General features: G+C 65.8%; 96 protein-coding genes, 4 tRNA genes and 2 pseudogenes (2 of these 102 running past the window's edge). 61 read left to right on the top strand and 41 right to left on the bottom strand.

From position 1 onward, the window contains the following. From orn to serA, 3 genes and pseudogenes are all read right to left on the bottom strand, one after another. Positions 1-320 carry the 5' portion of an oligoribonuclease gene (orn, locus tag F8O09_RS03040; RefSeq protein ID WP_225732832.1) on the bottom strand. 307 nt of this gene lie to the left of the window's left edge, so the window shows 320 of its 627 coding nt (coding positions 1-320); its start codon is at positions 318-320; its stop codon lies beyond the left edge, outside the window. Positions 321-342: 22 nt separating this feature from the next. Continuing rightward, a tRNA-Arg gene (locus F8O09_RS03035) sits at positions 343-415 on the bottom strand. An 83-nt stretch (positions 416-498) separates the two neighbouring features. Continuing rightward, positions 499-1,701 (bottom strand): annotated as a pseudogene (gene serA / locus F8O09_RS03030) (phosphoglycerate dehydrogenase); the annotation flags it as partial. Positions 1,702-1,797: 96 nt separating this feature from the next. On the opposite strand from serA, the gene F8O09_RS03025 reads away from it, so the two are divergent. From F8O09_RS03025 to ettA, 5 genes are all read left to right on the top strand, one after another. Beyond that, positions 1,798-3,306, top strand: coding sequence for an NCS2 family permease (locus F8O09_RS03025; RefSeq protein WP_192497531.1), 1,509 nt, complete (start codon positions 1,798-1,800; stop codon positions 3,304-3,306). 4 nt (positions 3,307-3,310) lie between these two features. Further along, positions 3,311-3,835: a peptide-methionine (S)-S-oxide reductase MsrA gene (gene msrA, locus F8O09_RS03020; RefSeq protein ID WP_158053891.1), complete on the top strand. Its 525-nt coding sequence runs from the start codon at positions 3,311-3,313 to the stop codon at positions 3,833-3,835. Positions 3,836-4,142: 307 nt separating this feature from the next. Next, positions 4,143-4,886: a single-stranded DNA-binding protein gene (locus tag F8O09_RS03015; RefSeq protein ID WP_192497530.1), complete on the top strand. Its 744-nt coding sequence runs from the start codon at positions 4,143-4,145 to the stop codon at positions 4,884-4,886. After that, positions 4,883-5,389, top strand: a complete 507-nt coding sequence (locus F8O09_RS03010; RefSeq protein ID WP_158053889.1) for a DUF6993 domain-containing protein — start codon at positions 4,883-4,885, stop codon at positions 5,387-5,389. Before F8O09_RS03015 ends, F8O09_RS03010 begins: the two co-directional genes overlap by 4 nt. 275 nt (positions 5,390-5,664) lie before the next feature. Continuing rightward, complete coding sequence (gene ettA / locus F8O09_RS03005) at positions 5,665-7,347, top strand: energy-dependent translational throttle protein EttA (RefSeq protein WP_158053888.1); 1,683 nt, start codon at positions 5,665-5,667, stop codon at positions 7,345-7,347. A 623-nt stretch (positions 7,348-7,970) separates the two neighbouring features. Here the strand turns inward: ettA and F8O09_RS03000 are convergent. Beyond that, the gene (locus tag F8O09_RS03000) at positions 7,971-8,906 is read right to left on the bottom strand and encodes an acyl-CoA thioesterase (protein ID WP_158031077.1); all 936 of its coding nucleotides are present in this window, start codon (positions 8,904-8,906) and stop codon (positions 7,971-7,973) included. Positions 8,907-9,204: 298 nt separating this feature from the next. Here F8O09_RS03000 and F8O09_RS02995 point away from each other — a divergent pair, with 298 nt between their 5' ends. Further along, positions 9,205-9,942: a hypothetical protein gene (locus F8O09_RS02995; protein ID WP_158053887.1), complete on the top strand. Its 738-nt coding sequence runs from the start codon at positions 9,205-9,207 to the stop codon at positions 9,940-9,942. A gap of 32 nt (positions 9,943-9,974) precedes the next feature. Here the strand turns inward: F8O09_RS02995 and F8O09_RS02990 are convergent, their stop codons facing one another. Genes F8O09_RS02990 through pepN form a run of 3 tightly spaced genes read right to left on the bottom strand, consistent with a single transcriptional unit; the run spans position 9,975 to position 14,180 of the window. Continuing rightward, on the bottom strand, positions 9,975-10,355 hold the full coding sequence (locus tag F8O09_RS02990) for a globin (RefSeq protein WP_158053886.1): 381 nt from the start codon (positions 10,353-10,355) through the stop codon (positions 9,975-9,977). Then, positions 10,348-11,601, bottom strand: a complete 1,254-nt coding sequence (locus F8O09_RS02985; protein WP_158053885.1) for a mechanosensitive ion channel family protein — start codon at positions 11,599-11,601, stop codon at positions 10,348-10,350. The genes F8O09_RS02990 and F8O09_RS02985 overlap by 8 nt, the downstream gene beginning before the upstream one ends. Further along, complete coding sequence (pepN, locus tag F8O09_RS02980; protein ID WP_158053884.1) at positions 11,598-14,180, bottom strand: aminopeptidase N; 2,583 nt, start codon at positions 14,178-14,180, stop codon at positions 11,598-11,600. Before pepN ends, F8O09_RS02985 begins: the two co-directional genes overlap by 4 nt. A gap of 145 nt (positions 14,181-14,325) precedes the next feature. Between pepN and F8O09_RS02975 the strand changes: the two genes are divergently transcribed. Beyond that, positions 14,326-14,802, top strand: coding sequence for a ribose-5-phosphate isomerase (locus F8O09_RS02975; protein WP_158053883.1), 477 nt, complete (start codon positions 14,326-14,328; stop codon positions 14,800-14,802). Between the two features lie 360 nt (positions 14,803-15,162). Here the strand turns inward: F8O09_RS02975 and F8O09_RS02970 are convergent, their stop codons facing one another. Next, positions 15,163-15,654 carry a Dps family protein gene (locus tag F8O09_RS02970; RefSeq protein ID WP_158031082.1) on the bottom strand — a complete coding sequence of 164 codons (492 nt, stop codon included), beginning with the start codon at positions 15,652-15,654 and terminating at the stop codon, positions 15,163-15,165. A 205-nt stretch (positions 15,655-15,859) separates the two neighbouring features. On the opposite strand from F8O09_RS02970, the gene F8O09_RS02965 reads away from it, so the two are divergent. After that, positions 15,860-16,054 carry a hypothetical protein gene (locus F8O09_RS02965; RefSeq protein WP_158031083.1) on the top strand — a complete coding sequence of 65 codons (195 nt, stop codon included), beginning with the start codon at positions 15,860-15,862 and terminating at the stop codon, positions 16,052-16,054. A gap of 190 nt (positions 16,055-16,244) precedes the next feature. Here F8O09_RS02965 and F8O09_RS02960 read toward each other — a convergent pair whose 3' ends face one another. Then, a complete protein-coding gene (locus F8O09_RS02960; protein ID WP_158053882.1) occupies positions 16,245-16,643 on the bottom strand; it encodes a hypothetical protein in 399 nt (132 codons plus the stop codon). A 354-nt stretch (positions 16,644-16,997) separates the two neighbouring features. On the opposite strand from F8O09_RS02960, the gene F8O09_RS10390 reads away from it, so the two are divergent. Continuing rightward, a complete protein-coding gene (locus F8O09_RS10390) occupies positions 16,998-17,552 on the top strand; it encodes a hypothetical protein (protein ID WP_192497529.1) in 555 nt (184 codons plus the stop codon). 198 nt (positions 17,553-17,750) lie between these two features. Here F8O09_RS10390 and F8O09_RS02950 read toward each other — a convergent pair. Further along, a tRNA-Gly gene (locus F8O09_RS02950) sits at positions 17,751-17,824 on the bottom strand. A gap of 121 nt (positions 17,825-17,945) precedes the next feature. Between F8O09_RS02950 and F8O09_RS02945 the strand changes: the two genes are divergently transcribed. From F8O09_RS02945 to clpX, 5 genes are all read left to right on the top strand, one after another. Further along, positions 17,946-18,019 (top strand) — tRNA-Pro (locus tag F8O09_RS02945). A 93-nt stretch (positions 18,020-18,112) separates the two neighbouring features. Next, the gene (gene tig / locus F8O09_RS02940; RefSeq protein ID WP_158053881.1) at positions 18,113-19,570 is read left to right on the top strand and encodes a trigger factor; all 1,458 of its coding nucleotides are present in this window, start codon (positions 18,113-18,115) and stop codon (positions 19,568-19,570) included. A gap of 216 nt (positions 19,571-19,786) precedes the next feature. Continuing rightward, positions 19,787-20,386, top strand: a complete 600-nt coding sequence (locus tag F8O09_RS02935) for an ATP-dependent Clp protease proteolytic subunit (RefSeq protein WP_158031088.1) — start codon at positions 19,787-19,789, stop codon at positions 20,384-20,386. Positions 20,387-20,493: 107 nt separating this feature from the next. After that, positions 20,494-21,147 (top strand): ATP-dependent Clp protease proteolytic subunit, encoded by a 654-nt coding sequence (locus tag F8O09_RS02930; RefSeq protein ID WP_158031811.1) that lies wholly within the window; start codon positions 20,494-20,496, stop codon positions 21,145-21,147. A gap of 60 nt (positions 21,148-21,207) precedes the next feature. Further along, entirely contained in the window at positions 21,208-22,479 is a 1,272-nt protein-coding gene (clpX, locus tag F8O09_RS02925) for an ATP-dependent Clp protease ATP-binding subunit ClpX (RefSeq protein ID WP_158031089.1), read from the top strand. 4 nt (positions 22,480-22,483) lie between these two features. Here clpX and F8O09_RS02920 read toward each other — a convergent pair whose 3' ends face one another. Both F8O09_RS02920 and F8O09_RS02915 read right to left on the bottom strand, forming a co-directional pair. Continuing rightward, positions 22,484-23,275: an alpha/beta hydrolase gene (locus F8O09_RS02920; RefSeq protein ID WP_158053880.1), complete on the bottom strand. Its 792-nt coding sequence runs from the start codon at positions 23,273-23,275 to the stop codon at positions 22,484-22,486. Then, positions 23,268-23,531: a hypothetical protein gene (locus F8O09_RS02915; protein ID WP_158031091.1), complete on the bottom strand. Its 264-nt coding sequence runs from the start codon at positions 23,529-23,531 to the stop codon at positions 23,268-23,270. Before F8O09_RS02915 ends, F8O09_RS02920 begins: the two co-directional genes overlap by 8 nt. Positions 23,532-23,647: 116 nt before the next feature. Here F8O09_RS02915 and F8O09_RS02910 point away from each other — a divergent pair, with 116 nt between their 5' ends. Further along, complete coding sequence (locus F8O09_RS02910; protein ID WP_158053879.1) at positions 23,648-24,988, top strand: MFS transporter; 1,341 nt, start codon at positions 23,648-23,650, stop codon at positions 24,986-24,988. 51 nt (positions 24,989-25,039) lie between these two features. Here F8O09_RS02910 and F8O09_RS02905 read toward each other — a convergent pair whose 3' ends face one another. Next, the gene (locus F8O09_RS02905; RefSeq protein ID WP_158053878.1) at positions 25,040-26,143 is read right to left on the bottom strand and encodes a radical SAM protein; all 1,104 of its coding nucleotides are present in this window, start codon (positions 26,141-26,143) and stop codon (positions 25,040-25,042) included. 173 nt (positions 26,144-26,316) lie between these two features. Between F8O09_RS02905 and F8O09_RS02900 the strand changes: the two genes are divergently transcribed. Continuing rightward, on the top strand, positions 26,317-26,925 hold the full coding sequence (locus tag F8O09_RS02900) for a hypothetical protein (RefSeq protein WP_158053877.1): 609 nt from the start codon (positions 26,317-26,319) through the stop codon (positions 26,923-26,925). Positions 26,926-27,751: 826 nt separating this feature from the next. Here F8O09_RS02900 and valS read toward each other — a convergent pair. Continuing rightward, a complete protein-coding gene (valS, locus tag F8O09_RS02895; RefSeq protein ID WP_158053876.1) occupies positions 27,752-30,400 on the bottom strand; it encodes a valine--tRNA ligase in 2,649 nt (882 codons plus the stop codon). A gap of 215 nt (positions 30,401-30,615) precedes the next feature. Between valS and F8O09_RS02890 the strand changes: the two genes are divergently transcribed. The 8 genes from F8O09_RS02890 to ndk all read left to right on the top strand — a co-directional run bounded on the left by F8O09_RS02890 (position 30,616) and on the right by ndk (position 43,182). After that, a complete protein-coding gene (locus F8O09_RS02890) occupies positions 30,616-32,133 on the top strand; it encodes a L,D-transpeptidase family protein (RefSeq protein WP_192497528.1) in 1,518 nt (505 codons plus the stop codon). A 151-nt stretch (positions 32,134-32,284) separates the two neighbouring features. Next, positions 32,285-35,311: an FAD-binding and (Fe-S)-binding domain-containing protein gene (locus F8O09_RS02885; protein ID WP_158053874.1), complete on the top strand. Its 3,027-nt coding sequence runs from the start codon at positions 32,285-32,287 to the stop codon at positions 35,309-35,311. A 163-nt stretch (positions 35,312-35,474) separates the two neighbouring features. Continuing rightward, the gene (locus F8O09_RS02880) at positions 35,475-36,704 is read left to right on the top strand and encodes a lytic transglycosylase domain-containing protein (RefSeq protein WP_158053873.1); all 1,230 of its coding nucleotides are present in this window, start codon (positions 35,475-35,477) and stop codon (positions 36,702-36,704) included. 79 nt (positions 36,705-36,783) lie between these two features. Further along, entirely contained in the window at positions 36,784-37,218 is a 435-nt protein-coding gene (locus tag F8O09_RS02875) for a pyridoxamine 5'-phosphate oxidase family protein (protein WP_158053872.1), read from the top strand. A 285-nt stretch (positions 37,219-37,503) separates the two neighbouring features. After that, a complete protein-coding gene (gene ileS, locus F8O09_RS02870; protein WP_158053871.1) occupies positions 37,504-40,779 on the top strand; it encodes an isoleucine--tRNA ligase in 3,276 nt (1,091 codons plus the stop codon). A 4-nt stretch (positions 40,780-40,783) separates the two neighbouring features. Further along, on the top strand, positions 40,784-42,283 hold the full coding sequence (locus tag F8O09_RS02865) for a bifunctional folylpolyglutamate synthase/dihydrofolate synthase (RefSeq protein WP_225732831.1): 1,500 nt from the start codon (positions 40,784-40,786) through the stop codon (positions 42,281-42,283). Positions 42,284-42,314: 31 nt separating this feature from the next. Beyond that, on the top strand, positions 42,315-42,716 hold the full coding sequence (locus F8O09_RS02860; protein WP_192497527.1) for a DUF4233 domain-containing protein: 402 nt from the start codon (positions 42,315-42,317) through the stop codon (positions 42,714-42,716). Between the two features lie 25 nt (positions 42,717-42,741). Continuing rightward, a complete protein-coding gene (gene ndk, locus F8O09_RS02855) occupies positions 42,742-43,182 on the top strand; it encodes a nucleoside-diphosphate kinase (RefSeq protein ID WP_225732830.1) in 441 nt (146 codons plus the stop codon). A 157-nt stretch (positions 43,183-43,339) separates the two neighbouring features. Here ndk and F8O09_RS02850 read toward each other — a convergent pair whose 3' ends face one another. Beyond that, entirely contained in the window at positions 43,340-43,939 is a 600-nt protein-coding gene (locus F8O09_RS02850) for a vitamin K epoxide reductase family protein (protein ID WP_158053869.1), read from the bottom strand. Between the two features lie 245 nt (positions 43,940-44,184). Here F8O09_RS02850 and F8O09_RS02845 point away from each other — a divergent pair, with 245 nt between their 5' ends. The 14 genes from F8O09_RS02845 to F8O09_RS02780 all read left to right on the top strand — a co-directional run bounded on the left by F8O09_RS02845 (position 44,185) and on the right by F8O09_RS02780 (position 57,189). Further along, positions 44,185-47,058, top strand: a complete 2,874-nt coding sequence (locus F8O09_RS02845; RefSeq protein WP_158053868.1) for an Rne/Rng family ribonuclease — start codon at positions 44,185-44,187, stop codon at positions 47,056-47,058. 113 nt (positions 47,059-47,171) lie between these two features. After that, on the top strand, positions 47,172-47,480 hold the full coding sequence (rplU, locus tag F8O09_RS02840) for a 50S ribosomal protein L21 (RefSeq protein WP_158031102.1): 309 nt from the start codon (positions 47,172-47,174) through the stop codon (positions 47,478-47,480). Between the two features lie 19 nt (positions 47,481-47,499). Further along, positions 47,500-47,757 carry a 50S ribosomal protein L27 gene (gene rpmA, locus F8O09_RS02835; RefSeq protein ID WP_158031103.1) on the top strand — a complete coding sequence of 86 codons (258 nt, stop codon included), beginning with the start codon at positions 47,500-47,502 and terminating at the stop codon, positions 47,755-47,757. A gap of 76 nt (positions 47,758-47,833) precedes the next feature. Further along, entirely contained in the window at positions 47,834-49,459 is a 1,626-nt protein-coding gene (gene obgE, locus F8O09_RS02830; protein ID WP_158053867.1) for a GTPase ObgE, read from the top strand. Beyond that, a complete protein-coding gene (gene proB, locus F8O09_RS02825; RefSeq protein ID WP_158031105.1) occupies positions 49,456-50,307 on the top strand; it encodes a glutamate 5-kinase in 852 nt (283 codons plus the stop codon). Before obgE ends, proB begins: the two co-directional genes overlap by 4 nt. A 171-nt stretch (positions 50,308-50,478) precedes the next feature. Next, positions 50,479-51,198 (top strand): response regulator transcription factor, encoded by a 720-nt coding sequence (locus F8O09_RS02820; RefSeq protein ID WP_225732829.1) that lies wholly within the window; start codon positions 50,479-50,481, stop codon positions 51,196-51,198. Further along, positions 51,195-52,838 carry a sensor histidine kinase gene (locus F8O09_RS02815; RefSeq protein ID WP_158053866.1) on the top strand — a complete coding sequence of 548 codons (1,644 nt, stop codon included), beginning with the start codon at positions 51,195-51,197 and terminating at the stop codon, positions 52,836-52,838. The genes F8O09_RS02820 and F8O09_RS02815 overlap by 4 nt, the downstream gene beginning before the upstream one ends. 32 nt (positions 52,839-52,870) lie before the next feature. Continuing rightward, positions 52,871-54,172, top strand: a complete 1,302-nt coding sequence (locus tag F8O09_RS02810; protein ID WP_158053865.1) for a glutamate-5-semialdehyde dehydrogenase — start codon at positions 52,871-52,873, stop codon at positions 54,170-54,172. Between the two features lie 148 nt (positions 54,173-54,320). Further along, on the top strand, positions 54,321-54,485 hold the full coding sequence (locus F8O09_RS02805) for a hypothetical protein (RefSeq protein ID WP_225732828.1): 165 nt from the start codon (positions 54,321-54,323) through the stop codon (positions 54,483-54,485). Positions 54,486-54,511: 26 nt separating this feature from the next. Continuing rightward, positions 54,512-55,114, top strand: coding sequence for a nicotinate-nucleotide adenylyltransferase (nadD, locus tag F8O09_RS02800; RefSeq protein ID WP_412973581.1), 603 nt, complete (start codon positions 54,512-54,514; stop codon positions 55,112-55,114). Continuing rightward, a complete protein-coding gene (locus F8O09_RS02795) occupies positions 55,115-56,248 on the top strand; it encodes a hypothetical protein (protein WP_158053864.1) in 1,134 nt (377 codons plus the stop codon). Further along, positions 56,245-56,631 (top strand): ribosome silencing factor, encoded by a 387-nt coding sequence (rsfS, locus tag F8O09_RS02790; RefSeq protein ID WP_158053863.1) that lies wholly within the window; start codon positions 56,245-56,247, stop codon positions 56,629-56,631. The genes F8O09_RS02795 and rsfS overlap by 4 nt, the downstream gene beginning before the upstream one ends. A gap of 16 nt (positions 56,632-56,647) precedes the next feature. Continuing rightward, the gene (locus F8O09_RS02785; protein ID WP_225732826.1) at positions 56,648-56,947 is read left to right on the top strand and encodes a TIGR02611 family protein; all 300 of its coding nucleotides are present in this window, start codon (positions 56,648-56,650) and stop codon (positions 56,945-56,947) included. A 169-nt stretch (positions 56,948-57,116) separates the two neighbouring features. Next, positions 57,117-57,189: transfer RNA gene (locus F8O09_RS02780), tRNA-Ala, on the top strand. 458 nt (positions 57,190-57,647) lie between these two features. Here the strand turns inward: F8O09_RS02780 and F8O09_RS02775 are convergent. Both F8O09_RS02775 and F8O09_RS02770 read right to left on the bottom strand, forming a co-directional pair. Next, positions 57,648-58,118, bottom strand: coding sequence for a MerR family transcriptional regulator (locus F8O09_RS02775; protein WP_158053861.1), 471 nt, complete (start codon positions 58,116-58,118; stop codon positions 57,648-57,650). 87 nt (positions 58,119-58,205) lie between these two features. Beyond that, positions 58,206-59,177, bottom strand: a complete 972-nt coding sequence (locus F8O09_RS02770) for an SDR family NAD(P)-dependent oxidoreductase (protein ID WP_158053860.1) — start codon at positions 59,175-59,177, stop codon at positions 58,206-58,208. A gap of 215 nt (positions 59,178-59,392) precedes the next feature. Here F8O09_RS02770 and F8O09_RS02765 point away from each other — a divergent pair, with 215 nt between their 5' ends. The 3 genes from F8O09_RS02765 to pabB all read left to right on the top strand — a co-directional run bounded on the left by F8O09_RS02765 (position 59,393) and on the right by pabB (position 63,381). Beyond that, the gene (locus F8O09_RS02765) at positions 59,393-60,898 is read left to right on the top strand and encodes an aldehyde dehydrogenase family protein (protein ID WP_158053859.1); all 1,506 of its coding nucleotides are present in this window, start codon (positions 59,393-59,395) and stop codon (positions 60,896-60,898) included. 99 nt (positions 60,899-60,997) lie between these two features. Next, on the top strand, positions 60,998-61,792 hold the full coding sequence (locus F8O09_RS02760) for an aminotransferase class IV (RefSeq protein WP_158053858.1): 795 nt from the start codon (positions 60,998-61,000) through the stop codon (positions 61,790-61,792). Beyond that, positions 61,789-63,381: an aminodeoxychorismate synthase component I gene (gene pabB, locus F8O09_RS02755; RefSeq protein WP_158053857.1), complete on the top strand. Its 1,593-nt coding sequence runs from the start codon at positions 61,789-61,791 to the stop codon at positions 63,379-63,381. The genes F8O09_RS02760 and pabB overlap by 4 nt, the downstream gene beginning before the upstream one ends. Here pabB and F8O09_RS02750 read toward each other — a convergent pair. Continuing rightward, positions 63,335-64,459: a 5-methyltetrahydropteroyltriglutamate--homocysteine S-methyltransferase gene (locus tag F8O09_RS02750; RefSeq protein ID WP_158053856.1), complete on the bottom strand. Its 1,125-nt coding sequence runs from the start codon at positions 64,457-64,459 to the stop codon at positions 63,335-63,337. The two genes, pabB and F8O09_RS02750, sit on opposite strands and share 47 nt — an antisense overlap. A 161-nt stretch (positions 64,460-64,620) precedes the next feature. Here F8O09_RS02750 and thrC point away from each other — a divergent pair, with 161 nt between their 5' ends. Then, a complete protein-coding gene (gene thrC, locus F8O09_RS02745) occupies positions 64,621-66,048 on the top strand; it encodes a threonine synthase (protein ID WP_158054429.1) in 1,428 nt (475 codons plus the stop codon). Positions 66,049-66,117: 69 nt separating this feature from the next. Next, positions 66,118-67,695, top strand: coding sequence for a cryptochrome/photolyase family protein (locus F8O09_RS02740; protein WP_158053855.1), 1,578 nt, complete (start codon positions 66,118-66,120; stop codon positions 67,693-67,695). Here F8O09_RS02740 and surE read toward each other — a convergent pair. From surE to F8O09_RS02720, 4 genes and pseudogenes are all read right to left on the bottom strand, one after another. Then, positions 67,676-68,437 (bottom strand): 5'/3'-nucleotidase SurE, encoded by a 762-nt coding sequence (surE, locus tag F8O09_RS02735; protein WP_158053854.1) that lies wholly within the window; start codon positions 68,435-68,437, stop codon positions 67,676-67,678. The genes F8O09_RS02740 and surE overlap by 20 nt on opposite strands. Further along, complete coding sequence (locus F8O09_RS02730) at positions 68,415-69,470, bottom strand: PfkB family carbohydrate kinase (RefSeq protein ID WP_225732825.1); 1,056 nt, start codon at positions 69,468-69,470, stop codon at positions 68,415-68,417. The genes surE and F8O09_RS02730 overlap by 23 nt, the downstream gene beginning before the upstream one ends. 29 nt (positions 69,471-69,499) lie before the next feature. Beyond that, positions 69,500-69,694: pseudogene (locus tag F8O09_RS10645) on the bottom strand (hypothetical protein); the annotation flags it as partial. A gap of 17 nt (positions 69,695-69,711) precedes the next feature. Further along, the gene (locus F8O09_RS02720; protein WP_158053853.1) at positions 69,712-70,485 is read right to left on the bottom strand and encodes a hypothetical protein; all 774 of its coding nucleotides are present in this window, start codon (positions 70,483-70,485) and stop codon (positions 69,712-69,714) included. 214 nt (positions 70,486-70,699) lie between these two features. On the opposite strand from F8O09_RS02720, the gene F8O09_RS02715 reads away from it, so the two are divergent. The 4 genes from F8O09_RS02715 (at position 70,700) to F8O09_RS02700 (ending at position 74,771) form a co-directional block, all read left to right on the top strand. Further along, entirely contained in the window at positions 70,700-71,443 is a 744-nt protein-coding gene (locus F8O09_RS02715; protein WP_158053852.1) for a TetR/AcrR family transcriptional regulator, read from the top strand. Then, the gene (locus F8O09_RS02710; RefSeq protein WP_158031123.1) at positions 71,440-72,306 is read left to right on the top strand and encodes a 3-hydroxyacyl-CoA dehydrogenase; all 867 of its coding nucleotides are present in this window, start codon (positions 71,440-71,442) and stop codon (positions 72,304-72,306) included. The genes F8O09_RS02715 and F8O09_RS02710 overlap by 4 nt, the downstream gene beginning before the upstream one ends. A gap of 171 nt (positions 72,307-72,477) precedes the next feature. Further along, complete coding sequence (locus F8O09_RS02705) at positions 72,478-74,001, top strand: amino acid ABC transporter substrate-binding protein/permease (protein ID WP_225732824.1); 1,524 nt, start codon at positions 72,478-72,480, stop codon at positions 73,999-74,001. Then, the gene (locus tag F8O09_RS02700) at positions 73,998-74,771 is read left to right on the top strand and encodes an amino acid ABC transporter ATP-binding protein (RefSeq protein ID WP_158031124.1); all 774 of its coding nucleotides are present in this window, start codon (positions 73,998-74,000) and stop codon (positions 74,769-74,771) included. The genes F8O09_RS02705 and F8O09_RS02700 overlap by 4 nt, the downstream gene beginning before the upstream one ends. A 4-nt stretch (positions 74,772-74,775) precedes the next feature. Here F8O09_RS02700 and F8O09_RS02695 read toward each other — a convergent pair whose 3' ends face one another. Next, positions 74,776-76,173, bottom strand: coding sequence for a peptide synthetase (locus F8O09_RS02695; protein WP_158053851.1), 1,398 nt, complete (start codon positions 76,171-76,173; stop codon positions 74,776-74,778). An 89-nt stretch (positions 76,174-76,262) separates the two neighbouring features. On the opposite strand from F8O09_RS02695, the gene F8O09_RS02690 reads away from it, so the two are divergent. Then, positions 76,263-77,108 carry an alpha/beta fold hydrolase gene (locus F8O09_RS02690; protein ID WP_225732823.1) on the top strand — a complete coding sequence of 282 codons (846 nt, stop codon included), beginning with the start codon at positions 76,263-76,265 and terminating at the stop codon, positions 77,106-77,108. Here F8O09_RS02690 and F8O09_RS02685 read toward each other — a convergent pair. The 5 genes from F8O09_RS02685 to F8O09_RS02665 form a co-directional block, all read right to left on the bottom strand. Continuing rightward, positions 77,096-78,439 (bottom strand): MFS transporter, encoded by a 1,344-nt coding sequence (locus tag F8O09_RS02685; protein ID WP_158053850.1) that lies wholly within the window; start codon positions 78,437-78,439, stop codon positions 77,096-77,098. The genes F8O09_RS02690 and F8O09_RS02685 overlap by 13 nt on opposite strands. Before the next feature lie 288 nt (positions 78,440-78,727). Further along, complete coding sequence (locus F8O09_RS02680) at positions 78,728-79,765, bottom strand: arsenic resistance protein (RefSeq protein WP_158053849.1); 1,038 nt, start codon at positions 79,763-79,765, stop codon at positions 78,728-78,730. Beyond that, the gene (locus F8O09_RS02675) at positions 79,759-80,877 is read right to left on the bottom strand and encodes an NAD(P)/FAD-dependent oxidoreductase (protein ID WP_158053848.1); all 1,119 of its coding nucleotides are present in this window, start codon (positions 80,875-80,877) and stop codon (positions 79,759-79,761) included. Before F8O09_RS02675 ends, F8O09_RS02680 begins: the two co-directional genes overlap by 7 nt. A gap of 101 nt (positions 80,878-80,978) precedes the next feature. Further along, a complete protein-coding gene (locus F8O09_RS02670; protein WP_225732822.1) occupies positions 80,979-81,383 on the bottom strand; it encodes a phage holin family protein in 405 nt (134 codons plus the stop codon). A 5-nt stretch (positions 81,384-81,388) separates the two neighbouring features. Beyond that, on the bottom strand, positions 81,389-81,730 hold the full coding sequence (locus tag F8O09_RS02665; protein ID WP_192497526.1) for a DUF488 domain-containing protein: 342 nt from the start codon (positions 81,728-81,730) through the stop codon (positions 81,389-81,391). A gap of 90 nt (positions 81,731-81,820) precedes the next feature. On the opposite strand from F8O09_RS02665, the gene F8O09_RS02660 reads away from it, so the two are divergent. Both F8O09_RS02660 and F8O09_RS02655 read left to right on the top strand, forming a co-directional pair. Beyond that, on the top strand, positions 81,821-82,426 hold the full coding sequence (locus tag F8O09_RS02660) for a hypothetical protein (protein ID WP_158053847.1): 606 nt from the start codon (positions 81,821-81,823) through the stop codon (positions 82,424-82,426). Between the two features lie 2 nt (positions 82,427-82,428). Next, positions 82,429-83,643, top strand: a complete 1,215-nt coding sequence (locus F8O09_RS02655; protein ID WP_225732821.1) for a glycerate kinase — start codon at positions 82,429-82,431, stop codon at positions 83,641-83,643. Positions 83,644-83,667: 24 nt separating this feature from the next. Here F8O09_RS02655 and F8O09_RS02650 read toward each other — a convergent pair whose 3' ends face one another. After that, positions 83,668-84,564, bottom strand: coding sequence for a LysR family transcriptional regulator (locus tag F8O09_RS02650; RefSeq protein WP_158053846.1), 897 nt, complete (start codon positions 84,562-84,564; stop codon positions 83,668-83,670). Between the two features lie 62 nt (positions 84,565-84,626). Here F8O09_RS02650 and F8O09_RS02645 point away from each other — a divergent pair, with 62 nt between their 5' ends. From F8O09_RS02645 to F8O09_RS02625, 5 genes are all read left to right on the top strand, one after another. Beyond that, positions 84,627-85,757 (top strand): YeiH family protein, encoded by a 1,131-nt coding sequence (locus F8O09_RS02645; RefSeq protein ID WP_158053845.1) that lies wholly within the window; start codon positions 84,627-84,629, stop codon positions 85,755-85,757. A 25-nt stretch (positions 85,758-85,782) separates the two neighbouring features. Next, complete coding sequence (locus F8O09_RS02640) at positions 85,783-86,487, top strand: HNH endonuclease family protein (protein ID WP_158053844.1); 705 nt, start codon at positions 85,783-85,785, stop codon at positions 86,485-86,487. Between the two features lie 287 nt (positions 86,488-86,774). Continuing rightward, on the top strand, positions 86,775-88,379 hold the full coding sequence (locus F8O09_RS02635) for a DEAD/DEAH box helicase (RefSeq protein WP_158053843.1): 1,605 nt from the start codon (positions 86,775-86,777) through the stop codon (positions 88,377-88,379). A 45-nt stretch (positions 88,380-88,424) separates the two neighbouring features. Further along, positions 88,425-89,735, top strand: coding sequence for a metallophosphoesterase family protein (locus tag F8O09_RS02630; RefSeq protein WP_158053842.1), 1,311 nt, complete (start codon positions 88,425-88,427; stop codon positions 89,733-89,735). Then, entirely contained in the window at positions 89,732-92,440 is a 2,709-nt protein-coding gene (locus F8O09_RS02625) for an AAA family ATPase (protein WP_158053841.1), read from the top strand. Before F8O09_RS02630 ends, F8O09_RS02625 begins: the two co-directional genes overlap by 4 nt. On the opposite strand, the gene F8O09_RS02620 is transcribed toward F8O09_RS02625, so the two are convergent. Beyond that, entirely contained in the window at positions 92,409-93,587 is a 1,179-nt protein-coding gene (locus tag F8O09_RS02620; RefSeq protein ID WP_158053840.1) for an LOG family protein, read from the bottom strand. The two genes, F8O09_RS02625 and F8O09_RS02620, sit on opposite strands and share 32 nt — an antisense overlap. A gap of 55 nt (positions 93,588-93,642) precedes the next feature. On the opposite strand from F8O09_RS02620, the gene F8O09_RS10640 reads away from it, so the two are divergent. Then, on the top strand, positions 93,643-94,305 hold the full coding sequence (locus F8O09_RS10640; RefSeq protein ID WP_158053839.1) for a TCP-1/cpn60 chaperonin family protein: 663 nt from the start codon (positions 93,643-93,645) through the stop codon (positions 94,303-94,305). Here the strand turns inward: F8O09_RS10640 and F8O09_RS02610 are convergent. Together F8O09_RS02610 and F8O09_RS02605 are read right to left on the bottom strand one after the other, a co-directional pair. Beyond that, on the bottom strand, positions 94,221-95,333 hold the full coding sequence (locus tag F8O09_RS02610) for a YcjF family protein (protein ID WP_158053838.1): 1,113 nt from the start codon (positions 95,331-95,333) through the stop codon (positions 94,221-94,223). The two genes, F8O09_RS10640 and F8O09_RS02610, sit on opposite strands and share 85 nt — an antisense overlap. Beyond that, positions 95,330-95,623, bottom strand: a complete 294-nt coding sequence (locus F8O09_RS02605; RefSeq protein WP_158031139.1) for a PLDc N-terminal domain-containing protein — start codon at positions 95,621-95,623, stop codon at positions 95,330-95,332. Before F8O09_RS02605 ends, F8O09_RS02610 begins: the two co-directional genes overlap by 4 nt. A gap of 249 nt (positions 95,624-95,872) precedes the next feature. On the opposite strand from F8O09_RS02605, the gene F8O09_RS02600 reads away from it, so the two are divergent. Beyond that, positions 95,873-97,528: a TIGR04028 family ABC transporter substrate-binding protein gene (locus tag F8O09_RS02600; protein WP_158053837.1), complete on the top strand. Its 1,656-nt coding sequence runs from the start codon at positions 95,873-95,875 to the stop codon at positions 97,526-97,528. A 72-nt stretch (positions 97,529-97,600) separates the two neighbouring features. On the opposite strand, the gene F8O09_RS02595 is transcribed toward F8O09_RS02600, so the two are convergent. The 6 genes from F8O09_RS02595 to F8O09_RS02570 all read right to left on the bottom strand — a co-directional run bounded on the left by F8O09_RS02595 (position 97,601) and on the right by F8O09_RS02570 (position 104,428). Further along, a complete protein-coding gene (locus tag F8O09_RS02595) occupies positions 97,601-98,233 on the bottom strand; it encodes a YitT family protein (RefSeq protein ID WP_158053836.1) in 633 nt (210 codons plus the stop codon). Positions 98,234-98,244: 11 nt separating this feature from the next. Then, positions 98,245-98,946, bottom strand: coding sequence for a PadR family transcriptional regulator (locus F8O09_RS02590; RefSeq protein WP_158053835.1), 702 nt, complete (start codon positions 98,944-98,946; stop codon positions 98,245-98,247). A 163-nt stretch (positions 98,947-99,109) separates the two neighbouring features. Beyond that, on the bottom strand, positions 99,110-100,576 hold the full coding sequence (gene cls / locus F8O09_RS02585; protein WP_158053834.1) for a cardiolipin synthase: 1,467 nt from the start codon (positions 100,574-100,576) through the stop codon (positions 99,110-99,112). 134 nt (positions 100,577-100,710) lie between these two features. Then, the gene (locus tag F8O09_RS02580) at positions 100,711-102,330 is read right to left on the bottom strand and encodes an L-lactate permease (RefSeq protein ID WP_158053833.1); all 1,620 of its coding nucleotides are present in this window, start codon (positions 102,328-102,330) and stop codon (positions 100,711-100,713) included. Positions 102,331-102,572: 242 nt separating this feature from the next. Then, positions 102,573-103,340, bottom strand: a complete 768-nt coding sequence (locus F8O09_RS02575; protein ID WP_158031145.1) for an endonuclease/exonuclease/phosphatase family protein — start codon at positions 103,338-103,340, stop codon at positions 102,573-102,575. Between the two features lie 143 nt (positions 103,341-103,483). Beyond that, positions 103,484-104,428: a hypothetical protein gene (locus F8O09_RS02570; protein WP_225732820.1), complete on the bottom strand. Its 945-nt coding sequence runs from the start codon at positions 104,426-104,428 to the stop codon at positions 103,484-103,486. Positions 104,429-104,566: 138 nt separating this feature from the next. Here F8O09_RS02570 and F8O09_RS02565 point away from each other — a divergent pair, with 138 nt between their 5' ends. After that, on the top strand, positions 104,567-105,907 hold the full coding sequence (locus tag F8O09_RS02565) for a TrpB-like pyridoxal phosphate-dependent enzyme (RefSeq protein ID WP_158053832.1): 1,341 nt from the start codon (positions 104,567-104,569) through the stop codon (positions 105,905-105,907). 22 nt (positions 105,908-105,929) lie between these two features. Here F8O09_RS02565 and F8O09_RS02560 read toward each other — a convergent pair whose 3' ends face one another. The 3 genes from F8O09_RS02560 to F8O09_RS02550 all read right to left on the bottom strand — a co-directional run bounded on the left by F8O09_RS02560 (position 105,930) and on the right by F8O09_RS02550 (position 109,443). Next, positions 105,930-106,523 (bottom strand): TetR/AcrR family transcriptional regulator, encoded by a 594-nt coding sequence (locus F8O09_RS02560; protein WP_158053831.1) that lies wholly within the window; start codon positions 106,521-106,523, stop codon positions 105,930-105,932. A gap of 87 nt (positions 106,524-106,610) precedes the next feature. Next, on the bottom strand, positions 106,611-107,900 hold the full coding sequence (locus F8O09_RS02555) for an arginine deiminase (RefSeq protein ID WP_158053830.1): 1,290 nt from the start codon (positions 107,898-107,900) through the stop codon (positions 106,611-106,613). 67 nt (positions 107,901-107,967) lie between these two features. Then, on the bottom strand, positions 107,968-109,443 hold the full coding sequence (locus F8O09_RS02550; RefSeq protein WP_158053829.1) for a basic amino acid/polyamine antiporter: 1,476 nt from the start codon (positions 109,441-109,443) through the stop codon (positions 107,968-107,970). 131 nt (positions 109,444-109,574) lie between these two features. On the opposite strand from F8O09_RS02550, the gene F8O09_RS02545 reads away from it, so the two are divergent. The 3 genes from F8O09_RS02545 to F8O09_RS02535 form a co-directional block, all read left to right on the top strand. Further along, positions 109,575-114,287 carry an ATP-dependent helicase gene (locus tag F8O09_RS02545; protein WP_158053828.1) on the top strand — a complete coding sequence of 1,571 codons (4,713 nt, stop codon included), beginning with the start codon at positions 109,575-109,577 and terminating at the stop codon, positions 114,285-114,287. After that, on the top strand, positions 114,287-115,078 hold the full coding sequence (locus F8O09_RS02540) for a DNA-formamidopyrimidine glycosylase family protein (RefSeq protein ID WP_158053827.1): 792 nt from the start codon (positions 114,287-114,289) through the stop codon (positions 115,076-115,078). The genes F8O09_RS02545 and F8O09_RS02540 overlap by 1 nt, the downstream gene beginning before the upstream one ends. Positions 115,079-115,183: 105 nt before the next feature. Continuing rightward, positions 115,184-115,343, top strand: partial view of a polysaccharide deacetylase family protein gene (locus tag F8O09_RS02535; RefSeq protein ID WP_158053826.1) — the 5' portion only. The gene runs 1,016 nt beyond the window's last position; the window shows 160 of its 1,176 coding nt (coding positions 1-160); it begins with the start codon at positions 115,184-115,186; its stop codon lies off the right edge, out of view.

Here is a 115,343-nt window from a genome sequence, read left to right as displayed (position 1 = left end):
GAGTTGCCGGCCAGCGGGTTCGCCTGCGGTCGCGGAGCATGCTTCTTCACATAGGCCATCACCTGATCGTTGGCTTCGGCCAGCGAGATTCCGTCATCGAGCTCGTCGAGCAGACCCGACTCGGTGTGCATGTTCCGCACGAAGTCATTCATGCCGGCCAGCGCATCCGCCGACGGCTTGATGATTAGATCGATGCCGGCGTCGCACACATTGAGGTTCTCGTCAGTCGCGATCACGGCGATCTCGATCAGCTCGTCTTTCTGCAGATCGAGGCCAGTCATCTCGCAGTCGATCCAGATGATGTTCTTGCCGTGTGGCACAAGGCCTCCAAGTGGTTCTGAGTCTCCCCGGCAGGATTTGAACCCGCGACACAAGGGGTAGAAACCCTCTGCTCTGTCCACTGAGCTACGGGGAGAGGCACCGCAGTCGGCACCCAACGATGATACACCGTCGGGCGCCGAGACTGCGGGCGTTTGTGTGGGCGACCGGGCGCGGAAGTCAGCCCATGATGCGCAGGCGGATGGTCTCATCCATGCCGCGCAGCGCATCGAGCACTGATTCCTCGACCCAGGCGTTGACGTCAGTCACCGCGTAGCCGATCTGGCCGCGAGTGGCGAGCACCTGGCTGTCGATGTTCACGCCGAGATCGCTGAGCGTGTTGTTGACCTTCGCAAGCACGCCCGGAATGTTGCGGTGGATGTGGGCGATGCGGTGGATGCCATCGGTCCAAGGCAGCGTCAGCACCGGCAGGTTGACGCTCAGGCTGGTGTCGCCGTGCTTGATGTAGTCGATGAGCTTGCCCGAGACGAAGCGACCGATGTTGCGCTGGGCCTCTTCGGTCGAACCGCCGATGTGCGGGGTGAGAATGACGTTGTCGAACTCGGCGAGCTTGGTCTCGAAGGCGTCGCCGCGCTTCTTGGGCTCGGCGGGGTAGACGTCGATCGCCGCACCGCCGACATGGCCGCTCTTGACCGCGTCGTAGAGGGCCTCGATGTCGACCACGTGGCCGCGTGAGTTGTTGATGAACATTGCGCCGTCTTTCATGGCGGCGAACTGCTCGGTGCCGAAGAAGTTGGTGTTCGACTTGCGGCCGTCGACGTGCAGGGTCACGACGTCGCTCTCTTCGAGCAGCTCGTTGAGCGTGTGCCGGCGTTCGGCGTTGCCCATCGCGAGCTTCTCTTCGAGGTCGTAGAAGACGACCTTCATGCCGAGGGCCTCGGCGACGACCGAGAGCTGGGCGCCGATGTTGCCGTAGCCGATGATGCCGAGCGTGCGGTGACGCACCTCGTGCGAGCCGGTCGCAGCTTTGTCCCAGATGCCTCGGTGCGCCATCCGGTCTTTCTCGGGAATGTGGCGCACGAGCATGATCAGCTCGCCGATGACCAGCTCGACGACCGAGCGGGTGTTCGAGTATGGCGCGTTGAATACTGCGATGCCACGCTCTGCGGCGGCAGGCAGGTCGATCTGGTTGGTGCCGATGCTGAACGCGCCGACCGCTTCGAGCTGCGGGGCATTGGCGAGCACGCGATCGGTGACGTGGGTCTTCGATCGAATGCCGAGCACCGAGACGTCGGCGAGCTTCGAGATGAGCTCGTCTTCGTCGAGCGCACCACCGACGGTGGCGACCTCGAAACCTCGGGCCTTCAGATTTGAGACGGCAAGCGGATGGATGTTCTCAAGAAGTAGGGCTTTCTGCACCCCTTCATGGTAGCTCTCAGCCTGCTAACTTGTGAACCTGTGACGGGGCTGAGCGCGCTAGAATGAGGCATTCCTCTCCACCGAAGAAAGCGAACGCCCTTGTCAGGCTCTCAACAGCATCCAGACACCGCAACGAAATCAGCCGCGACAGCAGAGACGGGCGAGGCGCAGCCCCCGTCGCATCCTGCGTGGATCGAACGCGTCTTTCACGTCGCCAAGCGCGGCTCGACCGTCGGCACCGAGGTGCGCGGCGGGCTGGTCAGCTTCGTGGCGATGGCCTACATCGTCATTCTGAACCCCCTGATCATCGGCGGGTTCTCGCCCGACCAGGCGGCGGTGGATGTCGCAGGCGGCTTCCTGCCCAACAACCAGGTCGCAGCGGTGACGGCACTGACCGCCGGCGTGATGACCATTCTCTTCGGCTTCGTCGCGAACCTGCCGTTCGGACTCGCCGCAGGTCTCGGCGTGAACTCGTTCCTGGCCGTAAGCGTGGTCGGCGAGGTCACCTGGCCCGAGGCGATGGGCCTGGTCGTGATCAACGGCATCGTCATCACGATTCTGTCGCTCACCGGTCTGCGCACGATGATCTTCGAGTCGATTCCGCAGCAGCTGAAGACGGCCATCACGGTCGGCATCGGTCTGTTCATCGCGTTCATCGGCTTCGTCGACTCGGGGCTGGTGCGGTCGACGGGCTTCAACTCGCCTCCGGTGCAGCTCGGCGAGGGCGGCTCGGTGCACACCTGGCCGGTCGTCATGTTCGTGGTGTCGCTGATCATCATCGCCGTGCTCATGGCGCGAAAGATCAAGGGCGCACTGCTGATCGGCATCGTCGCATCGACCATCGTGGCAATGATCCTCGAGGCGGTGCTGCACCTCGGCAGCTCGGTCGACAACCCCGGCGGGTGGGGCCTCAGCGTGCCGCAGCTGCCCAGCAGCCTGTTCTCGCTGCCCGATCTCAGCCTGGTCGGCAACTTCGACTTCGGCGCGTTCGGCCGCATTGGTTACCTGTCTTCGATCATGCTGATCTTCACCCTGTTCTTCACCAGCTTCTTCGACGCGATGGGCACGATGACCGGCCTCGCGAAGGCGGGTGGCCTGGCCGACGAGAAGGGCAACTTTCCTCGACTCAAGTCGGCGATGGTCATGGAGGGCGTCGCCGTCGCAGCCGGCGGTGCGACTTCGGGTTCGGCCAATACGGTGTTCGTCGATTCGGCGGCCGGCGTCGGCGAGGGCGCGCGAACCGGTCTGGCCTCGGTGGTCACCGGCGCGCTGTTCCTGCTGGCGATGTTCTTCAGCCCGCTGACCACGATCGTGCCGGCTGAGGTCGCCTCGGCCGCCCTGGTCGCCGTCGGTTCGCTGATGGTGTCGCAGATCAAAGACATCGACTGGAGCGAATACTCGGCCGCGCTGCCGGTCTTCCTGACGATCACAGTAATGCCGCTGACCTACTCGATCGCCAACGGCATCGGCGTCGGGTTCATCAGCTGGGTGCTGGTGCGGTCGATCTCGGGCAAGGCACGTCACATCTCGCCGCTGCTCTGGATCGTCTCGATCGGTTTCGCGGTGTACTTCGCACGCGGTCCGCTGCAGGCGCTGATCGGAGGCTGATCGCATGGCTGAGATCGTCGTCGTCGGCGGATGCTTCTGGTGTCTCGACTCCGTCTTTCGTCACCTGCGTGGTGTCGAAGAGGTCATCAGCGGATACGTCGGAGGCAGCGTCGAGCATCCGACCTATGAGCAGGTGTGCACTGGGATGACCGGGCACGCCGAGGCGGTCAAAGTGGTGTTCGACGAGCAGCAGCTGCCCGTCGACACGCTGCTCGACGTGTTCTTCACGCTGCACGACCCGACGACGCTGAACCGGCAGGGCAACGACGTGGGCACGCAGTACCGCTCGGCGATGTTTCCGGCGGATGCCGCCCAGCGTGAGACCTTCGAGCGTGCGATTCAGCGTGCCCAGGAATGGTGGGACGCGCCGATCGTGACGACGATCGAGCCGCTCGGCGCGTTCTGGCCGGCGGAGGACTACCACCAGGACTTCTTCGCCAAGAACCCGGGGCAGGGGTACTGCCAGGCGGTGATTCCTGCGAAGGTGGCCAAGGTGCGGCGGCGTTTCGCCGACCTCTTCGTCGACTGACTGATTGCTGAGCGGTGCTAGACCTCAGCCGCAGCATCTCTTGCACCCGTGTGAGCGGCTCTGCATCGACCTCAGCTTGGAACCTGCCAGAGGTTGAGGCCTTGCACCCGTGTGAGCGGGTCTGCATCTGTGAGGCGATCGCAGGTGCGTTGGGGCAGATGACTGGCAGATGCAGTCCGCACAGCCGGGTGCAGTGGTCGAAGTTGTGCACACTCGCGTGCACAGAGCTGCGATGGTGATGACGACTGGCGATGCTGGCAACAGGAACTCGACCACCGGGTCGGGTCGCATCCTGAAGGAGCCCGCCATGAGCATCGACACCATCGCAGTCAACGGCCTGGTCGCCACTGAGCCGCAGACGAACTTCACTCGAGATGGCAAGCCCATCACTTCGTTTCGGCTCGCATCGAACCAGCGACGCTTCGACCAGAAAGAGGGGCGATGGGTCGACGGCGATACGAATTGGTTCACAGTGACCGCATTCCGGCAGCTGGCCACGCATGCTCAGCAGAGCCTCTTCAAAGGTCAGCGGGTCTTGGTACAGGGCAGGCTGCGCGTCAAGCAGTGGCAGAACGAAGAACGCTCGGGCACCACGGTTGAGATCGTCGCAGACAATATGGGGCACGATCTGGTCTGGGGCATCAGTGCGCTGACCAAACCCGAACGCCAGCCTCCAGCTCACCTGCAGCAGGAGGGCGCGCCTGACGAGGTCTCTGGTGCAGAAGACTCCTTTCAACCGGCAGATGCAGATGCATCCACTGGTGCGCCTGAGGGGGGCGCAGGTGCGTCTGGGCTTGGCTCAGGTGCGTCTGACGCTGGCACAGCGTCTGCGACCGGTCGGGTGCACGTCGATGCCGCAGCGTTGACGTCCGAATCTGATGTGCAGACAGTGGAAGGCAACGGTTCCACGACGGGTGCGCTCGATGACGCTGCGTCACACGGCGGGCTCGAAGATCACGGCGACAACTGGACCGACGCATCCGCACAGCCCCGAGGCTGGAATGAGCCCGGCATGCAAAGCGACCGGGCGGCGGCTACGCTAGGCGGGTGACCATTCGAACCGCCAGCTCTCGTCGTCAGCCGTCTTCTCGCCGAGAATCGGTCGGTGTCTTTCGTGCCCGGTCTGCCGTTGCGGGAGTGTTCGCGGGGGTGCTGACGGTGGCCGCACTTGCTGGCTGCGCTCAGACGAACAATGCCTCAGCGCCGTCGACTCCGGCACCCGCTGCGAGCGCTGCGGTTTGGGCGCCCGGCGGCACCGCGGAGCAGAACCTGCCGGCGTTTCAGTCACTGCTGCAGCCGCTGACCAATGACGACAAAGTGCCGACGACACAGTCTGTCGTCGACGCCGTGCACTCGGTCGGGGTCACCAACGACCAGATGCAGGTCACCCCTGACCGCACACCGAAAGACCTGGATGCCGACAACCTGTCGGTCTCGGTCAAGAGCGACGATCAGTGCCTGGTGGGGCAGTACCATCGCGGGCGATTCGATGCTGTGGTGGCTGCGCCGATCAACGGGGCCTGCCTCGTCGGCAACACTGTGCCGCTGCAGTAGCGTCGCTGGGGTGCCCCTACAGTAGCGGTGTTGGGGTGGTCTGCGGCAGTGTCACGTGTATGAGTGCAGCTGGAGTGCCCCTGCGCGAGTGTCTCTGCATGAGTCCTCGGCAGCGCTGCTGACTGTGCCCCTGCGCGAGTGTCGCCGCACGAGTCGTCCGACAACGATGAGGTTGCGACGAAGCGGCGCATGGGGCGGCTTCGCCCGCAGCGGAACCTCTTGCCGGGTCGCGCGGCAGCTCCATGAACGGGCTCCCAACCCATAGAATGGTGCGCATGGCTGAATACATTTACCAGATGGTGCGCGCCCGAAAGGCGCATGGCGACAAGGTCATCCTCGACGACGTCACCCTGGCATTCCTGCCGGGCGCGAAGATCGGCGTGGTCGGACCGAACGGCGCCGGCAAGTCGAGCGTGCTCAAGATCATGGCCGGGCTCGACACGCCGAGCAACGGTGAGGCGCGGCTCACGCCAGGCTTCTCTGTCGGCATCCTGCAGCAGGAGCCCGAACTTGATGACGAGCTCACCGTGCTCGAGAACGTGCAGCAGGGAGTCGGCGAGCTCAAAGGCAAGGTCGATCGGTTCAATCAGATCAGCGAAGAGCTGGCCAACCCTGATGCTGACTACGACGCGCTGCTCGAAGAGATGGGCAAGCTGCAGGAAGACATCGATGCGGCCGACGCCTGGGATCTGGACTCACAGCTGGAGCAGGCGATGGATGCGCTGCGACTGCCCCCGTCTGATGCCATTGTGAAGAACCTCTCGGGCGGTGAGCGTCGTCGCGTGGCGCTCTGCCAGCTGCTGTTGAAGAAACCTGATCTGCTGCTGCTCGACGAGCCCACGAACCACCTCGACGCCGAGAGCGTGCTCTGGCTTGAGCAGCACCTGCATTCGTACCCGGGTGCCGTGCTCGCGGTCACCCACGACAGGTACTTCCTCGATCACGTCGCCGAGTGGATTCTCGAGCTCGACCGCGGTCGCGCCTACCCGTATGAGGGCAACTACTCGACCTATCTTGAGAAGAAGAAAGACCGTCTTGAGGTGCAGGGCCGCAAGGATGCCAAACTGGCGAAACGTCTCGAAGACGAGCTTGACTGGGTGCGAACAAACCCCAAGGGGCGGCAAGCCAAGAGCAAGGCTCGTCTGGCTCGCTATGAAGAGATGGCCAACGAGGCCGAGAAGACCAAGAAGCTCGACTTCGAAGAGATCCAGATTCCGCCGGGCCCGCGCCTTGGCGACATCGTGCTCGAGGCAGAGCACCTGCACAAGGGCTTCGGCGATCGCGTTCTGATCGACGACCTCTCGTTCACGCTGCCGCGCAACGGCATCGTCGGCATCATCGGTCCGAACGGCGTCGGCAAGTCCACGCTGTTCAAGACGATCGTGGGGCAGGAGAAACTCGACGGCGGCAACCTCAAAGTCGGTGAGACGGTCAAGATCTCGTATGTCGACCAAGGGCGCGAGGGAATCGATCCCAAGAAGAACGTCTGGGAGGTCGTCTCTGACGGGCTCGACTACATTCACGTCGGCCAGGTCGAGATGCCCAGCCGTGCATATGTGTCGGTGTTCGGGTTCAAAGGCCCCGATCAGCAGAAGCCTGCGGGAGTGCTCTCGGGCGGTGAGCGTAACCGGTTGAACCTTGCGCTGACCCTGAAGCAGGGCGGCAACCTGTTGCTGCTCGATGAGCCGACCAACGACCTGGACGTGGAGACGCTGTCCAGCCTCGAGAACGCACTGCTCGACTTTCCCGGCTGTGCCGTGGTCATCACCCACGACCGGTGGTTCCTCGACCGAATCGCGACGCACATTCTCGCGTACGAGGGTGACGATGAGAACCCGGCCAAATGGTACTGGTTCGAGGGCAACTTCGACGCGTACGAGAAGAACAAGGTCGAGCGCCTCGGCGAGGATGCCGCTCGCCCGCACCGCGTGACCTACCGCAAGCTCACGCGCGACTGATTCGTCCAGTCGCCTGCGCGCTGACACAGCCGTGCGTTCGGTCGGCCCGAACCCAAGCAGAGCCGGGCATTGGCCTTCTTGCACGCCGGCTGAGCTGTGCGTTCGGTCAACTCGTATACAGCCGCTGAGCAGGGTGTTCGAAAGGGTCCTGTTCCAGATCTTATGAGATCTCGGAACAGGGCCCTTTCTTCTTGCCGTCAGGCGTGGCACGTTCTGCACTTTCGGTGACGGGCAGGGTGGTTCTGGTTGTCGAGTGTGTAGAAGGTGTGGGGATCGGCGGCGCGAGGTCTCAGGTTCTGTGCTCTCGGTGACGGGCAGGGCGGTCCTGGTTGTCGAGTGTGTAGAAGGTGTGGGTATCAGTTGCGCGAGGTCGCAGGTTCTGTACTCTCGGTGGAAGGTGTGGCGGGTTCTGCACTCTCGGTGAGGGTGCGGCAGGTTCTGCACTCTCGGTGACGGGCGGGTGGCCTTGGTTGTCGAGAGTGGGACAAGTTCTGCACACTCAGCGGGAGCAGAAGTCGGTTGGTTAGTGAGAGCAGAAGTCGGTTGGTTAGTGAGCGCAGACCTGGGTCGGTGAACGAGTGCCAGAACCCCGCCTACTCGGCCCTCGTCGGCGTCACTCCGCGCTACTCGGCCTTCTTGAGGTTCTCGGGCTTGAACTGCGGCAGCCGCACCAGGCCTTCCTGAGCCACAGTTGCGATCAGATCGCCGCCCTGCGTGAACATGCGTCCCTCAGTGAGACCGCGGCCGCCCTGGGCGGTCGGCGACTCCTGCACGTAGAGCACCCATTCGTCTGCTCGTGCCTGCCGGTGAAACCACATCGCGTGGTCGAGGCTCGCCGTGTTCAGCCCCGGGTACGCCCACGGAATCCCGTGCCGCCGCAGAATCGGCTCAAAGGTCGTGTAGTCGCTCGCATATGCCAGAGCCGCAGCGTGCAGCGCAGGGTCGTCGCCCAATGCCTCCCGCGTCTTGATCCAGACCGCCTGGAAGGGAATGTCCTCATCCTCTTTCGGCACGCTCACATAGATCGGCGACGGGTAGTGGCGCATCTTGAACGCACGATAGTCGGTGAAGTAGCGTCGAAACGCCTCGGGAGCACCGCGCAGCGTCTCTTCGGTGGTGGGCAGCTCGTCCGGGCCGGGAATGCCGGCCGGCGGCCGAATCTCATGCTGCAGCCCCGCATCCACCGTCTGGAACGACGTGATCAGCGACAGAATCGGCTCCCCATGCTGATACGCCTGCACGCGTCGCTGACTGAACGAGCGCCCGTCGCGCAGTGTCTCGACCGAGAAGTCGACCGGAAGCTCGATGTCGCCGCCGCGCAGAAAATAGGCGTGCAGCGAGTGCACAAACCGGCCGTCGGGCACCGTGCGACTCGCTGCGGTGAGCGCCTGCGACAGAATCTGCCCGCCGAACACGCGCCCGGTCGGCATCCAGTGCGAGGGGCCGCGAAAGCCCTGCTCGCCAGGATGCGCGGCAGCCACCTCTTCGAGGCGCAGCACGTCTTCGATGTGCCGAACAGGCGCGATGTTGTCGAGTGCGTAAGACCGGTCAGCGGCCATTGGTGACTCCTTTGTGACAGCGGACGAAGGGCAGAGCCCGCAGGACTGGGCAAAGCATGCAGCGCGTTCAGCCATGATCTGACGGCGGATGCGTCAGCACGGCCCGTCGTGCAGCGCACCGTCGCGAGCTGGCTCGCGACGAACATCGCACCCTCGGATTATAGGCACGGCCGAACAGCCGCTCTGACCACGGCAGCCGTCGCTGGTATATGTTGTCGGCATGGCATTCGGCGACAGTGACTCATCACCAGGCTCAGCTCCTGATTCAGCTCCTCGCTCATCCTCTGGGGCAGACCCGATGGGCGGCACAGACGCAAACGAGGCCTTCGACATCTCGAGCCTGCTCTCGCGCCCCGGCGCCGCGCCCGCGCCAGACCGCCTCCATCTGCTGGATGCGCATGTCGTAGCCGACCTCGAGCAGTTCGTGGCGCGGGCGCGTCGCCTCGACGACGGGGCCGCAGTCTGGCTCTCGGCGCATGATCGCGCCTTGGTCGCCACCGCGTCACCGCTGTTCGCCGCGGGCCTGAGCGACGCCGCACCGACCCTGCTCGGGGTCAAGGTGCTGCCGCTGGCGAAGCCTGCCCGGCTGCAGTACGTGGTGCACGCGCAGGCGCTGAGCGACCGTCTCGTGCGCATGCATCGCGAGGGTGACACGACGCTGCGCACGCCGCCCGTCGAAGTGCACGAGGTGTGGACTGCGGTGACTCCGCCGCGATCTGGCTGGCAGCGCGTCGCCGAGGTGTCGGTCGAGCAGGTGCGTGAGGTGGCTCGCGCCGGCATCGACGAGATCGCGCAGGGCGTGCCCGAGCTGGCCGGCGAGCTGGCCGTGCACGAGCTGCGTGGGCGCGTCTGGGGCCGTTCTGCGGATGCTTTGGCCGGGCTGACCTCTGGCCTCGCGTTCACGCTCGACGCGTTCGGCTTTCTGCCGTCGCAGCAGGAGCAGACTGACATCGTGCGCCTCTTCCACAACGGCATGTGGCAGCGAGCCGCGGCACCGTTCGGCGACGCCATCGTGCGCCTGCCCAGCCGGCTCTGACCGACGAAGGCCAGCACCTCGGCCGGGCGGGGTCACTCTTCGAAGGTGTTCACCATCGCCTGCGCCGCGCGGTCGAAGTAGTCCCACAGCATCGTGCGTGCGGCGGGGGAGGGCGCAACCTCGTCCAGCGCGGCCGCCATGCAGCGCTTCCAGCGATCTCGAGCATCCGGATTCACCTTGAACGGCATATGCCGCATGCGCAGGCGGGGGTGACCACGCTCTTGGCTGTAGGTCGTGGGCCCGCCCCAGTACTGCGTCAGAAAGAGGGCCAAGCGGCGCTCAGCCCCAGCAAAGTCATCGGCCGGATACATCGGCGCGAGCACTTCGTCTTCGCGAATGTGCACATAGAAGGCGTGAGCGAGGCGCTCGAAGAACTCCTGCCCGCCCACTTCGTCGAAGACCGTCTCAGCCACGTTCGGGGCCTTTCTCGTCGGAGGTATGCTCACGGCGAGGCGGCTGCCAGTCGTTGTCCGGGTGCTGCCGTGCCTCAGGGTGAACCTCGTGCTGCTGCGGATGCTGCGGTCGCGCCGGCTGCTCGTGCTCTGCGCGCTGTGCCGCCGCCTTGCGGTGTTTGCGCAGACGAGCCTTCGCCTTGCGCCTCTCGGCCGGAGTGTCGGGCACGCCGCGCGTCGCCGCGTCGATCTCGGCAGTGGTCGCGTGCACCGGGGCCTCCTGCTCGCCACGCCCGGTGAGCAGCGGGTCGGCGATCGTACGCCCCTTGACGCGGGGGTTGTCCGACTCGATGGTGGCTCGCAGCGTCGATGTGGTGGCGGTGTGCACGTCGTACTGATTGAACAGCCGCAGGATGCGCAGGCGCAGTTCGCGAGCGACGTCGTCCTGCTGACTGGGGCGCGTCTTGATCGCCAGTTTCACGACCATGGTGTCGCCGGCAAGCGCGGTGATGCCCCAAAGCTCTGGCTTGCCCTCGATTTTGCGCAGCCAGTAGCGCTCTTTGATCATCTCGCGGCTGGCGGTGAGCATGAGTTCCTGCACGGCCTCGAAATCAGAGTCGGTAGGCAGGTCGACCTGCACGATGGCGCGACCCCAGCCCTGCGACTGGTTGCCGACTTTGAGAATCTCACCGTTGCGCACGTACCAGAGCGTGCCGTCGGCGGCGCGCACGCTCGTGACGCGCAGCCCGACCGCCTCGACCGTGCCGCTCACCGTGCCGAGGTCGACGACGTCGCCGACGCCCAGCTGGTCTTCGAACACCATGAATATGCCGGTCAGAAAGTCTTTGACCAGACTCTGCGCGCCGAATGAGACGGCGACGCCGAGAATGCCGGCGCTGGTGACCAGCGCACCGGTGTTGAACCCAAGCTCGCCGAGCACCGAGATCAGGGCGATCACGACGAGCGTCCAGGTGATGACGTTCGAGGTGACCGACCCGATGGTTCGCGTGCGCTGCACGACGCGAGCCTTCGACAGCGGCGAGACGAGCAGGTCGGTCGTCTTGGTGATGTCCTCTTTGCCCTTCACACCGCTCACGATGCCGCGAACGATGCGTCTCGTGATCAGCAGCAGCACCCAGCGCAGCACCAAGGTGACCACGATGATCATCAGGATGTTGCCGACTTTGCTCCACTCATTGAAGAACTTGCCGAAGAAGGCGAACATCGACGCGAGCCACGCCGGGGTGTCGATCTGGGCCAGGATCATGCCGCGCCCTCTGCACCCGCCTCGGCGTCACGGCGCTGCACTTTCAGAGCGCGCTCGACTCCGTCCAGGTTCTCGATCACGATTCGACGCAACGCCTGCGGCGCATCCTCATGATCGCCCAGCCAGGTCACGGCCGCCTGCTGCAGACGCTCGTCGGCCAGAGCGCCGGGGAACGTCGCCTCGAAGATCTGGTCGGCCATGTGATACGACCGCTCGTTCCAGACACTGAGCAGATGGGCGAAGTGCTCGTCGACCAGGCCGTCGAGCAGACGGGTGTCGAGTGCGCGCTGCAGCCCGTAGCCCATGTTGCGCACGGTCAGGTTGGTGAGCGACTCGTCGGTGTGAATGCGGTGCGCGGTCTGCAGCTTGTGATCGGCGTCGGGGATGGCCGCCCGAGCCCGCGCGGCAGAGAGCAGGCCGGTCGCGGTGTGATCCTTTTCGAGTGCGACGTCGATCTCAGGGTCGCCAGCACGCCCTGCGGCGACGAGAGCGATGAGCAGCTCCCAGTCGAGATCGGTGTCGATCGTCAGCCCGGGCAGCACGAGGTTGCCGCCACGCAGTGCCTCGAGCACGTCGAAGTGCTCGGCGTCGACCGCGAGTGCGGCAAAGCTGCGCACGAACTGGAACTGCTGGTCGCTGCCGGCCTCGGCGTTCTGCGCGAGCTGCCAGACGGCGTTCGCGGCGGCCTCACGAGCCTCGGCACGGCTGTCGGGAGCGGCGTACGATCCGGTCACGGTGACCAGCTGACCGAGCACGGTGCGCAGCGTCGTCGACTGGTCTTCTGCACTGACGTTGCCCAGCACGGTCTGAGCGAACTCGCGTGCGGCGAACTCGGTGTCGCGGGTGGCGTCCCAGAGTGCGCTCCAGACGATCGCGCGGGCGGTTGGGTCGTGCAGATCTTTGAGGTGCTCGAGTGCGGTGTGCTGCGAGCGATCGTCGAGGCGCACCTTGGCATAGGTGAGGTCGTCGTCGTTGAGCAGCAGCAGGTCGGGCATGCGCTTGCCGACCAGTGCGGCCACCTCTGTGCTGGCGCCGTCGATGTCGGTCTCGATGCGATCGACCCGGGTGAGCCCTGAGCCGGTGAGCTCGTACAGCCCGATGCCGAGACGATGCGGGCGCAGTGTGGGATGCGACTCCGGCGCGGTCTGCTCGATGCGGTACGCGGTGATGACGCCCGTCGCATCGGTCTCGACGACGCTGCGCAGCATGTTCACGCCGGCGGTCTCGAGCCACTTTTTCGACCAGTTGTGCAGATCGCGGCCGCTGGTGGCCTCGAGCTCGACGAAGAGATCCTGCAGCTCGGTGTTGCTGTGCGCGTGCTTCGTCAGGTACTGATGAATGCCGGTGAAGAACTCACGGCGGCCCACGTAGGCGACCAGCTGCTTCAGCACGGATGCGCCCTTGGCATAGGTGATGCCGTCGAAGTTGACCTGTACGTCTTCGATGTCGCGAATCGCGGCGAGAATCGGGTGCGTCGAGGGCAGCTGGTCCTGGCGGTATGCCCACGCCTTCTCGGTCGAAGCGAAGGTCGCCCAGGCGTCGTGCCACTCCGTCGCCTCGGCGACGGCCAGCGTCGAGGTGTACTCGGCGAACGACTCATTGAGCCACAGGTCGTTCCACCAGCGCATCGTCACCAGATCGCCGAACCACATGTGCGCCAGCTCGTGAATGATCGTCACGACGCGGCGCTCACGCATGGCGTCGGGCACGTTGGAGCGGAACACATACGCCTCGGTGAAGGTCACCGCGCCCGCGTTCTCCATGGCGCCGGCGTTGAACTCGGGCACGAAGAGCTGATCGTACTTCTCGAAGGGGTACGGCACGTTCCAGAGATGCTCGAAGAAGTCGAAGCCCTCGCGGGTCTTCTCGAAGATGTAGTCGGCGTCGAGGTGCTCGGCCAGCGAGGTTCGCGTGTAGACGCCGAGCGGAATCGTGCGACCGTCCGAGCTGATCAGTGACGAGTGCTCGTGATGGTACGGCCCGGCGATGATCGCAGTGATATAGCTCGAAATGCGCTGGGTGGGGTCGAACCGCCACGTCTTCGCCGGGCCCGAAGCAGCATCCGCCGCATCGACGCAGGATGCGACCGGCGTGTTCGACACGACCGTCCAGTGCGCCGGAGCCGTCACGGTGAACGTGAACGACGCTTTCAGATCGGGCTGCTCGAACACCGGGAACATGCGGCGTGCGTCGGGCACCTCGAACTGGGTATAGAGGTAGACCTCTTGATCGACTGGGTCGACGAACCGGTGCAGTCCCTCGCCGGTGATCGAATACCTCATGTCGGCGTCGATGACGAGTTCGTTGTGCTCGTTCAGGTCGGGCAGCTCGATGCGCAGACCGTCGCTCACGACCTCTGGTGCGAGGTCGGCGCCGTTCAGGGTGATCGAGTGCACCTGGTCGGTGACCGCATCGATGAATGTGGATGCTCCCGCCGCGGCGTCGAAGACGACTCGCGTCGTGCTGCGGAACGTGGTCTCGGACGCTCCGGAGAGGTCGAGCGTCACCTCATAGCTGCCGACCTCGAGCAGTGCGGCACGTTCCTGGGCTTCGACGCGGGTGAGATTCAATCCGGGCATTTTCTCTCCATCCTGAGAATCGACATCTGCCATCAGTCTAGGCGCAGGGGATGAGCGAACTCTGTGTGTCACGGCGCTGTTCGCCACGGGCGAGTGCGGGTGCGTGTGCGCCTGAGCGGTCGACGCACTCACTACGATTGGGGGTATGACACAGCTGCCGATTCTGCACATCGCCACCGACCACGCCGGGCTCGATCTGAGTCACCACTTCATCGAGCACTTCAGCGGGCTCGGGTACGAAGTGCACGACCACGGGCCGCAGAGCTATGACCCGGTCGACGACTACCCAGCGTTCTGCATCGCGGCGGCTGAAGCGGTTGCAGCCGACACCGCAGAGGGCCGGTTCGCGCTGGGCATCGTGATCGGCGGTTCAGGCAACGGCGAACAGATCGCCGCCAACAAAGTGACCGGCATTCGCGCAGCGCTGGCCTGGAGCGAGGCGACGGCCAAGCTCGCACGGCAGCACAATGACGCGAATGTCGTGGCGGTCGGAGCTCGGCAGCACACCGCCGACGAGGCGACGCAGCTGGTCGAATGGTTCGTGCAGGAGCCGTTCAGCGGTGACGAACGTCATGTGCGGCGCATCCGCCAGATCGCGGACTACGAGGCGCAGCGCAGCTGAGCTGCATCTCTGCGCGGCATCCAGGCATACCATTTGCCCCTGCGCTGTAACTCTGCACGGTATCCAGCCATGCCATTTGTCGTCGAACTGATTTCAGCCATCCTAATTAGCTCTGGGTGGGATCCAGACATGGTATTTGTCGTCGAACTACTTCCAGACATGGAACTTTCCATGTCTCGATGTGCTGAGGCGTCATTTGCCATGTCTCGATCTGAGGGGCGGGTCCGTTCCACAGCCTGAAGTGCGGGGTGGGTATGTCCGACGGCCCGATGGCACCCAACCGTCAGCAGGCACGAAAGAAGGGGCAGAACCCGAAGGCTCTGCCCCTTTCCGTTCGTGGGGGTGACTCAGAAGACCGGACTACGCCTCAGCGATGTGCGCGAAGAAGAACCAGCGATCCTTGTCGAGCCCACGCTCGATCTCGATCGCGACGTCCTGGCTCGACAGATCGATGCCGTCAAGCTCGACGACTGCAGTGTGAACGACCTTGAGAGCCGCATCGATGTTGGCGATCGCGGCGGCAATGGTGTCGGGCGACTGCTGGAAGCCGTCGGCGAGCACCGGCGACGTGGTCTGCTCCGAGACGGTCTGCAGACGGCCGTCGACCGGAAGGCCGAGAGCGACGACGCGCTCGGCGGCAAGATCAGCCCAGTCGCGAGCATGAGCGACGAGGTCGTCGAGCAGCTCGTGGATCGGACCGAAGTTCGCGCCACGCACATGCCAGTGCAGCTGCTTCGCATTGACGCTGAGCGCGGTCAGCTCGACGACGACCGGCTGAAGGAACTGGGCGACGCCGGAAACGGTGTCGGGGGTTACTGAGGTCTGAACGGGTGCAACGGTTGATGTAGTCATATCTGAGGGCTCCTTTCGAACTCTTGAACATCACACTAGGCACCTCAATCGGCAGCGTCAATGCAGTTGAGCCTTGGCTAAGCGACTCATGGGAATAGGGCGTTCGCCCATGAAGAAATACGACGTTCTCGCTATCTTTCCCAGTAAGAGATGAGTATCGTGAGGTGCGTCAGAAGCTGTATCTCAGGACGCAGAGGAGAGACTCATGGGAGTGTTCGAAGACGCCAAAGAGACGCTGAAGGCCGGCGCCGAGAAGGTCGGAGACGCCGTGCACGAGGGCGTCGATCGCATCAAGGACAAGGCCGACGAAGTCAAGGCCGAGGCCAACGTCAAGAAGGCAGAGGCTGAGAAAGAGTCGGTCGAGGCGCGCAATGACGCGAAAGAAGAGCTGCGCGACTGACAGCTAGTCGACTTCAGAGAGCAGGGGCTCGGTCAGTGTTTCGACCGAGCCCCCGCTCTTTTTCTGTCTGCTCGGTCTTCTGCGTACTCGTCTTGTGACCGCTCAGCTGCTTCGCGGGGGCGCCTCCCCGCGTCCGCGGCGTCGGTCGTCCGACGGGCCTATCAGCGTGTCGCCTGACCCCTCAGTACGATCAGTGCGCTGCGTCTGAGCCGTCCATCCGACGCTGGCGCTCGATCTCACGCCCGAGGTCGACACGGGCGCGCGCCTTTCCCGCAGACTGCAGCAGATCGTGTGACGCCTCGACGCGTGCGATCGCGCGGATGAGTCGGGCTGCTGACTGCTGCTGCTCGGAGAGCGCAGCCATCTGAGCAGCCAGCTTCGCGTGCTCGGCCTGGTCGTGACGGTCAGCTGGGCGAATCCCGCGCACGAGCAGGGCACACGCCAGGCAGAGCAGCACGAGGCTCATGAAACCCATGGCGACGATCATCACTACAGAAGAAAGCATCGCTTCCGATCGCATCGCGAGCAGCATCCCTGCGACTGCAACGGTGATCGCGGTCCATGCGACGGTGATGCGGGTGAGATCCATGTGCGGCCTCTCTGTCTTTCCGGTGTCTGGTGTGCGGTTTCCAGCGTCCGGTGTCCAGTGCGTGGTCTCCAGTGTCTGGTTTCTAGGGGCCGGGGCCAAGGCATCCTTGCGCACCGCGCTCCGAACTCTGCGGCGGCTGCTGCGCCTCGAACGAACCATACTGTCATGTCGGGCTGGCTGACGCACTTCGGCATGTCGGGCTGCCTGGCGCACTTCGGCATGTCGGGCTGACTGACGCACTTCGGCCAGCGTGAACGAAGGCAGCTCTGCGCGCAGCGAGCTGCCTCAGCGGGCGAAGGACAACCTCATCTTCACCATCTGGAGTCGGCGACCTGATATTCGTACACTGCGGTCATGGCAATCTCCTCTGACGTGACATCCCCGGCGACCGAGCCAGCCTGGACGACCTCTCGGATAGACCGGCTGCTGAGCTCGCGGCTGGTCGGCGGGTCGAACGCGGCCCTGCGACTGGCAGCTCCGCCCCAGGGCGCGCAGCGCGTCTGGCGGTCGATCGCTCTGCTGCTGTCTCTCGAGGTCGTCGTGGGCATCGCGACGCTTGTTGTGGCTTTCGCCTTTCGTCATGTGGATGGTCTGGTGACGCCCGCCTCATGGTTCCGCGGCACCGTGGTGCTTTTGATGACGTTCACGCTCTTCGGCTTCGCTTGGGCGGCACGCCGCGGCTACTGGTGGGCTTACTGGCGTCTGCGCCTCTTCAGCCAGATCTTTCCTGTGGTCACTCTGGTCATCGCAGCGGTGCCCGGTCTGTATCCGCTCTGGATGACGATTGAGCAGATCGTCTTCAGCGTGCTGCTCATCGGAGTCGGCGACTTCTTGACAGGGGAGCAGATGCGGGAGTGGTACCCGAACCCAAAACGTCAACCAGACGCCTACGTGGCAGTGCACGTCTAATTGGTGCGCTCGCTGACAGCCGGGCAGTCAGCTGCGCCTTCTTGCAATAGCCAAAGGTGCGCTTGCTGGCAGCAGGATGGTGCATTTGCCGCTGACAGTGTCGCCAACACATTTGCCGACGTTGCGACCAACTCACGTTTCGAGTTGGTGCAACGACGGGTGTCGCGTGTGGTTTCGCCTATCTGTGCGGAACCGGTGTGGAGCGGGCGACGGGAATCGAACCCGCGTAGCTAGTTTGGAAGACTAGGGCTCTACCATTGAGCTACGCCCGCATGTCTCAACGACAACTTGAGCACGAGGTACGAGCATACCTGTTTTGCGCTAGACTTGCACGGGCCGTTCGACGAGGCCACGTGCGAAGTGCGGTCTTCTGGGGTCGCACAGGCATGAAAACGGGATGTAGCTCAGCTTGGTAGAGCACTCGCTTTGGGAGCGAGGGGTCGCAGGTTCAAATCCTGTCATCCCGACGGACAGGCCGGTCGTGCCGGCGAACCGTCCTTCAGAGTCGCAAGACTCGAAGACGCCATCCGGCGGAACGCGAAGAAAGAGGAGACCAATAAGTGTCCAGCACCATTGAGCAGCTGAGCCCGACTCGAGTCAAGATTCACATCGATGTGACTCCCGAAGAGTTCAAGCCTGCACTGGAGAAGGCCTACAAAGAGATCTCGAAGAACATCCAGATCCCTGGTTTCCGCAAGGGACATGTTCCTGCTCCGATCATCGACCAGCGTGTCGGCCGCGGCGCCGTCATCGAGCAGGCGATCAACGACAACCTCGACACCTACTACCAGAGTGCGGTGCGTGAGCACGATGTGAAGACGCTGGGTCGCCCCAACGCCGACATCGTCGAGCTGCCGAACGTCGAAACGCTGCAGGGCGATCTGAAGATCGCGGTCGAGGTCGACGTGCGCCCGGAGTTCGAACTGCCTGACGTCGCCGATGTGACCGTCGAGGTCGAGCCTGCGGCTGTGACCGACGCCGACGTCGACGAAGAGCTGGAGCACCTGCGCGAGCGGTTCGCGACGCTGACCAAGGTCGAGCGTCCCGCTGCCAAGGGCGACTTCACGACGATCGACCTGCAGGCCAAGATCGACGACGAGGTCATCGACGACGCATCGAACATCTCGTATGAGATCGGTTCGGGCCAGCTGCTCGACGGCATCGACGAGGCGCTCGAGACGCTGACCGCAGGCGAGACCACCACGTTCGAGTCGAAGCTCGTGGGCGGTGACCACGAGGGTGAGACCGCTCTGATCGAGGTCACGCTGAACGCCGTCAAGGAGCGCGAGCTGCCTGAGGCCGACGACGACTTCGCTCAGCTGGCGAGCGAGTACGACACCATCGCCGAGCTGCGCGACAGCCTGAAAGACGAGGCTGCGAAGCGCAAGAGCACCGAGCAGGTCGGTCAGGCCCGTGGCAAGCTCGTCGAGGCGCTGCTCGAAAAGGTCGAGCTTCCGCTTCCCGAAGATCTCGTCGACGCCGAGGTCAAGGCTCATCTCGAGCAGGAGGGCAAGAGCGAAGACGATCCGCACGCAGCGGAGGTTCGCCCTGATGTCGAGCGCGGCATCCGCACTCAGCTGCTGCTCGACAAGGTCGTCGACGACCTGCAGGTGCAGCTGGGGCAGGACGAGCTCTCGCAGTACCTCGTGCAGCAGTCGATGCAGTACGGCATCGAGCCCAACGAGTTCTTCAAGATCATCAGCGAGCAGGGGCAGCTTCCGGCCCTGTTCGGCGAGATCTCGCGCAGCAAGGCGATTTCGACTCTGCTCGGCAAGGTGAAGGTCGTCGACACCGACGGCAACACCGTCGACCTGAGCGAGTACCTGCCGAAGGATGCCGAGGCTGAGGCCGATGAGACGGCAGAGCCTGCCTCTGACGAGTCTGCCGAGGACGCCCTCGATCAGGTCAAGGCTCCTGCGAAGAAGGCACCGGCGAAGAAGGCCGCAGCGAAGAAGGCTCCGGCCAAGAAGGCGGCGGCCAAGACCGCTGCTGAGGCTGAAGAGACCGACGCCGAGTAGTTCGCCGTCGACTCGCAGCAAAAGCGGGGTGCGCCCAATGCGGCGCACCCCGCTTTTGCGTTGTCACGGCGAGCTTTTGCCGACGGCGAACAGCGCGAACGAAGGCGGGGGATTCCAGTAGATTCATACATGTCGGCCTCTCTCGGGGCCGACGAAGCTTCGAGTGTCGTCATGACACCTGCGCCGTCGAGGCGCGCTGAGGAATGGAGAGTGGAGATGGCAGAACCCCAAGGGCAGGCATCGGTCTACGAACGCCTGCTGAAAGAGCGGATCATCTGGCTCGGCAGCGAGGTTCGCGATGAGAACGCGAACGAGATCTGCGCGAAGATCCTGCTGCTGTCCGCCGAGAACCCAGATGCTGACATCTATCTGTACATCAACTCGCCCGGTGGCTCGATCACCGCCGGCATGGCCATCTACGACGCGATGCAGTTCGTGCCGAACGACATCGTCACCGTCGGCATCGGCATGGCCGCTTCGATGGGGCAGTTCCTGCTCTCCAGCGGCACGAAGGGCAAGCGCTACGCCACCCCGAACACGCGCGTGCTGCTGCATCAGCCGCATGGCGGCTTCGGCGGCACGGCGTCAGACATCGCCATTCAGGCACAGCTGATCAGCGACATGAAGCGTCGCCTCTTCGAGCTCACCGCCGAGCAGACCGGCAAGACCGTCGAGCAGATCGCCATCGACGGCGACCGCGACCACTGGTTCAGCGCCGAAGAGGCCAAGGAATACGGCTTCGTCGATCACATCCAGGCGGCGGCTCTCAATGTCTCCGGTGGCGGCGGCACGGCGCACAAGTCGGAGGAGAAGTGAGCATGGCAGACCAGTTCGGCGACCAGCACCAGTCACACAGCGGGCAGCACCGCAGAGAGATGGGCATGCAGATGAGATTCCCCAACCTTTCCCAGGCCCCTGTCGGCATGCCGTTCGGCGGCGTGCCCAGCGGCGTCGAGATGCCCTCGTCTCGGTACATTCTGCCCGAGTTCGAAGAGCGCACCGCCTACGGCTACAAGCGTCAGAACCCGTACACGAAGCTCTTCGAAGATCGCATCATCTTTCTCGGCGTGCAGGTCGACGACGCCTCTGCTGACGATGTCATGGCGCAGCTGCTCGTGCTCGAAAGCCTCGATCCCGAGCGAGACATCCAGATGTACATCAACTCGCCCGGCGGCTCGCTGACGGCTCTCACCGCCATCTACGACACCATGCAGTACATCCGCCCCGAAGTGCAGACCATCTGCCTCGGTCAGGCGGCCTCTGCAGCCGCAGTGCTGCTGGCCGCAGGCGCACCCGGCAAGCGTCTCGCACTGCCCAACGCCCGCATCCTCATTCATCAGCCGGCAGTCGGCGGCGAGGGTGGTCACGGACAGGCCTCAGACATCGAGATTCAGGCCGCTGAGATCATGCGCATGCGCGACTGGGTCGAAGACACGCTGTCGCTGCACTCCAACCGCACCAAAGAGCAGGTGCACAAAGACATCGATCGTGACAAGATCCTCACGGCCGAGCAGGCGCTGGAGTACGGCCTCATCGACCAGGTGCTGACGACGCGAAAGACGCAGCGCCCCGCCTGACACACAGTGTCGGCGGCAGCGACTAGGCTCGTGTGATGACATCGGGAAGGAACGGCGAGTATGGCGCGCATCGGTGAGACGTCTGATCTGTTGAAGTGCTCTTTCTGCGGCAAAAGCCAGAAACAGGTGCGCAAGCTGATCGCCGGGCCCTCCGGGGTCTACATCTGTGACGAGTGCATCGAGCTCTGCAACGAGATCATCGACGAAGAGCTCACCGAGCAGCCTGCCGTCGAGCAGACCGAACTGCCCACGCCGAAAGAGATCTTCGCGTTCTTGGGCGAGTTCGTGGTGGGGCAGCAGACGGCCAAACGCGATTTGGCCGTCGCTGTCTACAACCACTACAAGCGCATTCGTGCGGCGGGCGCGAGCACAGACGAGAGCGAGCCCGTCGAGATTCAGAAGTCGAACATCCTGATGGTCGGCCCCACCGGCTGCGGCAAGACATATCTGGCTCAGACGCTGGCTCGGCGACTCAACGTGCCGTTCGCCGTCGCCGACGCCACGTCGCTGACCGAGGCCGGCTATGTGGGCGAAGACGTCGAGAACATTCTGCTCAAACTGTTGCAGGCCGCCGACTTCGACGTCGAGCGCGCGCAGCACGGCATCATCTACATCGATGAGATCGACAAGATCGCACGCAAAGCCGAGAACCCCTCGATCACTCGAGACGTCTCGGGCGAGGGCGTGCAGCAGGCTCTGCTGAAGATCATCGAGGGCACCGTCGCGTCGGTGCCTCCCCAGGGCGGCCGCAAGCACCCGAACCAGGAGTTCATCCAGATCGACACGACGAACGTGCTGTTCATCGTGGCCGGCGCGTTCGCCGGGCTCGAAGAGATCATCGCCGATCGCTCCGGCGCTCACGGTGTCGGCTTCGGCGCTCCGCTGTCGACCGAGGCCGATCGAGTGAACATCCTCTCTGAGGTCGAGCCAGAAGACCTGCGCAAGTTCGGCATGATCCCAGAGTTCATCGGTCGTCTGCCCGTGCTCACCACTGTCGACGCACTTGATCGCGCCGCGCTGATCGACATCCTGGTCGGCCCGCGCAACGCTCTGGTCAAACAGTACGAGCGCATGTTCGCGCTTGACGGCGTCGATCTCGCCTTCACCGACGACGCACTGACGGCGATCGCCGATCAGGCGGTCGAGCGTAAGACCGGTGCCCGCGGGCTTCGTGCGATTCTCGAGACCGTGCTCGGCCCGGCGATGTACGAAGTGCCCGGCAACGACGAGATCGCCAAGTGCCTCGTCACGGCCGCGGCCGTCGAAGGCACCGACTCGGTGCAGGTCTTCACACACGAAGAGGTCGAGCGCGCCGCTGAGAAGACGGCCTGACCGGTCAGCCCTGCGACTCCTTGAGCACGTGCTCGTCGAGAAATGCTGAGACGTCTGACAGCTCCTGCGCACTCACCGCGTGGCCGATGCCGGCGTAGACCCGCTCGTCCAACGCGCTGTGCGCGGGCAGCCACTGCTCTGTGAACTGCGTCAGGTGCGGCGGAATGACCGGGTCTCGGTCAGCGCGACCCCAGAACACCGGTGGGCGTTCGACGCGCAGGAGCTCATCCAGCTCACGCGGCTGCTGAGCGACGTACCCGGACAGATTCACCGTGGCACGCAGCAGGTGCGCGTGCGTGCGCAGCAGCTCGGTCGTCATCAGCCCGCCCTGCGAGAAACCCAGCACGCTGATCTGCGCGCTGCGGGAGCCGACCGGCGCGACCTCGTCGAGCCACCGCACCAGTGCATCCGCCGCCGGGCGCGCGTCGGTCTGGTCGCCGCCCGCGGCAGGCTCACGCAGAGCCGCGATCGGGTACCAGGCGAAGCCATAGTCGTTGCCCGCGTCGAGCGGCGCACGCGGCGCGGCGACGACGAACTCGGGCGGCAGGCTGCTGGCCAACGGCAGGATGTCGGACTCACGCGCGCCCCAGCCGTGCAGCATCAGCAGCAGGGGTCGGGTGGCCAGCGCCTCTGCCCGGTCTTCGCGCGAGACGTTCCAGAGCGTGTGGCGGTCGTCGATGCTCAGAACAGCGGTTCGACGCGAGTCGGCTGTCTGGGGCGCAGTCGGCTGCGATGCGTCCGACTGGTCGAGCGGATGCTGCGGCCGTGCATTCGGGTGTGCTGACGATTCAGGCATAGGGGCCTCCGTTGACGTCGTCGTCTTCGTCGAGTCTGTCGACGGTCACCTCACCGATGTCAGGCAGCCAGCTGATGGTCGTGCCGTCGTCGAGCTCTGCCACAGGGTGGCGTTCCAGCCAGGTCAAGGTCCACGACCAGCGTTCGCGCTGTGTCGGTTCGAGACCCGCCTCGACCTCGCTGATCGCGGCCAGCATCGGGTCGGGCAGGGCGAGCGGGGGAGTCACTCCGACGTTCCATCTGGTGCCGATCTGCATGAGATCCTTCCGTCATCAGTGGTCTTCTCTGCGTCGTAGGGTACCCTGTTTCACGGCCGACGGTGACCTGTGGAGGTCGCCGGCAGCGGTCGCAACCCAATTCAGGAGTCACAGATATGAGCACGACGACGTCGCCGGCACCCGGCACGCAGACCACAGGCAACTCACGCGCACGCGTGCTGGTCGCCAGCCTGATCGGCACCACGATCGAGTTCTATGACTTCTATGCCTATGCGACTGCCGCGGTGCTGGTCTTTCCGGTGCTCTTCTTTCCGAATGATCCGAACAACCCCGATCACACCGTGCAGCTGCTCTCGTCGTTCGCGATCTTCGGCGTCGCGTTTCTGGCGCGCCCGCTCGGCTCGCTGCTCTTCGGCCACTTCGGCGACCGCATCGGCCGCAAGGGCACGCTCGTCGCCTCGCTCATGTTCATGGGGATCGCGACATTTCTCATCGGCTGCCTGCCGACCTACGCCCAGATCGGCTACTGGGCGCCGGCGCTGCTCGCGCTGATGCGCTTCTGCCAGGGCATCGGCCTCGGCGGTGAATGGTCGGGCGCGGCCCTGGTGGCGACCGAGAACGCGCCGAAGGCCAAGCGTGCGCTCTGGGGAACCTTCCCACAGCTGGGAGCCCCGCTCGGCTTCATCCTGGCGAACCTGGTGTTTCTGTGGCTGGCGCTCGGGCTCGATGAAGAGGGCTTTCTCAGCTGGGGTTGGCGAGTGCCGTTCCTGGTGAGCATCGCTCTGGTGGCGATCGGCCTGTGGGTGCGGCTGCGTCTGGTCGAGGCTCCGGCCTTCCAACAGGTGGTCGACCGCGGTGAGATCGAGAAGCAGCCCATCGTGACGTCGTTCACGGGCTACTGGCGCGAGATCGTGATCGGCACCTTCCTGATGGCGGCGACCTACACGGTCTTCTATCTGGTGAACACCTTCGCACTGACCTTCGGGACGACTCCGGCCACTAAGACGCCCGGCGGTCTCGGCTATGACCGCAGCACGTTCATTCTGCTGTTGATCTTCGGCTGCGTCTTCTTCACGGTCACGACGCTGCTCAGCGGCATCGTCGCCGATCGCATCGGCCGTCGCCGGCTGAACACCATCGTGAACGTGGCGATGGCGGTCTTCGGCATCGTGTTCGGCCCGCTGCTCGGCGGCGGCTTCGCCGGACTGATCGTCTTTCTCGTGGTCGGCTTCTCGCTCACCGGCTTCGCGTTCGGGCCGATGGCTTCGACGCTGCCCGAGCTGTTTCCGACGCGTGTGCGCTACACCGGGTCGGCCATCGCCTACAACCTCTCGGCGATCGTCGGTGCCGCAGTGGCTCCGTTCATCGCGGTCTGGCTGTGGAGCCTCGGTGGTGGCAGCGCATTCTGGGTCGGCATCTACCTGACCGTGATGTGCCTGATCTCGCTGGTCGCGATTCGTCTCGCGCCCGAGACGAAAGACGTCGAGTACCACTGACCCGTTGCTCGACGTCGAGGGGCGGCTGAGCGTTGCACAGTAGTGTGCAGTTCAGCTGGGCTGACTCCGGTGAGCTGTTTCAGAACAGCGTGGGTACCGCGGATGCGTCAGTCGCCAGCGGGGATTGGCTGCGCGCCGGTGCTGCGGCCGAGGTGCTCGGGGAGTGGGAGCAGCCTGTGCCCCAGGCTGAGAGCCGTCGAGCCGATACAACGAGATCAACGGCTTGATCAACCCTGCGAGGTGGCGCCGGTAGTCGCTGGTCGCTCGGTCTCCTTTCGGGTACAGCTCGGTGTACCTGTCGACAAGGTCGGGATGATACTCCCGCAGCCAGCGCATGAACCATGGGCGCACGTGGGGGCGCAGGTGCAGCACTTGATAGAGCACGCGGTGGGCACCGGCTTCTCCGACAGTCTGAAGAGTGTGCATCAGGCTTGACCGGCTGTCGGTGAGCAGTGGCAGAATCGGCATCAGGAACACTCCGACGTCGAGGCCGAGATCACGCGCACGGGATACTGTGCGCAGTCGAGCCTGAGCGCTCGGCGTGCCCGGCTCGAACTGTTGGCGCAGCTGGTCGTCGACGATGGGAATCGACATCGACACGCTCACCGGCACCTGTGTCGCGAGTTCGGAGAGCAGAGGCAGATCGCGTCTGATCAGCGTTCCCTTCGTCAGCACTGAGAAGCCGATGCCTGACTGCGCGAGCTCGCGGTAGATACCGGGCATCAGTGCGTAGCGACCCTCGCAGCGCTGATATGGGTCGGTGTTCGAACCGAGCATCACGAACGGCACGCGGCCGACATGCGAGGTACGCAGCTCCTGATGCAGGCGTTCGACGATGTTCGTCTTGACCACGATCTGCGTGTCGAAGTCGTGACCTGTGTCGAAGTCGAGGTACCGGTGGCTGCCCCGAGCGAAGCAGTAGGTGCACGCGTGCGAACAGCCGCGATAGGGATTGATCGTGTAGGCCCCGGGAAACTCGCTGCTCGCGTCTGGCACACGGTTCAGCGCGGAACGTGCGAGCACCTCGTGGTAGACGAGGTCTGCGAACCCTGGGGTGCGGACTTCGTGGGTGACCTCGCTGAGGCTTTCGATGCGGTCGAGTCCGCTCAGAGCATCGAGGTCGGTGTGTGCAGTCTCTTGTGCATGCCAGCGCATGATGTGATTCGAACATATATTCGAATGATCGTCAAGCTGGTCGTCGCTCGTCGCTACGAAGACCGAGACGGGCCCAACGTGTGCCTGCGGTCAGCTGCCCGGAAGCTCGGTTCTGCTAGTGTGCGTACTGCGGGTGTCGCGGGCAGGTCAAAGGGGTGGGGAATATGAGAAGAGTGTCTGTCATTCTGGGGGCTCTCGGGTTCCTCGCTGTGGTCATCGGAGTCGCCGTGTTCCTGCTGAGTTCGCATTCGGCTGCGCCAGAGCAAGCAGCACAAGAGCAAGAGGCACAAGAGCAAGAAGTGCCCTCCAGCTCCGGGCCGTTATCCTCAGTCGAGGACGAATACACACAGGCGATCCAAGGCAGCCTTGCGAATGACCTGCAGCTGCCAGACGGCGTTTCATGGCCCTCACTGTCCGAGATGGTGGTCAGAAGTGATTTCGCCACAGACCCATCGTCTGCAGGGTTCGGGGCCGGTGAGGTCGAGCTGACGTACGAGGCCGGAACGGGAGTCGGGCAGGCACTTTCCTTCTATGCCTGGGCGTGGGAAGCAGAATCCGTCAGAGCGCAGCGAGAAGGCGACTCTGACGCTCTGCGAAAGGCGTTGGACAAGTTGAAAGAGTGGACTTCGCTCCCTCAGACCACTCAGTATCATGCGAGCCCGGACGGTTGGTATCACGCAGTCGTTGAGCCCGCGCGCAGGGGTGACTTCGCCGCCATTGAGGAAGAGGTCAGCGCCGGGCCGCCAAAGCTGCCCGCGACTGCCGAACAAACAGGACTCTAGTCAGCCTGCGTGCAGGATCGAGGCGATGCCGTCTGCGTTCGTCATTCGTGCAGCCGGCGACTGATCGCCTTAACTCTGTACCCCGACAACTGAACAAAGGGTGATGAATATGTCGTGTCGTCGTTGGTGTGCTGGTGTTGCGCGGCTGTGTGCTGTCTTCGTGTCTGTTCTCGTTGCGACACTCTGTTTGAGTGGCTGTTCTGATGACGATGCGCCAGCTCCAAGCCCGAACGAGATACGGCTCATCAACTTCCACTCCGAAGGCGTGGTTCGGGAGATGAACCGAGCGATTGACACCGGAAAGCTTGGCTCTGGTGTGCCTTTGAGCACAGCCGAATCTGATGTCTTGAACTGGCTGAGAACTCCAGAAGTCGCCAATGCGGGCTCTGTGTATTTCGGTGTGCTGTCCGTCGAATCATTGGACGACCAGCATTCCCTATTCCACCTCGTGGTTTTTATCGGTATCGGTTCCGCTGACCCCTGGCACATACCCCGCCAAGATCCTGACGCACCCATTGAGGCGAGGACATGTATCAATATCCCTGTCACCCTCGGGACCCAAGCACACGCCGACGCCTTCACCCGCGTCGCCTGCCCACCAGACACCCCGACGAATTCACGGCAGGAACTGCCAGACGGTACTCGGATACCCTATTTCCCCGCAATGTGAATCAGATCCAGGGACAGCTTTCTGCGCACCCAAGGTTCTTACATGAACATCAGATCCTCGCTGAAGTGACAGCCCGGCCGGAATCACAGCGATAGATGGGCGAAGAGGCGGATGCCACGGAGCATCCGCCTCTCAATTCGGCCTGCCACAGACCGCCTACTGGTCGAGCGAGCCGAACTCCACATCGCTGACGGTGAACTGCTCGCCGTCTTCGGCCAGCACGATCTGCTCTGCCTTGGCGACCGAACGCAGATCGTCGAGCGCGAGAGCGACCTGCTGGATGCGGTCTGCCGGCCCGTGCAGCGTGGCCGTCACGATCGGGGTGCGCATCTTGACCTTCGCCTCGGTCTTCGCCCGGCGGAAGGTGATCAGCGCATCGCTGACCGCCGCGAACACGCCGCCCTCGTCGATATCGTCGCCAGCAGCATCGGCTGACTCTGCGGCGGGAGCCGCAGGAGCCAGAACTTCGGCAGCAGTCGGCCAGGGCTGACGGTGGATCGACTCGTCGTGCGTCCAGCTGTAGACCTCTTCGGTTGCGTACACGATGAACGGAGCGAAGAGCCGCAGCAGCACCTCGAGTGCCGTCTGCAGGGTGACCAGAGCCGAGTCTCGCTCAGCGTCGCCGGCCGCGCCGTAGGCACGCTCTTTGACGATCTCGATGTAGTCGTCGCAGAACGTCCAGAAGAACGACTCGGTCACTTCGAGCGCACGAGCATGGTCGTACGCGTCGAAAGCCTTGGTCGACTGCTCGACGACCTCTGCCAGCGTCGCCAGCAGGCTGATGTCGAGCGGGTTCGTCGCCTGCGCGCCTTGGGGAGCCTGACCGAAGGCGAGCACGAACTTGGCCGCGTTCAGAATCTTGATCGCCAGACGGCGGCCGACCTTGATCTGCTTCGGGTTCTGCGGGTCGAACGCGGCATCGGTGCCCAGCTTGTAGGCAGCCGCCCAGTAACGCACGGCGTCCGAGCTGAACTGCTCGAGCAGGCTCAGCGGGGTGACGACGTTGCCCTTCGACTTCGACATCTTCTTGCGGTCGGGGTCGACGATGAAGCCCGAGATCGTGGTGTGCGACCACGGCAGGCGGTGATCTTCGAGCTCGCTGCGCAGCAGGGTCGAGAACAGCCAGGTGCGGATGATGTCCTGCGCCTGAGGGCGCAGATCATAGGGTGCGACGAGATCCCAGAGCTCAGGATCGCGCTCCCAGCCGCCGGCCAGCTGCGGAGTGAGCGAGGAGGTCGCCCAGGTGTCGAGCACGTCTACCTCGCCGACGAAGCCGCCGGCCTGCCCTCGCTGCGACTCGTCGAAGCCGGCGGGCGCCTGGGATGAGGGGTCGACCGGAAGCTGCGACTCATCGGGCACGATGGGGTGCTCATAGTCGGTGACGCCCTCGGCATCGATCGGGTACCAGACCGGAATCGGCACGCCGAAGTAGCGCTGACGACTCACCAGCCAGTCTCCGTTGAGGCCGTCGACCCAGTTGTCGTAGCGCACGTGCATGAACGCCGGGTGCCACTCCAGCTCGTTTCCGCGCTCTTTCAGCGTGGCACGCAGCTTCTCGTCGCCCGCGCCGTTCGAGATGTACCACTGGCGCGTGCTGACGATCTCGAGCGGGCGATCGCCCTTCTCGAAGAACTTGACCGGATGCTTGATCGGCTTGGGGTCGCCCAGCATCTCGCCCGATTCCTGCAGCGCCGCGACGACGGCCTTCTGGGCTGAGAACACCGTCTTGCCCACGAGCTGAGCGAAGGCCTCGCGACCCTGCTCGTCGGTGATCCACTCCGGGCTCAGATCGATGACGCGACCGTCCTGGCCGATGATGGTGCGGTTCGGCAGGTGCAGCTCGCGCCACCACACCACGTCGGTGACATCACCGAAGGTGCAGATCATCGCGATGCCCGACCCCTTGTCGGGCTGGGCGAGACGGTGGGCGAGCACCGGCACCTCGACACCGAAGAGGGGTGTGCGCACCGTGGTGCCGAAGAGCTTCTGGTACCGCTCGTCGTCGGGATGCGCCACGAGCGCGACGCAGGCAGGCAGCAGCTCTGGGCGAGTCGTCTCGATGATGACGTCTTCGCCGTCATGTGCGCCCGTGCCGTGGAAGGCCAGAGAATGATAGGCGCCGTCGCGCTCGCGGTCTTCGAGCTCGGCCTGTGCCACCGCGGTGCGGAAGGTGACGTCCCAAAGCGTGGGAGCATCCGCCTGATACGCCTCACCGCGCGCCACATTGCGCAGAAATGCCAGCTGACTGGCCGTGATCGACTCGTCGCCGATGGTGCGGTAGGTCTGGTTCCAGTCGACCGAGAGCCCCACTGAGCGCCAGAGCTGCTCGAACTGCTTCTCGTCTTCTTTGGTCAGGCGTTCGCAGAGCTCGATGAAGTTGCGACGCGAGATGGGCTGCTGGTCGGCCGCCTTCACACTCTTGCCGTCGCCGCCTTCGAACGGGGGAACGAAGTCTGGAGTGTAGGGGAGTGAGGGATCGCAGCGCACGCCGTAGTAGTTCTGGACGCGTCGTTCGGTCGGCAGGCCGTTGTCATCCCAGCCCATCGGGTAGAAGACCTCTTTGCCCTGCGCGCGCTGGTACCGGGCGATCACGTCGGTGTGCGTGTAGCTGAAGACGTGGCCGATGTGCAGTGAGCCGGATGCGGTGGGCGGGGGCGTGTCGATCGAATAGACGCCCTTGGCCTTGGCGGCATCGCGATCGAAGTGGAAGGTGCCCTGCTGATCCCACTTGGCGTTCCACTTCTGCTCGAGGCCTTCGAGTGCGGGTTTGTCGGGGATGCCGTTTGCAGCGGAATCGGTCACCAGAGGTGCTCCTTCAGTATGTGCGGCACCGCGTCATGAGCCGAAAAGGGCTGCTGTGTGCCTGAATGTCGGATACGGGTCGACGAAAGGTCGATCGAATTCAGCATACACATGGGCGTTTCGTCCCCTGGCGAGCTTGGTTGTCTGTACTAATATGAGTCGACAGACATCAGTGCCCGTCTCGCTTACGAGGCTGCACGGCGAGAGGAAGCATGCCCATGGGGGACAACGTCACTTTGGATCGGGGCACCGGCACGGGGACGACTCCGGCTGCCAAGCCCACGACCCAGCTGATCGATGTCGCGGCCGCAGGCGGCATGCCTCCCGCAGGAGGGGCAGATCGGGGTTCTGGCACGACTGGGCCTGCTCGCAAGCGCCGCCGCAAAGCACCATTTATCTTGGGCGGGGCAGGTGTGCTCGTTCTCGCCGCCATCGGTTTCGGGGCCTGGTACTCAGCTGACCACGTCGCTCCCGGCGTCACGTATGCCGGCGCAGACCTCGGTGGTCAGAGCGGCGAACAGGCGGCACAGATCATTCAGCGTCAGTTCGATCGGCACTCGGTGCCGTTCAGCTTCGACGGCACCCAGCAGCAGGTCAGCGCCGCCGACTTGGGGCTGCAGATCGATGCGCAGCAGACGGCGCACGACGTGATCGCAGGTCAGCCGGCCTGGCAGTTCTGGCGGTGGAACAGCTCATCGACCGTCTCTCCGCAGGTCTCAGCCGATGCTGCGGCAGAGGGCACGTTCTTCTCTGAGGCATGGCCAGCGGCCTATACGGTCACCGAGCCGAGCCTGGAGTATCAGGCCGCGAAGGCCTCGTTCACAGTCGTTCCCGGGCAGGCCGGCCAGGGAGTCGACGCGGCCGCCGTGCAGACGGCGTTCCTCGACTCCTTCGTACATGGCGACTCCACGGCTCAGCGCGTGAGCCAGAGTGAGGTGCAGCCCACGATCACCGACGAACAGGCTCATGCCGCTCTGCCCACGGCGCAGCAGCTTGTGCGCAAGATGACTTTTCAGGCCGGGGGCAAGCCGCTGATCACGGCCGATGCGGCCACGGTCGGGTCGTGGGTCAAAATCTCTGATCGCGACGGCCAGTTCAGCGCGGTCTATGACACCAAGGCCATCAGCGACTTCGTCAAGCAGAATGCACCTGCGAAGCTCGACCCGACGCCCAAGACGCAGACGGTGCTTGCCTCTGACGCCAACGTCGTGCTCGTGCCCGGCAGCACCGGCAAGACGCTGGGCGATGTGACGTCCTTCGCCGAAGACGTCGCCACGAAGGCCGCCGCAGGCGACAGCTCGTTCGATCTGCCGGTCACCGAAGTGCCATTCGAGACCAAGACCCTTGACCGCAAGATCGACATCAACCTCGCGTCACGCTCGGCCTCGCTGATCGAGAACGGTCAGGTCGTCACGACCTTCCCGATGTCTCCCGGCCTGCAGACGAACTCCGGGGCGATGCAGGCGGCGAAGACCTCGACCAAGGTCGGCAACTACAAGGTCTGGTACAAGACGACGGTGCAGAACATGGGCTGCACGCCCCAGTACGACTACTGCACAAAAGACGTCAAATGGTCCACGTTCTTCAACGGCGACCAGGCGCTGCACGGCACCTATTGGCACAATCAGTTCGGCATCTCGGACATGAGCCATGGCTGCGTGAACCTGCGTGAGACCGATGCGAAGACGGTCTATGACTTCGCCCCGATCGGCACTCCGGTCTCTGTGCACTACTGATTCGATGCACCGGCTTCGAACGCTCAGCTCTCAGGTCTGGGGCGTGCGCTCGCCGATCTCTCCGCTGCGTGCATTGTAAGATTCGACCTGTGCGCACATGAGCGCGAAACTCATTCCACGACGCACGGGGGAATCTCGAAAGGAAGATCGCATGTCGACATTGGCCGGCACCCCGGTGCTTCGACCGCCGGCGGATGCTGCAGCGCTGGACGCTGACATCGTCGCCGAGATCGCGGGTGCGCTGAGCGGTGGTGCGGCCGATGTGGATTCGGGCACGCGCCGCAGGGCCGAGTATTCGTCAGATGCCTCTGTGTATCGCGTCGCTCCACGTGCCGTTGTCTTTCCTCGCACGGCCGAAGACATCGGCGCAGTCATGCGCATCGCCCGATCGCACCAGCTGCCGGTCACCATGCGCGGTGCCGGCACGTCGATCGCAGGCAACGCCATCGGCCCGGGCATCGTGCTCGACACCTCTCGGCATTACAACCGCATCCTCTCGCTCGATCCAGAAGCCCGCACCGCCGTCGTGCAGCCCGGTGTGCTGCTCGCAGCGATTCAGAAAGCCGGCGCCCCGCACGGGCTGCGCTTCGGGCCCGATCCCTCCACGTGGACGCGCTGCACCATCGGCGGCTCCATCGGCAACAACGCCTGCGGCCCCCATGCGCTCGCCTGGGGGCGCAGCGCCGACCAGGTGATCGATCTCGATGTGGTCGACGGCACCGGTCGTCGGTTCACGGCCTCGACCGGGCTCGACGAGTTTCCCGAGCTGCGTGACATCGTTCACGGCGGTCTCGCCACGATCCGTCGAGAGTTCGGCACGTTCGGCCGCCAAGTGTCAGGCTATTCGCTCGAGCATCTGCTGCCCGAGCGCAAAGAGAATCTGGCACGCATGCTCGCGGGCACGGAGGGCACGCTGTGCGTGATCCTGCAGGCCACCATTCGGCTGGTGCCGGTGCCGACCGCCCCGCACCTCGTCGTCTTGGGCTACCCCGACATGTTCGAGGCGGCCGACGACGTGGTCAATCTTCTGCCGCTGAAGCCGTTGGCCATCGAAGGAATGGACTCCAGGCTGGTCGATGTGGTGCGTCAGCACAAAGGCGACGGTGCGGTGCCTGAACTGCCCACGGGTGCCGGCTGGATGATGGTCGAGGTCGGCGGCGTCGACGAGGCCGATGCCCGCGAGCGAGCCCACCAGCTCGCCGAGGCATCCGCAAGCGACGAGGTCGCGGTCTTCCCACCAGGGCCCGATGCGACCGCGATGTGGCGCATCAGAGCAGATGGAGCGGGTCTCGGCGGTCGCACGCCGGCAGGGGAGCAGGCCTGGCCCAACTGGGAGGACGCCGCCGTGCCGCCCGCCCGCCTCGGCGAGTATCTGCGTCGATTCGACGCGCTGATGAAGGAGTACCGACTCGACGGTCTGATGTACGGCCACTTCGGCGACGGCTGCACGCACATCCGCATCGACTTCCCGCTTGATCGCGACCCGCAGGTGATGCGCGACTTCATGGAGCGCGCCGCCGATCTCGTGGCGACCTACGGCGGCTCGCTCTCGGGAGAGCACGGTGATGGTCGGGCGCGATCCGAGCTGCTTCCGCGCATGTACTCTGCTGACGCGATCGATCTCTTTCGCCGGGTCAAAGGCGTGTTCGATCCGGACTCTCTGCTCAACCCGGGCGTGCTGGTCGATCCTGATCCCATCGACGAGCACGTGCGACGCCCGAACGCCGGGCCGGTGCCGGCATCCGGCGGCTTCTCGTTCGAGAGCGATCACGGCGACTTCTCGAAGGCGGTGCACCGCTGCATGGGGGTCGGCAAGTGCCGCGCCGACATGCGTGCCGCCGGCGGGTTCATGTGCCCTTCGTACCAGGCGAGCAAAGACGAGAAAGACTCGACGCGCGCACGCGCCCGTGTACTGGAAGAGATGATCCGAGGCACGCTGGTCGACGGCGGGTGGGATGCCCCCGAGGTGGCCGACGCGCTCGACCTGTGCCTCTCGTGCAAGGCCTGTTCGAGCGACTGCCCGGCCGGCATCGACATGGCTCAGTACAAGTCTGAGGTGCTGTACCACAAGCACAAGGGACGGGTGCGGCCCATATCGCACTACTCGCTGGGCTGGCTGCCGCGCTGGCTGCGCCTGGTGGGCATCGCTCCGGCAGCGGTCAACGCGATCATGAAAGTGCCCGGCGTGCAGCAGGCGATCATCCGAGGCGGCGGCATGGATCGTCGTCGGCGCATGCCCGGCTTCGCCCCTCAGCAGTTCGGGCGCTGGCTCAAACGCGACGGTCGACGACGCTCGCATGACTTCTTCACCGATGTCGACTGGGTCGCGTCGGTGGGCGGGCGAGCAGGAGCGGCGACGGGCATGCTTCCTGTGGATGCTGCAGGAAGTGACGCGCGGCGGGGCGCGGTGGCGGCGCGGCGGGCGGGAGTTCGCACCCCGGTCGTACTGTGGACCGACTCGTTCAGCAACGGCATCGCGCCGGAGATTCCACGGGCGGCCGTCGCCGTGCTGGAAGATGCCGGCTATGAGGTGGTGCTGCCGCCGGACAACGCCTGCTGTGGGCTGACCTGGATCACGACCGGCCAGTTGGACGGCGCGAAGTCTCGGCTCGAGGATCTGCTGGGCAAGCTGGGACCGTTCGCGGCTCGCGGCATTCCGATCCTGGGGCTCGAACCCTCGTGTACGGCGGTGCTGCGCAGCGACCTGCTGCACCTCTTGCCGAACGATCCGCGTTCGCAGGTCGTCGCTGACCATGTGTTCACCCTCTCTGAGCTGCTCAGCGCACCCGCGCCTCTCGGGCCGAGGCCCGACTGGCAGCTGCCCGATCTGCACGGCACCACCGCAGTGGTGCAGCCGCACTGCCACCAGTACTCGGTGATCGGGTTCGCCCCCGATCGTGCGCTGCTCAAACGTGCCGGCGTCGAGTTCACCGAGCTGGCCGGCTGCTGCGGGCTCGCCGGAAACTTCGGCATGGAGAAGGGGCACTACGAGACCTCGGTCGCCGTCGCCGAGAACGCTCTGCTGCCGGCGCTGCGCGAGGCCGACCAGAGCTGCGGCGGTGACTACGTCTACCTGGCCGACGGGTTCTCGTGTCGCACTCAGGCAGACAACCTCGCCGACAAAGACGGGCGGGCGCTCGCCCAGCTTTTGGCCGACGGACTGCACCTGAGGTACTGACAGGGGCGGGAGCCTCTCTGCGGCTGCCAGCTCTGGCTTCGCGGGCGCAGATGCGAACACGGCATGGGTTGACTAGGGTCGAGAGTGTCGTCTTGACGAGCTGGGGGCGGTTCTCGCCTCACTCGGTCGGACGACGCATCGCTGCAGGAGAGTGAGAGACCGGATGACCTCGAGACGACGACCGCTGCGCTGGGTGGCAGGGTCTGCGGCTGCGTGCACGCTGGCAACCGCTCTCGCGGTCACCCCTTCGTCGCTCGCCCCCGGGCGGGTCGACCTGCCTCTCGCCCGTGCCGATGCCGCCGGTGACACCCAGTCGCAGATCGACGCGATCAACGGGCAGCTCGATGATCTCGAGCAACGTTCCGACGAAGCCGGTGACGCCGCGGTACGCGCACAGGGCGATGCGAGCGACGCCCAACAGGCCCTCACCACGGCCACAGAGCAGGTGGCGGCGCTGCAGGGACAGATCGACACCGCTCGCGCCGCCGCCGACGAAGCTCGTCGAAACAGCACCTCCGCAGTGCAGCAGCTCGCGCGAGGCACCGGGATGGAGGCAGACCCGGCGGGGCAGCTCGTGACCAGTCGCGATCCCTCTGCCGCGCTCTGGCGGCTGACCACACTCGGGCAGGTCTCGCAGCAGACCGATCAGCGCATGACCGAGGCAGGGCAGCGAGCCAGCGAGCTCCAGGCGCTCACCGACCAGCAGCAGCAGGTCGAATCCGAACGCGAGCGTCTCGCCCGCGAAGCCGAGAGCGACGCTCAGGCCGCGAGTGCGGCATCCGCTTCGGCTGACGCGGCTGTCAGCGCTCTGCAGACCCAGCAGCAGGGGCTGCTGCAGCAGCTTGCCGACATCAAGCGCACGACTGCGGCGCAGGAGGCCGAGGAGCGACGACAGCGTGAGCTGGCGGCCTCGATCGCCGCATCGAACCAGCCGCAGGCCGCAGCCTCCGACAGTGCGCCAGCCCGCAGCAGCGCGCCGGCTCAGCCGCAGACGCCAGCTGCACCGAACCGTCCTGCTCCCGCTCCTGCGCCGGCTCCTGCGCCTGCACCGGCACCAGCTCCGGCCCCAGCGCCGAGCGGCGGTTCGTCTCCTGCGGCGGCGAAGGCGTACGCTCAGTCGCGCATCGCCCAGATGGGCTGGGGCAACGACCAGTTCGTCTGTCTGGTCAATCTCTGGCAGAAAGAGTCTGGGTGGCAGGTCAACGCTGAGAACCGCAGCAGCGGTGCCTATGGCATTCCGCAGTCTCTGCCGGGCAGCAAGATGGGCTCAGTCGGAGCTGACTGGAGAACCAACGCTCAGACGCAGATCGAGTGGGGGCTGGGCTACATTCGCGGTCGCTACGGCACGCCCTGTGGCGCTTGGGGTCACTCGCAGTCGACCGGCTGGTACTGACGCTCACCGAGGCTCGCGAGGCCTCTGCCACTCGACGTCCAGAGTGGACTCTTCCCACCACAGGGTGTACATCTGATGTATGGAAGACAACACAGTGATCACTCGAGTCGGCGAAGACGAGGCCTGGCAGCTGTTCACCACGAACACCCTCGGCCATCTCGGTTTCATCGTCAACGATGCCCCTGAGGTGCTGCCCGTGAACTACGCTGTTCGCGACCGCAGCATCCTGCTGCGCACCGCTCCCGGCACGAAGCTCTTCGGCGTGACGGCGAACCCGAAGGTCGCCTTCCAGACCGAGCAGTACACCGAGACGGGCGGTTGGAGCGTCGTGGCCAAAGGAACTGCCGAGGTGCTGACCTCTGCGAGCGCACTCGAAGCGGCCGAACAGGCCGGGCTCAGGCCGTGGGTGCCGACCGTCAAAGAGAACGTCGTGCGCATCGTGGTCAGCGAGATCACGGGTCGTCGATTCGCTTTCGGCCCAGAGCCGGAGGCGGAACCGGAGGGCGCAGCCTGATTGCAGGGGCACCCCGTGGCCTCTGCGGGGTCGGGCCGATCGCGCTACACTGAGATACTGCACTGATCCGGCCATCACCGGGGAGCATCTGGAAGAACCGCAGGTCGCCGCGAACGACAGGCGCAGTAGACCCAGACGGGTCCGGCCCGAGACAGCCGAAGAGAAGCGGTTCGTCGGTGTCGTCATCAGACGAGACAGGCGAGCAAGCGAGGTGGTACCGCGCACGTCTTTCGCAGAAGGGCGGCGTCCTCGTGCAGGTGAACGAGCACGAGAGTGACACGCGCAATGGTCTATCCGCTTCCCAGCCCCGGCAGCGAGCATCCCGAATCAGTCCAGCCTTCGCCGAGCTTCCCCGCTGTCGAGCAGGGCATCCTGGCCTTCTGGAAGGGCGATGACACCTTTCAGAAGTCGATCGACCAGCGACGCGACCAGCACGCCCCCGAGTGGGTCTTCTACGACGGCCCTCCGTTCGCCAACGGTCTGCCGCACTATGGGCACCTGCTGACCGGCTATGCCAAAGACGTCTTTCCCCGCTTTCACACCATGCGCGGCCAGCGCGTCGAGCGCCGCTTCGGCTGGGACACCCACGGGCTGCCCGCTGAGCTGCAGGCCGAGAAAGAACTCGGCATCACCGACAAGCGCGAGATCGAAGAGACCTTCGGCATCGCGAAGTTCAACGAGGCGACTCGCGCCAGCGTGCTGCGCTTCACCAACGAGTGGCGCGAGTACGTCACTCGCTCGGCCCGCTGGGTCGACTTCGACAACGACTACAAGACGCTCGACCTCACCTACATGGAGAGCGTCATCTGGGCGTTCAAGACCCTCTATGACAAGGGCCTGATCTACGACGGCTATCGTGTGCTGCCCTACAGCTGGTACGAGCAGACGCCGCTGTCGAACCAGGAGACGAAGCTCGACGACGCCTACAGGATGCGTCAGGATCCCACCGTCACGGTCACCTTCCCGCTGACCGGCGACAAAGCAGCCGCGCTCGGGCTCGAGGGTGCCAAGGCGATCGCCTGGACGACGACCCCGTGGACGCTGCCGACGAACCTCGCGCTCGCGGTCGGCCCCGAGATCGTCTATGCGGTCGTGCCTGCCGGTGAGGCCGGTGCAGGCGACGGCTCGCCTGCGGGCACACGGTTCGTGCTGGCCCGCGATCTGGTCGGGTCACATGCGAAGGCCCTGGGGTATGACTCTGCCGGGGCCGCGCAGGATGCCGTGGAGCGCACGCTGCAGGGTGCCGAACTCGAGCACGTGCGTTACGAGCGCCTGTTCGACTACTTCGCCGATGCAGAGCAGTACGGCACGCAGAACGCCTGGCAGATCCTGGTGGCTGACTACGTGTCGACCACAGACGGCACGGGCATCGTCCATCAGGCTCCGGCCTATGGCGAAGACGACCAGCTGACCTGCCAGAAGTACGACATCCCCGTCGTACTCTCGGTCAATCAGGCGGGTGAGTTTCTGCCCAGCGTGCCCGAGGTCGCCGGAGTAAACGTGTTCGAGGCGAACAAGACGCTGATCAAGCTGGTCAAGTCGCACGGCCGTCTGCTCGAACAGGCGACCATCGAGCACTCCTACCCGCACTCCTGGCGCAGCGGCAAGCCGCTCATCTACATGGCGCTGCCTGCCTGGTTCGTGAACGTGACCAAGGTCAAAGACCGCATGATCGCGCTCAACCAGCAGATCAACTGGGTGCCCGACAACGTCAAAGACGGTCAGTTCGGCAAGTGGCTCGAGAACGCCCGCGACTGGAACATCTCGCGCAACCGCTACTGGGGCGCACCGATCCCGGTGTGGAAGAGCGACGATCCCGAGTACCCGCGCGTCGACGTCTACGGCTCGATCGAGCAGCTCGAACATGACTTCGGTGTGAAGGTCGACAACCTGCACCGGCCCTACATCGACGAGCTCACCCGGCCGAATCCCGACGACCCGACCGGCAAGTCGACCATGCGCCGCGTGCCCGAGGTGCTCGACTGCTGGTTCGAGTCGGGCTCGATGCCCTTCGCACAGGTGCACTACCCGTTCGAGAACAAAGAGTGGTTCGACACCCACAACCCCTCTGACTTCATCGTCGAGTACATCGGGCAGACCCGCGGCTGGTTCTACAACATGCATGTGCTCGCCACCGCGCTCTTCGACCGCCCCGCATTCACCAACGTGATCAGCCACGGCATCGTGCTCGGCAACGACGGGCAGAAAATGTCGAAGTCCCTGCGCAACTATCCCGACGTCAACGAGGTCTTCGATCGCGACGGCTCGGACGCCATGCGCTGGTTCCTGATGTCGAGCCCGGTGCTGCGCGGCGGCAACCTCATCGTGACCGAAGAGGGCATCCGCGAAGGTGTGCGCCAGGTCATCCTGCCGCTCTGGAGCACCTGGTACTTCTTCCAGATGTACGCGAACACGGCACGGCCCGCCGGTTCGTCGGCGTCCGGCTACGAGGCGAAGTGGCGAACCGACTCGACCGACGTGCTCGACCGGTACCTGCTGGCCAAGACCGGTGACCTGGTGCGCACGGTCGAGGCCGCGCTCGAAGGCCTCAACGGCGTCGACGCGACCGACGCGCTGAGGCAGTTCGCAGACGTGCTGACCAACTGGTACGTGCGACGCAGTCGCGACCGTTTCTGGGTGGGCGAAGACACCGACGCGTTCGACACGCTCTACACGGTGCTCGAGACGGTCACGCGTGTGGCCGCTCCGCTGCTGCCGCTGGTCACCGAGCGCATCTGGAAGGATCTCACCGGGGGCGAGAGCGTGCACCTGCAGAACTGGCCCGATGCCGGTGCGTTCCCGAAAGACGACGACCTGGTCGCCGCGATGGACCAAGTGCGCGACGTCTCGAGCGCCGCCCTCGCGCTGCGCAAGGCCGAGCACCTGCGGGTGCGTCTGCCGCTGTCGAAGCTCACCGTCGTCGAGGCGGGCGCGGATGCGCTGGCTCCGTTCGCCGACATCCTGCGTGACGAGCTCAACGTGAAGTCGGTCGACCTCGTCGAGCTCAGCGAGCAGACCGCAGAGCGCTTCGGCGTGTCAAAGCGACTGACCGTGCATGCTCGGGTGTGTGGCCCACGCCTCGGGCGCGAGGTGCAGACCGCCATCAAGGGCTCCAAGACCGGCGACTGGAGTGCAGAGGGCGACCAAGTCGTCTCGGGCGGCATCGCCCTGCAGCCGGGGGAGTACTCGATCGATCTGGTCGCCGACGCGAGCTCTGACAGAGGCACCGATCACGCGGTCGGGCTGCTTTCGGGCGGCGGTTTCGTCCTGCTCGAAACCGCGGTGACCCCTGAGCTCGCCGCCGAAGGGCTTGCGCGTGACACGGTGCGCCAGGTGCAGCAGGCACGACGCGCAGCCGGACTCGAGATCAGCGATCGCATCCACCTCACCTTGGGCGGCGACGACGCTGTGCGTGCGGCGCTCGAGGCCAATCGTGATCTGATCGCCGCCGAGACACTTGCGACCGACCTCCATGTCGTCACCGTCGAAGCGCTCGGCGACGAGGCAGACCAGCCCGTCGGCGACGGCGAGCGGGTCGGCATCCTGATCGAGAAGGCCTGAACCTGTGACTGACGCACGCAACGCCACGACGGCTGCCCTCGCCCCGAACAGCGTCGAGCAGCTCACCGAGCAGCTCTATGGGCGGGCTCCTGAGAACCGCATCGAGCCACGGCTTGACGCGGTCGCTCGGGTGCTCGATCTGTTGGGCGACCCGCAGAAGTCGTACCGCATCATCCATATCACCGGCACCAACGGCAAGTCGTCGACGGCACGCATCGCCGCCTCGATGCTGGCGTCGGCCGGCCTGCGAGTGGGGGTGTTCACCAGCCCCCATCTGGTGCGCTTCAACGAGCGCATCGTGATCGACGGATCGCCGATCACCGACGAGCGGCTGCTGGGCACGTGGGAGGACGTACAGCCCTTCGTCGAAATGGTCGACGAGCAGCTGCGCGGCGAAGGCCGGGCGGCGCTGACGTTCTTCGAAGCGCTGACCGTGCTCGCCTTCGCGGCGTTCGCCGACGCACCTGTCGATGTGATCTGCCTCGAGGTGGGCGTGGGTGGGGAGTGGGATTCGACGAACACCGCCGACGGCGACGTCGCGGTGTTCGCACCGATCGCGCTCGACCACACCAAGGTGCTGGGCAGTACGATCGCCGAGATCGCGCATACGAAGGCCGGCATCATGAAGCCGGGCGCCATCGCGGTGACCGCCGCGCAGGCACCGGAGGCGATGCGCGAGCTGCAGGCCAAAGCCGACGCTTTGGGCATCACGCTGAAGCGTGCGGGCACCGACTTCGAGGTGTTGGGCGCGCAGCCGGCTGTTGGCGGGCAGGTGATCGACGTGCGCGGCCTGGCCGGCACCTATCGCGATCTCGCGCTGCCGCTCTACGGCGAGCATCAGGCGCAGAACGCCGCGCTGGCGATCGCCGCCGTCGAGGCCTTTCTCGGCGGGGGAAACGTGCCGCTGGGCGCCGATGTCGTCGAGCCGGGCATCGCCTCGGCCAAGTCGCCCGGTCGGCTGCAGGTGGTCGGCACCGACCCGACGATCATCATCGACGCCGCGCACAACCCACACGGAGCGCGCAGCCTGGCCCGTGCGCTGGTCGAGAACTTTCACTTCGATCGCACCGTCGCCGTGATCGGCGTGCTGTCCGACAAAGACGCGAAGGGCTTTCTGCAGGCGCTCGACGGCGCCGTCGACGAGGTGGTGGTGACCGCCTCGCACTCGCCGCGGGCGATCCCCGCAGACGACCTGGCCGCGCTGGCGGTCGAGATGTTCGGCACAGAGCGGGTCAGGGTGGTCGACGATGTCGAAGAGGCCTTGGACGAGGCCCGCTACCTGGCACGCGAGGTCGAGCACTCCGGCATCATCGTCACCGGGTCGATCACGGTCATCGGCGAGGTGGCCGCGCTGACGGACGCCGACACCTCTGCGGTGGCAGCGGATGCGACGTCGGATGCCGACGTCGAGGCGGCGAAGGACGCCCTTGAGGCGTCGGCTGCCGAAGACGACGACGCCAACGAGATGTGGCCAGACAGCATGGAGCCAGGAGACCGGTTCTGACCATCGGGCCGCAGCACGTAGAATGAAGGCGATGAAACCTCCGAACAGCGCAGACGGTGCGGTTCCGAGCAGCGGTGTGAGACTTCGTCAGAAGCTCTGCAGCGTGATGCTCGGTTTCGAGTCGTTCGTGATCATCTTCTATACCCTGGTGCTCTTCGGGCTGCGGCTGATCTCGTCGCCGCTGGTCTGGTGGGTCGGTGCCGGCTCGATGCTGCTGCTCGTGCTCGCTCTCGCCTGTATGCGTCGTGGCTCCATCGGGCTCTGGCTCGGGTGGGCGGTGCAGGTCGTGCTGGTGCTCGCCGGCCTCTTCAGCGGGTTCATCTTCTTCGTGTCGCTGATCTGCCTGGCCCTGTGGATTTACATCATGGTCGCGGCAGCACGCGCAGACCGGGAAGCTGCAGCCCTGCAGCACGAACAACCGACCCAACACTGACGAAACACCCGAAAGGAATCGACAGATGACCACTGCAGAGCAGAAGCAGATCACCCCAGACCACACCCTCGTGCTGGTGAAACCGGATGGCGTCGAACGCGGACTGACCGGCGAGGTGCTCGCCCGCATCGAGCGCAAAGGCTACCGTCTGGCAGACATCCGATGGGTGAAGCCGACCCGGGAGCTGCTCGAACGCCACTACGCCGAGCACAAAGGCAAGCCGTTCTTCGACTCTCTCGTCGACTTCATGATCAGCGGGCCGATCGTGGCCGTGATCTTCGAGGGCGACAACGTCGTTCCCGGCGTGCGCACGCTGCTCGGCGCAAGCGACCCGACCGTCGCAGCGCCCGGCACCATTCGCGGCGACTTCGGCCGTGACTGGGGCGTCTCGGTGCAGCGCAACGTCGTACACGCCTCTGACTCGACGCAGTCTGCAGCGCGTGAGATCGGCATCTGGTTCGCCTGATCCTGTCCGTGCGCGGTTGACCTGCGCAGACGACAGAAGGGGCCGCGCTCTGCAGAGCGCGGCCCCTTCTGTCGTCTGCAGGGCTCGGCGGCGCGCAAGGCGCCTTGATGCATGAGCTGAGCAGGTCGGCGCAGCGCCTGAGCGCCGCGCACCACGGTCAGAGCAGGAACTCGATCCAGCCGAGACGGATCTCGGCGAGCACGGCGATCAGCACGAGGTTGAGCAGACTGACGACCCATGCCCAGTGGAAGAGCCAGACCCCGAAGCGCTTGAGCCCGCTTCCGAAGTGACCTTCACGCAGATTCCAGGCGGTGATGTACCAGAAGCCGAAGATCATGAAGAACCAGACCTCCATGCACCACGGGCACAGCGTGCCGATGACGAAGATGCTCTGCGAGTAGAGCCACGTGATGAACACATAGCCGCCGAGCATGCCGATGTTGAAGAGCTGCCAGTACCAGCGGGCCATGCGCGCACCGGCCAAGGTGCTCATCCCCACGGCGATCGGGAAGATGAAGCACATCAGACCGAGCAGCGCGTTGGGGAACCCCAAGAGGCTGCCCTGCCAAGACTGCATGTTCGGCCCGCAGGTCACCAGGATGTTCAACGAGCAGTTCGGCGTATACGCAGGGTTCTGCAGCGTCTTGACATACTCAGTGGCCAGTTCGAAGGCTCCGAGCAGGCCGCCCAGGCCGATGACGACCATGGTGACGGCAAGCGGCTTGGAAAGGGCTGTGCCCGGACGGTTTGCAGACATGCCGCCATTATGGCACGCAGCGGCGAACACCGGATTCCATGCGATAATGGGCTGGGTCGCGTGAGTCGCCCTCACGCGCAGACGCGCATCACAGGCGTCGTCGACACGACGCAGATGCTGTTCAGGGCCAGGACGCCCTGCGATAGAGCTGAATTTGGCGCATCGACCTCAGCGGTCGTGCGAACAGTTTGAGGAGCCGGCTCGGGGCGACCGGGACTGCGGCTGGATACAGGAGTGCACCAGCGATGGTGGGTAATGAAGAACATGGGAAGGGCGGTCTGTTCGGACAGCTCTTCGGTACGAAGCGCACCCGACGGGCGAAGTCTGCCTTCGGCGACCACGAGTCAGCGGACGAGACGTCAGGCGACGCCGCGCCGCGGCACGGTGCCGACGGCGAAGCAGTGAACGAGCACGCCGCCGCCGATGTCGCGTCGGCCGCGTCGTCTGATGCTGATCGTGGCGACCTGGCGAACGCGGCTGAGGCTCCGGCCACTGCGGTGGCCGAGGAATCGCTCGCACCGGCAGAAGAGACAGCCGATGCACAGGCACGTTCCAACCGACCGGCGACAGCAGACGAGCGCCCGTCAGACCAGGCGGCCCCAGCGGCTGCTGCGCCGAGTGAGACCGCGCCTGCAGAAGCAGGGCTGACGAGCGCCGAGGCAGCTGCGGGTGTGGTGGCTCACGGCACCGATGAGCTGGCTGCAGCCAAGACCGAGTCTGCTGCCGAGGCGACCGCTGAAGCCACGCCGGCGCAGGCACCTGAACCAGAGCCGGCGCCTGATCCCCTTGCAGAGATCACGCCGTTCTCGCCGTTCAGCGTTCGAGAGGCGGGCTCGACCTCAGCTCCGGCAGCGCCGGTCGCTGAGACGGTCGCCCCGATCGAGCTGACCTTCAAAGAGCCCGAGCTGCCCGAGCGCGACGATGACGAAGAGCCAGAGCTGCCCGAGCACGTCGAGAGTGTGCGTCGTCGCACCCGCAAGCGTGATGGCAGTCGTCGGTCTCGCACGAGCGACGAAGCCGCCGACGAACAGAGCCAGGAGAGCGGGCAGCGCAGTCACCGTGAGACGCCGACCAAGGTCAAGGGCTCGACACGACTCGAGGCGAAGAAGCAGCGTCGCAACGCCAGTCGGGATGCCGGGCGTCGTCGCCAGAGCGTCACCGAGGTCGAGTTCCAGGCACGCCGCGAGGCCGTCGACCGGCAGATGATCGTGCGCTCGACTGACGACCGCATCCAGATCGGCGTGCTCGAAGACGACATTCTGGTCGAGCACTATGCAGCGCACTCACGAGACCTCTCGCTGATCGGCAACGTCTATCTGGGGCGCATCCAGAACGTGCTGCCCAGCATGGAGGCCGCATTCGTCGACATCGGCCGCGGCCGCAACGCCGTGCTCTACTCAGGCGAAGTCGACTGGGAGGCTGCCGAGGTCACCGACAAGCAGCGGCGCATCGAGATGGCGCTCAAAGCGGGCGACACCGTGCTGGTGCAGGTCACGAAAGACCCCGTCGGTCACAAGGGCGCCCGTCTGACCAGTCAGATCTCTCTGCCAGGTCGCTACCTGGTGTACGTGCCAGGCGGTTCGATGAGCGGCATCAGTCGCAAGCTGCCCGACAGCGAGCGTTCGCGTCTGAAGAAGACGCTGAAAGAGATTCTGCCTGAGAACGTGGGCGTCATCGTGCGCACCGCTGCTGAGGGTGCGACGAAGGAACAGCTCGAACGGGACGTCACCCGTCTTCAGCAGCAGTGGGAAGAGATCCAGCGTCTGCGTGAAACACAGCAGGCTCCGGCGCTGCTGCACACCGAGCCGAATCTGCTCATCAAAGTCGTGCGCGACGTCTTCAACGAAGACATCACGAAGATGGTCATCAGCGGCAAAGACGCAGAAGAGACCATTGAGAAGTACCTGCACACGATCGCGCCGGATCTGGTCGATCGTGTCGAGCACTACAGCGGCGACAAAGACATCTTCGACGCCTACCGCATCAACGAGCAGCTGGCGAAGGCGAGCGAGCGCAAAGTCTTCCTGCCGTCAGGCGGCTCGCTGGTGATCGACCGCACCGAGGCCATGACGGTCATCGATGTGAACACCGGCAAGTTCGTCGGCTCCGGAGGCAACCTCGAAGAGACCGTCACGAAGAACAACCTCGAGGCTGCCGAAGAGATCGTGCGGCAGCTGCGTCTGCGCGACCTGGGCGGCATCGTGGTGGTCGACTTCATCGACATGGTGCTGGAGTCGAACCGCGACCTGGTGCTGCAGCGTCTGATCGAATGCCTTGGTCGTGATCGCACCAAGCATCAGGTGGCCGAAGTGACCTCGCTGGGCCTGATCCAGATGACGCGCAAGAAGATCGGCATCGGACTGGCCGAGACGTTCACGCAGCTCGGCGAGAGCTCCGACTCCGGTCAGAGCACGCACAGCTCGCAGAGCGGCAAATCCGGTTCGGCTCGCAAGCCTCGCAGCAAGAAGACCCAGGCTGTCAAGCCGGTGAAGAACACCCTGAACGCGAACGTCAAGAATGCCGTCGCACAGGTCGCCGCCAGCACGATCGCGCAGATCGCGTCTGCCCCGACGACCGCCGAGGCGCCAGCACCTGTGGCAGCTGTGGGTGATGCTGCAGCGCATCCGCCTGTGGAAGAGCATCGTTCTGGCGAGTCTGTCGCCCGTACGTCGCACGCAGAGTCTGGCCTCAGCGCAGCGGAGGGTGCCGCTGCCGCGACCGCAGCAGATCGAATGCAGCCTGCGGCGACGGCACACGCATCCGCAGAGCGTCATGAGCCCGTCGAGTCGCACGCGCAGACGCAGTCGTCGCAGTCGGCAGAGTCGGCGGAGTCGAGGGAGCATCCGCAGCGACGTTCGGAGCCCGCGTCGGCTCGCCGATCGCGTCGTGCATCAGCTCCGGCAGGGCCGGCGCGCACCGATATCGACCTCGATCTGGATCTGCCGAAGCCGAAGACCCAACCAGCGGCCGAGGCCTCGCCCAAACAGCCGGTCGACCGTGACGCCCTGCTGGCAGACGTGCTCGCGCACCTGCCAGAAGGGGCCCGCACGCCGAACACCGCCAAAGAGACGCGGGGGCAGAGTTTTCGGCAGCGCTCGGGCGGTGAGCGTCAGGACTGAGACACGCGGTCGCGGGTGTTTGACCTGCACACAAACAATTGAGTAATATTGAGTGTTGGCTCGGGCTGGTTCTGCCGGCGAGTGAACACAGACTTCAAGACAAAGGATGACACGTGGTTTATGCAATCGTGCGCGCCGGCGGGCGTCAGGAGAAGGTCGAGGTCGGCACTGTCGTGACGGTCGACCGTGTTCAGGCAGATGAGCAGGGCGCTGTGGAGCTTCCCGCTCTGCTGCTGGTCGACGGTGACAAGGTCACCTCGAAGACCGAAGATCTCGCCAAGGTCAAGGTGACCGCCGAGGTGGTCGAAGACCTGCGCGGCCCCAAGATCAACATTCAGCACTTCAAGAACAAGACCGGTTACCGTCGGCGCCTCGGGCACCGCTCTGAGCTGACCAAGCTCAAGATCACCGGCATCAAGTAACAGCGAAAGGCGTCCTCTCATGGCACATAAGAAGGGTGCGAGCTCAACTCGCAACGGTCGCGACTCAAACGCTCAGCGTCTCGGCGTGAAGCGCTTCGGCGGGCAGGAGGTCAACGCCGGCGAGATCATCATTCGTCAGCGTGGCACGCACTTCCACCCCGGCGCCAACGTGGGCCGCGGCAAAGACGACACGCTCTTCGCGCTCGAGACCGGCTCAGTCCAGTTCAGCAGCAAGGGCCGTCGCCGCGTGGTGAGCATTCTCACCGCTGCGGAGTGACATTCCGTTTTTCAGCATGATCGAGGCGGGCTCGCATAGCGAGCTCGCCTCTTTCGCACCTTAAGGAGCACATCCCATGGCACTCAGCTTCGTCGACGACGTCGTGCTGCACGTCACAGCAGGTGACGGCGGCGACGGCTGTGCGTCAATTCGCCGCGAGAAGTTCAAACCGCTCGCCGGCCCCGACGGCGGCAACGGGGGTGACGGCGGCAACGTCATCGTCGAATCCGACCCGCAGATCACCACACTGTTGGCCTACCACCGTCGACCGCATCAGCGGGCCGAGAGCGGCGGCTTCGGCATGGGCGACTACCGCGACGGCTATGCGGGGCAGGATCTGATCCTGCCCGTTCCCGTCGGCACGGTCGTTCGCGACGCAGATGGCGAGATGCTCATCGACCTCGACCAGCCGGGCATGCGCTACACGGTGGCGCAGGGCGGCATCGGCGGTCTCGGCAACAACTCGCTCGCGTCGACGAAACGCAAGGCCCCCGGCTTCGCACTGCTCGGCACACCGGGCTGGAGCGGCGACGTGCGCCTCGAGCTCAAGACGATGGCCGATGTGGCTCTCGTCGGATACCCGTCAGCAGGCAAGTCGAGCCTGATCGCAGCCATGAGCGCGGCCAAGCCGAAGATCGCCGACTACCCGTTCACGACGCTCGCTCCGAACCTGGGCGTCGTCGAGGCCGGCGATGTGCGGTTCACCGTGGCAGACGTGCCCGGGCTCATCGAAGGGGCCAGCGAAGGCAAGGGGCTGGGCCTCGACTTTCTGCGCCATGTGGAGCGGTGCGAGGCCCTGGTGCACGTGCTCGACTGCGCCACGATCGAGCCGAATCGAGATCCGATCAGCGACCTCGAAACGATTCTGACCGAACTCGCGAAGTATCCGGTCGCCGAGGGCAAAACGCCGCTCATCGAGCGCCCGCAGCTTGTCGCGCTCAACAAAGTCGACGTACCTGAGGCCGAAGAGCTCGCCGAGTTCGTCACAGATGATCTTGAGCAGCGGGGATTCCGCGTGTTCCAGGTCTCGGCGGCCACACGCCGCGGCCTGCGCGAGCTCACCTTCGCGATGGCCGGACTGGTCGCCGAGGGTCGGGCCGCACAGCGTGCCGAGGCCGAAGCCGAGGCTGAGCAGCCGGAGCGCATCGTGATTCGCCCGCGATCACGTCGTCGTGAGGCCGAGTTCACCATCTCTCGTGAGACCGGCCCGGACGGCGAGTACTTCCGTATTCTCGGCGAGAAGCCGGAGCGCTGGATCGCCCAGACGATGTTCGACAACGACGAAGCGGTGGGCTACCTCGCCGACCGGCTGAACCGGTTGGGCATCGAGCAGGAGCTGTTCCGTGCCGGTGCGCGCGCCGGATCGGCCGTGGTCATCGGCCCGGGCAGCAACGAGAGAATCTTCGACTGGGAGCCGTCGATCACCTCCGGCGCCGAGATCGCTGCGCCGCGTGGCGAGGATCTGCGCCTGAGCGATCACTCGCGCCCGACCCGTGCCGAGAAGCGCGTCGAGTACTACGAGCGCATGGATGCCAAGGCCGCTGCCCGAGCCGAACTGCAGGCCGAACGCGAAGCCGGCCTGTGGACGGAGGATCGAGAGCGGACGAAGGTGGCCAATGCATCCGCCGCAGGCTCGACCAACACGACGGATGCCGCAGGCGCGGCCGCTGAGGACACCTCGGACGAAGGAGAGCAGCGGTGAGCACCGTCATCTCGCAGGCTGGGATTCCCGGCGCCGGGCGCATCGTCGTCAAAGTAGGCTCGTCGTCGATCACCGGTGAGAACGAGCACCAGCTCGGCCATCTGGTGTCGGCGCTGGCACAGCTGCACGAAGGGGGTGTCGAGGTCGTCTTGGTGTCGTCCGGAGCGATCGCGACCGGGCTGCCGCTGCTGAACCTGAACGGTCGGCCTGCAGACCTGGCGACTTCACAGGCAGCGGCTGCCGTGGGCCAGGCAAGACTCATGTACCGCTACGAGTCGGTGTTCGACGCCTTCAGCGTGACGACCGCACAGGTGCTGCTCACTGCGAGCGACATCGACGACCGCAGACATCGCCGTCAGGCGCAGCAGACCATCGATCGACTGCTCGATCTGCGTGTGCTGCCCATCATCAATGAGAACGACACCGTGGCGACGCATGAGATTCGCTTCGGGGACAACGATCGGCTGGCGGCGCTCACCGCGGTGCTGGTGCGGGCCGATGCGCTGGTGCTGCTCTCAGACGTCGATGCGCTCTATGACCGACCGCCGCAGCGCGAGGGTTCGAAGCCCCTGCACTTCGTCGCGCACGACGACGATCTCGAACACATCGAGGTCTCGCCGGTGACGGTCAACGGCGTCGGGACCGGGGGAGCGGTCACGAAGATCGCCTCCGCTCGGGTCGCGACCGAGGCGGGCATCCCGGTGCTGCTCACTTCGACCGAGCACGTCTCGAACGCGCTTTCGGGTCAGTCGATCGGCACCTGGTTCGAGGCGCGCCCGGTGCTCGGCCACGAGCTCACCGACACCGGAGCACTGCAGACCATCGAGTCGGTCACCCACGAACACTGAGGGGCGTATGTGCTGAGTGTCTGAGAATCTGGACACCTCACACACATGACGCTCACAGAATTCGCTCAGTATGCTCGAAGCAGTTCTTCGCGAGAACGCCCGGACGACGCATCGCCGGCACTCGCGCGAAGATCCCGGGTCCAGGCCCGGATGAGAGAGATCGGAGAGCCTGTGAACGAGTCAGCTGCCAGAAGTGAGAAGCACGATGTGACGGTGCTCGTCGTCGACGACGAGCCGAACCTGCTTGAGCTCGTCGCTTCAGCCGTGCGCTATGAGGGCCTGAACGTGATGACCTCGCTCAACGGCCGAGGAGCGGTCGAGGCAGCCCGCACTACCCGACCCGACGTGGTGATCCTCGATGTGATGCTGCCCGACCTCAGCGGGTTCGAGGTGCTGCGCAAGCTGCACGAGATCGACGAGAGCATCCCGGTGATCTTTCTCACCGCCCGTGATGCGGTCGAAGATCGCATCGCCGGCATCACCGTGGGCGCCGACGACTATCTGACCAAGCCGTTCAACATCGAAGAGCTCATGGCGCGCGTGCGCGGGCTGCTGCGACGCTCGCGGCACTGGGTCGAAGAGGAGCACGACCCCACTGTCGTCGTCGGCGATCTCATGCTGAACGAAGACTCATACGAAGTGACCCGCGGCGGCGACGAGATCAAGCTCACAGCGACCGAGTTCGAACTGCTGCGCTTCTTGATGCGCAATGCCAAGAAGGTCATGTCCAAAACGCAGATACTCGATCACGTCTGGCACTATGACTTCGGCGGAGAGGTCAATGTCGTCGAGCTGTACATCTCGTATCTGCGCAAGAAGATCGACCACGGGCGCGAGCCGATGATCCACACCGTTCGAGGCGTCGGATACGTGCTGAAGCCTGCGGTATGACCGATCGCGAGGGGCCGCGCACCTCGCACCAGCCCGCTGCGAGGCCCGGCGTCGACCGTCGCAAGAGGCGAGGCCTGCTGCGGCACTGGCGGCTGCTGCCGCTGAGCAAGACACTGCCGATCATGCTCGCTGCGCTGCTGTTCTCGAGTGTGGCCCTGATCGCGACCGTCACCACGTCTGCGCTGAACACCTCGCTGTACGGGCAGCTCAACACCGAGCTGAGTCTCGCGACCGAGCGTGCCCGAGCCACTGATGTGGCGAAGGGGGATGCCGCAGTGCGGCCCGATGACCCGGTTCCGCCCGGCTTGGACGTGCGCACGCAGCGGGCGCACACCATCATCGTCGACCTGCGGCAGGGATCTCTCAGAGCCGGCTACATCGACGACGGCGAGACCCCGACCTTCCACCAGCTCGACTCCGATCAGGTCGCGATGCTGCTGAAGGTGCCGGTCGACGGCGGCTTCTATGACGTGCCGCTGCCCGATCTCGGCACATACCGTGCCGTCGCGATCAACGACCGAACCGGTGCTCGACAGGTCGTCGCCATCTCACAGGAGGCCGTGGCCAATACGATCACGCAGTACATGGTCGTGCAGATGGTCGTGATCGCGCTGGCCGGCATCGGCGCGCTGCTGCTCGGCTGGATGCTCATGCGCCGGGCGCTGCATCCTCTCGAGGTCGTCGCACGAACCGCGCAGAGCGTGGCCGGGCGCGAACTCGCCACCGGAGACGCGGCGCTGACCGAACGCATTCCCGAGGTCTTCGTCGACGACGTGACCGAGGTGGGGCGCGTGGCGGGCAGCTTCAACCGCATGCTCACACACATCGACGACGCCTTCCGCGTGCGACGGGCCAGCGAGACGAAGCTGCGCCGCTTCGTCGCAGACGCCAGCCATGAGCTGCGCACGCCGCTCGCATCGATTCGCGGCTACACGCAGCTCGTGCTGCGCGATGCCGACACGCTGCCGCCGCATGCGGCCGAGCAGCTGGGTCGCGTGCGCAGTGAGTCCGAGCGCATGTCTGACCTGGTCGAAGACCTGCTGCTGCTCGCACGTTTGGACAACGAGCCGGTGATCGAGCGTGAAGAGGTCGACCTGCGAGGGCTGCTGATCGACGCCGTGGCAGACGCGCACGCCGCGGGTCCGAACCACCACTGGCAGCTCGACCTCGACGCCAGCCAGCCGCTTGAGGTGCTGGGCGACGAGAACAGCCTGCGTCAGGTGCTGGTCAACCTGCTCGCGAACTCCCGCACACACACGCCGGCCGGAACGAACGTGGTGCTCGGCGCTGCGATCGTGGGCGACGACGTGCGCATCCAAGTGCGCGACGACGGCCAGGGCATTCCGGAACAGATGGTCGACACGATCTTCGACCGCTTCGTCAAGGCTGACGACTCCCGCACCCCGGGGCAGGGGTCGACCGGGCTCGGACTGTCGATCGTGCAGGCGCTGGTTCATGCGCACGGCGGCAGCGTCTCGGTCGCGTCGACTCCGCAGCGCTTCGATGACGACGGCAGGCCGCTGGAGGGCGACCACGGAACGACGTTCACCGTGATGCTGCCGAGACTGCAGCATCCACAGCAGGACGACGGGGCCGGTGCACCGAACGACGTCGACGATGCGAGCGCGAATCGCGCCTGATCGTGTCGGCGCTGTGTCATAGACTGTGAGGCATGTCAGCAGACCAGTCACGCGACGATCGTTCACCGCTCACCGGCGAGGCGGCTCTTGCCGCTCTGCGACCGCGTCTGCAGGCAGCGAAGCAGGCCGGGCGCTCGCTCGCCACCCGCACCTCGGGCGTCAAAGACGCAGCGCTTGAGGCGATCGCCCAGGCGCTCGTCGACAACGAGTCGCGCATTCTCGAGGCCAACGCGCGCGATCTCGACCGTGCGGTCGAGACGGGGCTGCCGTTGCCCATGCACGACCGACTGCGCCTCGATCATGACCGCATTGCGGCGCTCGCCGATGCCGTGCGCGTCGTGGTGGGGCTGACCGACCCGATCGGCACGCTCGTGCGTGGTCATCGGCTGCCGAACGGTGTGCGCATCGAGCAGGTTCGTGTGCCTTTCGGCGTGCTGGGCGTGATCTACGAGGCACGTCCGAACGTCACGGTCGACATCGCCGCTCTCGCGATCAAGAGCGGCAACGCCGTGGCGCTGCGCGGCGGCTCGGCTGCGCATGACACCAATGACGTGCTGGTGCAGGTGCTGCGTGAGGCGATCGCCTCGGTCGGGCTGCCGGCGGATGCCGTGGTGAGTGTCGACGACCACGGTCGGGCGGGCGCTGACGCACTGATGCATGCGCGTGGGCTGATCGACGTGCTGATTCCGCGCGGCGGCAAGGCGCTGATCCAGCGGGTGGTGCAGACTTCGACCGTGCCGGTGATCGAGACCGGTGACGGCAACGTGCACGTCTACCTCGATGCGAGTGCCGATCTGCAGCATGCGGTCGACATCGTGGTGAATGCGAAGACCCAACGCGTGAGTGTGTGCAACGCCGCCGAGACGGTGCTCGTGCATCGCGACGCGGCCGAACGGGTGCTTCCCGCCGTGCTGACCGCACTGCATGACAGAGACGTGACGATTCACGGAGACGAGGCAGTACAGGCGATCGACTCCTCGGTCGTTCCCGCGACCGAAGACGATTGGCAGACGGAGTATCTCGCACTCGAGCTGGCAGTGCATGTCGTCGATTCGATCGACGAGGCGATCGAGCACATCAATCACTTCTCGACGCACCACACCGAGTCGATCATCACCGAAGACTATGCGAACGCCGAGCGCTTTCTCTCCGAGGTGGACTCGGCTGTGGTCATGGTCAACACCTCGACCCGTTTCACCGACGGCGGCCAGTTCGGGTTCGGCGCTGAGGTCGGCATCTCGACGCAGAAGCTCCATGCGCGCGGGCCGATGGGGCTGCCCGAGCTCACCACCACGAAGTGGCTGGTGCGCGGCGAGGGTCAGATCAGACACTGACCGCTGGCTGGCGCGTGGCGGGCACGCTGGCGCGTGTGTACTGAAGTGGTCGCGTCATCCTCTATCATGGGGTGAGTAGTCAGAAGATGAGGACACAATGCTTGCAACTGCCGTGAACGTACTTGCCGCTGAATCAGTGGAGCACTCGATGCCGATGCCTCCGTGGGGCTTCGCACTGGTCGCCGCTGTGGTCTTCATCCTGCTCGGGCTCATCGTGTTCAGCTACCGTGACGTCAACAACCGGCATCACGATGAGGTCGTTCCGCCGCTTCCCGAGCTGGCCGCCGGTTCAGAGGCGCACAAGGGGCACTGAGCTCCGCCAGTCGCGTGCACACACAGATCACCCCGCATCGGCGTCGACGTATCGGCGTCATGGGCGGTACCTTCGATCCGATTCACCACGGCCACTTAGTGGCTGCCAGCGAGGTGGCGAACGCGTTCGACCTCGACGAAGTGGTGTTCGTACCCACCGGCCAGCCATGGATGAAAGCTGATCGCCGGGTCACCGATGCCGACCAGCGTTACCTGATGACGGTGATCGCCACAGCATCCAACCCGAGGTTCACCGTGAGTCGGGTCGACATCGATCGAGCGGGCCCCACCTACACGATCGACACCCTTCGCGACCTGCATCGCTTGCGCCCCGAGGCCGAGCTCTTCTTCATCTCTGGGGCCGATGCCATCGCCCAGATTCTGACGTGGAAAGACAGCGAAGAGCTCTGGAAGCTTGCACATTTCGTCGCGGTCAGCAGGCCCGGGCATCCGCTCTCACTTTCGAGCCTGCCGCATGACGACGTAAGCTTGCTAGAGATACCTGCGCTTGCGATATCGTCGACAGACTGTCGACGGCGTGCGCGCCGTGGTCAGCCCGTGTGGTACTTGGTGCCAGACGGCGTTGTCCAGTACATCAGTAAATACGGACTGTATCGGGATGAGGACTAAGTGGCCGAAGAACATCAGCTGACGCGGCGAGAGCTGCGTGCACGAGAGCGCGCGGCTCAGCTGGCTGCCTCCGAGGCCGCAGCGGCAAAGACTCCGAGCGACGCATCGAAGACTTCCGGCGATGCAGAGAAGAAGCAGACAGCAGCCGGTTCAGGGCAGGGTGCTGCCTCGAAGGCGCAGCAGTCGGCACAGAGCACTGCTGCCGACGGGCAGTCGAAACGAGCGCATCATCGGCACGGCGCCCCGGCAGCGGCGGCACAGTCGACTCCTGCTCAGCGCCCGGCATCGGCTCAGCGTCCGGCTCCGGCGAAGAAGCCGGCTCCGCAGCCCGCTCCCGCCACATCGGCAGGTTCGGCCTTCGTGAAGTCGACGTCGCCCGCACAGGCGAAGCCCACCCCGAAGCCGGCTGAGAAGCAGCCTGCGGCAGAACGGCCTGCCGCAAAATCGGTTGGCGGCCCCTCGTCGACGCCTGGCGGCTCGCAGGCGACGCCTGCAGCGAAACCGGCTGCGGCATCCCCGACGCCGTCGACAGCGGAACCTCGTCGCCGCCGGCCGCTGCTGGCCGACGCGCCGGTTGCCTCATCGAAGCCTCGCGCAGCGGCTCCGACCCCGTCGGCGTCGAAGCCCGCAGCTCAGCCCAGCCAACCGGCGAAGGCTGAGAGCACTCCGGTGATCATCACTCCGGCGACGTCTGACAGTGACGTCGACGCCAGGATCGCCCCCAACAAGCCGACCATCACGACCGGGCCAGCAACGGCCAGCGTGCTGGTGCTGCCGAGCACACCCGAGCAGAACAGCCTCGCGCTGCCGCTCGACTCGACCGGTGATGTGCTGATCACGACCGGTTCGATCACACTGCCGCAGCTGACCACCGACACCGGTGTCATCCCGGCGGCGTACGAGAAAGATCGCGGCGACCCGCTGGCCGACACCAGCGACTCGGTGCCGGTGACTGACGAGACTCGGCCGGTGTCTGCCGTCGAGACGGTGCGTCGCTACGAGACCGACCGTATTCTTCCCGAGAACTCACAGCACGATCGCATGAACAAGCTGTCGATCGGTCTGCTGATCGGCGCCGGCGTGCTGCTCATCGCCGCCACCGTGTTCGTGCTGCTGCGGATCTTCGGCGCATGACGGCCAGCGCAGAGGCGAAACGTCTGGCACAGATCGCCGCCCAGGCCGCGCTCGACTTGAACGGGCACGACATCGTCGCGCTCGACGTCTCGGGCACGAACCCGTTCGCAGACATCTTCGTGGTCGTCACCGGCTCGAGCGACCGTAACGTGGTCGCCATCGCCGACGCTGTGCAGGATGCCATGGTCGAGAACGGCGTGAAGATGCGAGGCCGCGAGGGGCGCGAGCTGGGGGAGTGGGTGCTGCAGAACTTCGGCGATGTGGTCGTGCACACCTTCCAGGCGGAGTCGCGCGACTTCTATGCTCTGGAGCGCATCTGGAACACGGCGCCGGTGGTCGTGCTTGACCTGCACGATGGTGCGGAGAGCACCTCTGCGCGCTGAATCGGGTGCGAATCCCGTGACTCCGGCTGACGACGCTGATGCGCCAGAGCGGGGCGCCTTTCGTCGCTGGCTGGGGCGGCATCCTCGGATGCTGCGCGTCTGGCGGGCAGGTGTCGCCTGCGTCGGCGGGTGCGTGCTGGCCCTCGGCATCGTGCTGCTGCCGCTGCCCGGCCCCGGCTGGGTCGTGATCTTCTTCGGCCTCGGCATTCTCGCGACGGAGTTCGCTTGGGCTGCGAAGGCGCTGAGACCATTGAAGAGGTTCTGGGCGTGGCTCAGCGCACGGATGGAACGTCGGCGTGAGCGGCGTCGCGGATAGTTCGACAGCGCTGTGGTGAACAGTGCCGCAGCGGGGAGCTGTCTGCTCGGGCTGGGCTCGTGCCTCAGCCTGAACGGACTTGTCGATCTCGGGTTGCAATCTTCGAGCAGTTCAGTCTAAGATTATCGAGTTGGCTGAAACGCCGTAAGGTGTTTTGAAGCTCCGAAAGGGGCCTGTGGCGCAGCTGGTAGCGCACCTGCATGGCATGCAGGGGGTCAGGGGTTCGAGTCCCCTCAGGTCCACACGAGATGGTTGAGACATCGCTCGTAACATCAGAAATCCCGCCAGGTGCAACTGGCGGGATTTCTGCGTTAATGGCGGATCTGTGCTCAGTGTTTTGCGGGCACCGTGCTCTGCAGGCAATGTAGTGCTGTGTACTGTGGCGACTTTCAGCATGAGGGCGCGTCCGGTTTTGACTCTGTGCTGATGAGTCATTGTGCCGATAGGCCTTTGCGCCGGTGCACGGATCCGCTCGGATGTACATGGTTTTGTCGAGATCAGCTGAGTTTGAGCGGAACGGTGCTGTGCTCGACAAATCCGTGTTGCGCTGGGGTAAGTAGGACGGTGCTGCTTCCGACCAATCGGAGGTGGGGCGGTGATGTAAGGCAGCAGCTTGAGTGCTGTACTCGGCCACCAGCACCGGGTATGTGTGCTGCAGAGCTTCCTGCGCCAGTGCTCCTGCGCCAGCGGACCGACACGCTCACTCCGGCGCCGAGTACCGTGCGATCTTGAAATCGGTCGCCTCGCGGGCGAGCTCCAGCTCGGCGATCTGGCGTTCGATGCGGTCTCGCTGATCGAGCATGATCTGTCTGCGCTCAGGAATCGTCGCGTCGCCCTGCTCGACCAGCGCGATGTAACGGCGCAGCTCGCTCATCCCCATGCCAGACACTCGCATCCTCGTCACGAAGACGAGACGTCTCAGCGCGAAGGCGTCGTAGCGGCGCCGTCCCTGAGCATCACGGGTCGGGCGCACGAGTTTCTGCTGCTCGTAGTACCGCAGTGTGTGCGCCGAGAGACCGACCAGCTGCGCAGCCTCGGCTATGCCGATCTCGTTTGACGAGTCTTCGATCGTGGCGTCATCCAGCAGCTCGTGCAGCAGATCGACGGCTCCCGCATCGGGTGTCGCATCGATCTGCTGCATGAGCGTGCGAATGAGGTCGTCTGTAGCCATGTCGTCGAGCCTAGTGGTGGTCTCTCATCGTGCCTGTGCGAAAGCCGGAATGCGCTGACAGGTCTTCGACATGGGATCCGTCCGTGATCAGATCGGCCGTGCCTGGGTGTGCGTCTGGCCAGGGAAATCTGCCGATTCAGAGACTTTCGCCCACGCTTCGACGTCGTCGAGAGCGGTGCGATAAGCCGTGCTCAGGGTGCGCACCGCCTCGGCTCCAAGTGGCAGGCGCAGCGGCGGATGTTGTGCTGCGATGACCTGTCGAATCACGGCGGCAGCCCTCGCGGGGTCTCCCTCCTGTAGACCGTCCGACCCGCGCATGTCGGCGCGCACCGCGCCAGCGACGTCGTCGTACTCCGTGCGCTCGGTCGCCTGTAGCAGCACCCCTGCTCGGTTGAACTCAGTGCGAAGTCGGCTGGGCTCGACGATGAGCACGTCGATGCCGAACGGCTGCACCTCGAGCGCCAGTGCTTCGGACCACCCCTCGAGCGCGAACTTGCCGGCGGAGTAGCTGCCGACGGCGGGGAACGACCTACGGCCTCCCTGGCTGCTGATCTGCACGATGGTGCCCGAACGGGCGGCGCGCAGATGCGGCAGCACGGCGCGCACATAGGCTGCCGGGCCGAACAGATGCTGCGCCAGCATGTCGCGCAGGGCAGCATCGTCGACCTCTTCGGCTGTGCCGACCTGGCCGACACCGGCGTTGTTGACGAGCACGTCGATGCGACCGAACCGGCTGATCGCCTCGGTCACGACATCCGCTGCCCGGTCGGTGTCGCGAACATCATGTGCGATTGTGCAGAGCGTGTCAGGATACGCCTGCCGCAGGTCAGCGAATCTGCTGAGGTCGCGAGCGGTGCCGACGACCCGTTCTCCTGACTCCAACGCTGCCGTCGCCAGTGCCCGGCCCAGACCGGACGACGCCCCGGTGATCAGCCAGACTCTGCTGGCTGCTGTCTTCTCGGCTGATTCGCTGCTGCTCGCGTGGTCTGTGTTCGTGATGGTGTCTGCTCTGTGAGCATTGTTCGTTCTGTGGATGCGGTCTGCTCTGTCGTTCGTCATGTCGACGACGGTAGAGGTTCGAGCGCGCTCGAACGCAAGTCTCTGGAGAAAAAGCAGCGGGTGCGGCAGCGTGCTCGGGGCAATCGCACTACAGCGAAGCGGCTGAGGCGGCTACGGCCAGATCGCAGAAGCTGGGATAGTGTTGGTCCCAGCCTGAGCCTGCACACAGAGCACAACATCCAGCCGCGCCCACCCCACGACTGAAAGCAGACCGCATGACTGACACCGCGCATCCCCAGAACGATTCGACGCCTGACGAGACGCGCTCGACGCTCTTCATCGGCGGCGCCGCGCGCGCGACCGACGAGACGACGGCCATCATCGATCCGGCGAGGCCGAGCCATATTGTCGGCCATGCCGCGGCGGCATCGCCAGCAGACGTGGCAGACGCCGTTGCCGCAGCAAGGGGCGCGTCCGCGCAGTGGTCGGCGCTGACCCCGCAGCAGCGCGCCGACCTGATGACCGAGGCCGTCGCAGACATCGCGGCAGACCGAGATGCGGATGCCGCACTGCTGTCGCGTGAGAACGGCAAGATCGTGGCTGAGGCGTGGGTCGACGCGCTCGTCTTCGAGCTGCGCTGGCGACAGGCGCTCACGCTGGTCGATCAGGTCGATGCCGATGTTGTGCTGCGCCCCGAACCCGGCATCCCGGTCGAGACGACGGTGACGTATCAGCCGCTTGGTGTGGCCACGGTGATCGTGCCGTTCAACTGGCCGCTGGCGATTCTCGCGGCATCGCTGCCGTACGCGCTGCTGGCCGGCAACACAGTGATCGTGAAGCCGCCGCTGACTGCTCCGCTGGCGACGGCGCAGCTCGTGCAGCGGGTGGCCGAGCGCCTGCCCGCAGGCGTGCTGAACGTCGTGACCGGGCCGGACGCGAACATGACGGGACTGATTCGCAACGAGGATGTCGCGAAGGTCTGCTTCACCGGGAGCGTGGGCGGCGGTCGTCGCATGATGGAGCTCGCCGCGCCGACGCTGACCCGTGTGACGCTGGAGCTCGGCGGCAACGATGCGGCGATCGTGTTCGATGACGCTCCGCTCGACGAGGAGCACTTGGACCGGCTCTTCCACGCGGTGTTCGACTCGACCGGACAGATCTGCATGAACGCCAAGCGCATCTACGTGCACCGGTCGCGCCTCGACGAGCTGGTGGCCGGGCTCTCTGCGCGGCTCGACCACGTGGTGCTCGGCGACGGTGCCGACCCGAAGACGACAATGGGGCCGCTGCATTCGGCGGAGCAGAAGAGGTTCGTCGACGGGCTGATCGCCGAGGCGAAAGCGGCCGGGGCCGACGTGCGAGAGTTCGGCGAGCTGCCGGGCGGCGATCTTGCCACGGGCAACTTTGTGCGGCCGGCCATCGTGGTCGAACCCGATGCGGGTCTGCGCGTGGTCACCGAAGAGCAGTTCGGGCCGGTGATCCCGGTGATGGCGTTCGACGATGAGGCGGATGCGGTGCGCCTTGCCAACGACAGCTGGGCGGCCCTGGGCGGCTCGGTCTGGACGATGGATGCGGCGCGGGCTCGGCGGGTTGCCGGCCAGCTGGTCTGCGGGTACGTGTGGATCAACGACCACGGTGCGAACCGGCTCGATCTGCGGGCGCCGTTCGGTGGACTCAAGTCGTCGGGCATGGGGCGTGAGCAGGGGCTGGACGGGCTGCGTGACTTCCAGGATGCGCGGGCGGTCGCGGTGCTGGAGTCTGAGGTGCTCGAGTCGGCGTAGTCGGCGCGGGGAGATGACAGCCAGATGACGACACCATATCAGCGGGTGCTGGTGATATGTCAGGACCGCGCTGCATCCTCGCCCGGATATCGTTGACCCATGCTGCACGATTCGCTGCTCATCAGGCATGGCCGTGTGCTCGACGTCGACGGTCATATCGAGCGTCTGTCTCGGTCCAGCGGCTGGTCCCTGGACCGTATGCGTGCTGTCTACCGCGAGCTGCTGCAGAGGCCGGAACTCGCAGAGGGCCTGTGGTTTCCGAGGATCTCGATCGATCAGCTGACGTGTAGGGTGCAGACGCGCTCGATCGCAGAAACGACACTGCGCACTGAGGTGCGTCTCTGGACGCCATCGTGCTCTGACCCCCGCCAGTGGCCCGAGCTGAAGGGCCCTGACTTTCCGGTGCAGAGGTCGCTGCGCGCCCAGGCGCAGGTCAGCGGTGCTGACGAAGCGGTACTGGTCGGCGCTGACGGCACGCTTCGTGAGGGTGCCTTCAGCAGCATCGTGCACTGGTCTGAGGGCCGACTGGTGGTATCAGGCAGCGAACAACGGCTGCCGAGCGTCACAGAAGCTGCGGTCATCCGAATTGCGGGCCTCCGGGGCGATGCGGTCGAAAGTCGGCTCTGCACCCCAGACGAGGTGCGCGCGGCCGACGAAGTGTGGGTGCTCAGCTCACTGCATGGTATTCGTGTGGTCAGTACATGGGATGGCCTGCGGGTCGCTTCGAACGGGCGGGCGGATGACTATCGAGCGGCGCTGCGAGGGTGTGAGCAGCACCTCGTCGAGTGGCTTGAGAATGCGCCGGCAGAACGGAGCGCGCAGCGGCACATCGCTCATCTGCGTCAGCCGGAACGCTACGTTCCACACCAGTGCAAGCGCGATCGACACATATGAGCACATGTGACGAGACCACCGCAGAGCGCTGGTGGATCGACGTGCGACGTCTGCACATCGATCTCTGCGCCGCAGACGTACACGCCGCGCTCTACGCCGATGATTCACGGAGCTTCTGGCTGGACAGCAACAGTGGCGACGAACGATCGGCGATCAGTGTGCTGGGCACGCTCGATGGAGTGCACGCTCACGTGCTCTCGTATCGTGCAGGGGAGTCCCATACGACAAGAATCGCTGTCGACGGCAGCAGCGAACAGGTCGAAGGAGACCTGTTGCACGTCGCTGAGACACAGCTGACGAGGTTCGCCACTGGACGGCCGCCACCCGCAGTCGGAGGCTTTTGCCTCGGCTACATCGGCTATCTCGGGTATGGGCTCAAAGCCAGCACCTGTGGCGTCGCTGACTGGACACCCTCTGACATGCCAGACGGGCTTCTGACCTTTGCCGAACGAGCGATCGTCTTCGACCATGTGTCGGGTGAGGTGCAGCTGCTTGCGTTGCGCTCCGAAGGGGCTGACAAGACACTGGATGCTGCCTCGCGGCTCTGGATGCGGCGAACGACCCGCACCCTGCTGACGTTGGCGGCGACGTCGTCTGTGTCGTCGGGCAGGCGGCTGCGGAAGCAGGAGCAGCAGGAACGCGGCTTGTCGCCGGCGGAGTCGCGGGACGGGGCGTCGTCTCAGACCTGTGCGCTCCCAGATGATGCGACGCTGCAGGCCGCTTTCGGCTTTCGCCATGACCGTGAGTGCTACATGGAACGTGTGCAGACGAGCCAACGACACATAGCCGCTGGTGATTCGTACGAGGTATGTCTCACGAACATGGCGGAGTACCCCGTGTCAGTCGACCCCGTGTCAACCTATCAGCGGCTCAGAGAGCTCTCACGGGTTCCCTACGGTGCGCTGCTGCGATGCGGTGACTTCTCGGTGCTGAGCGCCTCGCCAGAGTGCTTCTTGACGATCGACGAGAACAGAACGGTCGAGACACGGCCGATTAAAGGCACCAGCCCACGCGGGGCGACTCCGCTGCAAGACGCACAGCGTCGTGAAGACCTGTTCAGCTCTGAGAAAGAGCGCGCAGAGAACCTGATGATCGTCGATCTCATGCGGAACGACCTGAGCCGAGTGTGCCGACCAGAGACGGTACGGGTGCCGAGGCTGTTCGCGGTTGAGTCGTTTCCCGGCGTTCATCAACTGATCAGTACGGTCAGAGCAGAGCTGCGAGACGACTGCACAGCGTTCGACTGCATACGCGCGACGTTTCCGGCCGGCTCCATGACTGGAGCACCGAAACGCCGCACGATGCAGATCATCGACGAGCTTGAGGGCGGCCCACGCGGTGTCTACGCCGGTGCCCTCGGCTGGCTTTCGCCGAACGGCACAGTGTCACTCAGCGTGGTCATTCGCACGATTGTCGTCGAGCCGCATCGTGCGACGTTCGGCGTCGGCGGCGCGATCACGCAGCTGTCACAGGCAGCGGACGAGTATGCTGAGACGCTCGTGAAAGCGAGGGTTCTCGGTGCTGCGCTGCTGCAGTCCGGGCTCAGCGATCCTGCGGAAAGCCCCAGACCTCGTCGGCGATCTTCGTGATCTCGCGGAGCTTCGCCCACTGCTGTTCCTCGGTGAGCACGTTGCCCTCTTCAGTCGAGGCGAAGCCGCACTGCGGGCTCAGGGCGAGCTGATCGAGCGGGGCGAATTCCGCAGCCTCGCGAATTCGCGCGCGCACGGCATCCGCCGATTCGAGGTCACCCGACTTCGACGTGACCAGCCCGAGCACGACCCGGCGACCGTCATGTGGCAGAAAGCGCAGCGGCTCGAAGCCGCCGGCACGATCGGAGTCGTACTCCAGGAAGAAGCCGTCGTAGTCGACCTGGCCGAGCAGGTACGGGGCGACCGGCTCGTAGCCGCCCGACGAGATCCACGTCGAGCGGAAGTTGCCACGACAGACGTGCGTGGTGATCGTCATGTCGTCAGGGCGGTCGCGAACGATGTCGTTCAGCAGATCGGCGTAGGCCTGAGCGATGTTCTCGGTGTCGAGTCCGCGCTCGCGGGCACGCTCCAGTTCCAGATCAGAGCACAGATACGCCCATGCCGTGTCGTCGAACTGCAGGTAGCGGCACCCCACAGCGTGGAACGCACGGACGGCATCCCGCCACGTCTGAGCCAGATCGGCGAACAGCGAAGCCCGGTCGGGGTAGACGCTGTGGTCGATGCTCTCGGGGGCCAGACGAAAGTGCATGACGGTCGGCGCCGGGATGCACTGCTTGGCCGTGACCGTGGTGTGGTCGCGCACGAAGCGGAAGTGTTCGAGCATGGGGTGGTCGTCGGGAAAGCTCACCTTGCCGGTGATGTGCACGGCGTGCGGCTTCGGCGCCGTGCCGTGAAAGGCCATGCCGCTGTCCTCTTCGACGATCTCGACGCCGTTGAGCCCGCCGAAGAAGTCGAAGTGCCAGAAGGCGCGACGAAACTCGCCGTCGGTCACAGCCTGCAGGCCGACCTCCTCCTGCTTGGCGATGACGCGTGCGATCTGCTCGTCTTCGACGGCACGCAGAGCGGCAGCGTCGATCTCACCGCGGGCAAAGCGGTCGCGGGCCTCGTGGACGGCCGGCGGACGAAGCAGACTGCCGACCTGGTCGGCACGAAAGGGGATGCTGTGCGAGGTTGTCATAGGTTCAGTTCTATCAGTTCGGCGGCCGCTGAGGGCTTCTGGCGGCGCTGGACCACGGCCGGTCGTGGTCAGTCGGTATCCTTGAGTGGCAGCCGTACGAGCGCCGTCTATCGAAAGGCACGAACCGCATGACCGAGGGAATGATCGACCACCAGACCGATCTGCAGTACGTCTCGACACGAGGGGGCATGCAGCCCGCGACGTTCACCGAGGTGCTGCTCGACGGTCTCGCCCCCGATGGCGGGCTCGTGGTGCCGCAGACGATTCCCCAGGTGAGCGCCGAGCAGCGCGAGTCGTGGCGTTCGCTGACCTACCCGCAGCTCGCGGCGAAGGTGATCGCGCTCTACGCGACTGACATCCCGACGGCCGACCTCGAAGTGCTCACTGCCAAGGCCTACGGTCCCGAGCGCTTTCCCGACCCCGTCGTGCCGCTGACGCCGCTGGACGACCGCACGGTACTGGTCGGGCTGTCGCAGGGGCCGACCATGGCCTTCAAAGACCTGGCGATGCAGTTTCTCGGCGAGGCGATGCCCTATGTGCTGGCCCGTCGAGGTCGCCGCCTCAACATTCTGGGCGCCACGTCGGGAGACACCGGCTCAGCAGCCGAGCACGCGTTCCGCGGCAAGCCCGGCATCAGCGTGTTCATGCTCTCGCCACAGGGCCGCATGAGCGATGTGCAGCGCGCGCAGATGTACTCGATCACCGACGACAACGTGCACAACATCGCCATCGACGGAGTCTTCGACGACTGCCAGAACATTGTGAAGGCGATCAACGGCGATGCACAGTTCAAGGCCGACCAGGCCATCGGCGCCGTCAACTCGATCAACTTCGGCCGAATCAGCGCACAGATCGTGTACTACTTCTGGGCGTGGCTGCGTGCGACGGATGCAGTGGCCGAGTCCGACCGCGCCGAGGCGATGCTCTCGGTGGCCGTGCCGTCGGGCAACTTCGGCAACATCTACGCCGGGCACCTCTCGCGCAGCATGGGGCTGCCGATCGACCGTCTGATCCTCGCCACCAACGAGAACAACGTGCTCGACGACTTCTTCCGCACCGGTGTGTACGTGCCGCGTTCGCGCGAAGAGACGCTGGCCACGTCGAGCCCCTCGATGGACATCTCGAAGGCGTCGAACCTCGAACGCTTCATCTGGGAGCTGCTGGGCACAGACGCATTCCCCGAGCGCTGGGCCGAGCTGCAGCGCACCGGTCGCCTCGACCTCAGCGCCGAGCTGCCGCGCCTGCACGCCGAATTTGGCTTCATCAGCGGAACCAGCACCCACGCCGACCGGCTCGCCAGCATCCGATCGACCTATGAGCACAGCGGCGTCGTCATCGACCCGCACACCGCTGACGGGGTCACGGTGGCGCATGAACTCGATGTGCCCGGCCTGACCCTGGTGCTTGAGACGGCGCTGCCGGCCAAGTTCAGCGACACGGTGCACGAGGCGCTGGGCGATGACGTCGACGTGATCTCGCCCGCCGTGCGTGAACTGCTGCAGCAGCCTCAACACGTCGTCGATCTGCCAGATGATGTGGATGCCGTGCGTACGTACCTCGAGGAGCACGCGCTGACGGCGCAGGTCTGAGTCTGCGCAGCTGACGGCGCGAGGTCCGCACCAGCGGAGCTTACTTACCAGGTGAACTAAACTGGGGTCATGACGACTCTGGTGTGGTTTCGAGACGATCTGCGGGTGAGGGACAACCCGGCGCTGCTGCAAGCGTCTCGCGACCCGGAGGGCGTCGTCTGCGTCTACCTGCTCGATGAGCAGAGCCCTGAGACTCGCGCATTGGGCGCAGCGGCGAAGTGGTGGCTGCACCAGTCTCTGATGCGCCTCGGCGAGCGGCTGGCCGAGCTCGGTGCGCCGCTGCTGCTCGAGCGCGGAGCCGCCCGTGAAGTGATTCCGCGTCTCATCTGGGGTGCTGGCGCTGGTGCTGGCGCACACGCTGAGGTCGGTGTGCATGTCGAGGCTGGTTCGCACACAGATGGTGGCGCGAACGTCGACACCGGGGCGACGCAGATCACCCGGGTCGTCTGGAACCGGCGGTACGGTCCAGAGAAGGCGATCGATGCCGATCTGAAGCTCCGGCTGCGCAACGCAGGCGTCGCCGTGCAGTCGTTCGCTGCGAATCTGCTGCACGAACCCTGGACCGTGCAGACGAAGACCGGGGGAGCGTACAAAGTCTATTCGCCCTTCTGGCGAGCCTGCGGCGAACTGCCCGTTCGCGCTCCGGCGCCGGTGCCCGACCATCTCACGCCTGCATCCATCGAACTGCCGACGCAAGACGGAGGACGTGAGCGGTCTGCCAGCACTGCCAACTCTGCCAGCTCGGCCGCCGAGACGTTCTCGACGACGCTTGCGAGCTGGAACCTGCGGCCGAGCGCTCCCGACTGGTCAGCGGGCCTCGCGGATCGGTGGACACCGGGAGAGGACGCGGCCCATCGACGGCTGTCGACCTTTCTGGGAGAGGAAGCGTCCTATGCTGCCCCGGGAAGCTCACAGAGACCTGCGCCGATTGACGAGTATGCCGAGCACCGTGACGAACCTGCCGACGACGACGCGGTCTCGGGGCTCTCGCCACACCTGCGCTGGGGAGAGATCAGCCCGGCGACGGTCTGGCGGCAGGCCATCGCGAGCGGTCGGTCGGTCGGGACGTTCCTGAGCGAGCTCGGCTGGCGGGAGTTCGCATGGCACACGCTCTTTCAGCATCCCGATCTGGCGACGACCAACCTCGACCGCCGATTCGATGCGTTTCCGTGGCGAGCCGGGGCGAGGCAGGCCGCGGATGCCGCAATGTCTGCCGCAGAGAACCCTGAGCTGCGGGCCTGGCAGCAGGGCCGCACAGGGGAGCCGCTCGTCGACGCCGGTATGCGCGAACTCTGGCACACCGGCGTCATGCACAATCGCGTGCGCATGGTGGCCGCTTCGTATCTGGTCAAGAATCTGATGGTCGACTGGCGGGTCGGGGAACGCTGGTTCTGGGACACGCTCGTCGATGCGGATTCGGCGAGCAACCCCTTCAACTGGCAGTGGGTTGCCGGGTGCGGGGCGGACGCTGCGCCCTACTTCCGAATTTTCAACCCCGAGACCCAGCGGCGTCGGTTCGACCCGCAGGGAGAGTATGTCGACCGGTGGCAGGCGAGGCAGCCCGAGATCGAGCCGCTGGTCGACCTGCGCGCGAGTCGTGCGCGTGCGCTCGCAGCCTATGCCGAACTCACACGGGCGCCTCGGTGATACCAGTGATCGAGGTGACGGTGACGCGCCCGGCCGCGAGCAGAGCTGCGTCAGAGCCGGCGATCGGCAGATCATCTGGGTCGGCGATCATCAAATGGACGTGGTCGCCCTGACGTTCTGTCATGGTGGTGTGCACGATGCCGAACGGCGCCAGTGTCGCCGAGACCGCTTCGAGGCTCTCAAGCCGGCCGGGCGCGGCGTTGGGAACGTTCAGGTTCAGAACGGTGCCCGGCGCGCTGTTCGCGACCCTGGGCAGCGCCGCCCTGACGGCGTCGGCGGCCGTCGCCCAGTGCGGATGCTCGCGCGAGTCGGCGACCGCCAGCGAGACCGCGAGGCCGCGGGCGCCGTTGACCCCGCCGGTGAGTGCCGCACCGACCGTGCCGGAGTGCAGGATGGCCCGGCCGATGTTGGCTCCTCGATTGATGCCGGAGAGCACGAGGTCGGGAGGCGGGCCGAACGCCTCATGGGCGGCGAGCAGCGCGATGAGGGCAGGTGCTGCGAAGACAGTGAAGGCCTCAGCGTCAAGATCGGCGAGCTCTCTCGGCTCGACGCGAATGCTGCCGTGCCCGCCTGCCGCAGTCACCGCTGACGACTCAGAGGCGTTGATCGATGCGCTGCTGCCGCTCGCCTCTTCTGGTGGGGCTGCGACGACTACGTCGTAGCCAGCGGCTCTGGCGGTGCGAGCCAGCGCGACGAGGCCGGGGGAGTCGATGCCATCGTCATTCGTGATCAGGGCTCGCATCGCTCGGCCCCTTTCGGATCAGTCGGGCCAGCTGGACGGGTGACAGTCGTACGCGCGGTTCTGGCGCGTCAGCGGCGAATGGCGAGATCTGCACGAACCTGCTGAGGTCGATGATGGCCGAGCGGTCTCCGGTGCCGAGCCCGTGCCGCGTGACGCTGAGCGCGCCTGCGGCGGCTCCGATGACTGCAGCCTGTTCGACCGACTGCTGCTGCGCCAGGCAGGCGGCCACCGCCGCAGTGAACGAGTCGCCGGCGCCTGTGGTGTCGAGCACTGCCATGCGTGGGGCGGTCACCTGCTGCACGGCATCACCGGAGAGCATCAGCAGAGGCAGCTCTGCGCGTGTGACGAGCACGACATCGGCGCCGTGGTCTTGGATCGCACGCATAGCCCTGAAGATCTCGACCGGCTCGGTCGACGAGACGCGGCGGTCGGCGAGCAGCTCGTCGTGGCTGATCTTCACAATGTCGACGCCGCCCTGCAGAGCGGCGTCGAGACGCGGGCCGGCCAGATCGACCATGACCTTGGCAGCTCGGTCGCGCAGGTCGGCCGCCAGACGCCGGTAGACGTCGGCAGGCAGCGCTCGGTCACCGTGCGGGCCGCTGAGCAGTACCACGTCGGCGCTCAGAGCGGCTCGCAGAGTCTGCCCGTAGAGCGTATCGAGCGCATGGCGATTGATCGGGTCGCCGCCGGTCTCGACGATGTGCTGGCGGTGGCCGGTGCGCCGGTCGTGGATGTAGGCGGCTCCCTGGCCGGAGCGCTGCACGGCGCGCAGATCGAAGCCCTCATCTGTGATCAGGTGCTGCAGCACGCGGCCCGTCTCACCGGCGAAGCTGGCACAGAGAATCGGGGTCGCCCCGATGACCCGCACCATGCGGGCCTGCCAGACTCCTTGGCCGCCGGCATGCAGATGAATGTCAGGTTCGCCGGCCTGCTCTTCGACGGTGATGGTGAGCAGCGGAGACGGCGCGAAGATCACAACGCTGCCGAGAGGCTCGGCGGCGAGCCGCGTGTGCAGTTCGTTCGTGTCGCTCACGGGGGCCTCCCTCCGCGCTTTTCACGATGCTATGCGGTGTGCCGCACCTGTGTCGAGAGGTTCCGTGAGATCAGTCGACCAGTGCGCTTTGTCCAGACCTCGAAGGGCCAGGTCTGGAAAGGGAAGGTCGACATGGCGAGTCCGGCGATGACGACCCAGATCTTCCACCGGAACCACACGCCGACGAGCAGGCAGACGGCGACGAAGACCAGCCAGGTGATGCCGTGCGTCCAGTCACACGCTAAAGGTGCCGAGTCGTCAGCAGAGTGACGAGGTTCATGGTCGACCGCTCACGATTCGCTCGGTCTTCGTTCCAGGTGTAGAGCAGTACCTCGTAGAAGACCTCGCCGGGAGGAAAGACGAAGGCGACTGCACGTCCGGGCGAGACGACCACCGGCACTCCGTTGATCGGCGTGCAGATCGGCTGTTGGTCGGCGGGGAACTGGTCGGCGTACGACGCGCAGCTGTTCTGGGCGGCCGAATCGGCATCCGGAGTCGTCCAACGGAGCGTGACCGGTCTCAGCTCAGGCCGACCTTCGTTTGAAGCGGCAGGGAACTCTATCGGATGCTCTTCGTTCGCCGTTTCGGAATACCAGTGAGCGGCGATGCCGACCGAAACCGTGCCGTAGCCTCGGTGGTCCCATGTGGTGACCTTTTCCAGCTCTGCTTCTGCGGCATCCGAAATCATGTAGTTGCAGGCATAGGCACCTGTCGTGATGTTCCACGGCTGCTGATCTTCGGCAGCGACGAATGTGCGCTCTTCGACGGCGTTGGTGACTTCTGCTGCCGAGAGCAGGCACTCATCCTGCCAGGGGATCTCCGTGCGAGCGGCCGCAGTCTCTTCCGGCGATGAGGATTCCATACTTTCGGCTGTCGGACTCTGCCCGGCAGCGGACATGCAGCCAGAGAGGCAGAGCGCGCAGGTGAGGGTCAGCAGCACCAAGAAGGCAGCCGGACGGTGCAGCGATGCACGGTGTGCGGCCTTGGGAAGGGACTCAGCGCGGTCTCGACTCATGACGGGCAGTCTACGTGCTCTGTAGGGGCTGGTGTGGCTGAACCTCTGGCTCGCTGAAGCGTGCGTGTGAGCTGACGGGCGACTCGCGAGCTGGTTTGCAGGTATCGAAAGCCATCAAAATATGAGTACACTCAGAAATGAGCAGGCTCACTAGGATTCTTGAGGAGTCTGCGCGTACACGAGGTGTCGGCTGCGCAGATCCTGGAGGTGGGAAATGACGGTGACCAAAAGCGAAGGTCGAGTCGCTCGTCGCAAACGAGAGACGCTCGGGCGCATCATACACGCGGCCGCAGAGCTCTTCGACGCACAGGGCTTCGACGCCACGACGACACAGCAGATCTCCGAGCGTGTCGACATCGCCGCAGGCACGCTGTTCCGCTATGCGGCCACCAAGTCGGAGCTGCTGCTGCTCGTATACAACGAGCGGCTGCGCGAGGCCTTGGCCGCGGCAGAGCGCGCCATGGACGCAGAGGCCGAGACGACGGAGGCTCTTCTCGCCTACGCCGTGTGCATTCTGCGGGCGGCCGCAGACCAGCCACGCAACACTGCGCTCTTCCAGCGTGAGCTCATCTTCGCCGATGCTGACGAGCCATACCGTGCCGAGGGTCTCGCACTCGTCGAAGAGATGGAGCACCGTCTCTGTGATCGTTTGATGGCCGATCTCGACGACCAGACCAGAGCGGGCGACGCTGAGCTGTCGGCCACGGCATCCGCCTGCCTTCAGCCGGTCGCCCTGCAGGCTGCCCGCAGCATCTTCGCCGATCTGCACGTGCTGCTGATCCAGCCGCACCGCGCCAGTGACGCACTGAACAACGACTTCGCCGATCTGCGACTGCAGGTGGCCATGATCGTCGACGGGCTCCGCGTGCGCGCCGTCGAGATCTGCGCCTCGACCCCGGTCAGCACGATCGACGTCAAGACCAACGATCCAAAGAAAAACCGAAAGGAACCATCATGACCAGCAACATCACCAACGTCACCGTGCTCGGCACCGGCGTGCTCGGATCGCAGATCGCCTTCCAGAGCGCCTACGCCGGGTTCACTGTGACCGCTTATGACATCAGCGACGAGATTCTCGAGCACGCGAAGGCGCGATTCGCCGGCCTCGCCAAGGTCTACCAGCAGCAGGTCGACGGGGCAACGGAGGCCCAGACCGATGCGGCTCTGTCTCGTCTGAGCGTGAGCAGCGATCTCGCGGCCGCGGTGGCCGACGCAGATCTGGTCATCGAGGCCGTGCCCGAGGCCGTGGCGATCAAGCGCGACACCTATCAGAAGCTGAGCGCCGCGGCACCGGCGAAGACCATCTTCGCGACGAACTCGTCGACCTTGCTGCCAAGCGACATCGTGAGCGCGACCGACCGCCCCGACCGCTTTCTCGCCCTGCACTTCGCCAACGAGATCTGGCTGCACAACACGGCCGAGGTCATGGGTACTGAACAGACCTCGCCTGAGGTCTTCGACCGAGTCGTCGCCTACGCCAAAGAGATGGGCATGGTGCCGGTCCCGCTGCACAAAGAGAAGTCAGGGTACGTGCTGAACTCGCTGCTCGTGCCGCTGCTCGACGCAGCGCTCGAACTGGTCGTCTTCGGCTACTCCGAGCCCGCCGACGTCGACAACGTCTGGCGGATCGGAACCGGCGCGCCGATGGGCCCCTTCCAGATTCTCGATGTGGTGGGTCTGAACACTCCGTACAACATCATGGCGCATGGCGACGAGCGCAAGCAGCAGATCGCCGCCTGGCTGAAAGAGAACTACCTCGATCAGGGCAAGCTCGGACGGGCCTCGGGGGAGGGGTTCTACTCCTACAACGACGCCCAGTGACATCACACCTGCTTTCGCAGGGGCTGTCGCGGGGCCACGTCACTGAGGCCTGATCCACCTCGGTGATGCAGTGGGGTGCGTATACTGTGCCGCAATACGCACTCGACGAGACGACCCTCTCGACGACGCCGAACGACACCGAACGGCGTCGCCGAGAAGACGGAGGAACTGATGGCCTGCGATCAGGAGACCGGATTCGGATCACGGCCGGGTGAATCTGCGGGCCGTGCTCCATGGGCCATGCTCATGGCGTTCGCCCTCGCGCTCTTCACGATCATGGCACTGGTACTGCCCGGGGCGTCGTCAGCTCACGCAGACGACAACCCGGGCAGTGACAGCCCTGTCGCCGGCCGTACCTTCCGTGTGGCGACCGACACGACTTTCGCCCCCTTCGAATTCAGAGATTCGTCGGGGCAGATGGTCGGCATCGACATGGATCTCATGCGTGAGATCGCCAAACGAGAAGGGTTCGACGTCGAGATCCAGTCGCTCGGCTTCAACGCCGCGCTGCAGGCGCTGTCATCGAACCAGGTGGATGCGGTGATCGCGGGAATGTCGATCACCGACCAGCGCAGACAGGTCTACGACTTCACCGACCCGTACTTTCAGAGCGGCGTCCAGATGGCCGTCGCCAAGAGCAACGAAGACGTGCACTCCTACGACGATCTGCGAGGCAAGACCGTCGTGGTGAAGACGGGCTCCGAAGGCGAGGCGTACGCCAAGTCCATTCAGGAGCAGTACGGATTCAAACTCGACGGCGTCGACCAATCGGCGACCATGTACGAGAAGGTCAAGTCGGGCAACGCCGTCGCCGTCATCGACGACTACCCGGTGCTGGCCTATGGCATCGCGCAGAACAACGGGCTGAAGACCGTGACTGACAAGGTGCCCGGCGGCGACTACGCGGTCGCTGTGAACAAAGGCATGAACACCGAGTTCGTCGACGCGTTCAACCGTGGGCTGGCCTCGATCAGACAGGACGGCGAGTACCAGCGGATCATCGATCACTACCTCGCCGACCCCGAAGCCAACGCCGCTGGACAGGGCGGGCTGCTGCAGCTTGCCAAACAGGCGTTCCCCGCACTGATGCTCGGCCTGCGCAACACCGTGATCATCACACTCATCTCATTCGTCGTGGCCATGGTGCTCGGCTTCGGCTTCGGGCTGATGCGCGTCGGCACCAGTCGCGTGCTCGACTGGATCGCCAAGATCTATGTGGGCATCTTCCGGGGCACACCGCTGCTGGTCTGGGCGTTCTTCTTCTACTTCGGAGTTCCACAGCTCATCGGGCATCCGGTGAACATCTGGATCGCGGGTGTGCTGACCTTGGCGCTGAACTCGGGCGCGTACATCACCGAGATCATCCGCGGGGCGGTGGGATCGGTCGATCCCGGTCAGCTGGAGGCGGCCCGATCGCTCGGCCTCGGCTACGGTAAGTCGATGCAGCGCGTCGTCATGCCGCAGGCGGTCAAGATCGCCACACCCTCGCTGATCAACCAGCTGGTCATCATGGTGAAGGACTCCTCGCTGCTGCTCGCCATCGGCTTCGGCGAACTGCTCTACCAGGGGCAGCAGATCTACGCGGCGAACTTCCGTGTGACTGAGACCCTGCTGCTCGTCGCCATCATCTACCTGGTGGCGATCACCCTGCTGACCTGGCTCGCCAATGTGATCGATCGGAGGATCAACCGATGAGCGACGAACCGAACAGCGTCACCACCAGCGACACCGAGCTGCCCGTACGCATCGAGGTGCGCGACCTGAAGAAGACCTTCGGGTCGAACGAGGTGCTGAAGGGCATCTCGATGACGGTGCGATCCGGCGACGTGGTCAGCATCATCGGCACTTCGGGGTCGGGCAAATCGACGCTGCTGCGATGCCTCAACCGTCTCGAGACCCCGACGTCGGGCACCGTGGTCGTGAACGGACACGACATCTCGGGCGCGAAGGTGAACATCGACGAGGTGCGCCGCGAGGTGGGCATGGTGTTCCAGCACTTCAACCTCTTTCCGAACATGACCGTCGCCGAGAACATCGAGCTGGCGCCCAGAGAGATCCACCACGTGAGCAAGACCGAGGCCCGCAGCATGGCTCTCGAACTGCTTGACCGGGTCGGGCTGGCCGACAAGGCAGACGCGAAGCCGACATCCCTCTCAGGCGGTCAGAAGCAGCGCGTGGCGATCGCCCGGGCGCTCGCGATGAAGCCCGAGATCATGCTCTTCGACGAGGCCACCAGCGCGCTCGACCCCGAGATGGTCGGCGAGGTGCTGCAGGTCATTCGCGAGCTGGCAGCCGAGGGCATGACTCTGCTGCTGGTGACGCACGAGATGGGGTTCGCACGCGAGGTCTCGAACCGTGTGCTCTTTCTCGACGCCGGTGTGGTCGAAGAGCAGGGGGCACCCGAGCAGATCTTCGCGCACCCGCAGAGTGCGCGCCTGCAGACGTTCCTGTCGAAGGTGCTCTGAGGTCTCAGCTCGCTCGGTGCTCCACGGCATCGTGCATCGTGCGATCCTGCAGACGGTGCACGACGGCCTCGAGCCAGGCGCGCACGCTCTCGCGCGCCTGCGGGGTGTCGGGGTAGCGGCAGCGCAGATGCATGCCGGTGGGGCTCACAACGAACCAGATCATCACGCCGTCGACTCTCAGCGACGCAGACACGTACTGCGTCGCGAGGTCTGCCGGCAGCTGTACGGGCAGCCTGCGGGTGTCGAGCCATGAGACGGCGAACATCCCGGGCCCGGCGGGCATGCCTCCGCGCGGCTCGAAGATTCCGGCCAGCGGCGTCGCCGCGAGTCGGAGTGCGTCTTTGACATCGCGAGCACACGCGCGGGGATCGTCCGACGCGCATTCGATCACCGAGTTGGTCACGAACCAGCCGACGGAGTCGTGCCAGCGCGGTTCGTACCGACTGTGCACCGGGAAGACCGCACGCAGCGGCCGCCCGGTCATGGCGAGGGTGACTCCGGCCAAGTCGGCGAGCACCATGTGCAGCAGTCGGACTCCCAGGGCCGCGGCCTGCGTCGAAAGCATCTCGAGACGGTCGGCGTCGAGGATGTCGCGCACCTCGACCACCTCTGGCACCGCGTGCCGCAGGACGCCGAGGTCGAGCGGCAGCGTGGGCAGGAGTCCGTCTCCGGCTGCCAGGATCTCGGCCCATCGTTCGAGCACCTCGGGTGTGGCCGCCGGGCGTGCGGCGAGGGCTGCGGTGTGATCGGCGAAGTCTGGGGCTTCGTCGAGCGATGCGGATGCTCCGGCGGCATCGGTGGTGAGCGTGGCGGCCGGTCGCCCGGTCTCGAGCCGCATCAGCACGTCGTGCTCGACCGCAGACGAGTCGAGCGCCGCCAGCAGGTCTCGGGCGAGCAGCAGCACCGACCACATGTCGACATGAGAGTGGTCTGAGCCGATCACCACGGTCTGCGCGGAGTCTGCCGCATCGCTGGACGGATCGATCAGCACTAGGCGATGAGACGGACGCGAGCAGGGGCGGCAGTGCGCGTCCAGGATCGCATGCACGGCATCCCTCGTCAGCTGCCCGCCCGAGCGAGGATGCTCATGCCAGCTGCCGGCGCCCACCGCATGTTCGGTCAGCTGCAGGGTTCCGTCGTCTGCGCGTGAGAACACCGTGCGCATGGTGCCGTGCCGACGCACCACGTCGAGCCAGGCATCGCCCAGCCGCTCTGCGGTGACCGGATGAGGCAGACGGAAGGCGAGCGCCATCCAGGAGCCTGGCCGCTCGCCCTCGCTCACATGACGTCGCTGATCGAACGAGATCGGCACGTGCTCTCGCACCACCGCGCCCATCGTCACGGCATAGTGGCGCACGCGGCCCGCGGGCAGCGTGACTCGGGTGATGTTCGTCAGACGCACGTTCTGACTGTACCGCGTCGTCGCGCGCTATTCTGGTGTGAATCTCACGTGCTGTCACCTCTGCCGACACGTGGAGAAGACGACTGGGAGTGACCGTGCCCGTGCTGGAGCTGAGCGACGCGAAGATCGACTACGACATCAGTGGCGACGACGGGCCGCTCGTCGTGCAGCTGCACGGCCTCACTTCGTGCCGCGAGCGCGATGCGCGTCTCGGGCTCGACCACGGGCGGGCGCTTCGCGACCACCGCGTGCTGCGCTACGACGCCCGCGGCCATGGGCGTTCGACCGGATCGCTCGAAGCGGCCAGCTATCGCTGGAGCCGGCTCGCCGACGACCTGCTTGCGCTGCTCGACCATGTGGCGCCGGGTGAGACCGTGCACGGGGTGGGGCAGTCGATGGGCTGCGGCACGCTGCTGCACGCGGCCGTGCGTGATCAGTCACGCTTCGCCAGTCTGACCCTGGTCTCACCGCCGACGGCCTGGGACACCCGACGAGCACAGGCGAAGAACTATCTGGCCAGCGCCGAGCTGGTGGAACGCGCCGGCATCGAGGCGTTCATCGCGCAGGGGCACAGGAACGTGACGCCGCCGGCGCTCGCCGATGTGCCCGACACCCGGCCGGCGGTGGCAGAAGGGCTGCTGCCGACAGTGCTGCGGGGTGCCGCCGAAGCGGATCTGCCGAATCCGGCATCCCTCGCGGGCATCGCCACCCCGACGCTGATTCTCGCCTGGATCGCCGACCCTGCTCACCCGATGACGACGGCGCAGGCGCTCAACGCGCTGATCCGGGGCAGCCGGCTCGTGGTCGCCCAGACGCCGTACGGCATCATGGCGTGGCCGGGGCTCTTCGCAGAGCACGTGGCCACCCATGATGCCGCGGTGCTGCAGGCTCCGCAGCAGGAGACGCCGCAGAGCGTCGCCGGCTACCTGCGGTAGTCGACGTCTTTCGTCTCACGACAGGTGAACAGCGCCATGAGACTGAGCACGGCCATCAGGCCGAGATAGAGGCCGACGTTCTGCACACCGTTTCGGGCGAGCGCGGTGGCGATCGACGGGGCGAACGCTGCACCGACGATGGCGGCCAGGTTGTAGGCGATGCCTGAACCGGTGTACCGCACATGTGCCGGGAAGAGTTCGGGCAGGAACGCGCCCAGCGGGCCGAAAGCGGCGCCCATCAGCAGGAATCCGACGCACAGGAACACCATCACGGGGGCGACGCTGAGGTGCCCGAGCATGGCGCCGAAGAAGCAGCTGAAGACGACCATGCCGGCTGAGGCGAGCGTCAGCACCTTCTTGCGCCCCCAATGATCGGCGAGTACGCACGAACCGACGATCGAACCCGCGAACACCACCACCGAGATCATCAGCATGGCCAGATACTGCCGATTGCTGAAGCCGAGCGTCTTCGTGCCGTAGGACAGCGACCACGTGGTGAGCATGTAGAAGAGCGTGTACGTGACGGCGACGACGAGCGTGCCCTGAACGACGGCACGCCAGTGGTCATGCATCGTGGTCACCAGTGGCGCCTTGACTGTGCGGTTCTGCGCGGCGGCGAGCTTGAACACCGGAGTCTCCTCCATCGTGACGCGAACCCAGAGACCGATCACCACGAGCACTCCGCTGAGCAGGAAGGGCACGCGCCAGCCCCAGGCCAGCATCTGATCATGAGAGCAGACCGTCTCAAGCAGCAGGAACAGGCCGTTGCAGAGCAGGAAGCCGATCGGAGCGCCGAGCTCGGGGAACGAGCCGTAGAGCGCGCGGCGGTTCGACGGGGCGTTCTCTGTGGCGACCAGTGCGGCGCCAGACCATTCGCCGCCCAGGCCGATGCCCTGGCAGAACCGGCAGAGGCACAGCAGCACGACCGCCCAGACGCCGGCCTGAGCGAACCCGGGCAGCACGCCGATCAGCACGGTTGCGACGCCCATGGTGAGCAGCGAGACGACCAGCGTCGTCTTGCGGCCCAGACGGTCGCCGAAGTGGCCGAAGAGCAGTGAACCGAACGGGCGGGCCACGAATGCGACCGCAAAGGTCAGCAGTGAGGCGAGCACGCCGACGGTCGCGCTGGCCTGTGGAAAGAAGACCGTGGGAAAGTAGTTGGCCGCGGCGGTGCCGTAGGCGTAGAAGTCGAAGAACTCGATGGCGGTGCCGATCATCGACGCGGCGATCACCTTGCGTGCGGAGTCTCGCTGCAGGCCTGCCGCGGTGGCGGCAGGCGCGGTCTTCGGCATTCGGCCTGCGGTCGTCTGCTCATCCAGTGTGCTGGACATTGTCGTGTTTCACCTTTCACATCCTGACTGCGGCACCGGTTGGTGGGGCAGAGAAAAGGCCCTGTCGCAAAGACAGGGCCTGGATGTGCGCATCGATGATTACGCCTGTCGGGCTCTGCCTTCGCAGGCGAGCCCGAGCAACTTGTGTTCGATCATTCCGCCGACGAGTGGGACGGAATAATAATTCGTGCGGATGCGACGAACGACGTCTTGCGTACCATCATGGCGGAACCTCCTCTCGAACACTTGGTCAGCTGTCAACGACAGCCGACAGTCGCACAGTATAGGTCAGGATGCGTACGAACGCCAGGTCAGGCGCGTCGTCGGTGCGGCCGGCCGGCGGGAACGCTGCCGGAGCAGCAGCTGTGTGATCACCGTCAGATGCGGGAACTCGACGAGCATGCCGAGCACGATCGCTGCCTGGACGACGGGCTGGCCAGGCAGCGCGACGGCTGTCACGGCGAGCATCGTCGGTGCGTTTCGGGCCGAGGTGGTCATCGAGAGCAGCGCATGCGCCGAATAGGGCAGACGAGTCAGATGTGACACGCCGGTGACGAGCCACCACGAGACCACGAAGAACACGAAGACGGTGACGAAGACGAGGCCGAAGGCAGCCGGATGTTGAACGACGGTCGACCCGTTGGCCGCGAACAGCGCCAGAATGAGCGCGGCGATCACGGGTGTGACGAGGTGGTCGAGCACGCCCAGGATGCGTTCGCGCACGTCGGCCGGAGCCGTCAGTCGCAGCGCCGCGCGCACAGCCAGAGCACAGAGGGCCGGCAGTGCGAACCACTGCAGCAGCGCCGGCCCGATCTCTGCCACGGTCGAGATCACGCTGGCACCGGTGAGCCAGCTCAGGTACACGGGGTAGAGCGAGAGCTGCGTGACCATATTGATCGGAATCAGCGCCGCACCCGTCACCGTGTCGCCATGTGCCAGCCGTGTGAAGCCCAGAAACCAGTCGGTGCAGGGAAAGAGCAGGTAGATCATCACGCCCAGCCGCAGCAGGGGATCGTCCGGGAGCACGAAGGAAGTCATCCCGAGGGCCAGCACCGGAACGACCACGAAGTTCATCGCCCAGGCCAGAGCGATGAGCGGCGCGCTGGGGCGAATTCGCTGAGGTGCCGTGTCAGAGACGTCTGCGCGGCGGCCGACGGGCAGGGTGACGAAGAGCATCGCCACCAGCAGGAGCACCAGCGGATCGGTCAGCTCCCCGGCGACCGCAGAGGCCGTGGTCGAGACGCTCGCGATGATGCTGCCGACCGCCATCGCGAGCACCGGCAGCAGCGCCGTGACGACTGTCGCGGGGTGCAGGCCCTTCAGCATGCGCAGCTCGTTCCGCAGCAGGAGAGATCGTCGAGCAGCATGCCCTGCTCGCGCCAGAGATCGAGCGCCGAGCAGTCGCGGCCGGCCCGCTCGCCGATCACGCGGGCGACATGGGCGAAACGCTGTCGATACTTGTAGACGAAGCAGAATCGCTCGTCGTCGTGCCGCAGCGCCGGTCCGGTGAGGAACAGACCAGGGGTGACGGTCGACTCGTCGTGCTCGGTGAGCAGCGGCCAGCCGTCGTCGCGCCGGTCGAAGAGCTCGGATGCGGGACCGAGCCCTGGACCGTAGCCGGTGGCCGCGATCGGCGGCGTCTCGCTCAGCACCGCGGGACCGCGCGAGGTGCTGACGCGAAAGCCGGTGCCGTGGCGTACCACGGCGGTGGCGCTCGCATCTCGCAGCTCGAGGCGGCCGGTCTCGAGGGCGGCGCGCATGCGGATGCGGGTGCGCGGGGCGAGCCCGAACGACGGGTCGGCCTGTCGATCGCCGTCGACTCCGTGGCCCCACGGTCGCTCGGCGTCGATGACCGACACCTCGGCACCTCGCTCGACGTGATGGCAGGCGATCTCGATGCCTGACTCGGCGCCGCCGATCACCGCGAGACGTCCGCTGCGCTCGGCCCAGGCATCCGTATGCGACGAATGGGTCAGCAGATGCTCGCCGCGGATGCCGGGCAGGCGCGGCTCACTGCGTTCGCCGCCCGCCCAGATCAGCGTGCGAGAGCGGCCGCGCCCACGGTCGGTCTCGATCTCGAAGCCGTCGTCGGTGGGCGTGATGCGCTGCACTCGGGTGTCTTCGGCGACCGGCACGCGGAAATGCGAGACCAGCGAACGGAGGTAGCGCGCGTAGCCGGGGCCGTCGGGGTAGTCGACGCCCAATGTGAACGCCGGAGAGGTGCTCGGGTGCACCGAGTTGAGGTCGGTTGCGCCGAAGCCGTTGCCGGTGAACGACGGCGTGAGGAACCGCTGTTCCGGGTGCCAGTCGTGAAAGGTCTGGCCGATCTGCCCGGCGTCGATCAGCGAGACCTCGAAGCCGTCGATCGCGTTGGCGGCGACCGCCATGCCCACGCCGGCCGGGCCCGCTCCCACGATGGTTGCGTCGATGACGTGCATGGAACACCACTCTCATAACTAATGCGAATAGTTCGCAATAGTAGTGTGGCGTGTCGGTCGTGTCGAATTCTCGGTGATGTGGATCCTCGGTGACGTGGGGCTCAGTCGCGAGAGCCGATGCCAACTGCCCGGGCGACCAGCTCGACCAGCCAGTTGGCGAAGCCGAGCACGATCGCGCCGAACACCGCTGACCACCAGAAGCGATCGATGGTCAGCCCCCAGCCCCAGGAGCTGCTGATCAGGCTGGCCGTCCAGAGCAGCAGACCGTTGAGCACGAACGACCAGAGTCCCAGCGTCACGATGTAGAGCGGGATGCTGATGAAGCGCAGCACGGTGCCGAAGAGTGTGTTCACCAGGGCGATGATCGCCGCTGCCAGCAGGTAGGTCAGGATGCTGTTCATCGGAGGCTCGCCGGCGAACGGGACCACGGCGATGCCGGGCACGATCGCAGCGGTGATCCAGAGGGCGACTGCGGTCAGCACCGCCTGCGTCACGAAGCGGATCATCGCCGTCACCCCTGCAGAAAGTCGCGCAGCACGAGGGCGTGGTTCACCTTCGGGTCACGGGCGGCGTAGAGCAGGGTCACCGTCGGGTGCTCGCGCTCGACGGAGCGCAGCTGGTCGACGGCCGGGTTCGCTTCGAGCTCCTGCCGGTACCGCTCGGCGAACTCGTCGAGTCGAGCCGGGTCATGGTTCCACCAGGTGCGCAGCTCAGGCGACGGTGCGGCGTCTTTGAGCCACAGGTCGAGGTGCGCACGCGCCTTCGAGACTCCTCGGGGCCACAGACGATCGACCAGAACCCGGAACCCGTCGCTCTCGGCGGGCTGTTCGTAGATGCGCTTGATCTGAAACATCAGTGAGCGTCCTCTCTCGGCTTTCGCAGCCTGATTCCACCGTAGCCCGTTCGACCCGCGGGGCATATGATCCGGCTAGGCTGAGCAGACATGAGCGATGAATCAGCATCCCCAGCCACAGCGGGCAGATCTTCGACGCGAGCGGCCGGAGCCCCAACACCAGCGAGTGAATCTCCAGCGACGGCCGAGTCGTCCCTGCAGCAGCAGGACGAGCAGCGGGCAGCGGCCGCATCGCGACTCAAAGAGCGCATCTACATCACCTTCACAGCGCTCGTCGTCGTGCTCACGCTGGCATCTCACGCCGACGTCACCCCGCAGCAGGCGGTCACCACGCTGATCGTCACCGTCATCGGCTCGGTGCTGGCCATGTTCCTCGCCGAGATTCTCGCCCACTTCGTGACGCATCAGCGCATGTTCACCGCGAGCGAGGCTCGTCACGCCGCATCGACCTCGGTCGGGGCGACCACGGCCATCGCCCTGCCGATTCTGATGCTTCTGGGGGCTTGGGGCGGCATCTGGACACTTGAGATCGCGCTGCGCTCTTCGACCGTCCTGTTGATCCTCTGGCTGGTGGGCATCGGCTTCGCCGCCGTGCGACGCCTGAAGCTGCCGGCCTGGCAGAAGCTCCTGGTGCTGGTGGCCGAAGCCGCACTGGGGCTGCTGGTGGTCGGTCTCGAACTGATGGCACACCACTGATCATGACGACTCGATCTGATTTCGCCGACCGAGCGCTGCGCGTGCTGGTCGCCCCAGACAAATTCAAAGGGTCGCTCAGCGCGGCCGAGGCGGCGCAGCTGATCGGCCGAGGCATCAGCATGGCCCTGCCCGATGCGCAGATCACGCTCAAGCCGATCGCCGACGGGGGCGAGGGCACGGTCGACGCCTTTCTCGAAGCCGGAGCGACCGAGCACACCGCCCAGGTGCACGGGCCGCTGCCCGATCAGGGGCGCGTGAGTGCACGGTGGGCGACGATGGGCGACACCGCGGTCATCGAGCTGGCGCAGGCCAGCGGCCTGCATCTCGTACCGGCAGAACTCGACCGAAGCGACGGAGGCCACCCCACACCGGAGCAGGCTCTCGCAGCGAACACGCGCGGTGTCGGCGAGCTGATCAGGCTGGCCCTCGACGAAGGCTACCGATCACTCGTGATCGGCATCGGCGGTTCGGCGAGCACCGATGGAGGCTTCGGATGCATCACCGAGCTCGGTCTGCGCGTCGTCGATGCACAGGAGCACGTAATCAGCGACGTGCGCGATCTGGACCGCATCAGCCGGGAGCGCACCTCAGGCGGGATGCGCTTCGACACGGCCGAGCTCGATCCGAGGCTCGCCGAGACGGCGATCGTGATCGCGAGCGACGTCACCGCGCCGCTGGTCGGGCCGCAGGGCGCGGCTCAGGTGTTCGGCCCGCAGAAGGGGGCCGACGCGGACGCTGTGGTCACGCTGGAGGATCGGCTCACGCTCTGGGGCTTGCTGCTGGAACACGAGACCGGCACCGAGGTGCGAAACGTCGAGGGCGCAGGTGCCGCCGGCGGGTTCAGCGCGCCGCTGATCGCCCTGCGCCTCGCCGAAGTGCGCTCCGGTGGTGACGAGATCGCCGATCTGTTGGGCATCTCTGATGCGCTCGCGCACACCGACGTGGTGGTCGTCGGAGAGGGGTCGCTCGACGAGCAGTCGCTGCAGGGCAAGGGGCCAGTGCAACTGGCTCGCAGCGCAGCCGCCGCAGGGGCAACCGTCGTGGCGATCGCGGGGCGCAGCACGCTCGACGACGCGCAGCAGGCACAAGTGGGCATCCGCCGTCTGGCGACGCTCGTCGACCGCGCCGGCTCACCGGAGCGGGCCATGCGCGACGCGGCCGCTCTGCTGCCGCAGGTCGCCGACGAGGTCTTCGCGACACTCGCCGCTCAGCGATGATCGCCGCTCAGCGATGATCGCCGCTCAGCGCTGATCGTCGCAGGCGATGGCGACCAGTCGACGGGCGACCGGCGAGACGAGGTCGTCGCGCCAGACCGCGCGAATCTCGCGATGCAGATCGACGCCGGTCACCGGCACGGCGACGAGCTCGCCGCGCTCAATCCAGCGTGCGACGGCGAGTCGGCTGAGCACCGCCGGTTCTGAACCCGCTGCGGCCGTGGCCAGCCCGGCCGCGTTGCTGCCCGCTTCGAGGGCCGGGGCGACAGGGGAGTGATCGGCGAGAGCCCGGTCGACGGTGGCACGGGTGCCGGAACCCGGCTCGCGCAGGATGAGCGGCGTGCGGGCGAGCTCTTCGGCGGTGACCGGATCGGCCCGACGGGCCCACGGGTGCGTCGGGGCCGCCACGACCACGAGCTCATCTGTCGTGACCACACGGGTGTGCAGCTCGACGGGCTGATCGGGGGTCTCGACGAAGCCGAGCAGACAGTCGCCAGAGCGCACCAAATCGAACACGTCGGCCGAGTTGTGTACCTGCAGGTGCACGTCGGCGTCGGGCAGCGCCTCACGCAGCCGACCGAGCCATCGGGGCACCAGCTGTTCGGCGACCGTCAGACTGGCGGCGAGGTCGAGGCGGACGCGCTCGCCGCTGACGACCTCGTCGATGCGGTCACTGAACGCATCGGCCGCCTGCAGCAGGACTCGTGCGTCCGAGGCAACACGCAGCCCGGCACGGGTCAGCGACGAGCCGCGGGGATGTCGCCGCAGCAGCGTCACGCCGAGGTCTCGCTCGAGCGTGCTGATCGCGCGTGAGGCGTTCGGCTGTGCGATTCCCGCTTCGCGCGCTGCCGCGCTGAGGCTGCCGAAGTCGTCGACGCCCACGATGAGCGCCAGCACCGACAGATCAGGCCATCTGTGAGTCATATCACGATGATATGTGATCGGTGCAATTCCGGGACTACTGGCCGCGCCGTGCGAAGAGGATCATGAGACAGGTGAACGACGATCAGAGCAACGACCAGAGCAACGACCAAGCCAGAGCGGCCACTATCGAGCCGCGCCAGGGAGGCTCCCTCGCGCAGGCGCAGGCGCAGGCGGCGCCCGTGTCGTGGGCGAACCGCGTCGGCGCGGTCGTGCCGGGACTCGCCGTCAGCGCCGTCGGCATGGGACTCGCCCTGCTGGTGAGCTCCTGGCTGCCTGTGCTCAGCCCCATGCTCGTGGCGATCGCGCTCGGCGTGCTGCTGCGCAACCTGGGCGGCGTGCACCGCATTCTCGAACCCGGCATCGCCAGCGCCGCGAAGCGGGTGCTGCGCATCGGCGTCGTGCTGCTCGGACTGCAGCTCGTCTTCGGTGACGTCCTGGCGCTCGGGCCGGGCATGATCGTGGTCGTGGTCGCCGTGGTCGGCGTGGGCATCGGCTCTAGCCTGCTCGTCGGACGCTGGCTCGGGATGACGCCGAATCAGGTGCTGCTGATCGGCGGCGGCTTCTCGATCTGCGGGGCTGCAGCCGTGGCCGCGATCGACGGTGTGCTCGACGACGACCGAGACGAAGAGGTGGTCACGGCGGTCGCGCTCGTGGTGATCTACGGCACGGTGATGATTCCCCTGCTGCCGCTGATGGCCTCCGGGCTCGGCCTGACCGAGCAGCAGACCGGTCTCTGGGCGGGAGCCTCCGTACACGAGGTGGCGCAGGTCGTCGCCGTCGGCGGGGCCGTCGGATCCGGCGCGCTGGCAGCGGCCGTGATCGTGAAGCTCGCACGCGTTCTGCTGCTGGCTCCGGTGCTGACCGTGATCGGTCTGCAGCGCCGCCTGTCTGCGAGCGGGAAGGCTTCTGTGATCGACGGCACGCACACACACCGCCCGCCGATCATGCCGCTCTTCGTCGCAGGGTTCATCGCAATGGTCGTGATCCGCTCGCTCGGCATCGTTCCACAGCCCGTCGTCGATGTGGCGCACACGGCTCAGACGCTGCTGCTGACCGCCGCGATGTTCGCGCTCGGGGCAGGAGTGAAGCTCAGCATGATCCGCCGTCTGGGCGCACGGCCCTTCGTGCTCGCCCTGTCGACCACAGTCGTCGTCGCCGCGATCGGCCTGGGCGGCGTGCTGCTCTTCGGGTGAGCGTCCAGACGCGTACGCTGCACGGATGACCCATTCGTCTCGCCGTCTGCAGCGGCTGCTCGGTGTGCTTGCGGCCCTCGGCGTCTGCCTCGGCCTCTGCGTCGGCTGCTCTGCGGCGACCCCGCCGGGCTCCGTCGACGACTCGGGCATTGCATCCGCCGAACCGCAGCCGAGCGCTGCAGACGCGCAGGCGGCGCTGCAGACGCTGGCATCGCTGCCGGTGAAGGGCCGCGCGCCGAAGACCGGCTATGCCCGATCCGAGTTCGGCAAGGGGTGGCGCGATCCCGACCGCAACGGCTGCGACGCGCGCAACGACGTGCTGGCCCGTGACCTCGTCGACGTGCAGCGTCGGGGCCCGTGCACAGTGGTCTCGGGCACGCTTCACGACCCGTACACCGGGCGGACGATCGCCTTCGTACGCGGAGACAAGACCTCGCAGGCGGTGCAGATCGACCATGTCGTCGCACTCTCAGACGCCTGGCAGAAGGGTGCGCAGCAGCTGAGTGCCGATCAGCGGCTCGAGCTCGCCAACGACCCGCGCAACCTGTTGGCGGTCGACGGCCCGACGAACACGCGCAAGGGCGACGGAGACGCCGCGACCTGGCTGCCTCCGAACAGATCGTTCCGCTGCTCGTACGTCTCGCGGCAAATCGTGGTGAAGTCGGCCTATTCGCTGTGGGTGACCCAAGCAGAGGCCGAGGCCATGCGGCACGTGCTGTCGAGCTGCTGAGGTCGGGCGGTCGCGTTCTTCGCGCTGATGGGGTAGTGTGGTGCGCTTGGTGAGCATTCGTGCTCGCCCGCGTCGTAGAACGCCTCTTGAGCTCTGTACGAGCCCGCGCTGACCTCGCCCCGAGCTGGGACCCAGCGCAGAGATCTCTTTCATACGGCGAACGGATGCGCCGACCGGCGCCTTCGCCAATCAGTCACCAGGACGGTGCGCCATGCGTGTGCATGGCGGTCTCATCGTGCCCCGGGTGACGCAAGCGGTCGTGGAGACCGCGGAAAGTCACACACATCATGACGACTCAGAAGACCTTCGCCGAACTCGGTGTTCCCGCACCGCTCGTCTCGGTGCTCGAGGCCGACGGCAAGACCGAGGCCTTTCCCATCCAGGCAGACACGCTGCCCGACACGCTGCGCGGCCGCGACGTGCTCGGCCGCGGCAAGACCGGCTCGGGCAAGACCCTCGCGTTCTCGCTGCCTCTGGTCTCACGACTGGCCGGCGAGCTTGCCGGCGGCAAGCGCCGTCCAGGCCAGCCTGTCGCACTCGTGCTCGCCCCCACCCGCGAGCTCGCGACGCAGATCGAGACGGTGATCGAGCCGCTCGCCAGCGCCTACGATCTGCGTGCGACCACGATTTTCGGCGGGGTGAAGCAGCAGCGCCAGGTCAGCGCTCTGAAAGCAGGCGTCGACATCGTCGTGGCCTGCCCGGGCCGTCTCGAAGACCTCATGAAGCAGGGCTTCGTGAGCCTCGACGCCGTGGAGATCACCGTGCTCGACGAGGCCGACCACATGGCCGACCTGGGATTTCTGCCGGCGGTCACCCGCATCCTCAACGCGACCCCCAAGAACGGTCAGCGTCTGCTCTTCTCGGCCACACTCGACAACGGCATCGACAAGCTCGCCAACCGCTTTCTGCACGACCCGATTCTGCACTCGGTCGACGAGGCGAACTCGCCGGTCGCCAAGATGACGCACCACGTCTTCGAGGTCAGCTCTCCTGACGTCAAGAAGGCGGTCGTCGAGCGCCTCGCCTCCGGAACCGGCCGACGCATCCTCTTCATGCGAACCAAGCACCATGCGAAGCGTCTCGCGCGCCAGCTCACGGCTAACGGCATTCCCGCCGTCGACCTGCAGGGCAATCTCTCGCAGAACGCCCGTGAGCGCAATCTGGCGAAGTTCGAGTCGGGCGAGGTCAAGGTCATGGTCGCCACCGACGTCGCCGCGCGCGGCATCGACGTGCCTGAAGTCGAGCTGGTGATCCACGTCGATCCGCCGGCAGAGCACAAGGCCTACCTGCACCGTTCGGGTCGTACCGCGCGCGCCGGCCATCAGGGCGACGTCGTGACGATCTGCCTGCCCGAGCAGCGCCGCGACCTCAAAGGAATGCTGCGCCAGGCCAAGATCTCGGTCGAGCCGATCAAGGTGACCGCCGAGTCGCCTGAGGTCGTCGAACTGGTCGGCGAAGCGGCGCCGTATGTCGCCCCGAAGCCGCCGGAGACGCCCGAGGGCAACCGTCGGCAGGGACGTGGCAAGTCGCGTCGTCGTCGCGGTGAGGGGCAGGGGACGGGTCAGCGTGACGGCTCGCATGAGTCGCGCGGTGGGCGCGGCGGCCACAGCTCGCACAGCGGAGACTCACGCGGCGACTGGAACGGCTCGGACTCACGCGGACGTCGCGACGGCGCCCGTCGTGACGGCGGTCGTGCGGCGGAATCACGCGGCGGTCGCTCGCGTCGCTCGGGCGACGGCATCGCCTCGACGCACGGCTCGCATCCGCGCAGCGGCTCGTCGTCGAAGCAGGGCGGTCAGCGCTCCGGCGGCGCCGCTCGGTTCTCGAGCAAATCGGGAGTCGGCCAGCTCGCCGGTTCGCGCGGCAAGGGCGGTCAGCGCCACGGGCGGTAGACGCTGCTCTGCGGTCGGGACGGGCACAGTCGTTAAACTGCCAGCATGAGATTCCTCGCCACGGCAGACTGGCAGCTCGGTATGACCGCAGGCTTTCTACAGCCCGAGACGAGGCCCAGATTCGCCCAGGCGCGTTTCGACGTGCTGCAGCGCATCACCCGCCTCGCGGCCGAGCGAAAGGCGCAGTTCGTCGTGGTGTGCGGCGACGTCTTCGAGACGAACCAGCTCGATCGGTCGGTGATCGCGCGCACCTTCGAGGCGCTGCGCGACTCCACCGTGCCGATCTACCTGCTTCCGGGCAACCATGATCCGCTCGACTCCGCTTCCATCTACGACGCGGAGGAGTTCACGGCGCGACGGCCCGAACATGTGCACGTCATTCGTGACAGTGCTCCGGTGGCCGTGGCGGCCGACGTCGAGCTCGTCGGAGCGCCCTGGTTCTCGAAACGCCCCGATGCCGACCTCGTCGCCGCAGCCTGCGCCGATCTGGTGCCCCCGGCATCCGGCGTGACCCGGGTCGTGGCCGGGCACGGGGCGGTCGCGACGCTGAACCCGGACGCGACCGACCCGGCCACGATCGACGACGGTGCCCTCGGCGCGCTCATCGCCGCGGGGATGGTGCACGTCGCCGTCTTGGGCGATCGACATGCCACCGCAGAGGTCGCCACGGGCATCTGGTATCCGGGCACGCCCGAGGTGACGGCTCGTCGCGAGGTCGACCCGGGGAACGTCTTGGTCGTCGACGTCGACCCAGACGCAGATCTGTCGGAACGCGTGCAGGTCGAACGCGTGCACGTGGGCGCGTGGCGGTTTGAGACGGTCGCCGAGACGCTGCAGGATGCCGACGATCTCGCACGGCTGCGCGGACGCCTCGAACGGATTCCGGACAAGGCTCGAACCGGCGTCTGGCTGATGCTGCAGGGCACGCTCTCGACCTCGTCGCGCGCTCGTCTTGACGCACTGATCGACGAGTTCTGTGATCTGTTCGCGCTGATCAAGATCTGGGAGAGCCACAGCGATCTGGTCGTACGACCGGACGACGGCGACTTCTCAGACCTGCATCTGACCGGCTTCGCCTCGGAGGCGCTGACCGAGCTGATCGGTCGGGCCGAGGATCCGTCTGCTGCAGACGCGCGCACCAGCGTGGCGGTCGAGCGCGACGTCGAGCGCGAGAACGATAGTGAGGCTGCGAACGGGAACGTGGCAGAAGAGTCCGATCCCGAATTCGACCAGGCCGTCCGGGCAGCGCTCGACGCCGCCGACGGAGAGAACGCCGGCGGGGAGCAGGCATCGGGGGCCAGAACTGCACAGGACGCGCTCTCATTGCTGTATCGGCTGACCGGAGGCGCGCGATGAGACTCACCCAGATCGAACTCACCGACTTTCGCGGCATCAGTCATCGCACGATCGCGTTCGGGGCAGGCGTCACTGTGGTGGAGGGGCCGAACGAGGTCGGCAAGTCGTCGGTGCTCGAGGCCATGCGTCTGGTGCGTGAGTACAAGTCGAGCTCGAGGCATCGCTCGATCAGGAACGTGCAGCCGGTGGGGCGCGATGCCGGGCCCGAAGTGGCCATCGACATGCAGACCGGCCCGTACACGCTGACGATGCGCAAACGGTGGCTGGTGCAGCCGATCACCGAGCTGACCGTGACCGCACCCAAAGGCGAGTCGCTCTCGGGCGATGACGCGCACGATCGTTTCGTGCAGATTCTGCGAGAGACCGTCGACATGGGGCTGCTGCACGCCCTGGAAGTGCAGCAGGGCGACTCGCTCGACCAGCCGGAGCTGGCGCAGCTGCCCGCTCTGCAGACGGCGCTTGAGACGTCGGCAGACGACTTCGACGGGTATGACGAGCTGCTCGCGCGGGTCGAAAGCGAGTACACACAGTACTTCACCGCCACCGGACGCCCGGTCAGAGCGGTCAGAGACGCTCGCCAGCAGCTGGCCGATCTGGCGCAGCAGTACAGAGATCTGCGGGATCGCAGCCGCGAGATGGACGAGGCCGCTGATGCCCATGCCGTCTGCCGGCGCCTGGCCGCCGACACCGCAGAGCGTGTGGAACAGGCACGCACAGACGTCGCCGATCTGACCCGCAGCAGCGCCGAGCTGCATGTGCTGCAGGAAGGCCTGGCCTCGGCAGAGCGGGAGCACGAGAGTGCACAGCAGCGGCTGGGCGCACTGCGCGACCAGCTGCAGGCACGACGTGAGCTGAACGATGAGCTCGAGGATCTGAGGCAGCAGGCAGAGACACAGCGAGTCGAGGCGGAACGACTGGAACTGAGTCAGACCGATGCTCAGACGCATGCCCGGCAGACTGCCGAACGGGTCGCCTCGGCGACGACTGCTCTGACAGACGCCCGCGAACAGGCACGCCGCTGCGAACACGAACTGAGCCGGCGGCGCGACCATGACGAGCTGACTCGGCTCGGCGCTCAGCTGGAGCGCGCCACCGCGTCAGAGGCACAGCTCCGTGCGGCCGAGGCCGTGCTGCGGGTGCAGCATATCGATGACAAGAAGCTCAGACGCCTGACGAAGCTGCAGACCGAGGTGCACGTGGCGACGCGAATGCGAGACGCGGCTGCTGCGCAGATCACGGCCACGCGGCTCGGCGGCGATGCGGTTCTGCTTGACGGCATCTCACTCGACGCCGGCGCTGCACGTGAGGTCGCCGTGCACGACCACGTGCGCATTGAGGTCGAGGGAGTCGTGCGCGTCGACGTCGCACCTGCGGCCAAGACCAGCGAACTCGATGCCGACGTGCAGCACGCGCAGTCGGCCCTCGAACGTGCGTTGAGCAGAGACGGGGTCGCCACGTTCGAAGACGCCGAGCACTCTGCCGAACTGCGTCGCACGGCCGACGCCGAGCGGCAGCGGGCCGAGACCGAGCTGCGGGCGATGCTCGAGGTCGACGATGACGTTCCGGAAGCGATCGCCGAACTGCGAGCCCGCGTCGAAACCCTGCGAGCTCGCCTGCACAGCGATGACGAGCCGCGCGAACCAGACGAAGCTGCAGAGCTGGACCGAACAGCAGAACCAGACGAAGCTGCAGAGCCCCCTCGACGCGACTCGGCCGATCTGGCCGTGCTCGAATCGCGATCGTCGGATGCCCGTGATCGACTCGAGGACACCGAACATGAGGTCGCCCTCGCGCAGCAGGCGAACGAACGTGCGCGCGAGCGGCTGACTGAGGCGGCCACTGCGGCGGTGCGAGCGGCCGAAGCCTACAAGGCGGCGCTTGCCGAATGCGAACGGCTGACCGCCAGAATCGACAACGACCGACAGTCACTCGGCGACGTCGCTCTCAAAGAGCTCGTGGATCAGGCAGAGCGCTCTCTGCAGTCGGCTGCCGAAGGCGTCGAACAGGCGAAACGACGCCTGCAGAATGCCGACGCAGAGAAGATCGAGCTGCAGGCCGAGAATGCGCGGCGGCTGGTGCAGAGCACCACCGCCGAGCTCGAAGACGTGCGCACTCAGCGTGACGAGCTGCAGGGCCGGCTCAAACTGCTGGCGGGGGAGGGCATCTACGATCGCCTGCAGGTGGTGTGCACCGATCTTGTGACGGCGCACGAGCATGTGGCGCGAACCAACCGCGCCGCACAGGCCGTGTCGACACTGCGCGAGACGCTGCTGCGGCACCGCGACGAGGCCCAGCAGCGCTACGTGGCTCCGTTCCGACGCCAGATCGAACGGCTGGGGCGCAGCGTCTTCGGACGCGACTTCGCCGTCGAGGTCAGCCCGACGCTGCAGATCGCATCGAGAACCCTCAACGGGCGCACCATCCCGTTCGACTCGTTGTCGGCCGGCGCTCGAGAGCAGCTGGCGCTCATCGGCAGACTTGCCTGCGCTCAGCTGGTCTCGTCAGACGACGGGGCACCCGTCGTGCTTGACGACACGCTCGGCTTCGCCGATCCGGAGCGACTGGAGATGCTGAACGCGGTGCTCAGCCAGCTGGGCGGCTCGGCGCAGGTGATCGTGCTGACGTGCCAGCCCCGACGCTTCGCTCGCATCGGGGGAGCCAAACAGGTTCATCTCACCCGCGCGGAGCACTGGGCAGGTCGTTGATCGCTCGGATCAGCTGGAACAGATGGCCGATCTGACGTGAGTCCGGCGTGAGCATGAGACGAGGCAGATCGACCTTGTCGTGATCGCGCATTTCGGGCCGCAGCGGTTCGGTGCGGCAGATGGCCGCATCGGGGGTCAGATACGAGAATCGCCGGTTGAGGTCGGCGATCTCGTTGTCTGCCGGAGCGTTGCGCAGCCGGAGGATCAGCCGGCTTCCCACCCAGCGCAGCGAGTCGTAGTTGTTCCAGAAATGTGCGATCTCGTGCACCGCCTCGTCGACCGAGTCTGTGATCAGCACGCGGTCGAGGTCGTCTGGCGAGACCACTCCCGACGGAATGAGCTGATTGTCGACGAAACGGCGCAGGCCGCTCCAGAAGCCACCGATCGGGCGTGGAGGAGCCTCATCGGCGGCAGGATCATAGTCGGCTCGACTTCGGGTGTGCCTCGCGTGCGCAGACACGGCATCCTCCGGAACAGCCTTGGCAGGACGGTCGAGCAGCACGATCGGGGTGGGCACCGACTTGCCTGTCTGCTGCAGAGTCAACAGCTCGAAGAGCTCGTCGAGCGTGCCGAACCCGCCAGGGATGCACACGAACCCCTGCGACTCTTTGACCAGCATGAGCTTTCGGGTGAAGAAGTACTTCATGCTGACCAGATTGGTCTCGTCGGTGAAAGTCGGGTTGGGCGATTCGAACGGCAGCCGGATGGCCACACCGATCGAGCTCTCCGGTCCGGCTCCCTCGGTGGCCGCCTGCATGATGCCAGGGCCTGCTCCGGTGACGACGAGCCAGTTCATCGCCGCCAGCCGTTCTGCGACGTCACGAGCCATCTGGTACAGCACATCGTCGGGTTTGGTGCGCGCAGACCCGAAGACTGTGACCTTGGGGCGCCCGTCGAAGCGCGCTAACAGTTGAAACGCCTGCCTCATCTCTGAGATCGCACTCGAAGCGATCTTCAGATTCAGTCGATCGGCGCCGTCTTCACCGAGACCGAGGCCCTCAATGACGATGCGTTCGACCAGATCGGCATCACCGGTGATGCCGCACTCTTCGATGAGCTCGCGCACCTGCCACAGCTGGCGCTCCGGAGTCGACGGCAGGTCGACAGAGGCAGGATCTGTGCTGTGGGGAATCGACTGTGTGGACATATCTCCAGCATGTCACAGGGGAGTGACCAGAACGTGAACGTCGCTCCGATCATCGGTGAAGAGCACGGACGACAGCCGGGATGGGAAGCAGATACCGACTGCCCCTGCCGGACGCAACGTCGTGATCGGTCTGCCAGACGGCCGTGTCATCACGACCAACGACGGTGCGACAATCGTCCACAGCATCCACCTCGACGACCCGATCGCAGACATGGGCGCCCAGCTGATCTGCACCGCCTCGAGCGCGGCCCATTCGGCGGCGGGAGATGGCACCACCACCGCGACCGTTCTCGCCGAGGCGTTCATCGCCTTGTGCCTGCGCCACATCGCGAGCGGAGAGGATTGTCAGACGGTGGCTGCGCGTCTTCGAGGCCTCGCGGATTGCGCTGCCGGCTTCGTCGCCGGCGGGATCAGCGCGAGCACCGCACGGTCTGCTGATCGACCGAGTCGATCGGCTGCGCAGGGCGCTTGCGCTGGCGGTCGATCCGTTCGATGCAGAGCAGCTGCACCTGCGGCTGGCTCGACTCGTTGGACGAACCATCAGGCTGCGCGTCGGCGGGCAGACGGACTCTGCCGTGACAGTCGAGCGGGCGCTGACCTCGGCAGCGGAGGGCGACTGGGGCCGGGTGCACCTCATCGGCGTCGGTGGACGCGCCCCTGGAGGTTCTGGGCGGCCAGCTCGAGCAGCAGCGCCGCAAGTCGGTTCGACTGCAGATAGTCGAAGATGTCGAGGTCGCCGGCCAGATGATTCTCGCAGAGCTTGAGCCATGCGTAGCCGAGCGCCGTCGTGACGCCGCCGGCGACCGCGCCGGTGATCACCCAGCCGGCGCCCGGTACGAGCTTCAGCAGGCTCGTGGCGAGTGTCTTGCCGGCAAGGGCGCTGGTCAGCTGAGCGACCAGCGCGACCGTCGCCTGCTTGGTCAGCGAGATGCCGTAGATCGAGGCGATCCTGCGCAGCATACCCACTTGCACGGCCATCAGCGGCACCGCATCTGCGACGGGAATGGGAATCGCACCGATCCCCGTGGCGGTCGTCGACGCCAGGGCGATGACCTTACGCGCGGCGCCGTGTTTGACGCCGATGCTGACGCTTTGTGCCGCGGCCAGCGCCGCGCTCACGCCTTTTGGGGCCGCTTCGAGGGACACCTCCACAAGATGCTCGAGGCCGAAGGCCTGTGTGCCGGCGAACGGGTCGTCCACTGCGGCGATCGGCACCGGCCTGCCCGTTTCGATGGGCAGCCGCAGCGACGTGAGATAGTCGACGAACTGCTGCACGTCGGGAGGAAAGCCAATGCCGGCCTTCCACGGTGTCTGCGTGATCACGAGGAACACGGGGACGTCGAGAGCCGCAAGATCTTCGACGAGACGCCGCTGAGTCTGATCGAAGCGTCGATCGGCCGCCTTGATGCAGAACCAGATGCCGTGGATGGGCTCGCCGGCCTTCGCACGCTCGGCATAGGTCTTCTTGAACGAACGAACCACATCGCGCAGCTGATCGAAGCTCTCGACTCCTTTGAAGTCGTAGAGGCCGAGAGTGCCTTCGTCGTTCGTGTACAGCGAGACCTGCTGTGTGACCGGAGCGCCGACGCCGGTAGCCGCCAGATCCTCGCCGAAGACGGCGTTGATCAGTGTGCTCTTGCCAGCGCCGGTCGCCCCGATCACCGCGAGGTTGTATCGCGGCAGCTGCGCCTCATCCCACGCCTCGTCCAGACGCCCCTGAGCGTCACGACCCAGCTGTTCGGTCATGCCCGCTTCTGCAGCCCGTCGACGAAGCCCTTGACCTGGTCAAAGGTCTCTTTGCGGCCCAGCAGCAGATAAGCGGTCGGACCGACCCAGTTGAGCGCGAGCGCACCGGCCCAGAGCGCCTTCGGGCCGTTGATCTGCGACTCGGGACGCTTCACGAGATCCGAGCCGGCATAGGCGGCCAATGCGAGCTGTGCGGCGCCGGCCACGAAGCCGAAGACCTTCGAACCGCCCTTGACTCTGCCTTTGACTTCGCCTTTGGTCTCGAGCGCCTGATCTTTGAGCTTTGCCATTGATGCCTCCTCGATTGCCGTGACCACATCGGACGATGCCGTCGTGTGCCCAGCCTAGTGCGTTCGTGCGACAGGGGCCGGATGGTGAGCCGGCGTCTCATGCCTCTGCACATCACACCGGCAGGCCGAGCCCTATGCGAGCCGGTGCTCCTGAGCGATCGTTACCTCCAGTGACGCCGAAAGATGTGCCCGAGCGGGATGAGATGGCTTACTGATGCAGTCATGTCAGCAACCTCAGGAGGATCAATCATGCGACCACAACGGAGGAATCGACTGCTTGCCGTGGTTCTCTCGGCGGCCACCGCATCCACACTGCTCGCAGGATGCTCTGCCGCCGACCAATCGGCACAGGCAGTGGGCGAGCCCAAGTCAGGCGGCACGGTCATCTACCTCGAGCCGCAGGCCTTCAGCGGGCTCTACCCGCCCGCAGCCGGCTTCTACCCGAACGGCAGCATCGTCAACAACCTCACCGACCGGCTGCTCTATCAGAACGCCGAGACGCTGGAGCTCGAGCCCTGGATCGCGAGCGCACTGCCCGCTGTGAACACGGACGCGACCGAGTACACGTTCAGGCTGCGCGAAGGGGTGACCTACTCGGACGGCACGCCGCTCGACGCCGCCAACGTCGTTAAGAACTTCGACCTCTACGGCAAGGGGGACAAGCAGCGCAAGCTGACCGTCTCGGAGGCATTGAACAACTATGACCATGCCGAGGCCGTCGACGAACACACCGTTCGCTTCCACTTCTCGGCACCTGCCCCGGGGTTCGCTCAGGCGACGTCGACCATCAACTCCGGCCTGCTGTCGAACGCCACCCTCGATCGCGACTCCGAGGGCTTCGCGCCCGGGCAGGCGAAGCAGATCGTCGGCAGCGGCCCGTTCGTCGTCACCGACGAGCAGCTGAACACGGAGTACACGCTCACGGCTCGTGAAGGGTACGACTGGGCGCCGCCGTCGCTCGCGCATCAGGGCAGAGCTCGCGTCGATGCGGTGAAGGTGGTCGTGACGCCCGAGAGCAGCACTCGGGTGGGCACGCTCGTCGCCGGTCAGGCTGACGTTGCCCGCCAGATCGATCCGCCGGATGAGGCGCAGGTCACCGGCGCAGGACAGAGTCTGCACGTCGCCAGCACGAACGGCATCGACAACGCGCTGCAGTTCCGGTTCAGAGATCGACGGCTCAGTGACATCCGAGTGCGGCAGGCGCTCATCGCGGGTGTCGACCGGCAGCAGATACTCGATCAGCTCTACACCGCGAGCTACCCGCTGGCCACCTCGCCGCTGGCGAAGAGTGCACTCGGCTACAAAGACGAATCGGCCGCCTACCGATACGACCGACAGCGGGCACGTGATCTGCTGGACGAAGCCGGATGGCACGTCGGTGATGACGGCATTCGCACCAAGGACGGTGAGCGGCTGACCCTCACCGTCAATCACGCCATCCCGCTGCCGAGATCGAAGGAGCTGGTCACGATCCTGCAGGAGCAGCTCAAAGAGGTGGGCGTCGAGGTGAGGCTCTTCCAAGGCGATCAGGCGGCGCAGAACGCCGCCGCTCTCGACCAGGACACGGTGCAGGTCTATCACCAGATGGTCGGGCGAGCCGACTACGACGTCATCAAGAGCCAGTACTCGGGAGACAATCGCAACGTCTTTCTGAACCTGGACAAGACCGACGGATCGTACGGCGACCCGCATCTGGAGGAGCTGCTGCGCGCCGTGGCCAGCAGGCCGAGCGCCGAAGAGCGTCAGCGTGCGAGCGAAGCCGTGCAGGACTATGTCACAGAGCAGGCATATGTGCTGCCCATCTACGAAGAGCCCCTGGTCTATGGGACGAGCTCTGCGGTACAGGGGTTCGACACGGAATCGGTGGGGCGGCCGTCGTTCTACAGCCTCTGGCTGAACCGGTGAGGAGCTGAATCGCTGAACTGCTGAGGCACCGAACCGCGAAACGCTCCGCCACCGTCGTGTCAGTCGGGTCGATCAGAACCCGAGGTAGCGTCCTGGGCGATGGTTGAGCGCGATGACCAGGTTCATGATCACTGCACCGATGGCAGAGAGCAGCACGTTCATCGGCGAGGTGACGGAGAACGAGGCGGCCACGATGATCACGTCCAACGCCATCTGCACGTAGCCGGCGCGCCATCCCCATCGATCCTGAATGATCAGGGCCATGATGTTGAACCCGCCGAGGCTCGCGTGATGCCGAAAGAGGATCAGCAGGCCGATGCCGGCGAGCAGGTTTCCGGCGACCGCCCCGTAGACGGGATTCTCTGCCAGCGTTCCGAGCATCGCCGGATGCAGGGGAGTGAGCGCTGACACGGCAGCGACCGAGATGACCGTGCGGATGGTGAAGTTCCATCCGCGCTGTCGCACCGCCAGCACGAAGAACGGCAGGTTGACCACCATGAACAGCACACCGAAGGGAACCGGCGTGGCGTAGGCCAGCAGCAGCGAGAGGCCCGCCGTGCCGCCGGTGACCACGCCCGCCGAGTGCAGCAGATACAGCCCGAGCGACGCAGCGAACACACCACTGCCTATGCCGACGACGTCATCGAGGATGCTGTGGTGCTGTGCCGGATATCGGCGGTCGCTGGAGTCGCTGGCAGAGGTCATAGCACCGAATTCTACTTCGTGTCGGTGTCCTCCTCGGCCTGCCCATGCGCCTCGTCGTCAGAGGCCAGGATGCGGAAGAGCGCTTTGCGAGTGCGCTTGAGCTCGTCGATCGCCGCGTCTCGCTGCTGCTGCGTCGAGTGACGGAAGTCGCCGATGACGGTCATGAGCGCATGCGCCGCTTCGCGCAGTCCTCCGTGCTCGCCGCGCTGAGGCCGGGCGTCCCAGATGTGCGCGATCTGCTCGGCGTGTTCGCGGACGTATGCGACGCCTGCGGCGGTGAGTTCGTGGGCGCCGTTCTCTCCGCTTGCGGTGATGAGCCCCTCTTCGGTCAGCTGCTGCAGCGTGGGGTAGATCGACCCGGGGCTGGGGCGCCAGCTGTCGTCAGTGCGCTCGGCGATGCGTTTGATGATGCCGTAGCCGTTCGCCGGCTCGTCGTTCAGCAGCGACAGAATCGCCAGTCGGGTGTCGCCTCGGCGTGCACGGCCGCGCCCGCCGTGTCCGAAGCCGCCGCGCGGGTCGAAGCCCGGGCCTCCGAAGCCTGGGCCCCCAAAACCCGGTCCACCAAAGCCGGGACCGCCAGCTCCTGGACCTCTGCCGTGCGACCGTCTGCGGCCGCGGTCGCCGAAGCCGCCGTCATGGCCGCATCCGTCAAAGTCGGGGCCGCCGAAGCCGGGCTCGTGATGGTGATGATGATTGTGATGTTCGTGTCTCACGATGTTCTCCTTTATGACTATCGCGATATATCGCGATCTAGATGATTAGAAATATATACCGATATATCGAAAAGTGCAAGAGTGGGGCGATGGTCTGAGCGAGGCGCACAGCGACGGGCGACAGCCTGAAGGGGCCGTCCGGCGGCGCGACCACGACCACCGGTTACTGGAGCTGGGCCGTGAGCCGGGCGATGCCCTCTTTCGCCTTCTCGCGTGTGGGGCGACGCCGCCAGTCGGAGGCATTGAGACGGATGCTGTTGGCGCGATAGTCGGCTTCGACTGCGCGCAGCTGATCAACGAAATCGGCGTCTCGCACCAGCACTGAGATCTCCATATTCAGACTGAACGAGCGGATGTCCATGTTGCTGGAGCCGATCACGGCGACCTCGTCGTCGATGGAGAAGTGCTTGGAATGCAGCACCGTCGGCGAGCGGTACAGATAGATCGAGACGCCGACGTTGAGCAGGGCCTCGTAGTACGAGCGCTGTGCGTAGTACACGAACGCCTGATCACCGATCTCAGAGACGAAGAGCTCGACGTCCACTCCGCGAGCGGCAGCGGTGAGCAGTGCGAGCAGGGTCGCCTCGTCCGGTACGAAGTAGGGGCTGGTGATGCTGATGCGGTGTCGGGCGTTCTGAATGAGCAGCACGAACAGCTTGAGCGAGTTGTCGCTGGCGAAGCTCGGCCCGCTGGGTACGACCTGTGCATCGGCTCCGACCACCGTCGGCATGCCTGTGCGAGGCTCGGCGGCGGGCGAAGGAGCCATCGGTGTGAGCCGTTCGCCTGATTCGCTGAACCAGTCGGACATGAAGACGGCGTCGAGCTCGCCGACGAGCGGACCCTCGACACGGACCATCAGCTCCTGCCAGTGCAGCCCTCGTCGCACGTTCTTCGGCTTCAGATAGCTGTCGTCGATCAGGTTCTGCGAACCGGTGTAGGCCACCTTGCCGTCAATGGTGACGATCTTGCGATGGTTGCGCATGTCTGGCCGCTGCCACTGCCCGCGCCAGGGCCGCAGCGGCAGCATCGCGTGCCACTGCGCGCCCATCTCTGAGAGCATCCGCTTCGTCGTGCGACGGCCCGGATAGCCGAGACCCGAGAGGTGATCTGAGAGGGCGCGCACGGTCACGCCGCGATCTCGAGCACGTCGCAGCGCCTCGAAGAAGGGCGCTGTCGATGCGTCGTGCACCAAGATGTAGAACTCCACGTGCACATACTCGGTCGCCGCATCGATGTCGTCGATCATGGCCTGCAGCGACCCCTGGTACGAATCGATCAGCTGCAGCGTGTTGTCACCCACCATGGGCAGCGCGGTCAGCCGTTCGTTGAGGCGAACCGCAGAGGGCATCCACTCTGGCGACTCCGGGACGGTGCGGTATGCGGTGACCTCGTCACGCGCGGCGAGCGCCGAGTTGATCTCGATCTGACGACGCTGGCGCCAGCGAGGCAGGCGCCCGATGCCGATGGTGAGGAATGCGATCACTCCGACCACGGGGATGAACATGATGGCGAGTACCCATGCGATGGCCGTCTGCGGCGGTCGACGCAGCGAGATGACGATCGCCGAGACGAGCACGATGAGGATGTGTGCGAGCGTCGCCAGCAGACTGGCAAGCGGCGCGGTGAACATGGCGGTCCTCGATCATGGGATCCGTGCTCGGAGCCCCGAACACGGATCCCATCCTAAATCAGTGCGGCATCGGCAACAGCACTCGCGCTTGCAGAGCGCGCAGCCACCCCTCAGCTGTCGCGAGCGGAGCGAGATCAGCCAAGCATCGCCGAGAGGGCGAAGACCCACAACGACAGCACGACGAGCAGTCCGAGGCTGTAGGGGAGAGCGGCGCGCATGATCGCCGACTCCTTGCCGGCCAGGCCGACGGCCGCCGACGACACGGCGATCGACTGCGGCGAGACGATTTTGCCGATGCCACCACCGGCCACGTTGGCCGAGACCAACAGGGTGGGATTGGTGCCGATCTCGGTCGCGGTCACCGACTGCAGGTGGGCGAAGAGCGTGTTGTTGTTGACGACCGAGCCCGTGATGAACACGCCCAGCCATCCGATGACCGGTGAGAGCAGCGGGAACAGAGCGCCGACGCTCGCCAGCGCATGGCCGATGGTCGTCGAGCCGCCGGAGAAGTTCGCGATGTAGGCGACGATCATGATGAGCAGGATCAAGAGGATCGGCTGCCAGAGCATCTTGACCGAGGCGACGAACTCTTCGCCGACCTGCTTCCATGTGAGTGCGCTGCTGGTCAGCGCGGTGAGCAGCACCGACACCAGGATGGCGGTGCCGGCGGCGCCGATCGGCGACCACGTCCACACCGCGGTCATCGGGGCATCCGCGCCCGCAGCCGTGACCTGGCCGTCGAGACCGGGAATCGCAACCGGCAGGCTCAGTGCGGAGAGCGCACCGCCCTTCGAACGATCGAAGAGGTTTGCGAAGAAGGGGGCGCTCCAGATCAGGATGAGCACGGTCAGAAACAGGAAGGGCGACCAGGCGCTGACCAGCTGACGCGGGGTGTAGTGCTCGCTGACCGGTTCGGGAGCACCGGGCATGCGGAAGGTGCGCTTCGGCTTCCAGAAGCGCGACAGCACGGCGAGGGCGGCGAGAGCCACGATCGACGGGATGATGTCGGCCAGGTCGGGCTGTCCGAGCACGAGCAGCAGTACCGCCTGAGAACCGCTGAACGCGACGACCACGGTGATCAGGGCGGGCAGCACCTCGCGGATGCCTCGGAAGCCGTCGAGAATGGCGACCAGCAGGAACGGGATGATGATCGTGGGCAGCTGACCGACCAGCACCATCATGCCCGACAGCTCGGGGATCGGGACGTCGCCCTGGCGTGCGGCGATGATCACGGGGATGCCGATGGCGCCGAAGGCACCTGCTGCGGCGTTCGAGATGAGGGCGAGCACCGCGGCCTTCAGCCCGGGAAAGCCCAGCGTCAGCAGCAGGGCGGCACAGATGGTGATCGGCACGCCGAAGCCGGCCGCACCTTCGAGGAACGCACCGAAGCAGAAGGCGATCAGCAGCACCTGGATGCGCTGGTCGGCAGCGATGCCCGAGATGCTGTTGCGAATCACATCGAACTTGCCGCTGCGCACGGCGAGCTTGTACAGCCACACCGCCATCAGAATGATGTAGCCGATCGGCCACAGGCCGTTGAGCACACCGTCAAGCGCTGCACCGCCGATGGCCGACGCCGGCATGCCGAAGCCGATGAAGGCGACGATGACGGCGAGCACAGCGGCGATGGCCGCAGCGGTCGTGCCCTTCATCTTGAAACCGACCAGTGCGACCAGGAAGAAGATCACCGGAACGGCGGCGAGCCCCGCTGAGAGAGCGAGGTTGCCAGTCGGATCAAGCGGTTGCGTCCACATGACAGAGTGCCTTTCGTGCATGCCGGAACAGCACACACGAGCGCCGTTCAGTCGGGAAATGAGCGACGTCGTCGTCAGAATCGGTCGGGCGCCAGAGGGCAGCGATTGTGGTCAGACCACATCAGGACCACATGACACAATACCGCTCGTGACGGCGTGATGGCGAGAGGCCGGCCTCAAACGACCGTGCACGCATCACGAGAGGCACCCGAAAGACGCGGCAGAACCGGTGAGTTCAGGCTTCAGACGAGACCGGGAACGAAAGTGGTCGGCGTGTTGCTCTTGGGGCCGTGGCCATGCTTCGGCGCGACGCTGGAGAGCGTCGCAGCGGCGCTCATAGAGTCGTCGTACGAGGCGTTCACCAGAATCGGGTGGTGGTCGGAGAGTCCCTGCGGCAGCGAGGTGACGCGATTGACCGTGAAACCGGTCGACGTCGCCATGTCATAGCGTCCACGGAAGATGCGATAGCGCTGATAGGTGCGCTGCTCCGTCGCGGTCAGCTCATAGCCGTGCGTGCGCACGCGCTCCTGCAGGTGACGCTGGAAGAACGGGTAGTTGTAGTCGCCGACCATCAACGAGGGCAGACCCGCACCGAACTGTGCGAGTCGCTCGAACGAGGTGCGAATCTGATTGCGGCGCAGCGAGTTGAGCGCGGTGAGCGGTGCCCCGTGAAACGAGGCCACCATCAGCTCGCGATCTCGGGTGAGATCCATCAGTCGGGTCGCGACCAGACGCTCGTGAGCGGGTGCGGCGACACGGTCGTGCAGAGACTTCTTGAGCTGGTAGGTCTGCGATCCGATCAGGCGAAACCGGTCGGCGCGGTAGAAGACCGAGATGCCGAGACGATTGCCTCGGGTGGCCTCTGCAAGCCGCAGCGACCCGATCTCGGTCGGCAGGGAGTCGATGTCACACTCCTGCAGACAGAGCACGTCGGGATCGGTTCGACGGGTGAGATCATCGAGCTCGCACAGAGCACGGTTCTTGCGCAGGTTGTAGCTGACGACATTCATCACGACAGTTTGCCTCCAAAGGGTAGAACCGCTTTCAGGCTACCGTTCTGATCGCCCGAGCGGGGCATGTTTCGGCCAGAAACAGCTGTGAATTCACCAGATCGTCACAGAGGGTCGGTGATTTCGCCAGCATTCGACGACGCTCAGCCCAGCAGAGCGACACAGCGCCGCAGCAGGGCCGCACCGGCGTCGTCGTCGGTGAGAAGCTGACCCGGAGCCAGCGGGTCGGCGATGGTCGTGACCTCATATGGTTTGTGCAGCGTGCCGTCGGCGGCGGCGCCCGGTGAGCTCGGCGAGCCCGGCTGCACGTCGACGTGGGTGACGTCGTAGCCCTGCGCGTGCAGCCAGTCGGCCATGGTGTAGTCACTGCGTGAGTCGCCGACGGTGAACCAGCGCTTCGGCAGCGCGGAATGCTCGCCCAACAGCTCGAGCGAGCGACGGGCACCCAGCGCCTTGCCGCTGTGAGAGACCTCGACGTCGCAGCTGATCACGGTCGGGTCGATGCGCAGCTGCACGGCTCCGAGGCGGGCGCGCAGCTCGATCAGATCCCGCACCAGGGCATCCCTCGCTGAAAGGAACGCCGCATGGTCGCTGCCGGCGATCATCTCGAGCGTCATCATGGTGCGCTTCGTGTCGTCGAAGAACATGGTGTCGGCGAACTTCTCGGCCGCTGTCTCGCGGCCGAAGTCGACGACCTCCCGAGGCACTCGCATATCGACGTCGATCTGCTCGTCGTCGAGACCTGCGGCCGTGAGCTGCGCCCAGACTCCGCCCTTCTCGCCGACGACCGCGAGGCCGGTCGCGTCGGCAGCAAGACCGGCGGATGCCAGAGCCGGGACGATCTGCCGGCTCACGAAGGCGGTCGAGCGGCCGGTGTTGAACGAGATCGGCACGCCCGCTTCGGCGAGGGTGACGAGGCTGTCGGCGATCTCGGGCAGGCGCACGGTGCGGGTGACAGGGCTGGCGATCGGGCCGTCGACATCGAGGAGCAGGCCGAACGGTGCTGGTGCAGTGGACATAGCCCCATTGTGCCCGATGCCGACTGCGCGCTTGCGCTCGGCGTGCTTCTGCGCCATTCTTAGTGCCATGGTGCATCTCTCACAGCAGAACTGGTGGCAGACCGTCTGACGGTCATCCACTCCGCTGGCCGTGCTCGCTGACACGGCCCGTGCACCACGGGAGACGTTCATCGGGCCGGCCGCCCGATCCGAACGAAGGAACCCGCAATGGCCGAACCCAATCACCCCGCCCACGAGACCCGCGAGCACGCGCTTCAGCGCATCCACGAACTCACGCAGCCGACCGGCGCAGCGGTTCCCTCGCAGGTGCCCACACACTGGTACAACGTCGCCGCCGACCTGCCCGAGCCGGTGCCGCCGCACCTGCACCCGGGCACGAACCAGCCTCTGCAGCCCGAAGACCTCGAACCGCTCTTCGCGAAGGCGCTCATCGAGCAGGAGGTCAGCACTGAGCGCTACATCGAGATTCCGCAGACGGTGCGCGAGATCTATGCACAGTGGCGGCCGTCGCCGCTGGTGCGGGCGCTGCGCCTCGAGCGGGCGCTCGGCACCAAGGCGCACATCTACTACAAGTACGAGGGCGGCAGCCCCGCCGGGTCGCACAAGCCCAACACGGCGGTCGCACAGGCGTACTACAACGCGATCGAGGGCGTGACCAAGCTGACCACCGAGACAGGAGCCGGGCAGTGGGGTGCCTCGCTGTCGCTCGCCGGCGCCCTGCTGGGGCTCGAGGTCGAGGTATGGCAGGTGCGTGCGTCGTACGACGCGAAGCCCTACCGCCGTGCCCAGATGGAGGTCTACGGCGGCACGTGTCATCCGTCGCCGTCGACGCTCACCGAGGCGGGGCGTGCGATGCTGGCCAAAGACCCGAACACCACCGGCTCGCTCGGCATGGCCATCAGCGAGGCGGTCGAGGTGGCCGCGGGCGACCCCCATGCGCACTACGCGCTGGGCAGCGTGCTGAACCACGTGATGCTGCATCAGAGCGTGATCGGAGAGGAGGCGATGCAGCAGCTGACCGAGCTCGGCGAGTCTGTGCCCGACGTGATCTTCGGCTGTGCCGGCGGCGGCTCGAACCTCGCCGGCCTCACCTTCCCGTTCATGGGGCGCAACCTGCGTGAGGGCACCACGACTCGTCTGGTCGCCTGTGAGCCGGCAGCCTGCCCGTCGCTGACGCAGGGGGAGTACCGCTACGACTTCGGCGACGTGGCCGGGCTGACGCCGCTGCTGAAGATGTATACGCTCGGGCGCGACTTCGTGCCGCCGGCGATCCACGCGGGTGGCCTTCGCTATCACGGCATGTCGCCGATCGTCTCGCATGCCGTGCATTTGGGGCTCATGGACGCCATCGCCGTGGCACAGAACGACGCGTTTGCCGCCGGGGTGCTCTTCGCTCGAGCCGAGGGCATCATCCCGGCGCCGGAGTCGACGCACGCGGTGGCCGGAGCCATCGCCCATGCTCGACAGGCGGCCGACGGCGAAGTCATCGTGCTGGGGCTGTCGGGCAACGGCGTGCTCGACCTGCCCGCCTACGAACAGTACGTCTGAGCCGTGATGTGAGGCCGGTCGGTCATCTGCAGCAGTCTTCGGCCGAGAGCAGCGGCATATCGCGCAGTCCGGCGATGATGCGCTCGGCGTCGTAGCGCTGCGGATGCCGCACGAGCTCGACTCCCGCACCCTGGATCGCCGCGAGCGTCGCATCGGTGATGCTGCGGGAGTCGAGGCCGTGCAGCGCGGCGAAGCGCCCGATCACCGGCTGCAGCCGCCGACCGTACTCGTCGAGCCCGGCATTGACCTCTGACCGGAACTCTTCGTCACGTCGCACGAAGAAGAACTGAAAGAGCAGCTCGATGTCATCGCGCTGTCTCTCCAGATCGCGGATCTCGCTGGCGACCATGCTCTGGAGCGCCTCGTGCGGTTCGAGGTCGGCGCCATAGTCGGTGGCGGGCCCGTCGAGAGCACGTCCGATGACGTCATGGAGCAGAGCGTGCAAGAGGCCGAGCTTCGTCGAGAAATAGAAGTAGACGAGCCCGCTCGACAGCTCTGCCTCGGCGGCGACGGAACGCCCGCTGACCATCGCGAGCCCGTCGCGCACCGCAATGCGGTGGGCAGCACGGACGATGGCCGAACGGCGTTCGGACTCGGACAACCTGACACCGACCATGGATACACCCTAGCTGGGGTCGAACGGACACGAGCACAGCGTTCGGCGGGGCGCCTGCGTACGGCGCTCCCGCCGAAGCGATCGCGACTACCAGTCGACGGCGTCGCGGATGATGGGGCAGGTCATGCAGTGGCCCCCACCGCGCCCGCGCCCGAGCTCGGCACCGGCGATGGTGATGACCTCGACGCCGGCCTTGCGCAGGGCCGCGTTCGTCTGGGTGTTGCGGTCGTAGGTGAAGACCACACCCGGCTCGACGGCCACGGCGTTGTTGCCGCTGTCCCACTGCTGACGCTCTGAGGCGTAGAAGTCGCCCGCCGTCTCGACGAGACGCAGCTTGGGCAGCCCCAGACCTCGTGCGACGACGTCGGTGAAGCGGGCGTCGCCCTCGTCGACGATCTCGAAGCCGGGCGCCTTGTCACTCGGGTGGATGCTGAACGTGTGCACGCCGTCGACGATCGCCGGGTGCACGGTCGCGAGATCTCGATCAGCGAAGGTGAAGACGGTGTCGAGGTGCATCGCGGCGCGCAGCTTCGGCATGCCTGCGACGATCACCTGTGTTGCCGCGCCTTCGTCGAAGAGCGCCTTCGCCACCTGCGTGATGGCCTGCCGTGACGAGCGCTCGCTCATGCCGATCAGCACGATGCCGTTGCCCACTGGCATGACGTCGCCGCCTTCGAGCGACGCCTGTGCCCAATCCTGTTCGGGGTCGCCCCACCAGACCCTCGAGCCGACGAAGTCGGGGTGAAAGAGGTAGATGGCCTTCATGAGCAGGGTCTCGCCGTGGCGTGCCGGCCAGTAGAGCGGATTGAGCGTCAGGCCGCCGTAGATCCAGCAGGTGGTGTCGCGGGTGAACAGCGTGTTCGGCAGCGGCGGCAGCAGATACTCGCGAGCGCCCTTGGTGTACTGGGCGAGGCTTCCGAGCATGGGGTGCAGATCGGTGGGCAGGTCGTGCAGGCCGAGCCCGCCGATGAGGTATCGGGCGAGGGATGCGCTGTCGAGCTCGTCGAGGAACTCGCGGGTCGCAGCGACCAAACCGATGCCGACGGTGTTCGCGATCACGAGTCGGTCGAGCAGCCATGCACGGGCGCCGGGCACGTCGATCGTCTCGGCGAGCACTTCGTGCAGCTCGACCACCTCGACGCCGCGATTCGCGAGTTTGTTCCTGAAATCGAGGTGATCGCGCTGGGCCTTCTCGACCCAGAGCACGTCGTCGAAGAGCAGGTCGTCGGAGTTGGACGGCGTGAGCCTCTCGTGGGCGAGTCCCGGTGCGGCGACGAGCACTTTGCGCAGTCGTCCGACCTCGGAGTGCACTCCGTATGCTTCGGAGCGGCCGCTGCCGACCGCAGTCTGTACGGCGCCCTCTGATGAGTCTGTCATGATGTCGGTTCCTTTCAGAAGTTGCGTGGATCGGGTGGAACGAGAAGGGGCCTGCCATGTCGCTGCGTCAGAGCTGGATCAGCCCCTGCGCCAGGCCGACGACGCCGACGATCGCGCCGATGACCACGACCGCGAAGAGCACGAGCTCGCCGGTCGCGAAGACGCGTCGATGCTGCTCTCGCCTGGTGATCGCGAAGAGGATCGTGGCCGGCGCATAGAAGATCATCGAGATGAGGAGGAACTGCAGGCCCGCCGCGTAGATCAGGAACAGCGTGTAGACGACAGCGAGCACGGCGATCACCGCATCGGCGGCAAGACGGCGCGGCCGCTCGTGCAGATACGTCTCTCGTGTGACCACGAGCTTCAGCGCGTAGGCCGCGGCCAGGAAGTACGGGATGAGCGACAGCGCCGCAGTCAGATCCAGGGCGAAGTCGAAGGCCTCCTCAGAGAAGTAGGTGATCACGAGCACCACCTGGGTGAGCAGGGTGCTCAGCAGCAGGGCGTTGACGGGAACGTCGTCGCCGGTCTGTTTGGCGAGGAACTTGGGGAGATCCCTGTCTTTGGCCGCGACGAAGAGCACCTCGGCGGCCATCAGGCTCCAGGCCAGGTAGGCTCCGAGCACAGAGACGATCAGTCCGATGCTGACGAAGACCGTGCCCCACTGACCGACCGCGGCCTCGAGCACACCGGCCATCGACGGCTGTCGCAGCGCGGCGATCTCGCCCATCGGCAGGATGCCGTACGAGACGACGGTCACCGAGGCGAAGATGGCGAAGACGCTGAGGAAGCCGAGCACCGTGGCGCGCCCGACGTGTTCGCGCCTCTGTGCGTGGCGTGAGTAGACGCTGGCGCCTTCGACGCCCATGAAGACGAACACCGTCACCAGCATGGTGTCACGCACCTGGGTCATGAGCGAGCCGGCGTAGTCAGCACCCATCAGGTTGTCGACGAACACGTCGGGGTGAAAGCAGAAGATCGCGATCAGCACGAACACGATGATGGGAACCAGCTTCGCGATCGTGACGATGCGGTTGATGGCGGTCGCCTCTTTGACGCCCTGTTTGATGAGCAGGAAGAACAGCCAGAGCCCGATCGAGCTGAGCAGGATCGCCACCCAGGTGTCGCCCTCGCCGAGCGCCGGCCAGAGCGCGCCGAGCGTCGACATGATGAGCACCCAGTACGTCACGTTGCCCACGCAGGCGCTGGCCCAGTATCCGATCGCCGAGAAGAAGCCGACGAACTGGCCGAACCCGGCCTTCGCGTAGGCGTACACCCCGGCGTCGAGTGCGGGTTTGCGCTTCGCAAGCCGCTGGAACACGAAGGCGAGCATGAGCATGCCGAAGCCGGCGACGACCCAGGCGATCAGTGCGCCGAGCACACCCGTCTCTTGGGCGAACCGACGTGGCAGAGAGAACACGCCCGCACCGACCATCGAGCCGATGACCATCATGGTCAGGGTGGCGATAGTGACTTTGGTGCCGGCGCCTGACGAGGGCTTCTGCGCCACACCGGCCTGCGGTGACCCGTTCTCTGTCGCGTGCATGCTGCACTCCTGTCGCACTGATCGGCTGAACCGCCTGTTCGGCGTCGGTTTCACCTTACATTGAGCAACTGGTCAATTCAGGCGGACAGCCGTCGCCACACCGTGTCAGCGGTCGCACCTAGGATGACTGCATGACATCGGACGCACAGATCGGGGCAGTCGCGCCGTTCTCCGAGCCCACCCGAGCCTGGTTCGACTCGGCCTTCGCGGCGCCGACCGATGCTCAGGTGGGGGCCTGGCAGGCGATCGAACGAGGCAGGCACACACTGGTCGTGGCACCGACCGGGTCGGGCAAGACGCTCGCGGCGTTTCTCTGGTCGATCGACCGGCTCGTGCGCGAGCGCCGATCTGCCCGTGCCGATGCCGATCCGCCTGAGTCCGCAACCGCAGCGGCGCCAGGCGTGCGCATTCTCTATGTCTCACCCATGAAGGCGCTGGGCGTCGACGTCGAGCGAAACCTGCGCGCACCTCTGATCGGCATCGGCCAGGCCGCCGAGCGTCTGGGCGAGACACTGCCGCCGATCACGGTCGGCGTGCGCTCGGGCGACACGACGCCCAAAGAGCGGCGCCGTCTCGTGACACACCCGCCCGATGTGCTGATCACCACGCCTGAGTCGCTCTATCTGATGCTCACCAGCAAGGCGGCCGAGACGCTGCGCACAGTGCACACGGTCATCGTCGATGAGATCCATGCGCTCGCCGACGACAAACGTGGTGCGCATCTCGCGCTCTCACTCGAACGTCTCGAGGGGCTGCTCGAGACGTCGCCGCAGCGCATCGGCCTGAGCGCGACGGTGCGTCCGATCGATGCCGTCGCAAGATTCCTGGGCGGCTCGCGGCCGGTGCAGGTGGTTGCGCCCGACCGCCGTCGGCGATTCGATCTGACGGTTGAGGTGCCTGTCGACGACATGTCGAACCCGCCGATGCCCGAAAGCGTGGCATCGGCTGGCGACCGGGGCGAGGGAGCCGCTTCGAGCGGCCCCGACGCCGTTGCGAACGACGACGGCGAGCACAGAGTGGGGTCGATGTGGCCGGCGATCGAGGCGTCACTGCTGAAACGCATCCGGAGCGTGCGCTCGGCGATCGTGTTCGCCAACTCCCGACGGCTCGCAGAGCGTGTCACCGCCCGGCTCAACGAGCTGGACGCCCAGATGCAGAGCGTCGATGCCGAGGTCGAACCGCTGGCACGGGTGCATCACGGGTCGGTTTCGAAAGACCAGCGAGCCGAAGTCGAAGAGGCGCTCAAGAGCGGGCGGCTGCGGTGCGTGGTGGCTACCTCGAGCCTCGAACTCGGCATCGACATGGGGCTCGTCGACCTCGTCGTGCAGATCGACGCCCCGCCGTCAGTGGCCAGCGGACTTCAACGGGTCGGACGAGCGGGGCACCAGGTCGACGGCATCTCGCGTGCGGTGTTCTATCCGACGCATCGCCAGCAGCTGCTTGAGACCGCCATCGTCACCGAGCGTATGCTCGCCGGCGAGATCGAACACCTGCACATGCCGGCGAACCCGCTCGACGTGCTCGCTCAGCAGACGGTGGCCGCGGCCTCGGTCGAGACGCTTGACGTCGAAGCCTGGTTCGAGACCGTGCGACGTGCGGCGCCGTTCGCGTCGCTGCCGCGCAGCGCATACGTGGCCACTCTTGACCTGCTCTCCGGGCGGTATCCGTCCAGCGAGTTCGCAGAGCTGCGCCCGCGCGTGCTGTGGGATCGTGACGCCCAGACGCTCGAAGCGCGACCAGGCGCCAAACGGCTGGCGATCACCAGCGGGGGAACGATTCCCGATCGCGGACTGTTCCGGGTCGTGGCGGTGACCGGCGACGAGGGCGGCGGCACCAGAGTGGGCGAGCTCGACGAAGAGATGGTCTATGAGTCGCGTGTCGGCGACGTCTTCACACTGGGCACGACCTCGTGGCGCATTCGCGAGATCACGCATGACCGCGTCAACGTCGTGCCCGCTTTCGGGCAGCCAGGCCGCATGCCGTTCTGGCGCGGTGACAGCGCCGCTCGGCCGGCCGAACTCGGAGAGGCTCTCGGCGAGATGCTGCGCGGGCTCGAAGACGATGGAGCCGCCGAACGGCTGCAGCGGGCCGGGCTCGATCGACGAGCGGTGCAGAACGCGCTGGCCTATCTGGCCGAACAGCGCGAGGCGACCGGTATGGTGCCGACTGATCGGGCGCTCACGGTCGAACGCACCCGCGACGACGTGGGCGACTGGCGACTGGTGCTCGAATCTCCCTATGGCCAGGCGGTGCATGCACCGTGGGCGCTGGCCGTCACCGCACGGGTGAGAGAGCAGCTCGGCATCGAAGGCAGCGCCATTGCGAGCAACGACGGCATCATCGTTCGCATCCCTGACACCGAGAGCACGCCGCCGGGGGCGGAGCTCTTCGTGTTCGACCCCGACGAGATCCGCTCGATCGTCACCGCCGAGGTGAGCGGGTCTGCGCTCTTCGCAGCTCGCTTTCGCGAGTGCGCCGCGAGAGCGCTGCTGCTCGGGGCGTCCAAACCCGGCAGCCGGTCACCGCTGTGGCAGCAGCGCCAGCGTTCGGCCCGACTGCTCGAGATCGCCGCACGGCATCCGCAGTTTCCGATCGTGCTCGAGACTGTGCGCGAGTGTCTGCAAGACGTCTATGACATCGACGCGCTCGTCGGCCTGATGCAGCGTGTCGACTCGCGTCGCGTGCGTCTGCGCGAGGTCGCCTGCGAGCTGCCCTCGCCCTTCGCGAGGTCGATGCTCTTCGGCTATGTCGGCGAGTTCATGTACGAGGGCGATCAGCCCCTGGGCGAGCGCCGCATCGCTGCGCTGACGGTCGACCCGCAGCTGCTGCGCGAGCTGCTGGGCGAGGTGGAGCTGCGCGAGCTGCTCGACCCCGAAGCGGTGACCGACGTCGAGGCCGAGCTGCAGCGCACGGCTCCCGCCTTCCGTGTGCACGGTGTCGAGGGCGTCGCCGACCTGCTGCGGATGCTCGGGCCGCTGAGCACGGCAGAGGTGCACGCCCGCCTCGCCGAGGCGTCGCCTGCGGCAGCCGAGCTGTTGGGCGAACTCGAAAACGCGCGACGTGCGATCCGTGTGCGCATCGCCGGCGCCGAGGTCTGGGCGGCTGTCGAAGACGCCGGCCTGCTGCGCGACGCACTGGGCACAGCGCTGCCGGTCGGCGTCGCCGATGCCCACACGAAACCTGTCTCCGATCCGCTGCGCGAACTGGTCGTGCGGTGGGCCGCCACCAACGGACCGTTCACCGCACCAGCGGTGGCCACGCATTTCGGGCTCGGCACGGCGGTGGTACGGGGCGCTCTGGAGCGTCTCGTCGTCGAAGGGCTGCTCCTGCGCGGCCGATTCCGCCCGCAGCACGCGGCCGCCGCCGACGTCGATGACGACGTCGAATGGGTGCATCGCGACGTGCTGCGTCGGCTGCGGTCGCGCAGCCTGGCGAAGCTGCGCGGCAGCATCGAACCGGTGCCGCAGCACGCCTTCGCGATGTTCCTGAGCGACTGGCAGGGCTGCTCGAACCAGCAGCGAGGTCTCGACGGTCTGCTCTCGGTGATCGAACAGCTCGCCGGTCTGCCGTTGGCTGCCTCGACGCTTGAGACGATGGTGCTGCCACAGCGTGTCGCAGACTACACACCCGCGATGCTCGACGAGCTGATCGCCTCCGGTCAGGTGCTGTGGGTGGGGGAGGGCGAGCTGCCGGGTCATGACGGGCGCGTCAGCCTGCATCTGGCCGACACCCTCGATCTCACGCGGCAGACCTCCGATGACTCCGACGGCAGCGACAAGCCATCGGGGCTGTCAGAGCTGATCGCCGACGTGCTCGGCGACGACGGCGCGCTCTTCGCCCACCAACTGCGTGAGCGTCTGATCGCACGGGGTGCACAATTCTCGACCGAGCAGCTGACCGCCGCAGTCTGGGAGCTCGCATGGGCCGGGGCGATCACGACCGACAGCCTCGGTCCGCTGCGGGCGACGGTCAGCGGAACCCATGCCGCGCAGAAGACGCGCACTCGCCCGAGTGCCGGCCGCAGCATCCGCCGGGGCGCGTTCGCGCGCGTGCGCGAGGCCAGAGCCCACGACCAGACCGTCGGCGGGGGCGATTCGAGCATGCGCACCGGAGCGGCACACGCCGCTGCGACCGAACCGAGACTGGCCGGGCGCTGGGCACTGGTGCCGCACAGCACCGCCGAGCGGGCAGAGCGTCTCTCGGCGCAGGCGGGGCTGCTGCTCGATCGCTACGGGGTGGTGACGCGCGGGTCTGTCATGGCCGAGGGATTTCCGGGCGGCTTCGCCCAGGTGTATCAGCTGCTTGCCGAGTTCGAGCGCGGCGGCTACTGCCGTCGCGGCTACCTGATCGACGGCCTCGGCGGAGCCCAGTTCGCGGCATCGGGCACCGTCGATCGACTGCGGGAGTTCGCAGATCTGCACGTCTCGTCATCGGGGCAGGCGCTGACGCTGTCGGCGACCGATCCGGCGAACCCGTTCGGGGCGGCACTGCCCTGGCCAGAAGCGGAATCGGCCGACTCGGGGCGCCCGAAGCGCAACCCTGGCGCGCTGGTCACCATCGTCGACGGCGAGCCTGTGCTCTACCTTGAGCGCGGCGGTCGCACCGCCGTCTCGTTCGTCTCAGCAGAAGCGGCCTCGGCCGACGACCCGGCGCAGCGACAGACGCGCCGCGAGTCCGCAGCACGCTCCCTGGTCGAAACCGTGCAGAGCCGACACCTGGCGACGTTCACCGTGCTGAAGATCGACGGCGAGCCCGTCGGCGGCTCGGCCTGGCGGCGACCGCTGATCGACGCCGGATTCGAAGAGACGCCACGGGGCCTGATACTGCGCAGGCGGGTGCGCTGATGCCAGAAGGAGACACTGTCTACCGCACCGCACGTGCGCTCGACGAGGCGCTGCACGGGCAGACGCTCACCCGGTTCGATGTGCGGGTGCCGCGGGCGGCGACGGTCGATCTGGCCGGGTGCCGGGTCGACCGTGTGACCTGCTACGGCAAGCACATCCTGCATCACATCGGCGACTACACGCTGCATTCGCATCTGCGCATGGAGGGGCGGTGGGACCGCTACCGGCCCGGACAGCGCTGGCGATCGCCCGGCTATCAGGCACGAGCCGTGCTGGCCACTGAGACGATCGTGACGGTCGGCTTCGAACTCGCCGAGGTTCGCGTCGTGCCGCGCGCCGAAGAGCACCTGCTGATCGACCATCTCGGGCCCGACCCGCTGAAGCCGCAGTGGGATCACGGCGGCCTCGAGGTTGCCGCCGAGAGGCTGTCAGCCGATGTGCGCCCGGTGCATGTCGCCCTGCTCGACCAGCGCAACGTCGCCGGGTTCGGCAACGAGTACGGCAATGAGATCTGCTTTCTGCGGGGCGTCGACCCGCACACCCCGGCGAATCAGGTGGACGCCTTGGCTGTGCTGCGCCTCGGCGCACGGATGATCCGTGCGAACCGCGACCGCGTCGAACGCACGACGACGGGCAACCGTCGGCGCGGCGAACGACTCTATGTCTGCTTTCGCGCCGGCCTGCCCTGTCGCCGATGCGGCGAGGAGATCCGCTTCGACCGTCTCGGTGCCGATGCGACGCGCCTGCGCGACGTGTACTGGTGCCCGCGCTGTCAGCCGAGGCGCGGCTGACCGGGCCGTCGTGTCGCAGACCCGGTTGTTACCAATTCGTGTTTGTCTCAGGCAGACTTGTGGCGGTTCGGGTGCACGGCGGCATTCGGGCGGAGGGGAACCAAAATGAGTCAGGCGCAGCGTCGCAGACGGTACCGACATGCCCGTGGTCGGCATCGTCTCGCCGAGATCCGTCTGCTGACAGCGGCTCTCGTCACGCTCACTGCGGCGCTCCTCGTCGTGGGGGCACTGATTCCGAGCGTCGGCCCGAAGCCTCCGCCGCTGG

The organism is Pseudoclavibacter sp. CFCC 11306 (genome assembly GCF_008831235.1).
In the GTDB taxonomy this organism is placed as follows: domain Bacteria; phylum Actinomycetota; class Actinomycetes; order Actinomycetales; family Microbacteriaceae; genus Pseudoclavibacter_A.
Note: the sequence above shows the minus strand (reverse complement) of the source record. Positions and strands in the feature narration are given on the sequence as shown.

Coding starts and splice junctions, on each gene's coding strand:
- msrA (WP_158053891.1), top strand. CDS start 3,311: ATGGCTGAGATCGTCGTCGTCGGCGGATGCTTCTGGTGTCTCGACTCC.
- F8O09_RS03015 (WP_192497530.1), top strand. CDS start 4,143: ATGAGCATCGACACCATCGCAGTCAACGGCCTGGTCGCCACTGAGCCG.
- ettA (WP_158053888.1), top strand. CDS start 5,665: ATGGCTGAATACATTTACCAGATGGTGCGCGCCCGAAAGGCGCATGGC.
- F8O09_RS03000 (WP_158031077.1), bottom strand. CDS start 8,906: ATGGCCGCTGACCGGTCTTACGCACTCGACAACATCGCGCCTGTTCGG.
- F8O09_RS02995 (WP_158053887.1), top strand. CDS start 9,205: ATGGGCGGCACAGACGCAAACGAGGCCTTCGACATCTCGAGCCTGCTC.
- F8O09_RS02985 (WP_158053885.1), bottom strand. CDS start 11,601: ATGATCCTGGCCCAGATCGACACCCCGGCGTGGCTCGCGTCGATGTTC.
- pepN (WP_158053884.1), bottom strand. CDS start 14,180: ATGCCCGGATTGAATCTCACCCGCGTCGAAGCCCAGGAACGTGCCGCA.
- F8O09_RS02975 (WP_158053883.1), top strand. CDS start 14,326: ATGACACAGCTGCCGATTCTGCACATCGCCACCGACCACGCCGGGCTC.
- F8O09_RS02970 (WP_158031082.1), bottom strand. CDS start 15,654: ATGACTACATCAACCGTTGCACCCGTTCAGACCTCAGTAACCCCCGAC.
- F8O09_RS02965 (WP_158031083.1), top strand. CDS start 15,860: ATGGGAGTGTTCGAAGACGCCAAAGAGACGCTGAAGGCCGGCGCCGAG.
- F8O09_RS02960 (WP_158053882.1), bottom strand. CDS start 16,643: ATGGATCTCACCCGCATCACCGTCGCATGGACCGCGATCACCGTTGCA.
- F8O09_RS10390 (WP_192497529.1), top strand. CDS start 16,998: ATGGCAATCTCCTCTGACGTGACATCCCCGGCGACCGAGCCAGCCTGG.
- F8O09_RS02935 (WP_158031088.1), top strand. CDS start 19,787: ATGGCAGAACCCCAAGGGCAGGCATCGGTCTACGAACGCCTGCTGAAA.
- F8O09_RS02930 (WP_158031811.1), top strand. CDS start 20,494: ATGCCGTTCGGCGGCGTGCCCAGCGGCGTCGAGATGCCCTCGTCTCGG.
- clpX (WP_158031089.1), top strand. CDS start 21,208: ATGGCGCGCATCGGTGAGACGTCTGATCTGTTGAAGTGCTCTTTCTGC.
- F8O09_RS02920 (WP_158053880.1), bottom strand. CDS start 23,275: ATGCCTGAATCGTCAGCACACCCGAATGCACGGCCGCAGCATCCGCTC.
- F8O09_RS02915 (WP_158031091.1), bottom strand. CDS start 23,531: ATGCAGATCGGCACCAGATGGAACGTCGGAGTGACTCCCCCGCTCGCC.
- F8O09_RS02910 (WP_158053879.1), top strand. CDS start 23,648: ATGAGCACGACGACGTCGCCGGCACCCGGCACGCAGACCACAGGCAAC.
- F8O09_RS02905 (WP_158053878.1), bottom strand. CDS start 26,143: ATGCGCTGGCATGCACAAGAGACTGCACACACCGACCTCGATGCTCTG.
- F8O09_RS02890 (WP_192497528.1), top strand. CDS start 30,616: ATGGGGGACAACGTCACTTTGGATCGGGGCACCGGCACGGGGACGACT.
- F8O09_RS02885 (WP_158053874.1), top strand. CDS start 32,285: ATGTCGACATTGGCCGGCACCCCGGTGCTTCGACCGCCGGCGGATGCT.
- F8O09_RS02880 (WP_158053873.1), top strand. CDS start 35,475: ATGACCTCGAGACGACGACCGCTGCGCTGGGTGGCAGGGTCTGCGGCT.
- F8O09_RS02875 (WP_158053872.1), top strand. CDS start 36,784: ATGGAAGACAACACAGTGATCACTCGAGTCGGCGAAGACGAGGCCTGG.
- ileS (WP_158053871.1), top strand. CDS start 37,504: ATGGTCTATCCGCTTCCCAGCCCCGGCAGCGAGCATCCCGAATCAGTC.
- F8O09_RS02860 (WP_192497527.1), top strand. CDS start 42,315: ATGAAACCTCCGAACAGCGCAGACGGTGCGGTTCCGAGCAGCGGTGTG.
- ndk (WP_225732830.1), top strand. CDS start 42,742: ATGACCACTGCAGAGCAGAAGCAGATCACCCCAGACCACACCCTCGTG.
- F8O09_RS02850 (WP_158053869.1), bottom strand. CDS start 43,939: ATGTCTGCAAACCGTCCGGGCACAGCCCTTTCCAAGCCGCTTGCCGTC.
- F8O09_RS02845 (WP_158053868.1), top strand. CDS start 44,185: ATGGTGGGTAATGAAGAACATGGGAAGGGCGGTCTGTTCGGACAGCTC.
- rpmA (WP_158031103.1), top strand. CDS start 47,500: ATGGCACATAAGAAGGGTGCGAGCTCAACTCGCAACGGTCGCGACTCA.
- obgE (WP_158053867.1), top strand. CDS start 47,834: ATGGCACTCAGCTTCGTCGACGACGTCGTGCTGCACGTCACAGCAGGT.
- F8O09_RS02815 (WP_158053866.1), top strand. CDS start 51,195: ATGACCGATCGCGAGGGGCCGCGCACCTCGCACCAGCCCGCTGCGAGG.
- F8O09_RS02810 (WP_158053865.1), top strand. CDS start 52,871: ATGTCAGCAGACCAGTCACGCGACGATCGTTCACCGCTCACCGGCGAG.
- F8O09_RS02805 (WP_225732828.1), top strand. CDS start 54,321: ATGCCGATGCCTCCGTGGGGCTTCGCACTGGTCGCCGCTGTGGTCTTC.
- rsfS (WP_158053863.1), top strand. CDS start 56,245: ATGACGGCCAGCGCAGAGGCGAAACGTCTGGCACAGATCGCCGCCCAG.
- F8O09_RS02775 (WP_158053861.1), bottom strand. CDS start 58,118: ATGGCTACAGACGACCTCATTCGCACGCTCATGCAGCAGATCGATGCG.
- F8O09_RS02770 (WP_158053860.1), bottom strand. CDS start 59,177: ATGACGAACGACAGAGCAGACCGCATCCACAGAACGAACAATGCTCAC.
- F8O09_RS02765 (WP_158053859.1), top strand. CDS start 59,393: ATGACTGACACCGCGCATCCCCAGAACGATTCGACGCCTGACGAGACG.
- F8O09_RS02760 (WP_158053858.1), top strand. CDS start 60,998: ATGCTGCACGATTCGCTGCTCATCAGGCATGGCCGTGTGCTCGACGTC.
- pabB (WP_158053857.1), top strand. CDS start 61,789: ATGAGCACATGTGACGAGACCACCGCAGAGCGCTGGTGGATCGACGTG.
- F8O09_RS02750 (WP_158053856.1), bottom strand. CDS start 64,459: ATGACAACCTCGCACAGCATCCCCTTTCGTGCCGACCAGGTCGGCAGT.
- F8O09_RS02740 (WP_158053855.1), top strand. CDS start 66,118: ATGACGACTCTGGTGTGGTTTCGAGACGATCTGCGGGTGAGGGACAAC.
- surE (WP_158053854.1), bottom strand. CDS start 68,437: ATGCGAGCCCTGATCACGAATGACGATGGCATCGACTCCCCCGGCCTC.
- F8O09_RS02720 (WP_158053853.1), bottom strand. CDS start 70,485: ATGAGTCGAGACCGCGCTGAGTCCCTTCCCAAGGCCGCACACCGTGCA.
- F8O09_RS02715 (WP_158053852.1), top strand. CDS start 70,700: ATGACGGTGACCAAAAGCGAAGGTCGAGTCGCTCGTCGCAAACGAGAG.
- F8O09_RS02710 (WP_158031123.1), top strand. CDS start 71,440: ATGACCAGCAACATCACCAACGTCACCGTGCTCGGCACCGGCGTGCTC.
- F8O09_RS02705 (WP_225732824.1), top strand. CDS start 72,478: ATGGCCTGCGATCAGGAGACCGGATTCGGATCACGGCCGGGTGAATCT.
- F8O09_RS02700 (WP_158031124.1), top strand. CDS start 73,998: ATGAGCGACGAACCGAACAGCGTCACCACCAGCGACACCGAGCTGCCC.
- F8O09_RS02685 (WP_158053850.1), bottom strand. CDS start 78,439: ATGTCCAGCACACTGGATGAGCAGACGACCGCAGGCCGAATGCCGAAG.
- F8O09_RS02680 (WP_158053849.1), bottom strand. CDS start 79,765: ATGCTGAAGGGCCTGCACCCCGCGACAGTCGTCACGGCGCTGCTGCCG.
- F8O09_RS02675 (WP_158053848.1), bottom strand. CDS start 80,877: ATGCACGTCATCGACGCAACCATCGTGGGAGCGGGCCCGGCCGGCGTG.
- F8O09_RS02670 (WP_225732822.1), bottom strand. CDS start 81,383: ATGATCCGCTTCGTGACGCAGGCGGTGCTGACCGCAGTCGCCCTCTGG.
- F8O09_RS02665 (WP_192497526.1), bottom strand. CDS start 81,730: ATGTTTCAGATCAAGCGCATCTACGAACAGCCCGCCGAGAGCGACGGG.
- F8O09_RS02660 (WP_158053847.1), top strand. CDS start 81,821: ATGAGCGATGAATCAGCATCCCCAGCCACAGCGGGCAGATCTTCGACG.
- F8O09_RS02655 (WP_225732821.1), top strand. CDS start 82,429: ATGACGACTCGATCTGATTTCGCCGACCGAGCGCTGCGCGTGCTGGTC.
- F8O09_RS02650 (WP_158053846.1), bottom strand. CDS start 84,564: ATGACTCACAGATGGCCTGATCTGTCGGTGCTGGCGCTCATCGTGGGC.
- F8O09_RS02645 (WP_158053845.1), top strand. CDS start 84,627: ATGAGACAGGTGAACGACGATCAGAGCAACGACCAGAGCAACGACCAA.
- F8O09_RS02640 (WP_158053844.1), top strand. CDS start 85,783: ATGACCCATTCGTCTCGCCGTCTGCAGCGGCTGCTCGGTGTGCTTGCG.
- F8O09_RS02635 (WP_158053843.1), top strand. CDS start 86,775: ATGACGACTCAGAAGACCTTCGCCGAACTCGGTGTTCCCGCACCGCTC.
- F8O09_RS02630 (WP_158053842.1), top strand. CDS start 88,425: ATGAGATTCCTCGCCACGGCAGACTGGCAGCTCGGTATGACCGCAGGC.
- F8O09_RS02625 (WP_158053841.1), top strand. CDS start 89,732: ATGAGACTCACCCAGATCGAACTCACCGACTTTCGCGGCATCAGTCAT.
- F8O09_RS02620 (WP_158053840.1), bottom strand. CDS start 93,587: ATGTCCACACAGTCGATTCCCCACAGCACAGATCCTGCCTCTGTCGAC.
- F8O09_RS02610 (WP_158053838.1), bottom strand. CDS start 95,333: ATGACCGAACAGCTGGGTCGTGACGCTCAGGGGCGTCTGGACGAGGCG.
- F8O09_RS02605 (WP_158031139.1), bottom strand. CDS start 95,623: ATGGCAAAGCTCAAAGATCAGGCGCTCGAGACCAAAGGCGAAGTCAAA.
- F8O09_RS02600 (WP_158053837.1), top strand. CDS start 95,873: ATGCGACCACAACGGAGGAATCGACTGCTTGCCGTGGTTCTCTCGGCG.
- F8O09_RS02595 (WP_158053836.1), bottom strand. CDS start 98,233: ATGACCTCTGCCAGCGACTCCAGCGACCGCCGATATCCGGCACAGCAC.
- cls (WP_158053834.1), bottom strand. CDS start 100,576: ATGTTCACCGCGCCGCTTGCCAGTCTGCTGGCGACGCTCGCACACATC.
- F8O09_RS02580 (WP_158053833.1), bottom strand. CDS start 102,330: ATGTGGACGCAACCGCTTGATCCGACTGGCAACCTCGCTCTCTCAGCG.
- F8O09_RS02575 (WP_158031145.1), bottom strand. CDS start 103,340: ATGAATGTCGTCAGCTACAACCTGCGCAAGAACCGTGCTCTGTGCGAG.
- F8O09_RS02570 (WP_225732820.1), bottom strand. CDS start 104,428: ATGGCACTAAGAATGGCGCAGAAGCACGCCGAGCGCAAGCGCGCAGTC.
- F8O09_RS02565 (WP_158053832.1), top strand. CDS start 104,567: ATGGCCGAACCCAATCACCCCGCCCACGAGACCCGCGAGCACGCGCTT.
- F8O09_RS02560 (WP_158053831.1), bottom strand. CDS start 106,523: ATGGTCGGTGTCAGGTTGTCCGAGTCCGAACGCCGTTCGGCCATCGTC.
- F8O09_RS02555 (WP_158053830.1), bottom strand. CDS start 107,900: ATGACAGACTCATCAGAGGGCGCCGTACAGACTGCGGTCGGCAGCGGC.
- F8O09_RS02550 (WP_158053829.1), bottom strand. CDS start 109,443: ATGCACGCGACAGAGAACGGGTCACCGCAGGCCGGTGTGGCGCAGAAG.
- F8O09_RS02545 (WP_158053828.1), top strand. CDS start 109,575: ATGACATCGGACGCACAGATCGGGGCAGTCGCGCCGTTCTCCGAGCCC.
- F8O09_RS02540 (WP_158053827.1), top strand. CDS start 114,287: ATGCCAGAAGGAGACACTGTCTACCGCACCGCACGTGCGCTCGACGAG.